General features: G+C 65.6%; 110 protein-coding genes and 1 pseudogene (2 of these 111 running past the window's edge). 67 read left to right on the top strand and 44 right to left on the bottom strand.

Translation table 11 applies throughout. From position 1 onward, the window contains the following. From W7U_RS04955 to W7U_RS04930, 6 genes are all read left to right on the top strand, one after another. Nucleotides 1-471, top strand: the final stretch of a protein-coding gene (locus W7U_RS04955) for a nitroreductase family protein (protein ID WP_008255490.1). It extends 510 nt beyond the left edge of the window; the window shows 471 of its 981 coding nt (coding positions 511-981); the start codon falls outside the window, past its left edge; the stop codon is at nt 469-471. Between the two features lie 86 nt (nt 472-557). Further along, the gene (locus W7U_RS04950) at nt 558-3,353 is read left to right on the top strand and encodes an aconitate hydratase (protein ID WP_008255488.1); all 2,796 of its coding nucleotides are present in this window, start codon (nt 558-560) and stop codon (nt 3,351-3,353) included. Between the two features lie 84 nt (nt 3,354-3,437). After that, entirely contained in the window at nt 3,438-4,571 is a 1,134-nt protein-coding gene (locus tag W7U_RS04945) for a mandelate racemase/muconate lactonizing enzyme family protein (protein ID WP_008255485.1), read from the top strand. 102 nt (nt 4,572-4,673) lie between these two features. Beyond that, nucleotides 4,674-5,114, top strand: a complete 441-nt coding sequence (locus W7U_RS04940) for an OsmC family peroxiredoxin (protein WP_008255483.1) — start codon at nt 4,674-4,676, stop codon at nt 5,112-5,114. 32 nt (nt 5,115-5,146) lie between these two features. Then, the gene (locus tag W7U_RS04935) at nt 5,147-5,620 is read left to right on the top strand and encodes a hemerythrin domain-containing protein (protein WP_008255480.1); all 474 of its coding nucleotides are present in this window, start codon (nt 5,147-5,149) and stop codon (nt 5,618-5,620) included. Between the two features lie 39 nt (nt 5,621-5,659). Further along, nucleotides 5,660-5,851: a ferredoxin gene (locus W7U_RS04930; protein ID WP_008255478.1), complete on the top strand. Its 192-nt coding sequence runs from the start codon at nt 5,660-5,662 to the stop codon at nt 5,849-5,851. 62 nt (nt 5,852-5,913) lie between these two features. On the opposite strand, the gene W7U_RS04925 is transcribed toward W7U_RS04930, so the two are convergent. Continuing rightward, complete coding sequence (locus W7U_RS04925; protein ID WP_008255476.1) at nt 5,914-6,681, bottom strand: DUF2249 domain-containing protein; 768 nt, start codon at nt 6,679-6,681, stop codon at nt 5,914-5,916. A gap of 83 nt (nt 6,682-6,764) precedes the next feature. Between W7U_RS04925 and W7U_RS04920 the strand changes: the two genes are divergently transcribed. Continuing rightward, nucleotides 6,765-7,463, top strand: coding sequence for a helix-turn-helix domain-containing protein (locus W7U_RS04920; RefSeq protein ID WP_008255468.1), 699 nt, complete (start codon nt 6,765-6,767; stop codon nt 7,461-7,463). Between the two features lie 26 nt (nt 7,464-7,489). On the opposite strand, the gene W7U_RS04915 is transcribed toward W7U_RS04920, so the two are convergent. Beyond that, a complete protein-coding gene (locus W7U_RS04915) occupies nt 7,490-8,899 on the bottom strand; it encodes a wax ester/triacylglycerol synthase family O-acyltransferase (protein ID WP_008255467.1) in 1,410 nt (469 codons plus the stop codon). A gap of 311 nt (nt 8,900-9,210) precedes the next feature. On the opposite strand from W7U_RS04915, the gene W7U_RS04910 reads away from it, so the two are divergent. Next, complete coding sequence (locus tag W7U_RS04910; RefSeq protein ID WP_008255466.1) at nt 9,211-10,236, top strand: nitroreductase family protein; 1,026 nt, start codon at nt 9,211-9,213, stop codon at nt 10,234-10,236. A gap of 10 nt (nt 10,237-10,246) precedes the next feature. On the opposite strand, the gene W7U_RS04905 is transcribed toward W7U_RS04910, so the two are convergent. The 3 genes from W7U_RS04905 to W7U_RS04895 all read right to left on the bottom strand — a co-directional run bounded on the left by W7U_RS04905 (nt 10,247) and on the right by W7U_RS04895 (nt 13,570). Continuing rightward, nucleotides 10,247-11,443, bottom strand: a complete 1,197-nt coding sequence (locus W7U_RS04905; RefSeq protein ID WP_008255465.1) for a cytochrome P450 — start codon at nt 11,441-11,443, stop codon at nt 10,247-10,249. Between the two features lie 385 nt (nt 11,444-11,828). Then, nucleotides 11,829-12,440 (bottom strand): nitroreductase family protein, encoded by a 612-nt coding sequence (locus W7U_RS04900; RefSeq protein WP_008255464.1) that lies wholly within the window; start codon nt 12,438-12,440, stop codon nt 11,829-11,831. Between the two features lie 44 nt (nt 12,441-12,484). Next, a complete protein-coding gene (locus W7U_RS04895; protein WP_008255462.1) occupies nt 12,485-13,570 on the bottom strand; it encodes a dihydrodipicolinate reductase in 1,086 nt (361 codons plus the stop codon). 123 nt (nt 13,571-13,693) lie between these two features. Between W7U_RS04895 and W7U_RS04890 the strand changes: the two genes are divergently transcribed. Together W7U_RS04890 and W7U_RS04885 are read left to right on the top strand one after the other, a co-directional pair. Beyond that, nucleotides 13,694-14,602 carry an enoyl-CoA hydratase gene (locus W7U_RS04890; protein ID WP_008255460.1) on the top strand — a complete coding sequence of 303 codons (909 nt, stop codon included), beginning with the start codon at nt 13,694-13,696 and terminating at the stop codon, nt 14,600-14,602. A 43-nt stretch (nt 14,603-14,645) separates the two neighbouring features. Then, entirely contained in the window at nt 14,646-15,062 is a 417-nt protein-coding gene (locus W7U_RS04885) for a PaaI family thioesterase (RefSeq protein ID WP_008255458.1), read from the top strand. On the opposite strand, the gene W7U_RS04880 is transcribed toward W7U_RS04885, so the two are convergent. After that, nucleotides 15,041-16,057 (bottom strand): acyl-CoA dehydrogenase family protein, encoded by a 1,017-nt coding sequence (locus W7U_RS04880; RefSeq protein WP_008255456.1) that lies wholly within the window; start codon nt 16,055-16,057, stop codon nt 15,041-15,043. The genes W7U_RS04885 and W7U_RS04880 overlap by 22 nt on opposite strands. A gap of 104 nt (nt 16,058-16,161) precedes the next feature. Here W7U_RS04880 and W7U_RS04875 point away from each other — a divergent pair, with 104 nt between their 5' ends. Beyond that, nucleotides 16,162-17,322, top strand: a complete 1,161-nt coding sequence (locus tag W7U_RS04875) for an acyl-CoA dehydrogenase family protein (RefSeq protein ID WP_008255454.1) — start codon at nt 16,162-16,164, stop codon at nt 17,320-17,322. Here W7U_RS04875 and W7U_RS04870 read toward each other — a convergent pair. Beyond that, a complete protein-coding gene (locus W7U_RS04870) occupies nt 17,311-18,105 on the bottom strand; it encodes a TetR/AcrR family transcriptional regulator (protein ID WP_008255452.1) in 795 nt (264 codons plus the stop codon). The genes W7U_RS04875 and W7U_RS04870 overlap by 12 nt on opposite strands. Nucleotides 18,106-18,405: 300 nt before the next feature. On the opposite strand from W7U_RS04870, the gene W7U_RS04865 reads away from it, so the two are divergent. Next, nucleotides 18,406-19,593 (top strand): amidohydrolase family protein, encoded by a 1,188-nt coding sequence (locus W7U_RS04865; protein WP_008255450.1) that lies wholly within the window; start codon nt 18,406-18,408, stop codon nt 19,591-19,593. A 16-nt stretch (nt 19,594-19,609) separates the two neighbouring features. On the opposite strand, the gene W7U_RS04860 is transcribed toward W7U_RS04865, so the two are convergent. The 4 genes from W7U_RS04860 to W7U_RS04845 are packed head-to-tail and all read right to left on the bottom strand — an operon-like array spanning nt 19,610 to nt 23,575. Beyond that, nucleotides 19,610-20,437 (bottom strand): enoyl-CoA hydratase-related protein, encoded by an 828-nt coding sequence (locus W7U_RS04860; RefSeq protein ID WP_008255447.1) that lies wholly within the window; start codon nt 20,435-20,437, stop codon nt 19,610-19,612. Nucleotides 20,438-20,478: 41 nt separating this feature from the next. After that, nucleotides 20,479-21,558: a hydroxyacid dehydrogenase gene (locus W7U_RS04855; protein ID WP_008255445.1), complete on the bottom strand. Its 1,080-nt coding sequence runs from the start codon at nt 21,556-21,558 to the stop codon at nt 20,479-20,481. Nucleotides 21,559-21,574: 16 nt separating this feature from the next. Next, entirely contained in the window at nt 21,575-22,690 is a 1,116-nt protein-coding gene (locus W7U_RS04850; protein WP_008255444.1) for a TauD/TfdA family dioxygenase, read from the bottom strand. 42 nt (nt 22,691-22,732) lie between these two features. After that, complete coding sequence (locus tag W7U_RS04845; protein ID WP_020822155.1) at nt 22,733-23,575, bottom strand: aldolase/citrate lyase family protein; 843 nt, start codon at nt 23,573-23,575, stop codon at nt 22,733-22,735. Nucleotides 23,576-23,610: 35 nt separating this feature from the next. Between W7U_RS04845 and W7U_RS04840 the strand changes: the two genes are divergently transcribed. Beyond that, a complete protein-coding gene (locus tag W7U_RS04840; protein WP_008255442.1) occupies nt 23,611-24,753 on the top strand; it encodes an acetyl-CoA acetyltransferase in 1,143 nt (380 codons plus the stop codon). Between the two features lie 2 nt (nt 24,754-24,755). Then, entirely contained in the window at nt 24,756-25,160 is a 405-nt protein-coding gene (locus W7U_RS04835; RefSeq protein WP_008255441.1) for an OB-fold domain-containing protein, read from the top strand. An 18-nt stretch (nt 25,161-25,178) separates the two neighbouring features. Here the strand turns inward: W7U_RS04835 and W7U_RS04830 are convergent, their stop codons facing one another. Further along, nucleotides 25,179-26,702: an AMP-binding protein gene (locus W7U_RS04830; protein WP_008255440.1), complete on the bottom strand. Its 1,524-nt coding sequence runs from the start codon at nt 26,700-26,702 to the stop codon at nt 25,179-25,181. 116 nt (nt 26,703-26,818) lie between these two features. On the opposite strand from W7U_RS04830, the gene W7U_RS04825 reads away from it, so the two are divergent. Further along, entirely contained in the window at nt 26,819-27,685 is an 867-nt protein-coding gene (locus W7U_RS04825; protein WP_020822153.1) for an SDR family NAD(P)-dependent oxidoreductase, read from the top strand. A 9-nt stretch (nt 27,686-27,694) separates the two neighbouring features. Here the strand turns inward: W7U_RS04825 and W7U_RS04820 are convergent, their stop codons facing one another. Next, nucleotides 27,695-28,528, bottom strand: a complete 834-nt coding sequence (locus W7U_RS04820; RefSeq protein WP_008255438.1) for an enoyl-CoA hydratase-related protein — start codon at nt 28,526-28,528, stop codon at nt 27,695-27,697. A gap of 92 nt (nt 28,529-28,620) precedes the next feature. Here W7U_RS04820 and W7U_RS04815 point away from each other — a divergent pair, with 92 nt between their 5' ends. The 11 genes from W7U_RS04815 (at nt 28,621) to W7U_RS04760 (ending at nt 39,089) form a co-directional block, all read left to right on the top strand. Then, complete coding sequence (locus W7U_RS04815) at nt 28,621-29,871, top strand: hypothetical protein (RefSeq protein ID WP_008255437.1); 1,251 nt, start codon at nt 28,621-28,623, stop codon at nt 29,869-29,871. A 4-nt stretch (nt 29,872-29,875) separates the two neighbouring features. Beyond that, nucleotides 29,876-30,682, top strand: coding sequence for an enoyl-CoA hydratase/isomerase family protein (locus tag W7U_RS04810; RefSeq protein WP_008255435.1), 807 nt, complete (start codon nt 29,876-29,878; stop codon nt 30,680-30,682). Between the two features lie 13 nt (nt 30,683-30,695). After that, entirely contained in the window at nt 30,696-31,943 is a 1,248-nt protein-coding gene (locus tag W7U_RS04805; RefSeq protein WP_008255433.1) for an acyl-CoA dehydrogenase family protein, read from the top strand. Beyond that, on the top strand, nt 31,940-32,755 hold the full coding sequence (locus tag W7U_RS04800) for an enoyl-CoA hydratase/isomerase family protein (RefSeq protein ID WP_008255430.1): 816 nt from the start codon (nt 31,940-31,942) through the stop codon (nt 32,753-32,755). The genes W7U_RS04805 and W7U_RS04800 overlap by 4 nt, the downstream gene beginning before the upstream one ends. Then, nucleotides 32,752-33,552, top strand: coding sequence for an enoyl-CoA hydratase/isomerase family protein (locus W7U_RS04795; protein ID WP_008255428.1), 801 nt, complete (start codon nt 32,752-32,754; stop codon nt 33,550-33,552). The genes W7U_RS04800 and W7U_RS04795 overlap by 4 nt, the downstream gene beginning before the upstream one ends. Continuing rightward, entirely contained in the window at nt 33,549-35,012 is a 1,464-nt protein-coding gene (locus W7U_RS04790) for a class I adenylate-forming enzyme family protein (protein WP_008255426.1), read from the top strand. Before W7U_RS04795 ends, W7U_RS04790 begins: the two co-directional genes overlap by 4 nt. Nucleotides 35,013-35,351: 339 nt before the next feature. Next, the gene (locus W7U_RS04780) at nt 35,352-36,038 is read left to right on the top strand and encodes a hypothetical protein (protein ID WP_008255422.1); all 687 of its coding nucleotides are present in this window, start codon (nt 35,352-35,354) and stop codon (nt 36,036-36,038) included. Nucleotides 36,039-36,072: 34 nt separating this feature from the next. Next, on the top strand, nt 36,073-36,477 hold the full coding sequence (locus W7U_RS04775; RefSeq protein ID WP_008255421.1) for a hypothetical protein: 405 nt from the start codon (nt 36,073-36,075) through the stop codon (nt 36,475-36,477). Nucleotide 36,478: 1 nt separating this feature from the next. Further along, nucleotides 36,479-37,084, top strand: a complete 606-nt coding sequence (locus W7U_RS04770; protein ID WP_008255420.1) for an SDR family oxidoreductase — start codon at nt 36,479-36,481, stop codon at nt 37,082-37,084. Then, nucleotides 37,081-37,839: an SDR family oxidoreductase gene (locus W7U_RS04765; protein WP_008255419.1), complete on the top strand. Its 759-nt coding sequence runs from the start codon at nt 37,081-37,083 to the stop codon at nt 37,837-37,839. Before W7U_RS04770 ends, W7U_RS04765 begins: the two co-directional genes overlap by 4 nt. 65 nt (nt 37,840-37,904) lie before the next feature. Beyond that, complete coding sequence (locus W7U_RS04760; RefSeq protein ID WP_008255418.1) at nt 37,905-39,089, top strand: amidohydrolase family protein; 1,185 nt, start codon at nt 37,905-37,907, stop codon at nt 39,087-39,089. A gap of 18 nt (nt 39,090-39,107) precedes the next feature. Here W7U_RS04760 and W7U_RS04755 read toward each other — a convergent pair whose 3' ends face one another. The 4 genes from W7U_RS04755 to W7U_RS04740 are packed head-to-tail and all read right to left on the bottom strand — an operon-like array spanning nt 39,108 to nt 44,029. Then, nucleotides 39,108-40,670, bottom strand: coding sequence for an AMP-binding protein (locus tag W7U_RS04755; RefSeq protein WP_008255416.1), 1,563 nt, complete (start codon nt 40,668-40,670; stop codon nt 39,108-39,110). Further along, entirely contained in the window at nt 40,667-41,869 is a 1,203-nt protein-coding gene (locus W7U_RS04750) for an acyl-CoA dehydrogenase family protein (protein ID WP_008255413.1), read from the bottom strand. Before W7U_RS04750 ends, W7U_RS04755 begins: the two co-directional genes overlap by 4 nt. Beyond that, nucleotides 41,866-42,825: an acyl-CoA dehydrogenase family protein gene (locus W7U_RS04745; RefSeq protein WP_008255411.1), complete on the bottom strand. Its 960-nt coding sequence runs from the start codon at nt 42,823-42,825 to the stop codon at nt 41,866-41,868. The genes W7U_RS04750 and W7U_RS04745 overlap by 4 nt, the downstream gene beginning before the upstream one ends. Before the next feature lie 7 nt (nt 42,826-42,832). After that, nucleotides 42,833-44,029, bottom strand: coding sequence for an amidohydrolase family protein (locus tag W7U_RS04740; protein ID WP_008255409.1), 1,197 nt, complete (start codon nt 44,027-44,029; stop codon nt 42,833-42,835). Between the two features lie 268 nt (nt 44,030-44,297). On the opposite strand from W7U_RS04740, the gene W7U_RS04735 reads away from it, so the two are divergent. Then, a complete protein-coding gene (locus tag W7U_RS04735; RefSeq protein WP_008255407.1) occupies nt 44,298-45,398 on the top strand; it encodes an acyl-CoA dehydrogenase family protein in 1,101 nt (366 codons plus the stop codon). Nucleotides 45,399-45,408: 10 nt separating this feature from the next. Next, entirely contained in the window at nt 45,409-46,311 is a 903-nt protein-coding gene (locus tag W7U_RS04730) for a TIGR03619 family F420-dependent LLM class oxidoreductase (RefSeq protein ID WP_008255406.1), read from the top strand. A gap of 3 nt (nt 46,312-46,314) precedes the next feature. Here W7U_RS04730 and W7U_RS04725 read toward each other — a convergent pair whose 3' ends face one another. Next, the gene (locus W7U_RS04725) at nt 46,315-46,761 is read right to left on the bottom strand and encodes a nuclear transport factor 2 family protein (RefSeq protein WP_008255405.1); all 447 of its coding nucleotides are present in this window, start codon (nt 46,759-46,761) and stop codon (nt 46,315-46,317) included. A gap of 74 nt (nt 46,762-46,835) precedes the next feature. Between W7U_RS04725 and W7U_RS04720 the strand changes: the two genes are divergently transcribed. From W7U_RS04720 to W7U_RS04710, 3 genes are all read left to right on the top strand, one after another. Beyond that, nucleotides 46,836-47,447, top strand: a complete 612-nt coding sequence (locus tag W7U_RS04720) for an isochorismatase family protein (RefSeq protein WP_009956502.1) — start codon at nt 46,836-46,838, stop codon at nt 47,445-47,447. A 90-nt stretch (nt 47,448-47,537) separates the two neighbouring features. Further along, nucleotides 47,538-48,731 carry an amidohydrolase family protein gene (locus tag W7U_RS04715; RefSeq protein ID WP_008255403.1) on the top strand — a complete coding sequence of 398 codons (1,194 nt, stop codon included), beginning with the start codon at nt 47,538-47,540 and terminating at the stop codon, nt 48,729-48,731. Then, complete coding sequence (locus W7U_RS04710; RefSeq protein WP_008255402.1) at nt 48,728-49,204, top strand: MaoC family dehydratase; 477 nt, start codon at nt 48,728-48,730, stop codon at nt 49,202-49,204. Before W7U_RS04715 ends, W7U_RS04710 begins: the two co-directional genes overlap by 4 nt. A gap of 22 nt (nt 49,205-49,226) precedes the next feature. Here the strand turns inward: W7U_RS04710 and W7U_RS04705 are convergent, their stop codons facing one another. Continuing rightward, entirely contained in the window at nt 49,227-51,626 is a 2,400-nt protein-coding gene (locus W7U_RS04705; RefSeq protein ID WP_008255401.1) for a CoA transferase, read from the bottom strand. Next, on the bottom strand, nt 51,623-53,083 hold the full coding sequence (locus W7U_RS04700) for an aldehyde dehydrogenase family protein (protein WP_008255400.1): 1,461 nt from the start codon (nt 53,081-53,083) through the stop codon (nt 51,623-51,625). Before W7U_RS04700 ends, W7U_RS04705 begins: the two co-directional genes overlap by 4 nt. Before the next feature lie 257 nt (nt 53,084-53,340). On the opposite strand from W7U_RS04700, the gene W7U_RS04695 reads away from it, so the two are divergent. From W7U_RS04695 to W7U_RS04660, 8 genes are read left to right on the top strand one after another with little or no spacing between them, the layout of a single operon-like run. After that, nucleotides 53,341-54,513 (top strand): cytochrome P450, encoded by a 1,173-nt coding sequence (locus W7U_RS04695; RefSeq protein WP_008255399.1) that lies wholly within the window; start codon nt 53,341-53,343, stop codon nt 54,511-54,513. After that, on the top strand, nt 54,513-55,712 hold the full coding sequence (locus W7U_RS04690; protein WP_008255398.1) for an acyl-CoA dehydrogenase family protein: 1,200 nt from the start codon (nt 54,513-54,515) through the stop codon (nt 55,710-55,712). The genes W7U_RS04695 and W7U_RS04690 overlap by 1 nt, the downstream gene beginning before the upstream one ends. Continuing rightward, nucleotides 55,709-56,284: a MaoC family dehydratase N-terminal domain-containing protein gene (locus W7U_RS04685; RefSeq protein WP_008255397.1), complete on the top strand. Its 576-nt coding sequence runs from the start codon at nt 55,709-55,711 to the stop codon at nt 56,282-56,284. Before W7U_RS04690 ends, W7U_RS04685 begins: the two co-directional genes overlap by 4 nt. Continuing rightward, nucleotides 56,284-56,697, top strand: coding sequence for a Zn-ribbon domain-containing OB-fold protein (locus W7U_RS04680; RefSeq protein ID WP_008255396.1), 414 nt, complete (start codon nt 56,284-56,286; stop codon nt 56,695-56,697). The genes W7U_RS04685 and W7U_RS04680 overlap by 1 nt, the downstream gene beginning before the upstream one ends. Nucleotides 56,698-56,718: 21 nt before the next feature. Further along, entirely contained in the window at nt 56,719-57,828 is a 1,110-nt protein-coding gene (locus tag W7U_RS04675) for an acyl-CoA dehydrogenase family protein (RefSeq protein ID WP_008255394.1), read from the top strand. Next, nucleotides 57,825-58,277 (top strand): MaoC family dehydratase, encoded by a 453-nt coding sequence (locus W7U_RS04670; RefSeq protein WP_008255389.1) that lies wholly within the window; start codon nt 57,825-57,827, stop codon nt 58,275-58,277. The genes W7U_RS04675 and W7U_RS04670 overlap by 4 nt, the downstream gene beginning before the upstream one ends. Then, entirely contained in the window at nt 58,274-59,452 is a 1,179-nt protein-coding gene (locus W7U_RS04665) for a lipid-transfer protein (protein WP_008255388.1), read from the top strand. The genes W7U_RS04670 and W7U_RS04665 overlap by 4 nt, the downstream gene beginning before the upstream one ends. 21 nt (nt 59,453-59,473) lie before the next feature. Continuing rightward, nucleotides 59,474-60,076 (top strand): TetR/AcrR family transcriptional regulator, encoded by a 603-nt coding sequence (locus W7U_RS04660; RefSeq protein WP_008255386.1) that lies wholly within the window; start codon nt 59,474-59,476, stop codon nt 60,074-60,076. A gap of 27 nt (nt 60,077-60,103) precedes the next feature. Here W7U_RS04660 and W7U_RS04655 read toward each other — a convergent pair whose 3' ends face one another. After that, a complete protein-coding gene (locus W7U_RS04655) occupies nt 60,104-61,012 on the bottom strand; it encodes a helix-turn-helix domain-containing protein (RefSeq protein WP_136244550.1) in 909 nt (302 codons plus the stop codon). Nucleotides 61,013-61,098: 86 nt separating this feature from the next. On the opposite strand from W7U_RS04655, the gene W7U_RS04650 reads away from it, so the two are divergent. From W7U_RS04650 to W7U_RS04620, 7 genes are read left to right on the top strand one after another with little or no spacing between them, the layout of a single operon-like run. Next, nucleotides 61,099-62,337 carry an alkyl sulfatase dimerization domain-containing protein gene (locus tag W7U_RS04650; RefSeq protein WP_008255382.1) on the top strand — a complete coding sequence of 413 codons (1,239 nt, stop codon included), beginning with the start codon at nt 61,099-61,101 and terminating at the stop codon, nt 62,335-62,337. Beyond that, entirely contained in the window at nt 62,334-63,083 is a 750-nt protein-coding gene (locus W7U_RS04645; RefSeq protein ID WP_008255379.1) for an SDR family oxidoreductase, read from the top strand. Before W7U_RS04650 ends, W7U_RS04645 begins: the two co-directional genes overlap by 4 nt. Continuing rightward, nucleotides 63,080-64,285, top strand: a complete 1,206-nt coding sequence (locus tag W7U_RS04640; RefSeq protein WP_008255378.1) for a sulfotransferase — start codon at nt 63,080-63,082, stop codon at nt 64,283-64,285. The genes W7U_RS04645 and W7U_RS04640 overlap by 4 nt, the downstream gene beginning before the upstream one ends. A 1-nt stretch (nt 64,286) precedes the next feature. Beyond that, on the top strand, nt 64,287-65,051 hold the full coding sequence (locus W7U_RS04635; protein ID WP_008255377.1) for an SDR family oxidoreductase: 765 nt from the start codon (nt 64,287-64,289) through the stop codon (nt 65,049-65,051). A gap of 25 nt (nt 65,052-65,076) precedes the next feature. Then, a complete protein-coding gene (locus W7U_RS04630) occupies nt 65,077-65,889 on the top strand; it encodes a TIM barrel protein (protein WP_008255376.1) in 813 nt (270 codons plus the stop codon). Between the two features lie 58 nt (nt 65,890-65,947). After that, the gene (locus W7U_RS04625) at nt 65,948-66,433 is read left to right on the top strand and encodes a VOC family protein (protein WP_008255375.1); all 486 of its coding nucleotides are present in this window, start codon (nt 65,948-65,950) and stop codon (nt 66,431-66,433) included. Next, nucleotides 66,430-67,440 (top strand): zinc-binding dehydrogenase, encoded by a 1,011-nt coding sequence (locus W7U_RS04620; protein WP_036428714.1) that lies wholly within the window; start codon nt 66,430-66,432, stop codon nt 67,438-67,440. The genes W7U_RS04625 and W7U_RS04620 overlap by 4 nt, the downstream gene beginning before the upstream one ends. A 311-nt stretch (nt 67,441-67,751) precedes the next feature. On the opposite strand, the gene W7U_RS04615 is transcribed toward W7U_RS04620, so the two are convergent. The 3 genes from W7U_RS04615 to W7U_RS04605 all read right to left on the bottom strand — a co-directional run bounded on the left by W7U_RS04615 (nt 67,752) and on the right by W7U_RS04605 (nt 70,868). After that, a complete protein-coding gene (locus W7U_RS04615; protein ID WP_008255373.1) occupies nt 67,752-68,984 on the bottom strand; it encodes a cytochrome P450 in 1,233 nt (410 codons plus the stop codon). Next, nucleotides 68,981-70,213 (bottom strand): CoA transferase, encoded by a 1,233-nt coding sequence (locus tag W7U_RS04610; protein ID WP_008255368.1) that lies wholly within the window; start codon nt 70,211-70,213, stop codon nt 68,981-68,983. Before W7U_RS04610 ends, W7U_RS04615 begins: the two co-directional genes overlap by 4 nt. A gap of 124 nt (nt 70,214-70,337) precedes the next feature. Continuing rightward, nucleotides 70,338-70,868, bottom strand: coding sequence for a nuclear transport factor 2 family protein (locus tag W7U_RS04605; protein ID WP_036428713.1), 531 nt, complete (start codon nt 70,866-70,868; stop codon nt 70,338-70,340). Nucleotides 70,869-70,982: 114 nt separating this feature from the next. Here W7U_RS04605 and W7U_RS04600 point away from each other — a divergent pair, with 114 nt between their 5' ends. Then, a complete protein-coding gene (locus W7U_RS04600; RefSeq protein ID WP_036428711.1) occupies nt 70,983-72,596 on the top strand; it encodes a class I adenylate-forming enzyme family protein in 1,614 nt (537 codons plus the stop codon). A gap of 48 nt (nt 72,597-72,644) precedes the next feature. Here the strand turns inward: W7U_RS04600 and W7U_RS04595 are convergent, their stop codons facing one another. From W7U_RS04595 to W7U_RS04585, 3 genes are read right to left on the bottom strand one after another with little or no spacing between them, the layout of a single operon-like run. After that, on the bottom strand, nt 72,645-73,349 hold the full coding sequence (locus W7U_RS04595; RefSeq protein ID WP_008255357.1) for an alpha/beta hydrolase: 705 nt from the start codon (nt 73,347-73,349) through the stop codon (nt 72,645-72,647). Beyond that, the gene (locus W7U_RS04590; RefSeq protein ID WP_232536700.1) at nt 73,346-74,449 is read right to left on the bottom strand and encodes a dihydrodipicolinate reductase; all 1,104 of its coding nucleotides are present in this window, start codon (nt 74,447-74,449) and stop codon (nt 73,346-73,348) included. The genes W7U_RS04595 and W7U_RS04590 overlap by 4 nt, the downstream gene beginning before the upstream one ends. Before the next feature lie 5 nt (nt 74,450-74,454). Further along, a complete protein-coding gene (locus W7U_RS04585) occupies nt 74,455-75,693 on the bottom strand; it encodes a spirocyclase AveC family protein (protein WP_232536701.1) in 1,239 nt (412 codons plus the stop codon). A gap of 70 nt (nt 75,694-75,763) precedes the next feature. On the opposite strand from W7U_RS04585, the gene W7U_RS04580 reads away from it, so the two are divergent. Together W7U_RS04580 and W7U_RS04575 are read left to right on the top strand one after the other, a co-directional pair. Continuing rightward, complete coding sequence (locus W7U_RS04580) at nt 75,764-76,543, top strand: SDR family oxidoreductase (RefSeq protein ID WP_008255352.1); 780 nt, start codon at nt 75,764-75,766, stop codon at nt 76,541-76,543. 15 nt (nt 76,544-76,558) lie between these two features. Then, nucleotides 76,559-77,359: an SDR family oxidoreductase gene (locus tag W7U_RS04575; protein WP_008255351.1), complete on the top strand. Its 801-nt coding sequence runs from the start codon at nt 76,559-76,561 to the stop codon at nt 77,357-77,359. A 1-nt stretch (nt 77,360) separates the two neighbouring features. Here W7U_RS04575 and W7U_RS04570 read toward each other — a convergent pair whose 3' ends face one another. The 3 genes from W7U_RS04570 to W7U_RS04560 are packed head-to-tail and all read right to left on the bottom strand — an operon-like array spanning nt 77,361 to nt 80,727. Beyond that, the gene (locus W7U_RS04570; protein WP_008255349.1) at nt 77,361-78,365 is read right to left on the bottom strand and encodes a hypothetical protein; all 1,005 of its coding nucleotides are present in this window, start codon (nt 78,363-78,365) and stop codon (nt 77,361-77,363) included. Nucleotides 78,366-78,408: 43 nt separating this feature from the next. Then, complete coding sequence (locus tag W7U_RS04565; protein WP_008255346.1) at nt 78,409-79,473, bottom strand: dihydrodipicolinate reductase; 1,065 nt, start codon at nt 79,471-79,473, stop codon at nt 78,409-78,411. Nucleotides 79,474-79,488: 15 nt separating this feature from the next. Further along, on the bottom strand, nt 79,489-80,727 hold the full coding sequence (locus W7U_RS04560; protein WP_008255345.1) for a cytochrome P450: 1,239 nt from the start codon (nt 80,725-80,727) through the stop codon (nt 79,489-79,491). A gap of 131 nt (nt 80,728-80,858) precedes the next feature. On the opposite strand from W7U_RS04560, the gene W7U_RS04555 reads away from it, so the two are divergent. After that, nucleotides 80,859-81,917, top strand: coding sequence for a hypothetical protein (locus tag W7U_RS04555; RefSeq protein WP_008255343.1), 1,059 nt, complete (start codon nt 80,859-80,861; stop codon nt 81,915-81,917). On the opposite strand, the gene W7U_RS04550 is transcribed toward W7U_RS04555, so the two are convergent. Next, complete coding sequence (locus tag W7U_RS04550; RefSeq protein WP_008255341.1) at nt 81,909-83,051, bottom strand: ABC transporter substrate-binding protein; 1,143 nt, start codon at nt 83,049-83,051, stop codon at nt 81,909-81,911. The genes W7U_RS04555 and W7U_RS04550 overlap by 9 nt on opposite strands. 122 nt (nt 83,052-83,173) lie before the next feature. Here W7U_RS04550 and W7U_RS04545 point away from each other — a divergent pair, with 122 nt between their 5' ends. From W7U_RS04545 to W7U_RS04500, 10 genes are all read left to right on the top strand, one after another. Further along, entirely contained in the window at nt 83,174-83,806 is a 633-nt protein-coding gene (locus tag W7U_RS04545; RefSeq protein WP_008255339.1) for a TetR/AcrR family transcriptional regulator, read from the top strand. A 118-nt stretch (nt 83,807-83,924) separates the two neighbouring features. Beyond that, the gene (locus tag W7U_RS04540) at nt 83,925-85,205 is read left to right on the top strand and encodes an amidohydrolase family protein (protein WP_008255337.1); all 1,281 of its coding nucleotides are present in this window, start codon (nt 83,925-83,927) and stop codon (nt 85,203-85,205) included. Between the two features lie 2 nt (nt 85,206-85,207). Further along, on the top strand, nt 85,208-86,002 hold the full coding sequence (locus W7U_RS04535; protein ID WP_036428705.1) for an SDR family oxidoreductase: 795 nt from the start codon (nt 85,208-85,210) through the stop codon (nt 86,000-86,002). After that, nucleotides 85,996-87,468: an aldehyde dehydrogenase family protein gene (locus W7U_RS04530; protein ID WP_008255330.1), complete on the top strand. Its 1,473-nt coding sequence runs from the start codon at nt 85,996-85,998 to the stop codon at nt 87,466-87,468. Before W7U_RS04535 ends, W7U_RS04530 begins: the two co-directional genes overlap by 7 nt. Nucleotides 87,469-87,492: 24 nt before the next feature. Further along, entirely contained in the window at nt 87,493-88,656 is a 1,164-nt protein-coding gene (locus tag W7U_RS04525; protein WP_008255327.1) for an NDMA-dependent alcohol dehydrogenase, read from the top strand. Between the two features lie 745 nt (nt 88,657-89,401). Then, entirely contained in the window at nt 89,402-90,406 is a 1,005-nt protein-coding gene (locus tag W7U_RS04520) for an alpha/beta hydrolase (RefSeq protein WP_008255325.1), read from the top strand. 2 nt (nt 90,407-90,408) lie between these two features. Next, nucleotides 90,409-91,251 carry an SDR family NAD(P)-dependent oxidoreductase gene (locus W7U_RS04515; RefSeq protein WP_008255323.1) on the top strand — a complete coding sequence of 281 codons (843 nt, stop codon included), beginning with the start codon at nt 90,409-90,411 and terminating at the stop codon, nt 91,249-91,251. A gap of 26 nt (nt 91,252-91,277) precedes the next feature. Then, entirely contained in the window at nt 91,278-92,198 is a 921-nt protein-coding gene (locus W7U_RS04510; protein ID WP_008255322.1) for a hypothetical protein, read from the top strand. Further along, nucleotides 92,195-93,697 (top strand): NAD(P)/FAD-dependent oxidoreductase, encoded by a 1,503-nt coding sequence (locus W7U_RS04505; RefSeq protein ID WP_008255319.1) that lies wholly within the window; start codon nt 92,195-92,197, stop codon nt 93,695-93,697. The genes W7U_RS04510 and W7U_RS04505 overlap by 4 nt, the downstream gene beginning before the upstream one ends. 14 nt (nt 93,698-93,711) lie before the next feature. After that, nucleotides 93,712-94,629: a MerR family transcriptional regulator gene (locus W7U_RS04500; protein ID WP_008255317.1), complete on the top strand. Its 918-nt coding sequence runs from the start codon at nt 93,712-93,714 to the stop codon at nt 94,627-94,629. Between the two features lie 439 nt (nt 94,630-95,068). Here W7U_RS04500 and W7U_RS04495 read toward each other — a convergent pair whose 3' ends face one another. Further along, complete coding sequence (locus W7U_RS04495; protein ID WP_008255316.1) at nt 95,069-96,421, bottom strand: salicylate synthase; 1,353 nt, start codon at nt 96,419-96,421, stop codon at nt 95,069-95,071. A 345-nt stretch (nt 96,422-96,766) separates the two neighbouring features. Between W7U_RS04495 and W7U_RS04490 the strand changes: the two genes are divergently transcribed. Together W7U_RS04490 and W7U_RS04485 are read left to right on the top strand one after the other, a co-directional pair. After that, the gene (locus W7U_RS04490) at nt 96,767-97,003 is read left to right on the top strand and encodes a hypothetical protein (protein ID WP_008255314.1); all 237 of its coding nucleotides are present in this window, start codon (nt 96,767-96,769) and stop codon (nt 97,001-97,003) included. Nucleotides 97,004-97,262: 259 nt separating this feature from the next. Continuing rightward, entirely contained in the window at nt 97,263-98,462 is a 1,200-nt protein-coding gene (locus W7U_RS04485; protein ID WP_008255312.1) for a sodium-dependent bicarbonate transport family permease, read from the top strand. 8 nt (nt 98,463-98,470) lie between these two features. On the opposite strand, the gene hemW is transcribed toward W7U_RS04485, so the two are convergent. Next, nucleotides 98,471-99,643: a radical SAM family heme chaperone HemW gene (gene hemW, locus W7U_RS04480; protein WP_008255309.1), complete on the bottom strand. Its 1,173-nt coding sequence runs from the start codon at nt 99,641-99,643 to the stop codon at nt 98,471-98,473. Between the two features lie 413 nt (nt 99,644-100,056). Here hemW and W7U_RS04475 point away from each other — a divergent pair, with 413 nt between their 5' ends. Together W7U_RS04475 and W7U_RS04470 are read left to right on the top strand one after the other, a co-directional pair. Continuing rightward, the gene (locus tag W7U_RS04475) at nt 100,057-101,724 is read left to right on the top strand and encodes a nitrite/sulfite reductase (protein ID WP_008255305.1); all 1,668 of its coding nucleotides are present in this window, start codon (nt 100,057-100,059) and stop codon (nt 101,722-101,724) included. Then, nucleotides 101,721-102,464: a phosphoadenylyl-sulfate reductase gene (locus tag W7U_RS04470; protein ID WP_008255302.1), complete on the top strand. Its 744-nt coding sequence runs from the start codon at nt 101,721-101,723 to the stop codon at nt 102,462-102,464. The genes W7U_RS04475 and W7U_RS04470 overlap by 4 nt, the downstream gene beginning before the upstream one ends. 4 nt (nt 102,465-102,468) lie before the next feature. On the opposite strand, the gene W7U_RS04465 is transcribed toward W7U_RS04470, so the two are convergent. The 5 genes from W7U_RS04465 to W7U_RS04445 all read right to left on the bottom strand — a co-directional run bounded on the left by W7U_RS04465 (nt 102,469) and on the right by W7U_RS04445 (nt 106,819). After that, complete coding sequence (locus tag W7U_RS04465; protein ID WP_008255301.1) at nt 102,469-103,551, bottom strand: sulfate ABC transporter ATP-binding protein; 1,083 nt, start codon at nt 103,549-103,551, stop codon at nt 102,469-102,471. A 13-nt stretch (nt 103,552-103,564) separates the two neighbouring features. After that, entirely contained in the window at nt 103,565-104,383 is an 819-nt protein-coding gene (gene cysW, locus W7U_RS04460; RefSeq protein ID WP_008255299.1) for a sulfate ABC transporter permease subunit CysW, read from the bottom strand. Continuing rightward, entirely contained in the window at nt 104,380-105,252 is an 873-nt protein-coding gene (gene cysT / locus W7U_RS04455; RefSeq protein ID WP_008255297.1) for a sulfate ABC transporter permease subunit CysT, read from the bottom strand. Before cysT ends, cysW begins: the two co-directional genes overlap by 4 nt. Then, nucleotides 105,249-106,289, bottom strand: a complete 1,041-nt coding sequence (locus W7U_RS04450) for a sulfate ABC transporter substrate-binding protein (protein ID WP_008255295.1) — start codon at nt 106,287-106,289, stop codon at nt 105,249-105,251. Before W7U_RS04450 ends, cysT begins: the two co-directional genes overlap by 4 nt. A 335-nt stretch (nt 106,290-106,624) precedes the next feature. Next, a complete protein-coding gene (locus tag W7U_RS04445) occupies nt 106,625-106,819 on the bottom strand; it encodes a hypothetical protein (protein WP_020822108.1) in 195 nt (64 codons plus the stop codon). Between the two features lie 217 nt (nt 106,820-107,036). Between W7U_RS04445 and W7U_RS04440 the strand changes: the two genes are divergently transcribed. Then, nucleotides 107,037-108,995: a glycoside hydrolase family 15 protein gene (locus W7U_RS04440; protein ID WP_170320582.1), complete on the top strand. Its 1,959-nt coding sequence runs from the start codon at nt 107,037-107,039 to the stop codon at nt 108,993-108,995. 17 nt (nt 108,996-109,012) lie between these two features. Here the strand turns inward: W7U_RS04440 and W7U_RS04435 are convergent, their stop codons facing one another. From W7U_RS04435 to lepA, 3 genes are read right to left on the bottom strand one after another with little or no spacing between them, the layout of a single operon-like run. Beyond that, nucleotides 109,013-109,471 (bottom strand): sensor domain-containing protein, encoded by a 459-nt coding sequence (locus tag W7U_RS04435; protein WP_008255292.1) that lies wholly within the window; start codon nt 109,469-109,471, stop codon nt 109,013-109,015. A 45-nt stretch (nt 109,472-109,516) separates the two neighbouring features. Next, entirely contained in the window at nt 109,517-110,275 is a 759-nt protein-coding gene (locus W7U_RS04430) for a sensor domain-containing protein (RefSeq protein WP_008255291.1), read from the bottom strand. A gap of 2 nt (nt 110,276-110,277) precedes the next feature. Beyond that, complete coding sequence (lepA, locus tag W7U_RS04425) at nt 110,278-112,149, bottom strand: translation elongation factor 4 (protein ID WP_072501241.1); 1,872 nt, start codon at nt 112,147-112,149, stop codon at nt 110,278-110,280. 116 nt (nt 112,150-112,265) lie between these two features. Between lepA and W7U_RS04420 the strand changes: the two genes are divergently transcribed. After that, a complete protein-coding gene (locus W7U_RS04420) occupies nt 112,266-112,868 on the top strand; it encodes a type II toxin-antitoxin system PemK/MazF family toxin (RefSeq protein ID WP_008255287.1) in 603 nt (200 codons plus the stop codon). A gap of 107 nt (nt 112,869-112,975) precedes the next feature. Here the strand turns inward: W7U_RS04420 and W7U_RS04415 are convergent, their stop codons facing one another. Further along, nucleotides 112,976-113,404, bottom strand: coding sequence for a CBS domain-containing protein (locus W7U_RS04415; protein ID WP_008255284.1), 429 nt, complete (start codon nt 113,402-113,404; stop codon nt 112,976-112,978). A 168-nt stretch (nt 113,405-113,572) separates the two neighbouring features. On the opposite strand from W7U_RS04415, the gene W7U_RS04410 reads away from it, so the two are divergent. Next, nucleotides 113,573-114,415: a ribonuclease Z gene (locus tag W7U_RS04410; protein WP_008255282.1), complete on the top strand. Its 843-nt coding sequence runs from the start codon at nt 113,573-113,575 to the stop codon at nt 114,413-114,415. Nucleotides 114,416-114,419: 4 nt separating this feature from the next. On the opposite strand, the pseudogene W7U_RS04405 reads toward W7U_RS04410, so the two are convergent. Together W7U_RS04405 and W7U_RS04400 are read right to left on the bottom strand one after the other, a co-directional pair. Beyond that, a pseudogene (locus tag W7U_RS04405) lies at nt 114,420-115,083 on the bottom strand (hypothetical protein). 102 nt (nt 115,084-115,185) lie between these two features. Next, nucleotides 115,186-115,343 carry the end of a transglutaminase family protein gene (locus W7U_RS04400; protein WP_008255278.1) on the bottom strand. 682 nt of this gene lie beyond the right edge of the window, so 158 of the gene's 840 nt are visible here — the last part of the coding sequence; the start codon falls outside the window, past its right edge; its stop codon occupies nt 115,186-115,188.

The raw sequence follows: 115,343 nt of genomic DNA, 5'->3' as shown, positions 1-115,343 counted from the left end.
CTGCGCCTCTATGACTCCTCGTACCATCTCGAACTCGACTGGTGGACAGGGCCGTTCGAGGCATCAGAGGGGATCCCCTATAGCTCGTTGATTTCGGCGGCCGAGTCAAAGCGGGTTGGCGTCAACCGCCACTTTCCCTTCACCCGCGATCTGGACAGGCGCGCCGGCGTGACGCGAGATTTCTCGAAGATCCTGATGCTGTCCACCGAAGATGACAGTCACGCCAACGCGCTGGCGTGCGGCGAGGTGCTCTCGAGCGTCCTTCTGGAATGCACGATGGCCGGTTTGGCCACCTGCCCCGTATCGCAACTGACCGAGCTATCGGTCAGCCGTGAACTACTCGCGGCACTGACGGGCCATACCGATCTCCCCCAGGTGTTGATCCGAGTGGGTGTCGCACCGGCACTCGACGCGGCACCACCACCCACGCCGCGGCGCGCGCTCGCCGATGTCTTGCGGCTGACGAGTTGAGTCTCGCCCCCGCGACCACTGCCCTTTGATCCGCTTCTTTGACTACGGTGGTGAAGGGGTCGCCCACAACCGGTGAGGTGAATGCGATGGCATCGAACAGCTTTGGAACCCTGGACCGGCTTACGGTCGACGAGCAGTCATACCTCATCCACCGCCTTGATCGAATCGACGGTTCGGCCCGGCTGCCGTACAGCCTGAAGGTTCTGCTGGAAGATCTGCTGCGCAACGAAGACGGCCATCTGGTGACGGCCGAGCAAGTCCAGGCACTGGCAGATTGGGATCCGGCCGCCGAACATGGCCAGGAGATCGCCTACACCCCCGCCCGTGTCTTGATGCAGGACTTCACGGGCGTGCCATGTGTGGTCGACCTGGTCGCGATGCGCGACGCCATCACCGATCTGGGCGGCGACACCAAGAGGATCAACCCGCTGTGCCCGACCGAGTTGGTGATCGACCACTCGGTGATCGCCGATGTCTTCGGACGCGCGGACGCGTTCAAGATCAACGCGGAGCTGGAGTTTCAGCGGAACGCTGAGCGCTACCAATTGCTGCGCTGGGCGCAGCAGGCATTCGACGACTTTTCGGTAGTGCCTCCAGACACCGGCATCTGCCACCAGGTCAACCTTGAATACCTGGCCCGAGTGGTGTTCACCCGCGACAGCGCGGACGGCCCGCTGGCCTACCCCGACACCCTGGTCGGCACCGACTCGCATACCCCGATGGTCAACGGCCTGGGTGTATTGGGCTGGGGCGTGGGCGGCATCGAGGCCGAGGCGGCGATGCTGGGCCAACCGATGAGCATGCTGCTCCCGCCGGTCGTCGGCCTCAAACTCAGCGGCGAACTACCGGCCGGCACCACGGCCACCGACCTGGTGTTGACCGTGGCCGAGCTGCTGCGTCGTACCGGCGTGGTCGGCAAATTCGTCGAATTCTTCGGTCCCGGGGTGGCCAACGTGCCGCTGGCCAACCGGGCCACCATCGGCAATATGAGTCCGGAGTACGGGGCCACCTGCGCGATCTTCCCCGTCGACGCCGTCACGTGCGACTACTTGCGGCTGACCGGCCGCTCCGAACACCAGATCAAGCTGGTCGAGGCTTACACCAAAGAGCAGGGCATGTGGCACGACCCCGACCGCGAGCCGACGTACTCGCAAGTCCTCGAGTTGGACCTGGGCAGCATCGAGCCGTCGATCGCCGGGCCGAAACGGCCGCAAGATCGCATCCCGCTGCGGTTGGCGCCGCAGACCGTGTGCGCGCTGCTCGGCGGGGCGAAGACAACCGAGGAGGCCTTGTCCGAACTCGATGAGGCTTCGGCAGACTCGTTCCCGGCCAGCGACCCGATCGCGTTCGGCAACACCAGCAGCCCTGCGGGCAGACCGCGTACGCCGGACACCGACTGCGTCGAGGGTGAGTGGCTATCGACCGCCGTGGTCGTCGAATTGTCCGACGGCACCCGCACCGAAGTCGACAACGGTCACGTGGTGATCGCAGCGATCACGTCGTGCACGAACACCTCCAACCCGTCGGTGATGGTAGGCGCCGCACTGCTGGCCAAGAAGGCGGTGGAGAAGGGTCTCAGCCGCAAACCCTGGGTCAAGACCTCACTGGCCCCCGGTTCACGGGTGGTCACCGACTACTACGAAAAGTCGGGACTGACACCGTATTTGGACAAGCTCGGCTTCAACCTAGTGGGCTATGGCTGCACCACGTGCATCGGGAACTCTGGCCCGCTGATCCCCGAGGTGAGCACAGCGGTGACCGACAATGACCTGACGGTGTGTTCGGTGCTATCGGGCAACCGCAACTTCGAGGGCCGCATTCACCCCGAGACCAAGATGAATTTTTTGGCCTCCCCACCGCTGGTGGTCGCCTACGCGCTGGCCGGTACCTTGCACACCAATCTGCTGAGTGATCCGATCGGCACCGGCAGCGACGGCGGGCCGGTATACCTCCGGGACATCTGGCCGTCAGCCGAAGAGGTCGACGCGGTCGTCAAGGACCATCTGCAGGCCGAGATGTTCGCCGCGAGCTACGCCAATGTCTTCACGGGCGACGAGAACTGGCGTTCGCTTCCGGTGCCCGATAGCGACACCTTCCAGTGGGACGACGACTCCACCTACGTGCGTCAGCCGCCCTACTTCGACGGCATGACACGCGAACCCCGACCGATCGATGACATCACCGACGCGCGCGTGCTGGCCAAGTTGGGCGACTCGGTCACCACCGACCACATCAGTCCGGCAGGATCGATCAGAGCCGACTCGCCGGCTGGAAAGTATCTGTCCGAGAACGGCATTGAGCGCAAAGACTTCAACTCCTACGGATCCCGGCGCGGCAACCACGAGGTGATGATCCGCGGTACGTTCGCCAACATCCGGCTGCGCAACGAACTTGCCCCGGACACCGAAGGCGGTTTCACCCGCGACTTCACCCAGTCCGACGGGCCGGTTACCACCATTTACGACGCCTCGGTGAACTACATCGCAGCCGGCACGCCGCTGGTGATCCTGGCGGGTAAGGAATATGGCTCGGGCTCGTCGCGAGACTGGGCGGCCAAGGGGACCCTGCTGCTGGGCGTGCACGCCGTATTGGCGGTTTCCTATGAGCGCATCCACCGCTCCAACCTGATCGGGATGGGAGTGTTGCCGCTGCAGTTCCCGGACGGACAGGATGCCGAGTCGTTGGGACTGACCGGTGAGGAAACCCTCGACATCACCGGGGTGAGCGCATTCAACGACGAGCTGCCCGACACCTTGCACGTCAAAGCCGGTGACGTGGAGTTCGACGCGAAGGTGCGCATCGACACTCCCGGCGAAGCCGACTACTACCGGCACGGCGGCATCATGCAGTACGTGCTGCGCAAATTGCTCAGCAAAAAATAACGCAAACCGCTTGCCGGACACAATAACTCGAGAAGGAGACGCTCATGAAAGACGGCCTACACCCGCGGGCCACACAGGAGCGGAATGACGCCCATCACCGCTGACCGCGCCGCGGTCATCGCCACGATCGAGACGATTCCCCTGCGAATCCCGCTCAAGGCGGGCAGCACACCTGGAGCGTCGCTGTGGGGCGACCCGTTGACCGCGGCGGACTCGCTGCTTGTCAAGGTGACCACCGATTACGGAGTGGAAGGCTGGGGGGAAGCGTTCGGTTTCAGCGCCGTCGATTCGGCCAAACTCGCTGTCGATCAACTCATCGCACCGCTCTGCCTCGGCAGGGACGCCACGCGAATCCGCCCGCTGATGATGGAGATTCAAAAGAAGCTGCACGTGTTCGGGCGTGGCGGTGCGTTGACCTATGCCCTCTCGGCGGTCGACATCGCCCTGTGGGACATCGCCGGCAAGCTCGCCAACGCTCCGGTGTCCCAGCTCCTCGGTGGCGGGGTCGCCGCCCTGCCGTGCTATGCAAGCCTCGCCTGCTATAACGACCCGTCGCTAGTCCGCGCGGTCGTCCGGCAAGCCCTCGACGCCGGCTTTGCGGCGCTCAAGCTGCACGAGGCGGACATGCCGGCGATCCGTGCGGCCCGCGAGGAAGCCGGGCCCGACGTCGAGTTGATCGTGGACGCCGGCTGCCTCTGGACCCTGACTGAAGCCGCTGCCGTCGCTGACGAACTCAGGTCGGTTCGGCTCAAATTCCTCGAGGAGCCGCTGTGGCCGCCGGAGAATTTCGAGGGCCTGGCCGCACTGCGACGAAACACCGGTATGCCGATCTCGTCCGGCGAGAACGCTTCTACCCTACTGGAATTCGAGCGGATGCTCGCCGCGGGAGCGGTGGACTTTGTTCAGCCCAGCCCGGCCAAGATGGGAGGCATCAGCGAGTTGAGCGAGGTTTTTCCTCTCGCGGCCGTCCACAACACCCCGGTGATGACGCACTCTTTTTACGACGGTCCCGGATTGCTCGCGGCGCTTCATGCGACCGCTGCGCTCGGCGGCACCGACGCCATGATCGAGTGGCGTTGGTTCGAGCTGGAAGCGTTCATCTACGGCGATGCCCTCACCCCGACGGCGGGCCGGATTTCGGTCCCGCGGGGGCCGGGCCTGGGCATCGACCCCGATTCTGACGTCATCACCGCGTACCGGCGGCCGTCAGCACCATGACGATGGCCGATCGCTCTGGCCAACCCGCGCAACGACATCTAGAGTTTACACAAATGGAACTTGTATAAAAGCCGAGAACACCGGAGAAAGGGATCGGGGACTATGAGCATCGCGGAACGTGCGGCGCGAACCACCTGGGAAGGCCCGTTGGCGTCGGGCGAGGGCAAACTGTCGCAGGGCAGCAGTGGAGCCCTCGATGGCCTACCGCTGACCTGGGCCTCTCGCACCGAGCAGCCCGGCGGCAAGACAAGTCCGGAAGAACTTGCGGCGGCGGCGCACTCGTCGTGCTTTTCGATGGCCTTGGCCCTGAAATTGGGCGAAAACCACACTCCGCCGCAGCGACTCGAGGTCACCGCCACCGTGACCCTGGATGCGGTCGATGGAGTCCCGACGATCACCACGTCGCAGCTGAAGGTCAGGGCAAGCGTCGCGGGTGTGGATGCCGAATCCTTTGCCGCCGTGGTCGATCAGGCCGCCGCCCTGTGCCCGGTGTCGCGACTGTTCGCCGGCGCCAAGATCAGTGTCGACGCCGAGCTCGACTAGAACAGAATCTGCCCGACGCAGAGGAGACACGTATGGCCAGCCTGACGCTATCCGCCGAGCTGACACGGGAACACCACGAAATCGACGATGCGATAGCGACTTTCATCGAAAAGCTCGACTGTGGCAGCTTGCAGCGCGAACTCATGACCACCACGCTGGAAGCACTGCGCCGGCACATCTACCTCGAGGAGGTCTTCCTGTTCCCGCCGCTGCGGGAAGGAGGGATGGCGATGCCCATCTTCGTGATGATGCGCGAGCACGGCGAGCTGTGGCACACCATGGCCACGCTGACGGATCTGCTCGCCGCCGGTGACGACAGCCAGCAGCTCCGGGATACGTGCACGCAGCTGCTGGATCAGCTGCAGCAGCACAACTCCAAAGAGGAGCCGGTCATCTATCCGAGCGCCGACACCGACCTGCCGCCGCACACGAGCGCGGAACTGGCCCGGTTCATCGAGACCGGGCGCACTCCCGACGGATGGGAGTGCCAGCAGGCGAACGCGTGAGGCTTTCAGCCCGCTGAACTGCCGAAGGAGGATTCTCGAATGCGCGTGGTTGTGGACCGTGATCGCTGTGAGGGCAATGCTTTCTGTGTGAACATCGCACCCGAGGTGTTCGAACTCGACGATGACGAGTACGCCGTGGTCCGCACCGACCCGGTTCCCCCAGAGCAGGAAGCGCTCGCCGAGCAGGCCGTCGCCGCGTGCCCGCGCGCGGCGCTCTCGCGCGAAGACTAGATGCTCGGCGAATCACCCTGACAGCAAACGGTTTCCGGGCTAGGCCTGGGCCGTACCGACCCTCATCGCTTGATCAGCCGCAACCGCCACGCCTCCGGACCGCGCTGCTCGTAGCGGATCTCGAGTCGGCCCGAGACGCGGTGGTCGAGTTGGCGCAGCAGCGGAATCGGGTCATGGGGAGCCACCAGCACCAGGGCACCACCAGCCGGAACCGCGTCGAACGCGCCGAACACCGTCGCGTGCCGGATCGAATGCGGCACCTCACGGACGTCGAGCACGGGATCATCGGAATCGGTTTCGCCGCAGCCGCAATTGTGCGATGGCTCCGCGCCGTTGACGGCATGCGTGCGGCCGAGGAGTTCGTGCATGCCCTCGGTCACCTCCACCAGGGAGACATCCGGGTCGGCGGCGACGATCGGCAGGATCCGCTCGTTCTCGTCGACCAGGTGTGCGTCGAACAGCACCCGCAGGGCTTGGGCGGAACCGGCCGCGCGCACCGGCGGTTCCGTGCGGATGCCGTCGACGAGGGAGCCGATGATGCGGTGCGCCGCGATCATCGATTCGATCAGGGGCCGCGCCCGCGGGGTGCGCGTGGCGGCCGGGTACAGGCGGTCCTCCTCGGCGGCCGCGTGCGGCAGCAATTCACCGGCCAGGAAGACCAGGGCCGCGGCACGCGCCGGCTCGAAGTCCGCGCCGCGCTCGACCGCCGTGACCATCGCGTCGGTGAGCACCGCGAGCTGCCCGGCCAGCTGCGCGTGGTGGTTCGTGATGGCTTCGACCGCGCCGGCATCGGCAGCTGTGGACGCCACGATCACATCGTTGGCCGGCATGTTCGGTTCCTTTCGTCGAGCCCGATCGCCACGCTGAGCTCATTGCAGTGTGCGACGTCCAATAATTTACTACAATAAATTCCGTGAAAAAAGAGCCGGTCGTCCTGGGCCCCCGACCGACGCCGGTGCTTGAGGCGCCCGTCGCGCTGTCCGGGCAGCGGCTGCGGGTGCTCGACCACGTGCGCGCGCACTCCCCCGTCCGGGTCATCGACGTGGCAGCGGCTCTTGACCTGCACGCCAACACCGTTCGCGAGCATCTGGACGCCGTCGTCGAGCTCGGGCTCGTCGAGCGATCCACCGCCAGGACACCCGGGCGCGGGCGTCCGGCAACGCTGTATCGGGCTTCGGCCGCCGACCCCGCGGTGGCGATGCGGGACTACGCGGGTTTGGCGACCGCGCTGGCCGGACAGCTGGCTCGCACCAGCGCGCAGCCCGAGCGCGACGCGCGCGCCGCAGGCGTCGAGTGGGGACGCGAACTCCTCGACGAGCGCAGCCACGCCGGCGGCGATGCGCGGCGGTCCGTGCTCGAGGCGCTGGCCCGCCTCGGTTTCGCGCCCGACGTAGCGGGCGCACACCGAGGCATCGCCCTGCGCCGCTGCCCGCTGCTGGACGCCGCCCGTCGCTACCCGGCCATCGTCTGTCAGGTCCACCTCGGGATCGTCGAGGGAATGCTGGAGCGGCTCGGCGTCACCGACACACCGGGCCTGGACCTCATTCCGTTCGCCGAACCCGGTGCCTGCCGACTGTTCTTGCCCGAACCCGTTGTGCGGCATCATGACTGACCGCGTCTTTCCGTCCGCGGTGATGGCTAGACGTTGACCACCAGCGATAGCCCCCGGCGACCGCGTGTTCGTTTGCGTTGCTTGCTGATCGCGACCAGCCGTGCCACGGCCAGCTCGATCCCGCGGGCCAGCGCATCGATGTCGGCGACGGCCTCATAGTCGGCCAGGACCCCGAAGAACAGGTCCTCGGCATAGCTCAGCATCGCGACCCCGGTCCGCAATTGCATGGCGATCGGCGGGACGGGGAACACGCTGAGCACCCGTCGGCCCATGAGCCGCAGCGGCCGGCGCGGCCCGGGGACATTCGTCGCCAAGGTGGTGACACCGCGCTGCGGCAGCTGGGTCAACAACCGGACCGCCCACGCCGTCAGCGGAAAGGGAATGCGGTTGGCCATCGACACGAATGCGTGGCCTGCCTGGCTCTGCCCGTGAGACTTGGTGCGGCCCAAGCGAGAATGGACGGTCCGCAGCCGCTCTATCGGGTGTTCCTCGTCGACCGGCAGGTACGGCAGCATCACCGACACGCGGTTGTCCGTCCTGTCCAACGCATCGACCGATCGCATCGACACCGGCACCAGCGCCCGCAGCGCGTCCGGCAACGGTGCTTCACCCCGCTGAACGAGGATGTTGCGGTAACTCTCCGTAATGGCGGCCAGCGCAACGTCATTGATGGTGACATCGAAGGTTTGGCACACCTGCGCGATGTCGGCCAGGGGAACCCGCGCGACGCCGTAGCGGCGCAACGTGGTTATCGGCCCGTTCAGCGACGTCGTCGTGGGACGCAATAAACCGGCGGTAATCTCCGCGGCGCCCAACGCGGTGCGGGCGGTGGCGGCCGTGATCGCGACCGAGGTGTTCCACAGCCCGCCGAGGATTTTCCACGGATTGATTGCCGGTCGACCGGATGAGACTCCTTGTCGTTCAGATCCTTTGGCGGCATGGATATGGCTTGCGAAGCTCTCGCCGATGCCGTCATCGCATAGGCCGGCAAGCATGTGGGTAGCGGCGATGCCGTCGGCCATGCAGTGGTGGATCTTGGTGAGCATCGCCCACCGGTTGTCGCTGAGGCCCTCGATGAGCCAGATTTCCCACAGCGGGCGATCCCGGTCGAGGCGGCGGGAGATCACGTCGGCGGCCAACTGGTACAACTCTCGGTCGTTGCCCGGTCGCGGTAGGGCGATGTGCCGCACGTGACGGCCGAGATCGAAGTCCGGATCGTCCACCCACACGGGTGCACCGAGGTCGAAGGGGCGCGTTCGCAGGCGCTGTCCGAACCGCGGGCACAAGCGAATCCGCTCGGCGAGGGTCGCCATCAGCGCATCACGCTCCGGGATCGGTCCCTCGATGACCGCCAGACCGCCGATCGCCAAACTCACGTGCCGGTCGGCGTCTTCCGCCTTCAGAAAGCCGGCGTCAAGGGTTGTCAGTTGATCCACGGCCGCCACCTCCCAACTTTATCTGCAACTAGTCGTAACACCATTCTCTTCCCGGCGCGGCCGCGGCGGCAGGGCCAAAAGTCCCAAGCCGAGGCGGTAATACCCCGAATAGGCGGCGGCCTGCGGGCCAAAGATGTTTTGGCGCCGTGCATTAACACTCAGCGCCCTTCGCTCGGACGTTGTTGCCGTCTCGGGGACCATCTGCGCCGAGCATCCCTTCGCCTTGTTGCCCACTGCCTATTTAGAGGATATTATTCATTTATATATCCCTGGACGCAAGAGGATCGGTCGCCGAAAACCCGGAGGCAGTCGTGTTGGACACGGTCACAAAGCAAGATCATCGGCACAGCGGCGGAGCCCTTCGGCCTTTCCCCGACGCTCGGGACATCGAGGCGGTCCTCACGCTGGCCACGCGGGCCCCTTCCATCGACAACACGCAGCCGTGGCGGTGGCGCGTGGACCGCACGAGCCTGCACCTCTACACCGATCCGGGCATGCAATTACCCAGCACCGACCCAGACGGCCGGGATCTGATCTTGAGTTGCGGTGCAGCGCTTCACCATTGCGTCGTCGCATTGGCGGCGATGGGTTGGCGCGCTGACGTGCACCGCCTACCCGATCCAGCCGATCCCGGCCACCTTGCCGCCATCGAGGTATCCCCGCACTCCCCCGATAGCGCCGAGACCGTCCTGGCGGAGGCAATCCCGCGGCGCCGAACGGATCGGCGGACCTATAGCGCGCGCCCGGTGGCGGCAACTGAAATCGCCGCGATGGCGGCCGTGGCCGCTCAGATGGGAGTGACGCTGCGCGTCGTCGACGCGCGGGAAAGGCTGCACGACATCGTCAAGCGAGCCGCGCTGGCCCACGCGACCGACCGCGATTACCTTGTCGAGCTCGCCCGATGGAGCGGTCGATACGGGTCGCGGGCCGGGGTGCCGGCCCGCAACATCCCCGAACACGATTGCGGCGCACCGATCCCCGGCCGCATCTTCGCCGGACCGGGCCTCGCGCAGCCGCCCGGCACCTCACCCGCGCAGGACAATGCCATCATTCTGGTGCTCGGCAGCGAAGCCGAGGACCGCCTGGCTCAACTCCGCGCCGGCGAGGCCACCAGCGCGCTGCTGTTGACGGCGACGGTGATGGGACTGGCGTCTTGCCCGATCACCGAGCCCCTGGAAATCCCGGAAACACGCGACGCCGTCCGCGACGACGTGTGGGGCGCGCAGGGCTATCCGCAGATGCTGCTGCGGGTGGGCTGGGCCGCGGACAGCGCGGCCGCCTTGCCGCCCACGCCGCGGCGCGCGCTCTGCGACGTCGTGGAGTGGGCGGGCCCGTAGCCGACGTTCGCTATGACCGGGACACCAACGTGGGCATGGCCGCCCAGCCGCGGACCGCGGCGGTCTCCGACGGCGCCGCGTTGGCCCAGTCGACCTCCCATGCCGGGAAACGCTTGAGGATCTCCTCCAACGCGATCCGACCCTCCAGGCGGGCCAGCGCGTTGCCCATGCAGAAATGCGTGCCCGCGCCAAAGGTCATGTGCGAACGCTGTTCCCGGTAGATGTCGAAGACGTCACCGTCCGGCGGGAACCGGCGGTGGTCGCGGTTGGCCGCGCCGACGAGCATCAGCATCGCCGAACCCTTCGGCACGGTCTGGCCGTAGTACTCGACATCGCGGGTGACGTAGCGGGCGATCTGGAGCGCCGGCGGCTCCCATCGCAGGATCTCCTCGATCGCCTGAGGAATCAGTCCCGGGTTCTCCACCAGATCACGGCGCTGATCCGGGTAGTCGGCCAGCGTCTTACCGGCCCAGCCGATCAGACGGGTGGTGGTCTCGGAACCGGCCGTGGCGATGACCGTCAAGTACATCAACAGCTCGTCGCGGCGCAGCTTGCGCACCGTGCCGGTCTCGTCCTCGAACTCGGCGTTGAGAAGGTCGGTCATGATGTCGTCGGACGGGTGTTCGGCGCGCCAGTCGACGAACTCCGCGAACACCTCGCCGGTGGCCAGCGCGTCGACGGTCTTCCCCTGCAGGGTCTCCTCGCCGTGGTCGGTGATCTGCCGCTGCCGGTCTTCCGGGAGCCCCAGCAGCATGCCGATGACGCGCATGGGCATCTGCTCGCCGAGGTCGTTGACGAAGTCGAACCGACCCGACCCGACCAGCGGATCCAGGCAGCGCGCGGTGAACTCGCGGATCTGCGGCTCGAGTGCGAGCACCTTGCGCGGAGTGAACACCCGCGACAGCAGGTTGCGGTGAATGTTGTGGATCGGCGGATCCTCGAAAATCAGTGTGCCCGGCGGTATTTCCATGCCCGACTTGATGATCTCAAGCAGGGCTCCGCGCCCGGAGATGAACGTCTCGTGGTCGATAACCGCCTTGTTGACGTCGTCGTAGCGGCTCAGCGCGTAGAAGTCGTGCTGTTCGTTGTAGTACAGCGGGGCCTCTTCCCGAATCCGGGCGAACACCGGATAGGGGTTCATGTTGAGGTCGATGTTGTAGGGGTCGTAGTACAGGTCGGATTCGGTGGGGGCGGTGGGCACGGTCATCAGAACTCCATCGGGGCTGCAGGGCTGTTCAGCTGAATGGGGCCGACGCCGTCGGCGCCGGGCTGCACGATTTCGATGTCGAATGTCGCGGTGTAAGCGAAGTGCTCATGACTTCGCCGACGTCGGTGCGGGTCCCTGCGGCGATCTCCGCAGGCATGACTTGCTCAGCGGTCATCAGTTTCCCGTCGGCCCGTTGCGACAACGCAGTTACACTAGCACAGGCAAATGTAACGCCAGCCGTGCTCACTCACCCCCCGCTGAGCAGCAGGTGGGGCGGCTCATCTCCCGTCCCGTCGACCGGGTGAGGCGCGTCAGACCACGCGGCCGCCCGCACATTGGCGACAGGAATGCAGTTGAAGCAGCACGATTTCGACCGCTGGGTCCCTTACGCCATCCTCTTGCTCCAGGATTGATCCCAACGATCGATCGCCGCCACCTCTTCAAGCGGTTTGCGCCGCACCGCGTGGTGCCCGCCCTTGGGCCAGCCCACCGTGAGCAAGGTCGCGATCTTCCAGTCGTCAGGGATTGCGACCATGGACCGCAGCTGATCCTCGCAGGACCCGTGCCACAGGGTGATCGCCGCGCCCAGGCCTTGCGCGCGGGCCGCCAACAGGAAGTTCTGGACCGCGGGAAAGATCGACCCTCCCTGCTGTAGTTCGGTGGTTCCCCGCTGCGGCTGGACACAGAACAGCACCAGCACGGGCGCCGCGCCACCGACGCTCATGTGCTCAGCCATCGCGCGCAGCACGCGCGACTTGGGGTCGTCAGCCTCGTCCTCGGGCATCGAAAGCCGATAGAACTCGGTCATGACCTCCCATGTCTTGTGAGCCGCCGCCGTGACCACGTCGCGCAGAGCGCTCGATCGCAGCACCACAAACTTCCACGGCTGCTGGTTGCCGCCGGACGGAGCCCAACTCGCCGCGCGCAGACACGCGTCGATGACCTCGTCGGAGACGGGTTCGTCGCGATAGCGCCGTACCGCCGACGCGGTCCGCATGACCTCCCATAGATCCACCGATGCGGGCGGGACCGGTTGTTCGCTCACAGCTTCGCCTTTGCGGGCAGCACGCCCCGCCAGGTTCCGCCGCGCACGGGACCGGTGACCAACGGCAGATCGAGGGTGGACAGCAAACCAACTGGTGCGGCCATCACCGCGGGGATGGCATTGAGTTCGCGCATGACCGTCGCGTAGGTCAGGCCGCGCATGTTGTTCCCGCGGCCGTGCATCTCGATGTCGACGGTGTAGGTGGGCAGGCCGTCCACGATGACCCGGTAGCCACCGAGCGGTGATGGATGCCGCGGCCAATCCGGTGCGGCACCGTCGCCCATTCGGGTGATGTGTTCCAGCACAACGCGTTCCTCTCCGCCGACCATTCCGGCGAGCTTGAATCGCATTCCTCCCATGGTTCCCGGTTCGATCCACCCCGACGCCACTTCGTAACGCTCTGTCGCCAACCATTTCTCGATCGTCGTCTCGACGCGATCGAGTGGCAGGCCAACACCATCCGCGACCAGATGCACGGTGGGTCCCCACAACGCGGCGAGGCGGTCGGGGTCGAAGAGCGGCGCCGGATGATCGGGGGTATGCCCAAATCCCATGAAGTCGAACATGATGTCGGGTTGATTGATCGGGCCGTAATCGAGCATCTCGAGCATGGTGATGCCGTCGACACGGCTGCTGAAGCCCGTCATCGTCAGCGCGATCACATCGTTCGCCCAGCCCGGATCGACACCGCTGTTGAAAAAGCTGGTGCCGCCCTCCGCACAGGCCGCCTCGAGCAGTTCGACGGTTTCCTGGTCTGCAGCGGGCGGATAACACATGGGCACCAACGAGGTACACACCACGTGCTTGCCAGCGCGCAGGCAGCGCGCGATGTCCACCGCCGCGTCGTGGTAGCGATAGTCACCGGACGCGAAGTAGGCCACCACGTCGGCGTCCACCGATAGTGCGGCACCGATGTCCCGCGTAGCGATGACGCCGGTCGCGGGCATCCCGCACAGGTCGCCGGCGTCCTTGCCGTCCTTGGCTTCCGCGTGCACCACGACGCCGGCCAGCTCTAGGCCGGGATGGGCGATGAGGGCACGCAACGCGCCGATGCCGACCTGACCAGGACCCCACAGGATCACTCGTGGCTTACCTCGACCGTCCGCCATCGGCACCCCTTCCGGTCGTCGCGCGCCGAACTGTGAGAACATATCTTCTCATATAGAGATAACACCATTACCGGATGCGGGAAGAAGGGGCGAACGGTGAGCGATTACGAATTCTTGAAGTGGGAGACCTTCGACGACGGCGTGATCGTTCGGATCTCGCTGAACCGCCCCGACCAGCGCAACGCCCAAAACCGCGGCATGCTGGTCGAACTCGACGAGGCGTTTGCCCGCGCCGAATCCGATGACAACGTCCGCGTCGTCGTCTTGGCCGGCGAGGGCCCGATGTTTTCGTCGGGCCACGATATCGGCTCCAAGCAGGCGCGTGCCGAGTTCGGCCCCGGGCCCGGCCAGCACCCCACCGTGACCATCAACGGCGGTACGCGCGATGGAGCGGAGCGGACCATGCTGCAGGAATGGCACTATTTCTTTCAAAACAACCTGCGCTGGCGCAACCTACGAAAGATCACCATCGCCCAGGTGCACGGCGACGTGTTCTCGGCGGGACTCATGCTGATCTGGGCCTGTGACCTCATCGTGGGCAGCGAAGAGGTGCGCTTCGCCGATGTGGTAGGCACGCGGCTGGGCATGTGCGGCATGGAATACTTCGGCCATCCCTGGGAATTCGGACCGCGGCGCGCGAAGGAGCTCATGCTCACCGGTGACGCGATCGGGATCGAAGAGGCCTACCGGCTCGGCATGGTGAGCAAGATCTTCCGGCGCGACGAACTGGCCGAGGGCACTCTCGAGTTGGCGCGACGCATCGCGGAGGTGCCCACGATGGCGGCCCTGCTCATCAAAGAGTCGGTAAACCAATCGGTCGACAACATGGGTTTTTACAACGCGCTGCAGTCGTGTTTCGCGTTGCACCAATTGAATCACTCGCACTGGGCCCAGATCCGGGAGGACAAGCTCCCCACCGCCGGCGAGGAGCAAGGGGTGCCGAACTGGCGGAGCGCTCCCCCGGTTGTCTTGGCCGTGAAAGATCAGGTCCGGTCCAGCGTCTAACGTTGTGCCGGTGACCAATAACTCGCCCGCGGCGCCACGCCCTATGGACGTCACCGTTCCGGGACATCTTTTCGCCCAGCTGCCGTTCTACGACGTCGTCGACACCGATGACTCGGTCGTCGTTGACCTGCACAACCGAGGAGACCTGAGGAACATTCGCGGCGCGCTGCAGGGTGGGCTGGTAGCCACTCTCATCGACGTCGCCGCAGGGCGCCTTGCGGTCAAATATGCCGGCGACGGCGACGGCGCGGGAACCGCGGACATGTCCATCCATTTCCTGGCACCGATCGTCGATGGCCCCGCGCGTGCGGTCGCCACGTTGGTGCGCGCGGGAAAACGGATGATCGTTGTCGCCGTCGACGTCTTCGACGTTGGCCGCGACCGACTCGCGGCGCGTGCCACGCTGAGCTTCGCGATCCTTGCGCGTCGCGATTCTGGTCACTCCGCGGCGGCGCCATAGCGCGCATCGGCCACCCGGTCCAATGCGACCGCGGGTTCGCCGAAAACCATTGCCCATCCCCGAACCCGGCGATAGTAAAGCTGGATGTCGCCCTCCATGCCGAACCCGTATCCGCCCTGAATGTGCAGGCTGCGCCGCGTGGCGTCGCGCGCCGTCTCATAGGCGAATGCGAACGCCATCGCAGCCAGTTCGCGAACGCAATCGGGCTCGTCGGCGAATGCGCACGCGGCTTTGAGCCCGAGCAGCCGCGCCCCATCGGCGGCGGTGGCGCTGTCAGCCAGCGGGTGAGACACCGCCTGGAACGAGCCGATCGCGGTTCCGAACGCATGACGTTGCTGGGCGTAGTCGACGCCGATCTCCACGGCCCTCTGGGCCGCGCCCGCCAAAGCCGCGGCGGTCAGCGCGAGCCACAGGTCAACGGCGCCATCGAATAGGCCGCGCGCCCGCGGTCCATCCGCAAGCACGACGGGATCGTCAATCATGATGTCCGCCAGCGGCATTGACCCAAGATTTTCCACTATGGTGCGGTTCTCTCCGATCGGAACCACCAGCAGCCGCCCCTGGGCCAGGGCGATGACGTGGTCTGCCACCGCCCCGCCGGGCACCAACCCCAACCGCCCACCGCGACCGGTGCGAGGCGCGAACGTGACCAGCTGCTCCCCGGCGAGGACCTCATTCAAAAGCCCGGTACCGGCCTCGCCGGACGCCGCCAGCAGCCGCGCGGCAACCTGCGCTTCGATGACGGGAGCGGACCCGACCGCGCGTCCGAACTGTTCGGCGATCAACGCGAGTTCCAGTTCGGGCGCGCCCCATCCGCCGGCCGCCTCGTCGACCGCCATCTCCACCGCCCCCGTCTCCAGCAGGGCCTTCCACAGCTTGAGGTCGAAGCCCAACGGCTCGGCCGCCCGGACTCGTTCGGATGTCGACTCGCGCGCAAACAGCGCGGCGAACGAATCCACCAACTGTCTCTGTTCGCCCGTCAGGCTCAGGTCCACGTTATCGCCCCGTCACGTGCGGATATGGTTACTCTCAAAATTGAGATTAACATTGCCATGCGTACCGTCCTGGGCCGCGTGCCACGACAGATTGGCGTGCATACATGCACTTTCAGCTCGATACGGAGACCGAGACCTACCGCGACGGACTCCGTGCCCACTTGCACGACGTGTTGACCCCCGAATTCGAGGAACGCATCTACCGCAGCGGGGTCGCACACGACGACGAGTTCGCCAAAAGTCTCGTCGAAAAGGGCTATTTCGCTCCGGCCTGGCCCGTCCAGTTCGGCGGACAGAGCCGCAACGCCTGGGACGATCAGGTCGTCAAAGAGGAACTGATGCGGTATGACGCGCCGGTGTACCTCTCCGAGACAACCAGGATGGTGGCGGCGATCATCCGTCAGATCGGCACCCCCTTCTTGAAGGACCGCATCCTCACCGGAGCCATCAACGGCGACATCACCATTGCGCTCGGCTTCACCGAACCCGAATGCGGGTCGGACGTCGCGGCGGCCGCCACCCGCGCCGTGCGCGACGGCGACGGGTGGGTGATCAACGGCTCCAAGATGTTCACCACCAACGGTCACCTCGCCGACTTCGTGTTCCTGCTTGCGCGCACGAACCCGGACAAGCCGAAACACAAAGGCCTGACGATGTTCCTGGTGCCGGGCGACTCTGATGGCTTTGCGGCACAAGCCGTATGGACGCTTTCCGGGGAACGCACCAACATCACCTTCTACAGCGACGTCCGGATCGGCGACGAGTGGCGCATCGGCGAAGTCGATGGCGGCTGGCAGGTGCTCAGCCTGTCGCTGCAAGACGAGCACGCGTCCGGATGGGGGCCGCACCTGATCCGGCTGCTGCACCATGCCGAGCATTGGGCAACCACCAGCGCGTCCCGCGACGGCTCACTGCCGATCGCCAATACTGACGTCCGGCGCCGGCTCGCCCGCGTCGCGATGGAGGCTGAGGTGTCGATGCTGCTGCAGCGCCGGTGCGTGTGGATGGTCGAGCAGGGCGACATACCTGTGGCCGAGGGGTCGATGTCCAAGGTGTTCAGCACCGAGGCGCTCGAGCGTGCCAGCCAGGACGTGTTCGAACTCGTCGGCCCGGACGGTCTACGCAGCTACCTCGAGCCGACCGCTCCCGAACGCGGGCGGTTTGACCACTCGCTGCGATTCTCGTTGGGCACGACGATCTATGCGGGCACCAGCGAGATCCAGCGCAGCATCATCGCCCAGCGCGGGCTCGGCCTACCCCGTTAGTTTCTTCGGCCGTCCGGCCCGTCCGCCGGCTGCGGCACGCGGCGCCTTGCGCGCCGGCTTGGCTTTGACGTCCGACGCGGGCGGCGTGACGGCCTGTTTGCACCACGCCCACAACTGGTCCTCCGTCAGCTTGGAACCCTTGCCGCCCAGATGAAAAACGCCGATTTGAGCGAGCGCCGTCAGCGTGGTGTTCAGCAACGTGGTCAGCTGCGCGGGGGTCAGATCCGTGCGTACCAGTCCGGCCCGAGCACACGACGTGAGGATCTTGGTCAGCAGCTTCAGGTGCGGCTCCCAGACCTTTGCGAAGTCGTCCGGCCGCTCGATCTCCAGGCTCAGGTTGTAGATCGTCATGACCCGGCCCCCGACGGCTTCCGACGACTCCGCGCGGGACAGAACGCCCCGGCAGAAAGCCTCGAGTTGCTCCATCGGACCGTCGGCGGCCGCGACCTCGTGGCGAATGTCCTCGGTGAACTGACTCGTGACGTTCTCGTAGAGCGCCAACATCAGTTCTTCTTTACCCGCGAAGTGTTGGTAGAACGCTCGCAGGCTGAGATTCGACCTGTCGATGAGGGTCTGGATCGTGAAATCGGCCTTGCCCGACTCCTCTACCAATTCCAGCGCGGTGGCCAGGAACCGCGAACTGCGCGCGAGAGCACGCGCTCTGGCAGAACTCAGACGCCGCTCGATCGTGCGTTGCTGCCACGAGCCGTGCAGCTCGACGTTGTTGTCGACCAATTCCAAGCCGGTTTCGGGATCGGGGCCGGCGGGCTTCTTCGTAGGCATAATGCGAAAAAGACTACCCGCCCGACGCGGAAAATGTGCGATCTACCTACACGTGCATGTTGATTCTCACTGCGGGTAAGTGATTACTGCCGGCATCGGCCCCGAAGGTTCGACGGCGGCCCGCAGTGGGGCGGTTCTCCCAGCGCCGGTACGCCTCCGAGGTACCTTGGTCCGACGACAGCCCAGAGGTGCCCCGGCGCGCCGGGCCGCCTCATGCGGTACCGTGGAAACGGTCATTCTCATTTCCGAATCCGTGTGCCACTCACTGAAGCCATGGGCCGTTCTCGAAGGAGTGCAGCGTTGAGCGCAGACATCCTCATCGTCTCGCCGGACGACCATCTGGTGGAGCCGGCCGATTTGTGGACCAGCCGGCTGCCCGAGCGCTATCGCGACATCGGCCCGCGGATCGTTCGCACGCGCGGGCGCATGGATCCATCCGTCACGTCCGATGTGGCTTTCGTCGAGGACGACGAGGGCCGCGACGCGGACATCTGGCACTACGAGGACGCGGTTATCCCGATCCCGCTCATCAGCGCGGCCGCCGGCTATGAAATCGACGAACTCACCACCGACCCCATCACCTATGACGAGATGCGCCCCGGCTGCTACCGTCCCGCGGATCGGCTCGCGGACATGGACATTGCCGGCATCGAAGCCTCGGCCTGCTTTCCCAACACCCTCGTACGCTTTTGCGGCCAACGCTTCCTGTACGGCAAGGACAAGGAGCTCGCCAGGCTCTGTGTCGAGGCCTACAACGACTTCCAGATCGACGAGTGGGGCGGCAGCTCGAACGGTCGGCTGATCCCGCTCGGCATCATCCCGCTCTGGGACGTCGAGCTCGCCGCGAAAGAGGTCGAAAGGGTGGCCGCCCGGGGGATGCGCGCGGTGTGCTTCTCCGAGCTGCCCTCTCGCCTCGACCTGCCGTCCATTCACAGCGGCTATTGGGACCCGTTCTTCGCCGCGTGCGAGCGAAATCAGGTGGGGATCATGCTCCACATCGGATCGAGTTCTTCGCTGACCAAGTCCTCCCCCGACTCCCCGCATGTCGTGACGAGCGCACTGATGGCCGTCAACTGCACCATCGCCATGGTCGACTGGTTGTTCTCCGGCAAGCTCATGCAGTTCCCCGGCCTCAAGCTCGCGTTCGCCGAGGCACAAGCGGGCTGGATCCCCTATTACCTGCAGCGTGTCGACGAGGTCTGGGAGGACCGGCGCGCGTGGGGCGGCATCCACCCCCTCTTGACCGAACCGCCGAGCAGCCAGGTGCCCGGACGAGTGTGGTTCTCCACCTTCGGCGATCCGGTCGCGTTCCGCATCCTGGATCTGGTCGGGCCGGACCAACTCATGTTCGAGACCGATTACCCGCACAACGACACGAACTGGCCGCGGAGTCTCGAGGTCGCAAACAAGGCGACGGAGGGCCTGGACGAGGACACCAAGCGAAAGGTGCTGTCCACCAACGCAAAGAACTTCTTCGGGATGGTGTAACGCAGCCGGTCGAGCCCTACAGCGCCTTCCACTGCGGCTGGCGCTTCTCGAGGAAGGCGCGCGGCCCCTCGATGGCATCCTTCGTCAGCGCCACCTTCATCCGGTAATTCTCGGCGAGCAGTTCCGCCTCGTAGATGGGCATCGTCAGACCTTTGCGCACGGCCATCCGTGAACCACGCACCGCCAGCGGTGCATTCGAATTCACGATGTCGGCGATCTCCCAGGCGCGCGCCATGAGCTCATCGTGCGCGACCACTTCGGTGAAGACGCCCAAGTCATAAGCGCGCTGCGCGTCGAGCTTTTCGTGCTTGCCCATCAGGATCAGCCGCATCGCCACGGGCAGCGGGAGCACACGGGCCAGCCTGACCCCCTCGCGCCCGGAGGTCACGCCGATGCTGACATGCGGGTCCATCAACGTCGCGCGCTCGGACGCGATGGTGATGTCCGCCGTGGTCACCAGGTCCATTCCCGCCCCACAGGCGATGCCGTTCACCGCGCAGATGATCGGCTTGGTCATCTGCAGCCACGGCGGCGTCGCCTCCTGCGGGGCGTCCCACTGCCGCATCGAGCTGAGGATGGGTTCGCCCTGGTTGTCGATGCCTGCCGCGTTCTCCATGTCGTGGTCGGCGGCCTTGTTGACGTCGGCTCCGACGCACAACGCACGGCCGGCACCCGTGATGATCACGGTCCAGATATCTTGCGAGCGTTCGATTTCCGCATAAGCCACCGCGAGTTCGGCGATCATCTCGTCGTTGATCGCGTTGAGCACCTCAGGACGGTTGAGGGTCACGCAGGCGGCATGGCCCCTGACCTCGACCTCGATCGTGTCGTAGTGTGTCGCCAAGTCACGGTCCTTCTCTCACACTCGTTGGGGGGTAGTCGTTTTCACTCCGCCGCCGCGGGGACGCGCGCGGTCGGGTGAACACCAAGGATGTCGTGGAATCGTTCGCAATAGCGAGGCCAGACTTGCGGGTTCAACAAGCGAGGCGGCATGCGGCCTTCGAAGATCGTCTGCCACTGAGTCGCGGTGGCGACGGCGATGTCCCGCGCGGCCTCCACCGTGATGCCCGCGGTGTGCGGCGTCGCAACGACGTTGTCGAGTTGCAGCAGCGGGTTGTCCTGCCGGGGCGGCTCCTCGTGGAACACATCGAGGCCCGCGCCGGCGATTCCGCCGCTGACGAGCGCGTCGAGCAGCGCCGCCTCGTCATGAACAGGCCCGCGCGCCGTGGTGATGAAGAAGGCGGTCGGCTTCATCGCGGCGAATTGCGTTCTGCCGATGAGCCCGCGCGTCTCGCTCGTCAGCGGGCACGTCACCTGCACGAAGTCCGAACGTTCGACGAGCTCGGCGAGCGTCACCTGCTGCACACCGCGAGACCGCGCGGTCGTCTCGTCGAGGTACGGATCGAAGACCAGCACCTCCATGCCGAACGGCGCACACAACTCGACGAGGCGGCCCCCGATAGCACCGAGCCCGACGACACCGAGCGTCTTGCCGAACAGTTGAGTTCCCCGCAGGGCCAGCCGATCGCGAAGCGGACCGCTCCGTAGCGCGCGGTCGGAGACGGTGATCTTCTTGGCGAGGTCGAGCATGAATCCCAGGGCGTGCTCGGCCACCGCCTCCGCTCCCGGCCCAGAGTTGTTGCACACCGCTATCCCCGCGCGGGTGCACGCGTCGACATCGATGACGTCATATCCGGCTCCTGCCGAGCAGACGGCCAGCAGGCACGGGCAGCGCGCGATCAATGCCTCACCGGCCAGCCACTGTGCGCCGTCGGCCACGGAGGCAACATCGGTTCGCGTGGCGACTTGATAGCCGTGCGCGGACTCCAATGCCGCCCAGCCTGATTCGGCGGGCGCGGTCAGATCGAGTTTGACGATATCGATGCCGGACAGTTCCAGGACGTCCGCTGCGGCGGGGTCAGTCCACCGCTCGACGACCAACCGCGGTCGTGGCGCGCCGGTCATCTTTGTCGTGCGCCTTTCATGGCCGTGCCTTGGGTTTGGCCTGTGCCGCCTTGAACATGTCGGCCAGCGCCGTGTCGACGTTGCGGTAGTCGTTGCGCGCGATCGCGCCGTCGCGCCCGGGCACCACGTCGTATCCGAGCCGCAGATCCTTGTTCTCCATGTGGAAGTACTCGCGACCGATCGGCAGCCGACGATCTTCGCGCGGGACCTCCATCCAGGCGCGCAGGAAGCAGCGGGCCTTCTTGGGGTCGTCGCTGCTGACGAAGTCCGACCGTGAGTGGCACATCGCGAAGTTGTTGGCCACCGCCGCTTCCCCGGACTCCAAACGGAATTCGACCTGTTGGTCGACGAGTATGTTGCGCAGCAGCTCGACGGCCTCTTCTTGCTTCGGGGTGAATTCGCGCCCGAGCGTCTTCATGGCCGGCAGGATGCTGCTGTAGGTGAAGTTGATGCAGATTCGCCCGTTGATCTGGGAGAAGACCGGGACGTTGTAGGGCGTGACATCGGGCTGGTCATCGGGTTGTTCGCTACGTCGGTGGTGCGGAAAGCCCTCGTAGAGCACGTCGAGCAGATCGGGGCGTTCGGCCAGGATCCGATTGTGCGCGGCCGGGCCGCTGGCGAACTGGCTTTCGCCGCCCTGGGCCGCCGGGTAGACGCACAGCAGCGACAGGATGTCGGCGGCGTCGTTGTGCATCGCGAGTTCGGCACGAGACTTCGTGCCGCGAGCGGGTTGCACGCCGCCGGGCAGGATCTCTTCCTGAACGCGCACCATGCGGTGACCGAAGGAGTTGTTCGACACCAGATAGCCGAGGTGCGTGCAGAACGCCCAGTAGATGCGCTCGAGGTCCTCAATCGAATGCTGCTCGACCGGAAAGCCGCGCACGCAGGCCAGGCCCTTGCCGAACATCAGATCGTGGTAGAGCCGCGCCAGATCGTCGTCGAGGTCGGGGTGCCGAGCATCCTCTGGCGTGATGTCATCGCGGTCCTTGTTCGCCGTCTTGGCCAGGATCGATTCCAGCGCAGCCACATTGCGGGCGGACAGGTCGAAGGCGAAGTCTTCCTTGCTCGTGAAGTCCGCGCCGGTCCACGCCATTGGGTCGGTGACGCGTTCGGTGTAGATGGCTGTCGGCATCCGGTCCTCCTGTTGTGTGGGCGTCACTCTCGGTGATCGTTGTCAGTGGTCGCGGTGGCCCTGCAGTCCGCGAAGCGCTTGCGCACGGGCTGAGGCTGCCTCGGTCATCATCCCGACATCAGTCCCCGCCGAGATGAATCGCAATCCCAGTCCCACGAATCGATTCAGCAGGTCAACCGACTTTATTCCGGCAATACCGAGCGCCACGCCGTGCCTACGACAAGCCGCCGCGACCGATTCTACTGCACTGTGGAAATGATCATTCTCATACTGTCCATGGACGCCCATTTCGGCGGTCAGATCGCTCGGTCCGATGAGAATCATGTCGACGCCGTCGACGGCGGCGATGGAGTCGGCTGCTTCGACAGCTTCCGGGGTCTCGATCATCACGGCCACGACCGTGCGCCGTTCGAGCAGCTCCACCAATTGGGGCGCTGTTCGCGGTGCGTATCCGCTGACCGCGTTGGGACCCGAAATGGACCGGTTGCCGATCGGTGGAAATCGCGCGGCCTGCACGACTCGTTCGGCCTCCTTCTTCGAATTTATATGCGGCACAATAACTCCCACCGCGCCGCCGTCCAGGACGCGCGCGATGACGCTGGGATCGTTAGACGGCACCCGCACCAGGCCGGAGATCCCCGCGCCGAGCGCGCTCGCGCACAGCATCTGCGCGGTATCCAGGGACGTCGATGTGTGTTCGAGATCGACGTACACCGCGTCGTATCCACACGCCGCAGCGATCGCCGGAACGTCGGGCGTGCGCGCGTGGAGCAGCGCGAGGCACAACACCAGCGTCTCTGCCCGCAAGGCGTCCCGCAGCGCCGTCGTCATAGGCTCACGGTAGCCGACCGAGAATAACGTTTCCACAATATTGTCAACGGTCATTATCGGACGCCACGTCGATGTGATAACCATGAGCTATGTCATCGAACCGCGTCGCCATCGTCGGCGCAGCCTTGTCCGACTGCGGCCGGGTGCCCGACAAGACCGCCATGGCGCTGATGGCCCAGTCCTCGCGGCGGGCGGTCGCCGATGCGGGGCTCACGAAGGAGGACATCGACGGTTTCGGCGGGCACGGAACGTTGCTTCCCCCCGTGGAAGTCAGCGAGTACCTCGGTCTGCGTCCTACCTGGGTCGATGCGACCAATGTCGGCGGATCCTCCTGGGAAGTGATGGCCGGCCATGCCGCCGCCGCGATCGCGGCCGGCGAAATCGAGGTCGTTCTGTTGACCTACGGGTCGACCGCACGCTCCGACGTCAAGCGACAGCTGCGCGCGTCGGCTGCCGTGATGGCAACCGGCGGTGCCCTGCAGTACGAGGCACCCTACGGCGCGACCCTCATCGCCAAGTACGCCATGGCAGCCCGCCGGCACATGATCCAATTCGGCACCACCGTCGACCAACTGGCCGAAGTCGCCGTCGCGGCCCACGAGTGGGCGGCCATGAACGACAACGCATTTGAGCGAGACCGCATCACCGTTGCCGACGTCGCGGCCGCGCCGCTACTGGCGGAGCCGTTCACCTCCAAGCATGTGTGCCTGCGCACCGACGGTGGCGGCGCCGTCGTGCTCGCCAGCGAGCGCGTCGCCAGAGATTGCGCGAAGGATCCGGTGTGGATTCTTGGCTCGGCGGACGCGACGTCGCACGTCAGCATGGGCCAATGGCCCGATTTCACGACATCGCCGGCGGCGCGCTCGGGGCCACCCGCGTTCGCGCGGGCGGGGGTCAGCCCGGCCGACATCGACGTGTGTCAGCTCTACGACTCCTTCACGTCCACCGTCCTGCTGACCGTGGAGGACCTCGGCTTCTGCGCCAAGGGAGAAGGCGGCCCCTTCATAGAGTCCGGAGCGCTTCGCCCGGGCGGGTCGCTGCCGACCAACACCGATGGCGGAGGCCTGGCGTCGTGTCACCCGGGTATGCGAGGAATGTTCCTCATGGTGGAGGCGGTGCGGCAGTTGCGCGGTGAATGCGGAGCGCGTCAGGTCGCCGACGCCAGGTTGGCCTGCGTCCACGCGATGGGGGGCTTTTTCACCCACAGCGCCACAATGATTCTCGGGAGGTAGCGATGACGGCTCCTGATCGCCCCACCATCGACGCCGACGGTCAGGCGTGGTGGTCAGCCACGCAGGACCGCCGGCTGTTGGTGAATGCCTGCCGGTCCTGCGGTCGCAAATCGTTGTACGCCCGGCCGTTCTGCCCGCATTGTTGGGCTGAGGACGTCGAGTTGGCGCCGGCAACCGGTCGCGCGCGGCTCTACACGTGGAGCGTTATCCACCACAACGCCGCACCTTTCGACGTGCGCACGCCGTACGTGCTGGCGATGGTCGACCTCGAGGAGGGACCGCGGCTGATGACGGTCGTGGAGAATTGCCGCGTCGAAGATTTGCGCGCCGACATGCAATTGGTGATCGCCTTCCGCGACGACGAAGACGGATTCGTCGTCCCGGTCTTCCGTCCCGCTGCCGACTAGGTTCGGCGGCGGGATCTCTCATCCGGTAGTGGCGAGACGGTCGGCGAGCAGCCGCTGCCGCCCGACCGACCGCGCTTCGAGTTTGGCGCGGTCGACTTTGCCGTTGGCGTTGACGGGCAGCGGCTCGTCCCAGAAGACAAGTTCTTCGGGCAGTTTGTATTTCGGCAATCCCTCCGCGCCCAGGGTCCGGGTGATCTCGGCGAGCGAGATCTCGACGCCGGGTTCGAGCACGACCGCCATAGCCAATCGCTCACCGGTGGTGGGATCGGAAACGGAATAAGCGGCGCATTCGCGTATCCCACCGATCCTCGAGACCGCTTCCTCCACTTCGGCGGCCGGGATCTTCAGCCCGTTACGAATCACGATGTCCTTGATCCGGCCGACGATCCGAACCCGGCCGCCGACCACCTCCGCCACATCACCGGTGCGGAACCACTCCCCCTCGAACGCGTATTCGTCGTCCTCGGCGTCGGTGTAACCGAGAAACGTGTGCGGACCCTTGATGCAGCACTCGGTGGGTTCGGACTCGGATCCGACGCGCACGTCGACGTCGCCGAGCGCCACACCGTCGTCGGCATGGCGGATGTCTCGGGGTTCGGTCCGCAGACCGGACGTGCTGACCGGGGTCTCCGAGGATCCATAGGCGCGCATCACAACGATGCCGAACTCGTCTTCGATGCGTTCGACGATCCGCCGGTCCAGCATCGTGCCGCCCAGGTACACCGCGCGTAATGGGACGACGGCGCCGCGCGCCACGGCCTGGTCGAGCATCCGGTCCAGCAGCCGGTCCGGGCCCCCGTACCAGGTCGCACCCGAGCTGACCAGGAGGTCGCAGGTCGCCGCCGGGTCCCAGCGATCTTCCAGAATCACCGGAGCCGCCAGCATCGGACCGATGAACAGCGCCTGCAACACGCCGGTCACCGACGCGAGCGGGCTGATCAAGAAGATCCGGTCGTCGGAACCCAGGCCCGCCGCCGCAATGTAATTCGCCGAAGCCTTGGCCAGCGTGCTCAGCGAATGAATCACGCCCTTGGGCCGCGCGGTTGTGCCCGAGGTGTAAAGCACAAGGCACGGCTCATCGGCTGACCGCGCCGACCGCGGCGCCTGGGTGGTACCCGTTCGGCCATCGTCACCGAGTTCGATCCAATCGCAGCGACCGGACAGCTCCGGGTCGGTGATCGTCGCCCAGTTCGGCGCTACGCCGAATCGTGCACCGGTGCGGGTGAGGATGTCGGCGATCTGCGTCGCCCCGGCACTGCGCGGCACGAGCAGAACCACCGCGTCCACCCGCAGCGCCGCGTGGACCGACACCACCGAGTCCACGTCGTTACCGACTACCACGACGATCGCGCCACCCGGAACAAGGCCGGCGTCGACCATCGCTCGGGCGGCCGAGTCGATGCGCTTGTCCAGTTCCCCGTAGGTCAATTCGGCGCCGCGATCCGCGACGGCAAGCCGGGCAGGGTGCCGCGCCGCGGGGGGTCCCACCAGGTCGATCGGCTCCGCCGTCCAGAAACCGGCCGCTCGGTAGCGGGGCCGCAATTCTTCGGCTCTGCGGCGCGCATGTCGTAGCAACTCAGCCGGGCCAGTCATGAGCCTCCTCCGGCGCCTCGGATGCAAATGGTTGTTCTCGGTTAGGTAAATGTAACCTCTCACGCATGCATTCAATGACTTTCGACAACCAGGTAGCCATCGTCACGGGGGCAGGCGGCGGACTGGGCCGATGCCATGCACTCGAGCTCGCCCGCCGCGGCGCCCGGGTCGTGGTCAACGACCTGGGCAGTTCGGTGGACGGCGACGGGGCGTCGATATCGGCGGCCCAGGCCGTGGTCGACGAGATCACCGCGGCCGGGGGCACCGCGATCGCCAACGGCGACTCGGTGGCCACCGAGGAGGGCGGTGCGGCGATCGTGGCGGCCGCGCTGGAGGCCTTCGGGCAGGTCGATGTGCTGGTGAACAACGCGGGGATTCTGCGCGACGCGGCGTTCAAGAACATGACCGCCGAGCAGGTCGACGCCGTCATTGCCGTGCACCTTTCCGGCGCATTCAACGTCACGCGGGCGGTGTGGCCGATCATGCGGGCGCAGAATTACGGCCGAATCGTTCAGACGACTTCGGGCACCGGCCTTTTCGGAAATTTCGGTCAGGCCAACTACGGCGCCGCCAAGATGGGCCTGGTCGGCATGATGCACGTTCTCGCCATCGAAGGCGCCCGCAACGGCATTGCCGTCAACGCCATCGCCCCCATAGCGCGGACCCGAATGACGGAAAACATCATGGGCGACGCCGGCAAGGCCATGCATCCCGAGCTCGTCACCCCCGTCGTGGTCTATCTGTGTCATCGGTCCTGCGACCGCACCGCGCACATCTACTCGGTGGGCGCGGGCAAAGTGTCACGGGTGTTCATCGGAGTCACCAAGGGAATCGAGGACACGGCGCTGACCGCGGAGTCGGTGGCGTCGTCTATCGACGAGATCGACGACAGCGCCACGTTCACCATTCGGGGCGGACCCATCGCGGGCTGACGCGGAAGGTCAGCGGCCGAGGAACTTGGGCTTCCGGCGCTCGGCGAACGACGCCAGGCCTTCTTGCAGGTCCGCCGTGCGCGACACCACCTCCTGCGCCCAGGCCTCCTGCTCGAATGCGCGGTGCCGATCCGACTCCGACGACACCGACAGCAGCCGCTTGGTCAGCGTCAGCATCACCGTCGGGCCCGCGGCCAACCGTCCGGCGAGTTCCTCGGCGACCGCGTCGGTGTCGTCCGGCGCGGTCACGCGATTGGCCAGTCCCAGCCTTTCGCAGGCGGCCGCGTCGACCGGCTCACCGAGCATCAGTAATTCGGTCGCCTTGCGCAGGCCGACGATCCTCGTCAGGAGGTGGATGGCGCCGGAATCCGGCAGGATTCCGCGATGCACAAACGCCTCGACAAGCTTTGCCTCCGTTGACATCACGACGAGATCGCAAGCCAGAACCAGGCTCGCGCCCGCCCCGGCGGCCGTGCCCTTGACCGCCGCGATCACCGGCTTGTCGCAGTCGAGAATGGACGCGACCAGCCGCTGCCAGCCCTGCTGAAGCATCCGCGCGATGTCACCCGGACGTTTTTGCACCGGCTCGACGGCGGCCCCGGCGCCCGCCGGTTGCGGTGCGAGGCCGGCCCCGGCGCAGAAGTGCCGGGTGCCGCTGGCGCTCAACAGCACCGCGCGGACGGCGGGGTTGTCATTGGCCCGTACGAAGGCTTCGGTCAGTGCGTCACGCGCCAACGGAGACAACGAGTTTCCTGTTTCCGGGCGATCTATTGTCACCCGCGCGACGCCATCGGCGCCGATCGCACACACGATTCCGGACGCTTCTTCTGACATCTCGTTCACCCCTGCGTTAACGGCGTTTCCGTTTTTCGGGTATCTTAATTTCCACCTTGTCCGGGCGACGACACGGGCCGCCACAACGAGGAGGCAATCCGATGGGGCAGACGGGGCGGATCACCGACGAGGGATTGGCCAGGTTGCGGGCTACCATCGGCATTGCCGTCCCGCACACGCAGCCGCCGCACTACTACCGCCCCAACGAGGACACGTTTCGTCACGTCGCCGAAAGCTACGGTGACGCCAACCCGCTGTGGGCCGATCCCGACTACGCCGCGAAGTCTGTATGGGGAGAGTCTGTGGCCCCACCCGCCCTCGTCGGCGGCGACACGCTGATCGGGGAGGACGAAGTCACGACACTCTCGGACGAGGACCGCGCACTGACCAAGGGCGATCCACTGCGCGGGGTGCATGCCTTCTACGCCTCATCTGCTCGGGAATGGTGGGCGCCGCTGCGCGCCAACCACCGCGTCTTCAGGCGCAATGCCCTGGTGGCCGCGCTCGACAAGAGCAGTGAGTTTGCCGGCCGCGCCATCCACGAATGGTCCGCCCAGGTGTTCCGCGACGACGAGGGTACGATCTTGGGCGGCCAGTACCGCAACATGATTCGCACCGAGCGCAACAAGGCGCGCGGCCGAAAGAAATACGAAGCCGTCCAACTCAAGACGTGGACCGCTGACGAGATAGCCGAGCTCGACGAACGCTACGGGCGCGAACGCCCGCGCGGCGCCGAGCCGCGGTGGTGGGAAGACGTCGACGAAGGCGACGATTTGGGGTCGCTGACAAAGGGTCCGCTGACGGTCACCGACATGGTCTGCTGGCACGTCGGCATGGGTATGGGCATGTACGGTGTGCGTCCGTTGAGACTGGCGTGGCGGAACCGGCAGCGCATCCCCCGCTTCTACACGCCCAACGAGCACGGCGTCCCCGATGCCCAGCAACGCGTGCACTGGGAGCCCGACGCCGCGCGCAACGCGGGCAATCCCACCACGTTCGACTACGGGCGCATGCGCGAGACGTGGTTGATCCACTTGTGCACGGACTGGATGGGTGATGACGCCTGGCTGTGGAAGCTCGATTGCGAGTTTCGTCTGTTCAATTACGTCGGCGACGTCCACACCGTCACCGGTACCGTCGTCCGCAAGTACCTCGCCGACGGTGAACGCCCCGCCGTCGACCTCGAACTCGCGGCGACCAACCACCGCGGCCAGATCACCGCGCCGGGACACGCGACCGTCCTGCTGCCCAGCCGCGACCGAGGGCCCGTGCGCCTGCCCGACCCGCCGGGCGGCGCGACGAACCTCGGCGAATTGCTGACCGCCGTAACGGAACAGTTCGCCGAGCGCTGAGCACATGAGTTACCGCAGTGTTCCCGGCCTTCTGGCCGAACAGCAGGGCCCGACCCTGCGGCTGACCCTCGACCGCGCCGAACGCCGTAATGCCGTCGACGACGCGATGCTGGACGCGATGATCGGTCATCTGGTCGATGCCGGCACCGACGAATCGGTGCGGGTCATCAGGATCGACGCCACCGGACCGGATTTCTGCGCGGGCGCGGACCTGATCGCCAACAACGCAAAATCCGAACGGAAACCACGCGTGGGCAGCACGCAGCGCCGCCTACCGAACAAGGCAAATCGGCTGATTCCGTTGATGCTTCAGACGCAGGTGCCCATTGTCGCCGTGGTCCGAGGTTGGGCGATCGGCCTGGGGTTCCACATCGCGCTGGCATCGGACTTCTGCGTCGCCGCCGACGACGCCCGGTTCTGGGAGCCGTTCATGGCGCGCGGCTTCACCCCCGACAGCGGCGCAGCCTGGTTGCTGCCACGGCTCATCGGATTGGTACGCACCCGACAGCTGCTGATGCTCGGCCGGGAAATCGGAGGAACGTGCGCCGCCGAGTGGGGCATCATCCACGGCGCCTGCGCATCCGACGAATTGCCCTCGGTGGCCGAACAACTCGTCAAAGAACTGGGTGAAGCGCCCACGGTTTCGCTCGGACTCACCAAGTGGTTGCTGCACAGCGCCAACGGCCTCGACCTTGACCGCCATCTCCAAAACGAGGCATTGGCACTCGAATTGTCGAGTCGCAGTGAAGATTTCAAGGAAGGCTTGGCGGCCTTCCGCGACAAACGCGGCGCAGCATTCAAGGGCCGCTGAAGAGGTTGAGATCATGACGCAACTAGCGATCGACCCTGACACGCCGGTCGACGATGCGGTGGCGGCGGTGCGGCAGTGGACCGAGGCCGAGGTTCCGGCCGCCTGGCGCTCGGCCGCGGCCAAGGACCCTGCGACCCTGCGGGCGGTCCGCAGCCCCGCCGATTACCAACAGTGGTATCCGACCTTCGCCGAATCCGGCCTAGTCGTACCCACGTGGGCGCGTGAACACGGCGGCCTGGGTGTTGGCAACGAAGTCGCGCGCGCGATCGACGAGGTGCTCCGCCCGCTTCGCCTGACGCGTCTGAATCCCTTGGGGCTCAACAATGCGGCGGCAGCATTGTTCAGCCACGGTACCGAGGATCAGCGGCTGCGCTTCCTGCCGCCGATCGTGCGCAACGAGGAGAAGTGGTGCCAGCTCTTCAGCGAGCCTGGCGCTGGCTCCGACCTCGCGTCGTTGGCCACCCGCGCAGTGCGCGACGGTGATTCCTGGGTGATCTCCGGTCAGAAGGTGTGGACCACGTGGGCCGACGAGGCGGATTTCGCGATCCTGTTGGCGCGGACGGATCCCGAACAGCCCAAGCACAAGGGCATCACGTACTTCCTGCTCGACATGCACCAGCCGGGCGTCGAGGTGCGACCGCTTCGCCAGATCACCGGCGAGGCCGAATTCAACGAGGTCTTCCTCGACGGAGCGCGGGTGCCCGACGTCCACCGCGTCGGAGCCGTCAACGACGGCTGGCGCGTGAGTGCGTCGACGCTGTCCAGCGAGCGACAGATGGTGTCGGGTTCGAGCTCGGGTGGGATGGGCCGCCTCGGCGGGTCGAGCGCCGAACGGCTGATCATCCTCGCCAGGGAGACCGGACGCTGGGCAGATCCCGTGATCAGGAACAAGGTGATGCGCTTGTGGGCGCAAGAGCGGGTACGCGGCTGGACCAATGAGCGCGTGCGCGCCGCGCTTTCGGCCGGCCAGTCCCCCGGCGCGGCCTCGTCGATCGGCAAGGTGCACCAGGCCACCATCAATCAGCAGATCCAGGACCTCATGGTCGATCTGCTGGGCACGGATGCGATCGCCTGGCCCGCCCACGACGATCCGGACGCTCTGCCGCGGGATGTGCAGGGCATGATGCGCAGCCTCGCCAACGGCACCGAGGGCGGCACCACCGACATCAACAAGAACATCCTCGGCGAACGCGTGCTCGGCTTGCCGAAGGAGCCGGACCCCTGGAAGGGCAAGCCCTGGAAGGACATTCCCCGTTCGTGAGCGCCTATGAACGCTTGATCGTGTCCAAGGCCGACGGGATCGGATGGTTGATCCTCGACAGGCCCGAGGCGGGCAACGCCTTCGACGCGCTGATGCTCGACGAGCTCGAGGCCGCCTGGGCCGACCTCGATACCGATCCGGACGTCAAGGTGATCGTCAACGCCGCCAACGGCAGGGCGTTCTGCACCGGGATGGACGTGGTCCAGGTCGCGCGGGACAAGGCGGCCATGCGACGACACTCCCGCCGAACCAGGGATGCCGAGCTGAAGATCTCGTCCTGGCACTGCGACGTGTGGAAACCGGTGATCGCCGCGGTCAACGGGGTGTGCGCGGGAGGGGGCCTGCATCTGGTCGCAGACGCCGACATCGTCATCGCCGCCGAGCAGGCGTCCTTCACCGACCCCCACGTCTCCATCGGGCAGGCCGTCGCGTACGAGGCGATCACGCTGTTGCGCAAGTCGCCGATGGAGGCCGTCCTGCGAATGACGCTGAGCGGCAAGGGTGAACGCATCTCGGCGCAGCGTGCCTACCAGTTGGGCATTGTGTCCGAGGTGGTGCCGGCCGATCAGCTCCGCGCGGCGGCGGGACGTCTCGCAGCCGCGATCGCCACGAATTCGCCGACCGCGATACGCACCACGAAGAAGGCGCTCTGGCACAGTTTGGAAGTCGGCATGACGCAGGCGCGCAGCGACGCCGCCGAGGAGATCTGGCGGCTCCGCAATCACCCCGATCATGCCGAGGGTGTCCGCGCGTGGCGCGAGAAGCGTGCGCCGCAGTGGCAACCGCTGCCCGACGTAGCGGAGGTTCCATGACATACCACAGACTCATCGTCGAACGGCGCGGTCCCGTCGGATGGATCATCAACGACCGCCCTGACCGTCTCAATGCCTACGACGCCGTGATGCGCGAGGAATTCCCCAGGGCATGGGCGGAATTGAACGCCGATCCGGACGTCCGCGTCATCGTGCACACGGGAAACGGTCGGGCGTTTCAGGTGGGTGCCGATGTCGAGGACCTCGACGGCGAGGCCGTGCAGCAATTCCAGGAGACCATGCGCACACTGGATCTGAAGCTGAGCGCCTGGCACTGCAATGTCGAGAAGCCGGTCATCACTGCCGTCAATGGGGTCTGCGCGGGCGGCGGACTGCACTGGGTGGCCGACGCCGACATCGTCATCGCGTCGTCGGATGCGACCTTCGTCGACCCCCACGTCTCCATCGGTCAGGTCAGCGCGCTGGAGACCATCGCACTGATGCGAAAGATGCCCGCCGAAGCCGTGTTACGAATGGCGCTCGTCGGGAGTCACGAACGGCTCAGTGCCCAGCGCGCGTACGAACTCGGCATGATCAGCCAGGTGATCGACCCGCCCGCCAAGCTGCGTGCCGCCGCCCAGGAGCTCGCCGAGAAGATCGCCAAGAACTCACCGGCGGCGATGCGCGCCACCAAGCGGGCGCTGTGGGGCGCGCTCGAATACGGCCTCACCGATGCGTGCCGCGAAGGTGCGAAACACCTGACATCGATGTGGGGCCATCCGGACCAGAACGAGGGCCCCCTGGCCTTCGCGGACAAGCGAACTCCGAACTGGGCTCCCCTAGAGGCTGATTCGTGAACCTCGCAACGCTGCTGGACGGTCTGCCCGACATCGCGGTGCACACGGTCGGCGCCGAGGTATCCCGTGACGAGCTGTCGGCCAGTGCCCAGCAACTCGGCAAGCTGCTCGCCGAGTCCGGGCTGGTGACGGGACAGGTCGTCGCCGCGATGCTGCCCAACGACGCCACCACCATCGCCGCGCTGTTCGGCACGTGGCACGCCGGCGGCGTGTACACACCCCTGAACCCCAGGGCGGCCGATCCCGAGATCCTCGCCCAGCTGGAAACGCTGCGCCCCGTTGCCATCATCACGACCCCCGCACTCGCACAACGTTTCTCGACTCATCACCTGCCCGTAATCGCCGGCGAGGCGCTGTCGTGGACCAGGGTCGCGTCGTCAGGCCACCCGGCCGACGAGCCGTGCTACGACGACGACGTCGCGCTGCTGCAGTTCACGTCCGGCACCACGGGACCGCCGAAGCCGGTGCCGCTTCGTCACAGCACGGTGCTCGATCTGATCGACCGGCTGCTGGCCAAACTTCGCGGCACGAAACCTGGCTTGGAAAACGCGTCGGCCCCACCGAAGCGGCCCCCCATGCCGAACCTGGTGCCCTTGTCCTTGTCGCTGTGGGCCGGCATCTACCAGGTGCTGTTCGCGTTCCGGGCCGGTTCGGGCGTCGTGCTGATGGACCGGTTCTCCCCGACGGATTTCGCCGCGCTGGTCCGGCGCCACCAGCTGCGATCCACGGTGCTGCCGCCCGCGGCGCTGACCATGGTTCTGCACGACGACTCGGTGGCCGACCTCTCGCCACTGAAGATCGTGCGGTCGATCACCGCTCCCCTGTCGCCCGTGCAGGCGCGCCGGTTTCGGGACAAGTTCGGGGTGATAGTGCTGAACTCCTACGGCCAGACCGAACTCGGGGGTGAGGTGGTGGGCTGGTCGGCCGCCGACGCCCGGGAGTGGGGCGAGACCAAACTGGGTTCGGTCGGCAGGCCGCTGCCCGGCATCGACGTCACAATCGCCGACGACGAGGTGATGGTCCGCACGCCCACGACGGCCGCCCGGAAGATCGATCCAGCCTTCCTGGACCGGCTCACCGACGACGGCTGGTTCCACACCGGCGACCTCGGCTGGTTCGACGACGACGGCTTTCTGTGGCTCGACGGCCGAGTCTCGGACATGATCAATCGTGGTGGCCTCAAAGTGTTTCCCGGCACGGTAGAGGACGTCCTTCTGGCCGCCGACGGAGTGCGCGAAGCCGCCGTCGTCGGCGTTCCGGACGAGCGGCTCGGGGAGGTGCCGTGGGCGTTCGTCGTCAGAGGCGATGAGTCGGTCTCCGACGCCGGCCTCGTGTCGTGGTGTCGAGAGCGTCTGACGCCCTACCGGGTTCCGGTACGCATCGTGTTCGTCGAACAGCTGCCCCGCAACGATGTCGGCAAGGTGGTCAAACGCGATCTCGCTGCGCTCGCGGACATGTGACCCTATCTCTTGAACGCCTCCGCGGCGGAAACGATTGTTCTCATTAGTGAGAGTGATGTTAACGTTTGGTGGCAAGTCATCGCTTCGGTAGGAGGGTCTCATGTGGCAGGAACTGGTCCGACTGGCTGTGACCTGGGCAGTGATGTGCGGGCTTGTCGCATTCTTCTACTGGATGCTGGCCAACATCGGCACCTTCTGATAGACGCAGGAGACACAGTGGACGAGCAGGATCGACGACGCAAACGTGGATTGATCGCGTTCCAGGTCTTCATCTACGGAGTGCTGATCGCGATGTTCGCGATCCAACTCCAGATGTATCTCACGAGGGATTGGTGATCAATGACGAGTCCAACCCGATCGCTCGCCACCGACGAGCACGAGGCACAAACGCGTGAGATGCAACGGCGCGCGGATCGATGGTGCATCGCCGGCACCGCACTCATGGGCACCCTCGTCCTCGGAGTCGTCGGCCTGCCCCTATTTTGCCGAGGCATCTATCTGTTGAGAAAGGCGCAGCGCGACGGGTTGTCGGTTCGGCCAATGATGGTCACGCTCATCGGATACGTCATCATCCTCGACGGTGCGATCAACAGCATCGGCTGGGCGCTCGACCTGTTCGCCAACCACGCCCTGATCACCCGCACCGTCTTCACCGCGTGGGGCAACTGGATCGACGCCGGCTATTTCTGGCATTACAACGAACTCTGGATCGGCGGTGCAGGCGCCCCAGGGGAAAAGGCGTGGGTGATGGTCTGCGTCCTGATCGTGTTCCCGATGCGGATCGCGGCCGCGATCGCGTTGCTGCAGATGAAACGTTGGGGACACCAGTGGACCATCGTGACGTGCTGGTTCGGAGTGATCGTGTGGACCGGCTACATCTTCAATATGACGATGTACGCCGACGTCCGCTATACGGCAGTCGGGCTACCGGTCCTCGGGTGGTGGGCATTCAACATCTTCTACGTGACGCCGTTCCTCGCGATCCCGTACCTGCACACCGTCAACCGAGAGATCTTTTCCGACTAGCACCGAAGGAGGGACCGCCGTGTCTAATTCCACTGTGGAGACCGAGGATTCGGTCGAGCCGTTGCCGGTCGGAACCACCCCGACGTGGGCGCGAATGCACAAATGGCTCAAACGCGGGCTGTACGTCTGCCTGTTCGGGTTGGTCATCGAGGGCTCGTTGACCGTACCTGTGATGGCGGTCTGGTACGGCTGGCCAACCCTATCGCTGACCGAGATCTGCAGTGAGCTCATGAAGGTGCGCTTCTCCGACGAGAGTCTCCAATGCCAACAGCCCTATCCACTCGGCGGGCCCCCGTTCGGGGGAGCACCCGAAGCGGCCGGCCAGCACACCGCCCGCGACGACTGGGGCATCCAACCGAAGCCCCGGTACGTGCGTATCGGGTTCAGGGAGTTGGTGAAAATTCACGATGACCGCCTAGCGCGCCAGCCGAGTCGATGACGTGGCGTCGCCCACGGTCGTCTTGGGCGCGGCCGACGGCCTGGCGCGCGAGCTGGCAGACGGACTCGATGGCATCGTCGCGGCACCCGGGCGTGGACTGGCATCGGGCATCACCGGAGCGGTCGTAGTCGTCGGTACCGATGCGACCCCGCGGCCGTCCGACGCGGTCGGCCTCAGTGGCGAGGAGTGGGATCACATCGTCGACGGGATGATGTGGTCCGCGCTCGCTGCGCTCCAGCGGGCACGGTCCGCGTTAGCACCGCACGGGGGACGAATCGTCGTTGTCGTGCCGACAATCGGCATGGCGGGTGCGGCCCAACTGGTGGCGTACACCACCGCGGTGGAAGGCATCCGCGCGATGGCGAAATCCGCGGCGCGGCAATGGCAGCCCGAAGGCGTGTCCGTCAACCTGGTCGCGGCCCCTCTGCGACTGTTCGCGCCCGAGATGGACTCGTTTACCGCGCACCTCACCGCGGCTGTGGTCCACGACGATTCGACGCTTCTCCACACCGTCGTCGAGGCCGTGAAATTCCTCTTGCGGCCGGATATCGATCACCTCGTCGGCGAGACGATCGTCGCCGACGGAGGGGCGGTGATGCTGCCATGAGCCTGCACGGTCTCACCGCGCTGGTGACGGGTTCGGGCGCCGGCGTTGGTCGTGGCATCGCGATGGCTCTCGCCTCGGCGGGGGCGCACGTCGTCGTCGCCACCCGGTCCGAGACGGGGTTGGCCGTCGCCGAGGAAATCACCGCGCGGGGCCAGAATGCGACGTGGGCGCGATGCGATGTGACCGACGGTGACGCAGTGACGGGCGCGATAGAGCTGTCCCTGGCGACCACCGGGCGGCTCGATGCCGTGGTGCACAACGCCACGAGCAACGCCTCGAGCCAGCCGCACCAACTGGCTGATGTAGATCGTTCCGTTTGGGGCGACCACTACTCGGTGTCACTTCGTGGAGCGCACTTCTGCGCCGTTTCAGCATTTCCCGCCTTGAGGAAGAGGGGCGGCACCTTCCTCGTCATGACCTCACCCGCCGGCATCGAAGGCAGCGCGACCCTGCCGCTCTACGCAACCATGAAGGGCGCGTTGCGCGGTTTCGCCAAGAGCCTCGCGCGGGAATGGGCCCCTCACGGCATCACGGTGAATGTTGTTTCACCGCTGGCATATTCACCCGCGATGACCTTGGCGATAAGCGCCGATCCGGCGATGGAGGAAAGGCTGGCACGCCGAATCCCGCTGGGACGCATCGGAGACCCCGAAAGCGATATCGGCTCAGCCGTGGCATACCTTATCGGTCCCGCCGCTCGCTACGTCACCGGGCAAACCCTCGGAGTCGATGGCGGCCATTTCACGAATCTCTGAGCCCCTTCGCTACAGATACCAACGTTCGCTATGATTGAGAATCACTATTCTCACGCCTGCTGGAGGTGCTGGTGAGCGACGACAAAGCGTTCGAGGTCTGGGACGCCGACAACCACATGTACGAGACCATCGACGCCTACACGAGGTATCTGCCGGAGAAATACTCCGAGGCGCTGAAGTTCATCGACGTCAACGGGCGCAAGAAGTTGCAGATCTTGGGCACGGTCACGGAGTGCATCCCCAACCCGACATACGAGGTGATTCCCACCCCGGGCGCCTGGTCCGATTACTTCCGGGGCATAAACCCAGAGGGCAAGACGTTGCGGGAGCTCGCCGAACCGATCCGCTGCCCCGATGAGTTCAGGCGGCCCGACCTACGCCTGGCGCTGATGGACCGGCAGGGCGTCTACGGCGCCGTGATGTTCCCGACGACAGCGGGCATGCTCGAAGAAAGGACCAAATCCGACACCGAGCTCACCCACGCGGTCACGCATGCGTTCAACCGCTGGCTGCTTGATGACTGGACGTTCAACTACCAGGACCGGATCTTCCCCGTTCCTGCGATCTCGCTGAACGATCCCGCGCTGGGCGTGCAGGAACTCGAATGGTGCCTGAACAATGGCGCCCGGACGGTATTGATCCGGCCGGCACCCGTTCCGCGCGAGGACGGCACGTCGCGGTCACCGGCGCTGCCGGAGTTCGACGATTTCTGGCGACTGGTCGAGAATTCGGGTATCTCGGTGCAGATGCACAACTCGGACTCCGGCTATGAGCGCTACGTCGACGACTGGGAGGAAGCTACGGAGTTCAACGGATTCGCGCTGAGCAAGCTGCGGGGTTTCATCTACGAGGAGAGCCGAAACATCTTCGACACTCTTGCGGCGTTCATCGCGCACGGGGTGTTCGAGCGCTTCCCCGGGGTACGCATCGGCGTGGTCGAGAACGGCGGCTCGTGGGCACACCGCCTGTTGGACGTGTTCGACCGCGTATACCGCAAGAGGCCATACGACTTCAGCGAGCATCCCTGCGATGTCTTCCGCAGACACGTGTGGATCAATCCGTTCCACGAGGAGGACATGTCGCACCTCGTCGACATCCTGGGTGCGGATCGGGTGATGTTCGGCTCGGACTACCCGCACCCCGAGGGGCTGGCCGAGCCCGCGGATTTCGTCAAGGAGCTCGAGGGTCTTCCGGAGGACACCAGGGCACGAGTGATGGGCGGCAACCTCAAGGAGCTCATCGGCGTCTAGCGGGCCCGATGAAGTGCTTCAGCCGAACCGCGCCCGCAGCTCGGTCTTGAGGACCTTGCCGGTGCTATTCCGGGGCAGCGCATCCACGATTTCGAGTCGTTCGGGCGTTTTGTGCTTGCTCAGTCCCCGCGCTTGACAGTGTTCGAAGACCGACGAAAGCGTCACCGCCACACCCGGGCGCGCGACGACGACAGCGCAAACACGCTCGCCGGTCCGCTCATCCGGCACCCCGATGACGGCCACGTCGGCCACCGCCGGGTGGCTGGCCAGGACACCCTCGACCTCCAAGGCCGAGATGTTCTCCGCATTGCGGATGATCGCATCCTTGATCCGGCCGGTGACGACGACGTTGCCGTCGTCGTCGATGCGGCCCAGATCTCCTGTGCGAAACCATCCTTCGGCGTCGAACGCGTGGGCATCCAGAGTTGCGTCGACGTAGCCGAGGAAGCACTGCGGCCCCTTGAGCTGCAACTCCCCCTCCGTGCCACGCGACACCTGCTGTCCAGCTTCGTCGACGACCCGTACCGCAACGCCGGGCACCGGTTTGCCGACGGTGTGATCCAGCAGCTCCGCCGGACCGTTCGGCGCCTGAGAGGTGGCGACCGGAAATTCGGTCAAGCCCCACGCATTGGCCACGCCGTCGACCGAAAGCGTTTGTCGCACTTGGTGACCGAGCTCGGCGGTGATTGGCGCACCCCCTCCGACGCAGCCCCGCAGATCGGGGTAGAGCGGTTCGTCACCATGCTTCGCCTGCGCCGCCATGAAGGCGACGAAGAAGGGCGTCGCGCTGCCCAGCAGAGTCGGGCGGTGCGCCGCGATGGCGACGGGGGTCTCGACGGGGTCGAAGGCGTCGAACAGCACCAGCTTCATCCCGGTGAGCAGGGCCGCGGCGAGCATCGCGGCGCCTCCGATGTGCGAAACCGGAAACGCGATCGGGTTGACGTCGCGACTGGACGCCCCGACGATCCCGATGACCCCTGCCGAACCGGCGATGACCGACCGGTCGCAGTGCCGCGCTCCTTTCGGTGCCGCCGTCGTGCCCGACGAATAGTAGATCCACCGCGGTTCCTCGCCGCCGCGCGGCGGTGGAGGCAGCTCTTTTGGTTCCCCCACAGGCAGCCGAAGTCCGCCGGTGACGGGTGCGTCGTGGTCGACGACCACGACGGTCATGTGCCGCTCACCGGCACGTTCACGGGCGAGCTGATACGCGAGCGCGGTGTGGTCGAAGTCGCGCCACAATCCCGGGACGATGATGACTTCGGTCCCGAGTTGTGCTGTCACAAACCGCAGTTCGCTTTCGCGCCATATCGGCAGCACCGGGTTCTGCACCGCACCGAGGCGCGCCAGCGCCGTCATGACGACCATCGTCTCCAGCGTGGTCGGCAGTTGCCAGGACACCACCGTGCCCGCACCGATCCCCCGCTGCGCCAGCGCCGCCGCACAAGTCAGTGCGGAGTCCCGCAGCTGCGCGCACGACAGGCTGCGCCCATAGTCGTCCGCGAGGACGACCCAGTCGGGGTGCGCCCGCGCGGCGGTCTCCACCAGGGACCAGTAGGTCTGCGCCGCAGGACGTGAGGTCATCGGCTCGGCAGGTGCAGTCGGCGCTTGGCAAGAATGTTGCGCATCATCTCCGAGCTGCCACCGGATATCGTGTAGGCGCGCGACCACAGCCAGCATTCGCGCAACCGTTGTTTGGCCTGCCCCAGTTCATGGATTTCGCCGCCGACGACCGCCGTCGACGCCGCCAATTCCGCGCCGTAGGCCGCTACTCGGTGGTATGTCTCGGCGAAGCTCAACTTCGCGATCGAGCCGTCACCCGGTTGTTCGTCGCCCGATGTCAGCCGCTCCACGTGATCGTCGATGAACGCCTTGGCCACTTCGACCTCCATGGCCAACTCGGCGACCTTCTGGCGTATGTCGGCGGACTCCAGCGCGGGTGCGCCGTCGACCTGCGCGTGGCGGGCCACGACGACCAGATCATCGATCAGCAGTTCCAGCAGAACGACGTTTCCACCGATGCCGAATCGTTCAAAGTCCAGGCCCGCCATGATGATCGACCAGCCGTCGCCCGCCGCGCCGATCAGGCTCTCGGCACCGACGCGGACTCCGGTAAGGAAGACCTCATTGACCTCGATCGCATCACCGATCGTGCGGATCGGACGAACCTCGACGCCGTCTGCCGAGAGCGGCACGGCGAAGACCGACAGGCCGTGGTGGCGCGACGACGCCGGGTCGGTGCGCATCAGAGCGAGGCCCATGTCGGCCCAGTGGCCGTCGGTGATCCAGGTCTTCTGCCCGTCGAGGCGCCAGCTGCCGTCGCCTTGCCGCGTACCGCGGCTGCGCACTCCGGCGATGTCGCTGCCGGCCTCGGGCTCGCTGAGCAACTGGCACCAGACATGTTCGCTGCGCCGAATCGATGGCAGCAGCATTCGTTTCTGCTCGTCGGATCCGAAGTGCAGAAGGACATGGGCGGCCAGGTTCACCTGGTCCACCGGGCGCGGCGCGCGGGCGCGCAGGATCTCCTCGCTCACGATGCGGTCGTGCAGCGGGTGGTAGTCGTCGCGACCGCCGTATTCGACCGGCCAGTCCGCACCGGCAAACCCCGCCTCGAACAAGCCGGCGAACCACGTGCGCAACAGGGCTTCCTGCTCGGCGGTCTCGGGCGCTCGGTGGCCTTCGCGCGCCTCGATCGCCGGTGCGTGTTCGGCGATGTGTGCCCTGACGCGATGCCTGAACTCGGTCAGCTGCGCCTCGGTGGGCCGGTCGACGAAAGCGCTCACCAGCCGGACACCTCCGCCAGCAGCGCGCGACTCGACCGCGCCGTGCCGATCAGGTGAGAGTTGGTGAAGACGCGACGCAGTTCGTAGTGCAGCGGGTACTCCCAAGTGAATCCGATGCCGCCCGACAGTTGCATGCATTCGTCCACGGCGGCCGATGCTTTCGCCGCCACGAACGCGTGCGCGGCCGCCGCCAGGGCGGTCGCCCGTTCGTCGCCGGAGGCGATGGCGCGCGCCGCTTTCATGATGACGGCCCGGGCTTTGACCTCGAAGACCAGCAGCTCGACGAGCCGGTGCTGAATCGCTTGGAAGCTCGCGATCGGTGCCCCGAACGCCACGCGCTCCCGCAGGTATGCCGTCAGACGTTCAAGGGTCATCGAGGCGGCGCCCAAGGAGTCGGCGGAAACGAGCAGCCGAGCCACGGCCATCAGCTCTGTGGCCCTGCCGGGCGGCCCGATCAGGGTGCTGGGCGCGTCGGTGAGGTCGATACGCCAGACCGTTCTGGTGACGTCGAGCAAGTCGCCGTCCAGCACCGTCCGCGCGGGATCCGGGTCACGAATCAGGTGAATTCCGTTGCGTCCCAGAAGCACAATGATGTCGACTTCATTGCCGCGAATGATCCGTGCGGAGGCGTCCGCGGCGGCGAAGCCCGCTACCGTCGTGCCGGCGAGCAGACCGGGGAGCAACTGTTCCCTCACATCGGCGGGCGCCGAGGCAAGCGCGCCGGCCGACATTGTGGTACCGAACCATGCCGACCTGTCGTTCGCTCGTCCGAGTTCTTCGGCTATGACGCACGTTTCGACGGGACGCCAGCCTGCGCCACCCGCCTCCTCACCGACGAGCAGCGCGGTCCAGTCCATCGCGGCAAGGTCCTTGACGGATTCCTTTTCGCCGCGCTCGGCCAAAAACTCCCGCGCAGACCCGCGCAGCAGGTCGAGGTCGACGTCGTCGTCTGCCATCGGGCGGTTAGCTCCGGGAGAGCAACTGGTCGGCGTTGTCACGCATGATCCGCCGCTTGGTGGCGTCGTCGAGCGGGTCGAGCAGCTTGGCAAATTCGGCCGGCACGGCCAGGCCTTCGGCGTGCGGGTAATCCGAGCCCATCACCAAGCAGTCGTCGTATCCCAAGCCCGCGACGATTCCTGGGATGTCGTCCTCGGGGTACGGCACGACACGGACATGACGGCGGAAGATCGCCGAAGGCCGCTCCGTCAGCTTCCCACCAATCCAAGGCCCGTTGCGGCCCATCCCTCTGCTCTTGTCCATGTGTTTGACGAAGAACGGCACCCATTCCGCCCCGTGCTCGGCGACGAGGACGTTCAGGCCCGGGAAGCGACCGAAGAGGTTGTCGAAGATGAGAGCGGACAACGTCTCCTCGATCGGGCGCTGGCCGTAGACATTCATCCACTGCCACGCCGACATGTGCCAAGAAGCCGGGTCGGAGTTTTGTCCCCAGGCGGGCGAGATCGCATTGAAGTACCAGAACGGCATGATGTGGAACACCAGGATGCAGCCGGCCTCCTGCAAGCGTGCATAAATCGGGTCGAAGTACGGGTCGCCAGGCGATCGACCGTAAGCCGGCCCGGTCGGCAACAGCACGAACTTTGCGCCCTGCGCGATGATGGCCTCCGTCTCGGCGATCGCAGAATCCAAGTCGCGCAACGACATCAGCGCCGTGGCGAAAATTTTGTCTTCGTAGTTGAAACCCCACTCTTCGTCGAACCATCGGTTGAACGAGCGCAGGTTGGCGTACAGTGCCGCTGTGTCGTCGACGTAGTGTTCGGCGGCCAGGGCCATACCGCTGGGATAGATGACCATACGCTCGATGTTCTGCTCCGCCATGACGGCAAGGCGTGCACCGCGCTCGATGAATTCCGGTTGCATGGGTTGCGGCTCGTAGGACTCCTCGGGGTTGCCCGATCCCATCTGCTTGAGCATCTCCTTGAGCGAGCCCGGCCGATAAGCGACATCGAGGCCCAGTCCCCCTTCGCTGTTGAACGTGGCGACCCGATGTCCCGCAAGGATCACCTCGACGCCGTCCGCTCCGCGCACGGTGGTGATCGCCCGGTCCCGAAACTCCTCCGGCAGATAACGGGTGAACGCGTCCCGCGTCTCGTAGCAGTGGGTGTCGCAGTCAAAGATGCCGTAGTCGAGTTTCGTCGTCACCGCTTCGCTCCTTAAGCGCGAGAATGATTATTCTCTATTTTCACAAAACATACTATCCTGATCCGACAATGGCCATCTCGCGCGGGATGGCCAGGCGCCCGAGTGAGGGACGCCGGCGTCAGCCGCGATCGCGCAAAGGAAGACATGACTCCATCAAAACCGCTGTACGACAACATGATCGGGTGGGCACCGCTGAGCGTTCGGTCTGCCGCGTTGCGTATCACAGATCCCGCAGCAGCCCGGGTGAGGCCGAACCGGGAGGCCCGGCGTGCCGTCAAGTGAGGTCGACGAACTTCGCAGCGTCGTCCGCGACTACTTGAGCGCGACATCGCCCAGCGAGACCGTTCGCAAGCTGATGGCGACGGACATCGGGTACGACGAGGCGTCGTGGCGCCAGATGGCGGGCGAGTTGGGACTGCAGGGCATAGTCGTGCCGGAACGATGGGGCGGGGCCGGTGCCGGTGTGGTCGAACTTGCGGTGGTGTTCGAGGAAATGGGACGCGCGCTGGTGTGCTCCCCCTTCTTCGCCACCGTGGCGCTGGCGACCCAGGCCATTCTCGCCAGCGAGGACGACGCGGCGGTGGAGCGGTTCGTTCCTGGGTTCGTCGACGGTTCCACCACCGCGACGCTGATCCTCAACGGCCAACTCGGCGCGTGGGACCCGGATGCCGTGACGTTGCGGGCCGACCGCCGGGGCGCCGGTTATCGGATCCGTGGTGAGGCGCCGCTCGTTATCGACGGTCACACCGCGGACGTCGTCTTGGCGCCGGCCATCACCGACGCGGGCGTGTCGTTGTTCGCGGTACGTGCCGGGCCAGAGGGGCTTTGTCGCACGCCGTTGGCCGGACTCGACCGCACCCGCAAGGTGGCGCGGGTGCAGTTCGACGGCGCACCGGCGGAGCTGATCGGAACAGACGGTGGTGCCGCGAACTTCCTTGCCCGCACATCGGACCTCGCGCTCGTCGCGCTGACGGCCGAACAGGTCGGCGCGGCGCAACGGTGCCTCGATATGGCCGTCGACTACGCCAAGAATCGAATTCAGTTCGGTCGGCCGATCGGTAGTTTCCAAGCGGTGAAGCACCGGTGCGCGGACATGTTGGTTCAGGTGGAGGGCGCGCGATCGGCCCAATCGCATGCGGCCGCAGTGGCCGGCACCGATGATCTCCCGACCGCCGCGTCGGTCGCGAAGATGGTGTGTTCGGAAGCCTTCCTGCAGGTTGCGCTCGACAACATGCGCATCCACGGCGGAATCGGCTTCACCTGGGAACACGACGCCCATTTGTACGTCCGGCGCGCCAAGGCCAGTCAGCTGATCTTCGGCGACCCGGACTACCACGCGCAGCGCCTGGCCACGCTCGTCTCTGAATGAAAGGATCCTCGTGACCGTCTCCTTTTCCCTCGAACTGCCGACTCATCGTGTCGAAACGGTCGATGAGTTCGTAACCGCTGAAGCGATCGCCGAAATCGCGCGAGTGGCCGAGGAGAGCGGGTTCGCAGCCGTCCACGTCACCGATCACCCCGCACCCGATGCGAAGTGGCTCGACCACGGCGGCCACCACGCCCTTGATCCGTTCGTCGCGTTGGCTTTCGCGGCCGCCGCAACGACCGACGTCAAGCTGTTGACCAATGTCTACATCGCCGCTTACCGCAATCCGTTTCTCGGCGCCAAATCGATCCAGAGCCTCGCGGCGTTGTCCAACGGGCGCCTCATCCTCGGAACTGCCGCCGGATATCTCAAACCCGAATTCAAGGCGCTCGGAATCGATTTCGACAACCGCGGCGCTCTGCTCGACGAGGCGCTGGACGTGCTGGACAAGGTGCTCACCGGTGAGGACATCGCCTACCAGGGGACGTCATTCGCCGCCCGCGGTGTTCGGCTGCGCCCGCTGCCGACGACTCCCCCACCGGTATGGGTCGGCGGCAACAGCAAGCCGGCCGTGCGCCGGGCGGTATCGCGCGCTCAGGGGTGGGCGCCGTTCAACACGTTCGGCTACGCCGCCGCATCGCGCACCGCGGAGATCTCGACCATCGAGGATTTGGAGGTCGCGATCGGCTGGGCCAAGCAGTACGCGGCCCAAATCGGCCGCACCGCACCGCTGGACATCTGCTTCTCCGCGGGAAACCTCTTGGAGGACAGCAGATCGGCCGACGAACGTCACGCCATCATCGCGCGGCTCGCTGCCGCCGGGGTCACCTGGTTGACCATCGCCCCGTCCGGCTCCGACCGGAGCGAACTCATCGAACGTTCGCGCGCTTTCGCCAAGGAGTTCATCACGGCATGACCCTTAGGCCATCAGGCTGTCGGCCGCGAACGCGTCCACACTGATCCGGCGATGGGCGAACAGCCACCGACCATTCAGGGGCACAAGAACGTCGCGGTAGCGGCCCCAGTGGTCGAGTCCGATGTCGGTGTGGACCGCGAAGTAACTGCTGACCTCGACCCTGGTGTTTGCCACCGACCCGAACCGAATGCTGGAGACATGGTGGCGGACGTGGGTCGGAGCGCGCCGTGCCGGCTGGCCCGGTGTCGAAGGCCGGGTCACCGCGGCGCCGAGGCCGGCCTCGATTTGCGCGGGCCCCGTCAAGCGCTCGGCACCGCCGGTGAATTCCAGCACTCCCTCGTCGCAGAAACACGCCGCCAGCGCACGAAGATCGAATCGATCGGTGGCGGCGGTGTAGTCGGCCAACGTCTGCCGTACCGACTCCCGCACTTCAAGCTCCCAAGCCTCCATCGGTCCTCCTCGTGGAAATTGAGTTCCAGCACACGATAACGTCTATTCTCATGCCACAACCCAGCCTTCAAGCCATGCTCGATCCCGCAACCACCGCGCTGGTGACCCAGGAGTGCCAGGGCGGGGTGATCGGGCCGCAGGCCGGCCTGCCATTGCTCGCCGAAGAGGCCCGGCGCGAAGCCATTCCCAACATCGCCAGGCTGCTCGGCGCCGCCAGGGCGGCCGGTGTCGCGGTCGTGCACTGCCTGATCGAGAAGCGCCCGGACAACCGGGGATCGAACAGCAATGCCCGGCTGTTCATGGCCGGAAAATCGTTCGCCGCCGACCTGACTCCCGGCAGCCCCGGCGCATCGGTCCTGCCCGAACTCGGTCCGGTACCCAGCGACCTCGTGCTGACCCGCACCCACGGCGTCGGACCGATGACGGGTACCGATCTTGACTCGGTGCTGCGGAACATGAACATCAAGACCATTGTGGGAGTGGGCGTTTCGGTCAACATCGCCATCCAGAACTTCGCGATGGACGCGGTGAACCGCAGCTATCAGTTCGTGTTGCCGCGTGACGCGGTGAGCGGGTATCCACGGGAGTACGCCGAGTCCATCATCGATAACACGCTGTCCCTGCTCGCCACGGTGACCACCACCGATGCCGTGATTGACGCGTGGAAAGGGATCCCGGCGTCCTGACCCCGTCTGGATGTTGAAAAGCCAAAGTGATAACGTCGTTCTCACTTATCGTAAACGATCATATTCGCTGCTCGGAGGAGGGATAGCCTCATGTCACCCCGGTCTCTGCCGTACCCGGTTTTCGACATCGACAACCACATGTACGAGACGACGGACGCGCTCACCAAGTACCTGCCGAAGGAGCACCGCGGAAAGGTCGGCTACGTCGAGGTCAACGGCCGACCCAAACTCGTCGTCAAGGACCACATCAGCCACATGATCCCCAACCCGACGTTCGAGCGAGTCGCCAGGCCGGGCAGCGCGGAGGACTATTTCCTGGGCAACAATCCCGAAGGCCTCAACTTCCGCGAATTCATCGGCGAGGCAATGGATGTCATCCCGGCATACCAGTCACCCGCGCCGCGACTGGAACTGATGGACGAACTCGGCATCGATCAGTGCGTCATGTATCCGACGCTCGCCAGTCTCATCGAGGAACGCACGACCGACGACGTCATCCTCACGCACGCGATCATTCATGCGCTCAACGAGTGGATGCACGAGCACTGGACGTTCAACTACCACGACCGGATCTTCGCCACCCCCGTGATCTGCCTGCCCCTGGTGGACGAAGCCATCAAGGAATTCCACTGGGGCCTCGAGCGCGGCATGAAGACATTCCTGGTGCGGCCCGCACCCGTGCCCAGCCGGTTCGGCGGTTCGCGCTCCATGGGCCTCCCCGAGTTCGACCCGTTCTGGGAAGAGGTCGTCAACGCCGGCATGCCGGTCACCATGCACGCCTCGGACAGCGGCTACCAAAAACACCTCATGGAGTGGGAAGGCGGCGACGAGTATCTGTCCTTCAAGCCGAGCGCGTTACGCGAAGTCGTGATGGGCCACCGCGCCATCGAGGACACCCTGGCCGCGATGATCTGCCACGGCGCGTTGTCGCGCTTCCCCGATCTGAAGATCTTCTGCGTCGAGAACGGCAGCGGGTGGGTCCGCAATCTGCTCGAGCAGCTCAACACCGCGTACAAGATCATGCCCAAGGAGTTCGACGAGCACCCGGTCGAGGTGTTCAAGCGAAACATCTACATCCATCCGTTCCTCGAGGACGACCTCAAGGGGATTATCGACATCATGGGCGAGGATCACGTGATGTTCGGCTCCGATTTCCCGCACCCCGAGGGCATCGGTGATCCGCTGAGCTTTGTCGACCGGCTCGACGGTGTCTCCGAGGCCGCCAAGGCGAAGATCATGGGAGGCAACGCTATCGAGCAGTTGGGGCTCAAGGTTCCGGCATGACCCGGGCGCGCACATCCCCGAAGGTTTACGACGGAATCGCCGACTTCGAGGCTCACGTCGGCGAGCACCTTGGTTTCAGCGACTGGCGCCAGGTCACGCAGAAGGAAATCGACTTGTTCGCCGAGGCGACCGGTGACCATCAATGGATCCATGTCGACCCTGAGAAGGCGGCCGCCGGTCCCTACGGCAAGACCATCGCCCACGGCTATCTGACCTTGTCGCTGGTACCCATTCTCGTGCAACAGATCTACCGGGTAACCGGCTTGGCGATGCAAGTCAATTACGGAAGCGACAAGCTGCGCTTCCCCGCCCCGGTACCGGTCGATTCCCGCATCAGGGCTGGCGCCGAACTGCTCAAGGTTGAGCGCAACGACAAAGGCGGCCGGGCCACGGTTCGCGTCACCGTCGAAGTGGAGGGCAGCGATCGCCCGGCGTGCGTCGTCGACACGATCGCCGCGATGATCGACGCCTGACCGAACGGGCCGAGTTCATCGACTATGCGTTGAGAACGCGTTCCCCGATCACTCGTTGCTCCCGCAACGCGGCAATCTCCTGAGCGGAAAGTCCAAGCGCTCCAAGCACCTCGGCGTTGTGCTGCCCGAGTGTCGGCGCGGCGGCCCTGTGCTGGTGTATGGGTCCCGGCGAGATGCGAAAAGGCCAGCCGGGAAACCTCTGTCGGCCGGTGATCGAATGGTCCAGGTCCTGATAGAAGCCGCGCGCGTCGAGTTGCTCGACGTCATACATCCGATCGGCCGTCAACAGTCGCTCGGCGGGCACACCATGCCGGCCAAACGTCGCCACGACCTCCTCCGCGGTTCGCTCGCACGTCCAATTCGCCAGTACCTCGTCGAATTCGTCGTGGTGTTCCCGGCGCGCTGCAGCGGAGGCGAATCTCGGGTCGTCGCGCAGGTCGGGGCGGTCAATGGCGTCCAGCACCGCTCGCCAGTCATCGTCATGACGCACCGAGAGCGCGACCCACTCGTCGACATTGCCGGTCGAATAGACGCCCTGCGCGTATTCGCGGTGGCGGTTTCCCTCACGCGGGCGCACCGATCCCGTCAACGAGTATTCGATGACGGGTTCGGCTGTCACCGCCGCGCCGACCTCGATTTGCGCCGCCTCGATCAGCTGCCCCTCGCCGGTGGACCGCCTGTGCTCGAGGGCGGCCAGCAGCGCGACGCAGGCGTGTACGCCGGCGATCGGGTCGGCGGGCCCCTGCAGATTGCACGGCGGGCCGTCCGCATAACCGGTCGCGGCCGACATGCCTGACACCTGTTCGATGTTCAGCGCCCAGCCCACGTAGTCGCGCCACGGCCCCTGGAGCCCGAACCCGGGCATCCGCACCATGATCACGCCGGGATTGACCCGCGCGATGGAGTCGTAATCCAGTCCGAATTGTTCGACGACGCGCGGCGAGAAGTTCTCCACCACCACGTCGGCCTCCGCAGCCAGTCGCAGCGCCAACTCTCGACCGGTGGCAGAGGTGAGATCCAGCGTGATGTCGCGCTTGTTGAGATTGGTTCCCTGCCACAGCGGCCCGCGCTCGTACCAGTCGTCGCTCTCGCGCAGCAGCGAGCCCGAGTAGCGGTGTCCGTCGGGCCGCTGAATGGATTCGACCTTGATCACGTCCGCCCCGAACGCACCGAGGTAGCACGTCAGATACGCGCCCGCCCAGAAAGTGCTCAAGTCGAAGACCTTCAACCCGGCGAACGGCAAAGAGACGTCGGCGACGTCACCCGTCGGGCGCGGTGCGTCGCGCTTGCTCCACTTGGCCTGCGCTCCGTTTGTTCGGAGGGCGGGAGCGGGCAATGGCGGCGGTACCGGGGTCTTCGAGAGCCGGAACGGCGCGCCTGGCCTGGTGAATCGCCATCCGTCGGTGGCCGCGTCGACGAAAAACCCTCGCTCCGCATACTGCGGGCAGCCCAGGATCGTGTCGCCGTCGGTGATCGGCGCCGCGGGTATGCGCATGGCCTGGCTCAATTCGACCAGATCGGCGACGGACATCGATTCCAGGAACGGCTGGGCCTTGGCGAAGAACTCGTCGCGCTCGGGCCCGCCGAGCATGATCGCGAGCTGGTGGTCGCCGAACTCGGGCAACCCGACCATCGCGCAGACGTCCAGCCAATGCTGACCGGTCAGGCAGTTGATCCCGATCCAGCCGTCGGAGGCACGCACAATACCCAGCATCGGCGCGGCTTTGGAATTCGTCGGCAAGCCAAGGCTTTTCAAGCGGGCGGCCATCAGCATGGGATAGGGCAGCGTCGCCAACAGCGACTCGAACATCGACACGTCCACCTCGACCGGCCGGTGCGTTTCGGCCGTGGCGACGCGTAGGGCCGTCAGCGCGCCGAGGGCCGCGTATCCGCCCGCGATGTATTCCGGGATGCGGGCGCCGGCCTGTAGCGGCGCCCGGCCGGGCTCGCGCACGTTGATCCAACCCGCCGCCGCCTGCAGGGTCAGCGGAGTCGTCACCCGGTCACGCAGTGGCCCCTCCTGGCCGAAGCTGGAGATCCGGACCACGACGAGATCCGGGTTGACCCGGGCCAGGGTTTGCGCGTCCAGACCCCACGCCCGGCGCTCAGGTGCGCCCCCCGGTAAGTCTTCGACCAGGACATCCGCCTGCGAGATCATCTCGCGCAGGACCTCAAGGCCACGTTCCTGCGCGAAATCAACCGTGGCGCCGCACTTTCCGGCGTTCAGGTACTCGAACAGCCCGCTTCGCTCCGGATGAGGGCCCTCTGGGGGAAAGGGACCCCAACGGCGCAGTGGGTCACCTGACGGGGGCTCGACCTTGCGCACGTCGGCGCCCAGGTCCACCAGCAGCTTCGCGCAATAGGGACCCGCGATCTCGGAGGCCAACTCGACGACGCGCAAGCCCGCCAGGGGTCGGTTCACGCGGGTATCCCGATGGCCTTGGGCTCCATATAGGCCCGCAGTCCCATCACGCCGCCCTCCCGACCGATGCCGCTCTGCTTGAAGCCTCCGAACGGCGCGTCTCCGGGGATTGTGCCGTTGACCGATACCTGTCCGGTCCTCATCCGCCGGGCGATGGCCACCGCGCGGTCGATGTCGCTTCCCCACACCGCGCCGCCGAGGCCATAAGACGAATTGTTGGCGATGGTCACCGCGTCATCGTCGTCGCGATACCGCAAGACGGTCAGCACGGGACCGAACACCTCCTCCTGCGCGATATACGAATCGGCGGCGGCATCGGTGAGTATCGTTGGCTCGAAATAGAAACCGCTGTTCAGATCCTTCGGGCGGGCTCCCCCGGCCACGACGGTCGCACCGTCGGCTTCGGCGCGTTTGACGAAGCCCTCGACACGGTCGAGGTGCTCGCGGCTGATCAACGGACCCATGGTGACCGCCGGATCGACGGGATCGCCGATCACGACTTCGCGGGACAGTGCGGCGAGCCGGTCCACCACCTCGTCGTGGATCGCCTCGGGCAGCAGCAACCTGCTGTTGAGAATGCAGGCTTGACCAGCATGCATCGTGCATCCCTCGAACAACAGCCGTTCCAACAGGTCGTCGGTGACGTCGACGTCGGGCAGCAGGATGGTCGCCGACTTGCCCCCGCATTCCAGCAGAACGCGCTTCATGGTGGTCGCCGCTCCCGCCATCACGTCGCGGCCGACGACAGAGCTACCGGTGAAGCTCACCATGTCGACCCTGGGATCCAGGGTCAGGCTCCTGCTGGCCTCGACGCTGGTCGGCGTCACCACGTTGACGACGCCAGGGGGAATGTCCGTGTCCTCGTCGATGATTCGCGCCAACGCCAGCCCGGCCAGCGGTGTCAGCGGGGAAGGCTTGAGCACCAGCGTATTTCCCGCCGCCAGTGCCGCGCCCAACTTCATGACGTTGAGGGTGTGCGGGAAGTTCCACGGCGTCATGGCCGCCACCACACCGAGGGGTTCGTAGCGCAGCAGTGTGGTGCCCGCGGCCCCCCAGGCATCCATCGGTGCCTCGGCGGGCTCCGCCGCGAGCTCGGCGGCATGGCCGACCATGAATGCCGGTCCGTCGACGTGAATCAGCCGTTCGTTCGCGGAACAACCCCACTCGGCCAGCGCGAGTGCGTAGATCTCCTCGCTCCTGGCCATCAGCGCATCGCTGAGTTGTTGCAGGCATCGGGCCCGTTCCGCGGGCTCTGCCGCGGGCCACGGGCCCGTGTCGAAGGCGGACCTGGCCGCTGCGACCGCCTGCCGGACCTGCGCCACGCTCGCATCGGGCGCCGTTTGGATCACCACCTCGGTGGCGGGATTGACGACGTCGTAGCGTCCGCAGTCCGGGTCGGTCCACTGGCCGTCAATGTAGTGACCGTAGGCCTCGAGGAGCGAACCCGACCCAGCCATCCTGCCTGCCTTCCTGACTGCACGATCGTGAAGCAGCGCGGGCGACGCCACCGAGATAACTTACATACTCAACCTGTGTGTACACGCCGACCGCGACGCCGTCAACGGCTAATTTGAGCCAGTTTTAGCCCAATATGCGGCGATTGACAGATGATCTGGCTCTCCTGTAGACAGCATGGAAACGGACATTCTTGCGTTATCTGTCCGGCCAGCCCAGTGTCCAAGGAAGGCATGCGGTGCCCACTACTACTGTTCCCTTGCACTCTCCGGACTTCTACGCCGGCGATCCCTACCCGGTCTACCGGGAACTCCGCAACACGACGCCAGTGGTGTGGAACGACGTCACGAACTTCTGGGCGCTGTTGAAGTACGAGGACGTCCGCTACGTTTCGGGCCACCCACTGACCTTCTCGTCGACGAAGGGCATCACGATTCCGGATCCCAGCCAGCCTGAACCCGTTCAGGAAGGCAACCTCATTTTCACCGACCCTCCCCGCCACCGGCAGCTCCGCAAGCTCATCAACTCCGGCTTTTCCCGCCGGCAGGTGCAGTTGCTCGAGCCCAAGGTGCGCCAGATCGTGAAGGGCATCGTGGACAGTGTCGAGCCGTCGCGAGAGTACGAGTTCGCCGAGGAGATCGCCGCGCCCCTTCCCACCCGGATGATCGCCGAGATGCTCGGTGCCCCTCCCGAAGACTGGGAGCAGTTCCGCGCGTGGTCGGACGCGGCGGTCGGCACCGCCGACCCGGACATCGAACTGGACTCGATCGTCGCCCTCGGTGAGCTGTACGAATACTTCACCAAGCTCATCGCCGCGCGGCGGTCCGGCGAGGTCAGCGGGCAGGACGACCTGCTGAGCATCCTGGCCGCGGCCGAGGTCGACGGCGAGCGGCTCACCGACGCGGATCTGCTCAACTTCTCCTTCCTGCTGTTGGTCGCCGGCAACGAAACCACACGCAACCTGATCGCGTTGGGCACGTTGGCGCTGATCGACCACCCCGACCAGTTCGCGCTGCTGCGATCGGACCCGTCGCTGCTGCCCAGCGCGGTCGAGGAGATGCTGCGATTCACCAGCCCGGTCACCCACATGGCCCGCCGCGCGACCGAGGACGTCGAGATCCGCGGCCAGCAGATCAGGGCGGGCGACACAGTGGTCATGCTCTACGGCTCCGCCAACCGCGACGAAGAGATCTTTGGGCCCACCTGCGAAGAGTTCGACATCACCCGTAATCCCAACCCGCACATCGCGTTCGGGGCCGGGGAGCACGCGTGCCTTGGCGCCCAGCTCGCGCGCCTGGAAGCCAGGGTGATGTTTGAGGTGCTACTGGGCGCCTTTCCCACGATCGAGCTCACCGGTGACGTGACCCGGCTGCGCGCAACCATGGTGCCGGGCGTGAAACGCATGCCAATCCGACTGGGGGCGGGCAACTGATGGACTTCGACTACACGCCCGAACAGGAGCAGCTCCGAAAGGACTACCGGACGCGCCTGGAGGCGGTGATGACCCCGGAGCGCCGCGCCGCCGTCGCCAACCTCACCGAGGGGGGCGCCGCGATGACCGAGTGCCGGCGGGCGCTCGGCGATGCCGGGTTGCTCGGCGTCGCCTGGCCGGTCGAATACGGTGGCGGCGGGCTGACCGCGTTGGAGCAGTACATTTTCTCGGAGGAAGCGCGCAGGGTCAACGCACCGTTGCCGTTTGTCACCCTAAACACTGTGGGCCCCACGCTCATTCAGTACGGCACCGAGGAGCAGAAGGCCAAGTTCCTCCCGGCGATCCTCAAGGGCACCGTTGATTTCGCGATCGGTTACTCGGAGCCCGGCGCCGGGAGCGACCTCGCCTCGCTGCGGACCACCGCGGTCAGGGACGGCGACGAGTTCGTCATCAATGGTTCAAAGATGTTCACCAGCGGCGCGGAGTTCGCCGACTACATCTGGTTGGCGGCGCGCACCGACCCAACCGTCAAGAAACACAAGGGAATCACCCTGTTCATCGTGCCGACGGACTCGCCCGGGTTCTCCTGGAAGCCGCTACACACCATGCCGGGGGTGTCCACGTACTACACGTTCTACGATGACGTCCGGGTACCCGAGAGCGCCATCGTGCTCGGCGAAAACCAGGGTTGGACGCTGGTGACGAACCAGCTCAACCTCGAACGCGCCGCCCTGGGCAACCTCGGTGCCCTGGAGCCGCTCTTCGCCAAGACGCTCAAGTGGGCGTCGACGACACCGCTCGACGACGGCATGGTCATCGATCAGCCCTGGGTGCAGCAGGCCCTGGCCCGGGTGGAAGCGCAGGTCGCCGCCTACCGGCTGCTGAACCTGCGCGTGAACGCGACGATGAGCTCGGGTGCCCTCGGTATGGGCGAGGCCTCGGCGGCAAAGGTTTTCGGCACCGAACTCACTCAACAGGTCGCCCGCGAGCTGCTCGAAGTCGTCGGGCAGGCGGGTGTCCGCAAGGACTCGGCGGCTCCGCTCAAGGGCGAGCTGGAGAGCGCCTACAGGCTGGCGGTCATCAACACATTCGGCGGCGGAGCCAACGAACTTCAACGCGACATCATCGCTATGGCCGGCCTCGGGATGCCCCGCGCACCCCGAGACGTGCGGGCCTCCGGAAAGGAGAAATCCACGTGACAGAGCTAGCCAAAGACGACCTGCGCGAGCGCCTCGACGCGTTGATCGGGACGCCCACCGACGGAGTCGGCAGACCCTCCCGCGCCCCTGATCCGGTGAACGCCGCGATGATCCGGCACTGGGCGTACGCGTTGGACGACATGAATCCCGCCTACCTTGATCCCGAGTTCGCGGAGAACTCCCGCTACGGTGGCCTGGTTTCCCCGCCGGTGATGCTGCAGAGCTGGACGATGCCGCCGCCCAAGCTCGCCGGCATCCATGAGCGCGGCGGCGTGCCGATCGAGATCAAGACGAACCCGCTGCAATTCCTCTCCGACGCGGGTTACACGGGCATCATCGCGACGAACTCTGAGTTTGAGATCGAACGCTATCCCCGCGTCGGTGACGAGATCAGCGGTGAGACGGTGTTCGACTCGATCTCCGACGAGAAGACGACCGCGATGGGCAAAGGATTCTTCGTCACGTGGGTGACCACGTACCGCGATCAGAACGGCGAAGTCATCGGCCGCCAATGGTTCCGCACGCTGCGATTCAAGACGGGCGGGGCCCCCGCCGGAACGGCTGGGGACTGATGGCGACCAGACTTGCTCCGTCGATCAGCCCGGACACCGAATTCTTTTGGTCGGGGCTGGCGGACCACAAGCTGTTGATCCAGCGTTGCGCCGACTGCAAGACGTTGCGGGTGCCGCCCCGTCCGATGTGCGGAAATTGCCAGTCGCTCAACTGGGATTCCATCGAATCGACCGGACGCGGAACGGTTTACAGCTTCGTGATGCCGCAATACCCGCCGCTCCCCTTCCTCCAATACCCCTATGTCGTGGCACTGATCGAGCTCGACGAAGGTGTGCGCATCGTGTCGAACCTGTGCGATATCGAACCGGCGGCCATCGAGGTCGGTATGCCCGTCGAGGTCTTCTACGAGAAGTTCGAAGCAATCCCGAGCGGCGACGAACTGGTGTTGCACCAGTTCCGGCCGGCACGCTGACAAACGAGGCATCAGACGACCATGGATTTTTCCTTCACCGAAGAACAAGAGACGGTCGGCAAGGTGGCTCGTCAGCTCTTCGACCACCGCGCCACCCCCGAACACCTCACCGACCTGGAATCGGACGAGACTCGCTTCGACCGTGCGCTGTGGCGCGAGCTGGCGGCGTCGGACTTGCTGGGCATCGCGCTACCCGAATCCGTTGGCGGCAGCGGTGGCAGCTTCCTCGACCTCGGCGTGCTGCTCGCCGAAGTGGGCTGGAGCGTTGCGCCGGTGCCGGTCTATGCGACCCTGGTGCTCGGCGCGGATACGATTGCGCGGCACGGTGACTCGACCATTCAGCGGCGGTACCTACCGAAGGTGGTGGACGGAAGCACGATCCTGACCGCCGCGCTCGCCGAACCGGGAAGCTCCGACCCGACCGCCCCACGCACCGCCGCACGGCCCGATGGCGACGCCTGGATCCTGGACGGCGTGAAGGAACTCGTGCCCGCCGCGCAGCTTGCCGACGCCATCGTAGTTTCGGCACACGCCGACGATGGACCGGGCCTGTTCGTCGTCGAGACGGCTACCGAGGGCGTCGTCGTCACACCGGCAAGAACCACCAATGGTGAGCCCTACGCCGACGTCGAGTTCGCTGGGGCCGTCGGGCACCGACTCAACGAGGCCGGTGGTGCGGTCGCGGTAAGTTCGCTCTACACCAGGGCGCTCGTCGGGCTGTGCGCCATGCAGGTCGGGGTGACCGAGCGCGCGTTGAAGATCGCGGCGTCCTACACCGGCGAGCGCGAGCAGTTCGGCAGGCCGATCGGCTCATTTCAGGCCGTGCAGCAGCGGTTGGCCGATGCATTCATCGACGTCGAGGCGATTCGGTGGACCACCTGGCACGCTGCGTGGCTGATCGCGGAAGGCCGACCGGCGGCCCGCGACGCCGCCATCGCCAAATTTTGGGCCGCTGAAGCGGGTGCACGGGTCGTCGCGTCGGCCCAACAGGTCCATGGCGGCATGGGCATCGACGTCACCTACCCGCTGCACCGCTATTTCCTGTGGGCCAAGCAGATCGAGCTCTCGCTCGGCTCCGCCCCCCAACAACTCGCCCGCCTCGGCGCCGCATACCCGGAAGGAAACACATGACCTCGACCGTCGACCGCACCACCACGCGCGCATGGAATTCCATCAACGTGGGCGAGGAAGTCACCCCGATGGACGTTCCGGTGACCACCACACTGATCGTCGCCGGCGCCATCGCGTCCCGCGACTACATGCCCGTGCACCATGACCGCGACTTTGCGAATTCCCAGGGATCCAAAGACATTTTCTTGAACATCCTGACGACCAATGGGCTTTGCGTGAAGTTCCTTCATGACTGGGCAGGCCCCGAGGCGATGATCAAGAAGCTGTCCATCCGCCTCGGCGTCCCGGCCTACCCGAATGATCCGATGCGCTTCACGGGATCGGTCACGGACAAATCGTCGGCCGACGGCGAAGGATTCGTCGAGGTCACGTTCAAAGGCACCAACAGCTTGGGCGACCATGTGTCGGGAACCGCGGTGCTCAGCCTGCTCGAAGGCGTGGATGCATGAACGGGGGCTCCTGCGGGATTGGCGGCAGGGCCGCGCTCGTCGGGATCGGGCAAACCGAGTTCTCCAAGGAATCGGGTCGCAGCGAGATGCAACTGGCCTGCGAGGCAGTCAAAGCCGCCATCAGCGACGCCGGTCTTCGTCCCGCCGACATCGACGGCATGGTCACGTTCAGCGTCGACGACAACGAGGAGATCGAGGTCGCCCGCAATGTCGGGATCCGGGACCTGACGTTCTTCACCAGGGTCCCACACGGCGGTGGCGCGGCCGCGGGAACGGTGATGCAGGCCGCGATGGCGGTCGCCACGGGCGTGGCGGAAGCGGTGGTGTGCTATCGCGCGTTCAACGAGCGCTCCGGATTCCGCTTCGGTGGCGCCGGCCGTCAGCCGGGCGTGACGCCGTTGTGGATGGCTCCCTATGCGCCGTTTGGCTTCATGACGCCGGCCGCCTGGGTCGCGTTGCACGCTCAGCGCTACATGAGCACCTACGGCGTCACCAACGCCGATTTCGGGAAGATCTCGGTTATCGACCGCAAGCACGCGGCGAACAACCCCGAAGCCTGGTTTTACCAGAAGCCGATAACCCTTGAGCAGCACCAACAATCGCGGTGGATCATCGAACCGGTGCTGAGGCTGCTCGACTGTTGTCAGGAAAGCGACGGGGGCGTCGCCATGGTGGTGACGAGCGTCGAGCGCGCGCGCGACCTCGCCAAGCCGCCCGCAGTCATCACCGCCGCCGCGCAAGGAGCCGCCTACGACGGCGAGGTGATGACCAGCTACTACCGTGAGGAGATCACCGGCCTGCCCGAGATGGGCGTGGTCGGTGACAAGCTGTGGCGCAATTCGGGCCTCAAACCGCAAGACATCTCGACGGCATTCCTCTACGACCACTTCACGCCGTTCGTCTTCACCCAACTCGAGGAGCTCGGATTCTGCGGCCGCGGCGAGGCCAAGGACTTCGTCTCGGTCGAGGAACTGTCGCTGGGTGGCCGGATGCCGATCAACACCAACGGCGGACTGCTCGGCGAGGCCTACATCCATGGCATGAACGGCATCACCGAGGGTGTCCGCCAGGTGCGCGGCACGTCGCACAATCAGGTGGACAACGTCGAACACGTGCTTGTCACGTCGGGCACGGGCGTGCCGACGAGCGGTCTGATCCTCGCGCCCGACCACTGAGCAGGGAAGCCGCGATTCCAGATGACGCACGCAACGGCGGTCGACACCCGCGAGGTGCTCATCTCGGCGGCGTTCGCGTGCTTCCGAACGCACGGGTTGCGGAAGACGACGATCGTCGATATCGCTCGCGCCGCGGACGTGTCGAGAAGCACCTTCTACGAATACTTTCGGGACAAGGAGACCATTGTCGAAGCCTGCGCGGAGGCGGCGTCTCAGCGCTTCTATCGCAGGCTGGCCAAGGCGATCGACCGCCACGGCGGCAGCACCCTGGAAGAAAAACTGGTCCGGGCGGGCGTTTTCGTCACGCAGGCCCGCCGGGTGGTCGAACCAGAAACCTATTTCGATCAAGACGAGGTCAGCCTGATGTTGACCAAGAACGCGTCGACCCTCCTGCGGGAATGCAGCGAGTTTCTCGCGCCCTATGTCTCGGCCGCGCGACTGACGGGCGAGGTCCGCGGTGACCTCGACATCCACTCGGCAACGGAATGGTTTGCGCGGATGCTGTTCTCGCTGTTCACCACTCCGTCGCCCTACCTCGACATGGGCGACGACGAGGTGGTCGCGGCCTTCGTCCGCGGCTTCGTGGTGCGGGGATTTCTGGGTAGCGGACTCAAGAGGCGCTAGTCGCTGGCGGGCAGCGGCATTGCCTAATCACGTCGCCTCATAGCGAGCAATGACCGTTTCGAGTTCGGCGGCGGCGCGACACATTCGCTGACCCAACTCCTTCAGGACGGTCGTTTCTAGCGACGCGAAGGGGATCACCGAGAGCGACATTACGACCGCGCCGTCGCCGTTCCGCACCGGAGCCATCACCATGGCCACTTCATTCAATTGGCCAGGGTGGAGCTCCCTGGTCAGGAAGTCGACCACGGTGCCGTCGGCGATGGCAGCGGCGAGGTTGGTGGTCACGATGTCGATGTCACCATGCCCGCTCAGCGCTTGAAGCGCAGTGTGCACGGCGAGCCATTCTGGGCTCAGACGCTCGATGGCGTAGCCGCGGGCGCGCACATCGGCCAGCACTTCGTCCATGCGAGAACGAAATTCGGGCCTCGCCGCTTTCAAGCGTGCGAGCCAAGCGCCATGCGTTTGGTCATCGGCCCACGCGACGAACTCGCGGCCGAAAGGGGCCAGGAACGGGACGTGAAAGCCAAGGCCCACCTGGGCAGCTGTTGCCGTCTGACCAGCAGTGTCGATCACCGTCATGTCAGTTCCGTTGCGCCGTACCAGCAGAACCTGCATCTGAAGTTCAATTGCCAGTTCAGCCAGGCGGGCTCGCGCGAGCCGTCGTCCTGCCCCGGACGGACGAGCCAATGTCTCGACGGCTGGGCCGCAACTGAATTGACCAGACTCGGGGTCCCGGATTACCCAATCGTGAACGGCCAGTGCATTGAGCACTGCGTGTGCGGTCGCTCTGCTGATTTCCAGCGCTCGGCCGACTTCGGTGACCGTGAAACGGCGGTCTGGGGCACCGCCCAACAGGCTCATGACGGCGACCACCCGATCAGTGGGTGGCGAAACGGATTGACGCGGATGGGAACCCATGATTACGCTCGGTGTCACAATATCGATTGTATATCGAATATTCGATATAGCAAGCCCGGCCGGTTGGACCACGCCTCACGGCCAGTGGAGAGGAAGTACGGCGCATGGCGTCAATTCATCACCGCCGACCCGGTGTCGAGGCGATTGCGGCTGCTTCGGGTCAACCGGCGACGTCGCTGGGCGATGGCATCTGGATGTCACCGGGGGTGTCGAACTCCTATGCCGTAGAGACCGACAGCGGGCGGATCATCATCAACGCCGGAGTTTTCTACGAGGGGCCTTTGCATCGCGAGGCCTACCAGGCGGTGCCGGGGCCGACCCACACGATCATCGTCACCCAGGGCCACGGCGACCACTGGGGCGGAGTTTCCGCACTTCGAGAACCAGACACCGCGGTGGTGATGCACGCCAATTACCACTATTGGCGCGACGAGAACGAGCGACTCCTGCCGGTCCGAGTGCGCAACACGGCCTTTGCCTTCGAGAAATTCACCAGAGCAACACTCGAATACCTCAAGGACGTCGACATGTCGCTGCTCGACATGTCGTTTCCCGAGCCGACTACGACGTTCGATCGTCACCTGGGCCTGAACGTCGGCGGAAGGCAAGTGGATCTGCACTGGGCGCCCGGAGGCGAAACCACCGATGCACTGGTTGCATGGCTACCCGAAAGCCGAGTCCTATTCACCGGCAACCTGTTTGGCCCGCTGTTCGGTCACGTCCCAAATCTGGTGACGATCCGCGGTGACCGGTATCGCGATCCAATCCAGTACATCGAGGCGCTCAATCTGGTGCTGTCCCTGCAGCCCGATCGCATCATCACCGGACACTTTGACCCCATCGACGGCGCGGACCTTATCGCGACCGAGGTCACCGCCATGCGCGATGCCATGCAGTGGGTACACGACCGCGTCATCGATGCCATGGTGTCGGGCTCCGATATCTACAGCCTGATGAACGAAATCCGCCTGCCCGAACGTTTCGACGTCGGCGAGGGTTATGGGCAGACCACGTGGAACTCCCGCGCCATCTGGGAACTCTACGGCGGCTGGTTCCACCACCGCTCCACCACCGAGCTGTTCCCCATCCCGCCGTGGTCGGTCGCGCCGGACGTCGTGGTGGCCGCCGGCGCCGAACGGCTCGTCGCGGCCGCCCGCGCGCGTTTAGACGCCGGCCAGGCGGTCGAGGCGCTACACCTAACCGATCTAATTCTGGCCGGCGACGACAACAACGCGGCCGCCAAGGACGTCGCCATTGCCGCACACGAGCGTCTGCTCAGCGATGCAGACAACTTCTGGGTGAAGGCCTGGATCCAGCACTCCATCAAAGGATTATCGGCATGAACGCGGTCGCCTTCGACTTCGCCGGCGCCAAGGTACTCGTCACCGGCGGCACGAGCGGTATAGGACAGGAGATTGCCACCCAATTCGCCAAGGCGGGTGCCGCCGTGACCATTACCGGGACCCGTGCCTCCACCGAAGACTATGACGACGACCTGAGCGCATTCACCTACCGGCAATGCCAGATCCGCGACGAAAAATCAGTCGACGACCTCGCCGCGTCGCTTGGCGAACTGGACATCCTGGTCAACAACGCGGGCGGCCCCTTCCCGGAGTGGAAGGATGAATGGACCCCCGAGGGCTTCGCCCTATCCCTGACGCAGAACCTCTTCGGCGCGATGCGTTTGACTATGGCATGCGAGGGTCTGCTCAAGAGCAGCACGGCACCCGGCGGAGCCAACGTCGTCAACACCACCTCGATGTCGGCGTTCCGCTCGGCGATCCTGTCACCGGGATATGGATCGTCGAAAGCGGCACTCACCGCACTGACGTGGAATCTCGCACGACGCTGGTGCAACGACGGCATCCGCGTCAACGCCGTCGCACCCGGCCTCATCCACACGCGACTGAGCGACCCCGGCATCAATCTCCCGCAAGTCGTCGATGTTGAAATCGGATTCCATACTCCGCTCGGGCGTCCAGGAAAGCCTGAAGACTGTTGGGCGGCAGTGCTTTTCCTGTGCAGTGAACCGGCCCGGTACATCACCGGGACCACCATCGCCGTCGACGGAGGGTACCTGACGGTATGAGCACCGACACGCCGTCCGCGGTGGATTACCGTGCGGTCCGCAGCCCCGATGACGTCCTGCGCCTCGCGCAGCAGCGCAGCGGTTTACACGAAATCGATTCCGATTCCTGGCGGGAGGGATTGGCGATCCTGCTCGACGAAATTCACTCCTCGCCGCTGATCACCGACTCCGGCCGCGAATACCTGATCAGCAACTTCGCGCGGGTCCTCGCGAGCCGCCTGGAAGTGCACGATTACGCGAAGCGCCACCCCGAAGTGCGCGAGCAGGAGATCAAACGGCCCCTCGTCACCCTCGGGATGCCGCGCACAGGCACCACGGTGATCAGTTATTTACTGGGCGAAGACCCGGCACGCCGCTCGCTGCTGCACTGGGAGTGCATCCACCCGGTGCCGCCCGCGACCACTGCAACTCTGAAGAGTGATCCGCGATGCTTGGCCCTCCTGGAAGAGCAGAAGGTGATGCTGAAGATGGTGCGGAAGGCCAAAGTCGCCATCCCGCACTGGGAAGACGCGGATGGTCCGACCGAGGACATGTTCATCCACGCCGCCGATTTCAAGGCGCTGTCGTGGGAATCATGGCAGCCCACTCCTCGATACTCCGAATGGCTCATCGGCGAAGCGGACATGACAAGCACTTATGAGTATCAAAAGTTGGTGCTGCAAATCCTGCAGTCGAAGGCGCCTGGCACCTGGAACTTGAAAATGCCATCGCACGCGGTGCACATCGAAACTCTGCTGACCGTGTTCCCCGACGTGCGTATTATTTGGGCGCATCGTGACCCGTTCAAGGCCACGGGTTCGCTGTGCAACCTGCTGATGATGCCCCAGCAGGTGGTGATGAATGAAGCAGACATCGACCGGCACGCGCTCGGCCGCAAGGCCACCAATCAGATGCGCGCGCACGTCACCCGCCCACTTCGAGTCCGCGACCGCATCGGAGATGACCGCTTCTTCCACATGTATTACTCGGAGATGATGCGTGATCCGATTTCAGTGATGCGCAGTCTCTACGACTGGGCCGGCGACGAACTCACCGATGCCACCGTTGAGCGGATGCGTCGATGGCTTGCCGAACATCCTCAAGATCGGTTCGGTTCTGCCGCCTACTCATTGGAGCAGTACGGCTTGACTGTCAACGGGATCCGGCCCGTGTTCGACAAGTACTTAGCCGCCTTCGACATCGAACTTGAAGGGACTGCGTGACATGCCCGAAACTGGAGCGCATGTAACCGCTCGCAGACGAGTCCTGGTTACCGGCGCGGCCACGGGCATCGGCGCAGCCATCGTCGACGTCTTCCTGAATTCCGGCGCCGACGTCGTCGCCACCTTCCATGAGACGCCGGCTCCCGAGAACTCCCAAGCCACCTGGCTTCGCTGTGACGTCACCAGCGTCAACAGCGTCAACGAGACGGTCGACGCAGCGGCGGCGGAGATGGGGGGCTTGGACGCCGTCATCCATGCCGCCGGCCTCTGGCTACCGGGCATCGCGGGAACGATCACCGACGCCGACATCGACCGGCTCGTGTCGATCAATGTGCGAGGGACCATTCACGTCAATCAAGCCGCTCACCGCATCATGCAGGGCTCCCCAGGCCGGATCATCAACTTTGGCTCGGCAGAAGCGGTTATGGGCAGCCCCATCTCGGCGGTCTACGCCGCCACGAAGGGAGCGGTGCACGCGTGGACGCGTTCCGCCGCCAAGGCGTGGGCCAACGACAGGATCACCGTGAATGCGGTCGCGCCGGCAATGCAGACACCCGGAGCCGACCGCCTGCGTACTTTTCTCGGTCCCGAAGGTGCGGCGTTCATGGACGACCAGATGAAGCTGGCCATCCCGCTGGGCGGAACCCTCGGTGACCCGGCGAGGGATCTTGGTCCGCTTCTGGTTTTCCTAGCCAGCGAGGGGTCTGCGTTCATCACCGGCCAACTGCTTGCCGTCGATGGCGGCCTGGTCATGCTGGGCGCTTGAGACACCACACCGATCGGAGTACACAATGGACCGGCTAGGCATCGAATTCTTGAGCATCTTCGGCATGCCGCCACTCGAATTCATCTCTCTGACAGCCGAATTGGGATGCCACTACATTTCCACTGCGCTATATGGGGTGCCGCTGGCGGAATTGGGTTACCCGACGTATTCGCTCAAGGACGATGAACGTCTGCGGCGTGAGGTTATCGCCGCCCTGGCCGATACCGGTGTGAAAATCTCGTTGGGCGAGGGACTGCTGATCCTGCCCGAGCGCGATTCGGCCACGCTGGCAGCCGATCTCGACGTGATGGCCGAACTGGGCGCCGAGAAGATCAATGTCGTGAGCTTCGAGCCCGATCTACGGCGAAGCTGTGACGAGTTCGCCGCGATCACCGAGATGGCTGCCCAGCGTGGAATGACTACGGTCACGGAAGTCGTGCCCGGCTTCACCATCGGAAACCTCCACACTGGCATGACGGTGGTTGAGTACGTCGACCGACCCGAATTCCGCCTGCTGATCGACACCATGCACATCGCCCGGTTGGGCACGCAGCCCGCCGACCTCGCAGAAGTTCCAGAATCCTGCATCGGATACATCCAGCTGTCCGACACCACGATGGTCAGCCAATTCGACGACTACAACTTCGAGGCCATGAACGAGCGCCTTGTCCCCGGTGCCGGTGAGGTGCCTCTGAAGGAGTACCTGGCCGAGCTCCCCAGAGACGTCGTCGTCGGCCTCGAGATGCCGCAACGCGAGGCCGCCCTCGCCGGTATCGGGGCCGTTGAACGACTGCGCCCCGGCATCGAAGCGGCGCGGAAACTACTCGCGTCCATCTGACGGCCGTCCCACACCGCGCACGAAGAAAGGCAACGCGAATGGAAGAAGGGCAAGGAAAATGAAGGCAGAAGATCTGTACCACTGCGGACTCGTCGTGGACGACTTCGACGCAGAGATGGCGTTCCTCACCGACGTCGCGGGTCATCGGTGGACCCAGGATTTCGAGGTGGACCAGACGGTCGAGATCGACGACGAAATTCACGTCGTTCCCCTGCGGCTGGCGTTCTCACTGACCGAACCACGCCTGGAACTCGTCCAGGCCGTTCCCAACACCCTGTGGGCCCCCTCGAATTCGGGCCTACACCATCTCGGATACTGGTCCGACGACATCGACGGCGACATCGCGGCGCTGCGAGAACGTCACTTTGTTGTCGAGGGACGGGGTCTAACCCCCGAAGGCGAGACACTCTGGGCCTACTGCAAAGGACCGATTGGTCCGCGGATCGAACTCGTCAACCGCGTGATGCAGCCCGTGATGGAGAGCTTCTTCGCCATGGGGGAACCCGACCCCGCACGCGTGGCCGGCGAACGGCCGATGCCATGAAGCAGGCGACAGTCATTGCCGTCGGCGAGACGGGGTTACTCGACGTTCCAAAGCCGCGAACCGGGCCGAGCGACGTCCTGTTGCGAATGCGTGCTTGCGGCGTATGCGGGTCTGACGGAATCTACATATCCATGGGCGGGGTTCCACCCATGGAGGGTCGCATGCCTCTGGGCCACGAACCCGCGGGTGAGGTCGTCGAGGTGGGCGCGGAAGTCGTAGGCATCCAGGTCGGGGATCACGTCGTGGTCAACCCGATGAGCGCGCCGAGCGGCATTATCGGAAACGGCGGCACTACAGGGGCGTTGGCGCCCTACCTACTCATCGAGAATGCGATACGAGGACGCAGTCTCGAGGTGATACCCGAGCACGTGCCGTGGGAGGTCGCAGCGCTCAACGAGCCCATGGCCGTCGCCCTACACGGCGCCAATCGCTGCAACCCCCGAACCGGAGACAAGGTCGTCGTCTTCGGCGCCGGACCGGTGGGCCTCGGTGCAGTACTGGCGTTCAAATCACTGGGCGTGGGCCACGTGGTCGTGATCGACCCAATCTCGGGCCGTCTCGAAAAGGCGCTGCAGGTCGGCGCCGACGCCGTGATCGACCCCTCCGAGGAGGATGTCGTCACTCGGCTCTTGGAACTGCACGGCGAGGGCGAATCAATGTTCGGCGGTCGGGTCGGGACCGATGTCTACCTCGACGCAGCGGGCGCGAAAGCCGTCGTCGACACCGTCCTATCGGCGGCGAAGAGGGGTGCGCGATTGACGATCGTGGGCGTCCATAAGGAACCCGTGTCGGTGGAGCTGCTCAACGTGATGGGCAATGAAATCGAGATCGTCGGATCCTGTGGATACCCCGACGAGATCTTCGAAGTGACAAAGGATCTGGTGGCCAACTGGCAGAAGTACGCCGTCATCATCAGCCACACGATTCCGTTCGATGACGTCGAGGAGGCACTGCGGCTGGCGGCCACCACCGGCGCCGCGGACAAAGTTGTCGTGACGTTCCCCTGACGTTGCGCGCGATCACCTTTGCGATTCGATCGCGGCGAACAAGGCTGTCCGTGGGCTCCGCTCAAAGCCGCTGAGTTGCACCGATCGCTCGGCGAATAACCGACTTGCGGCGATCACGACGCGCTCGCGGTTGCGTTCAGCGTCGGATCGCAGCGGCCTGCCCTGAGCCTCCGTCGACTGTGTGCTGTCAACTCGACTCCAGCCCATTCACGCTCGCGACCCCGGCTCTTGTTGCACGATTCGAGTTCATGGGCGAGCTGATGCTTGTTCAGCTCGTGCACCGTCTGGCCCGTGTCGGCGTCCGCAACACTTCATCTGGTCCTGCGCACCGGCACGTTGGCCCACCCGCAAACGTTGGACATCGCTACCCGGTGTAACCCGCTGCGGTCGACTTCGTATTCGGGGAGGAGATCCAGTAGTGCCTCGAGTGCGATGCGGCTTTCCATCCTCGCCAGCGCCGCTCCCAAACAGCTGTGTATGCCGTACCCGAATGCGAGATTGAAGCCCATCTTGCGCTCGCGGTCGATGTCCAGCCGATCGGGATCGGGAAACATGCGCTCGTCGCGCGTCGCCGATCCCGTGACCAACAGGACGGCGCTGCCTTCGGGAATTACCGTGCCGTGCAACATCACGTCGCGGGTGGCGGTGCGGACCTGGTATTGCGATGGCGCCTCATAGCGCAACAATTCCTCGATCGCCGCGGGAACCTTGGTGCGGTCCTCCTGTAACTTTCGCCACTGGTCGGGAAATTCGGCGAAGGCGACCATGGCGTTGCCGACGAGCTTGGTGACGGTCTCCGCGCCCGCTCCCCCGAGCATGGTGGCGAAGCCGGTGATGTCCACGTCGGTGAGCTTCTCCACCTGCCCGTCTCGCTCGATCTCGGTTTCGATGAGTCGGCTGATCATGTCGTCGCGGGGCTCGGCGCGGCGCTTTTGCACCAGGTTGTAGTAGTAGATCCCGGTCTTGGTCGAGGCTTCGAAACCTTCTGGGGTGGTGGCGATCTCACCGGGCCGGCGCTCGAGCAGCAGGTCGAGCCAGAGCCGAATCTGGTCGCGGTCCTGCTTCGGCACTCCCAGCATGGTGGTGATGACCTCGTTCGGAAACAGGGCCGAGAAGTCGGCCACCACGTCGAACGAGGACGGGTCGAGCGCGTGGACGCGTTCGTAGACCTTTTCGCGCACCATGTCTTCCAGCGCGGCGATGGCGCGCGGGGTGAACACGTTACTGACCAGTCGGCGCATCTTCTGATGTTCGGGCGGGTCCATCGAGATGATCACCTTGGGCACCGGCAGCGCGTCGTCGTGCGCCTGGACCATGTCCAGCGTGGCGCCCTTGGCGGACGAGAAGGTTTCGTAGTCTTTGGTAGCGGGCGCCACGTCGTCGTAACGGGTCAAGGCCCAGAAGTCCCACTTCGCGTTGTAATAGACGGGAGCCTCGTCGCGCAGGCGACGGTACGTGTCGAACGCACCGTTGAAGAAGTCGTCCGAAAACGGGTCGAAGTCGACAGGGTTATCCGACGCAATCCGCGATGGCGTTGCACTCATAGGATCGCCCCGGTTTCCTTGTAGTTCACGATGGTGTCCCAGTCCAAGCCTGCGTCCATCAAGACTTCTTCCGTGTGTTGGCCGTGTTCGGGCGCCCCCGGCGGGACGACGGCCCGTTCGTCGAACTGGACGGGATTCGTGGGCAACGAGTACGGCGAACCGTTCATCGTCGTGGTGGTCGCGACATAGCCGTTCGCACTCACCGCCGGGTCATGGCAGAGCTCGTCCGGTGTCTGCACCACCCCCCAGGCGCCGGAGAGGCCGGCCAGCTGTTGGCGCCATTCGGCGAGTGTGCGCCTTGCAAACACATCGTCCATCAGCGAGATGAGTTCCGTTCGGTGGGCGAATCGCGATGCGGGATCGGCGAATCGCTCGTCGTCGATCAATTCGGGCAGGCCGATAGCGCGCATCGCTTCGGCGTAGAACTTGTCGAGTTGCAGCATCATCAGCTGGACGTGACGGTCGTCCTTAGTGCGGTAGGTCCCGACCAAAGGGTTGGGTGCGTCGGCGTGGCTGTACTTCGGGATCGAGCTGCCGCCGTGGATCTGGCTTACCGCGACATCGGGACTGAGGTTCCAGGCCGCGAGGCCGAGCAGCGAGACATCCACGACCGATCCGTGACCGGTGGTCGCCTTCTTGTACAGTGCGGCCGCGATCCCGCCTGCGATTGCCATGCCCCCGAGGAGATCTCCGAAGGCCGGCCGTGATCGCACCAACTCGTCGCCGTCTTCGGTGAGCATGGTGGCGATGCCGCCGCGCGCCCAGTAGGAGACGCCGTCGTAGCCAGGTTTGTCCGAATCGGGGCCCTTCGGGCCGTGCCCCGATCCGCGCACGTACACGATGCCCGGATTCGCGGCTTTGATGTCGTCGACGTCGATGCCCATCTTTTTGCGGCGACTCGGCAGATAACTGGTGAGAAAGACGTCGCACGTGGCGGCGAGCTTCCGGATGACCTCCTGACCGCCGGGAGTGCTCAGATCGACGCCGATCGACTTCTTCCCCCGGTTCGGTATCTCGATCATGTAATTGACCGTGCCCCCGCCCTCGTCGACGATTCCCATCGTGACGAGGCCACGCTGCGGGTCCCCGCCTTCGCGCGGCTCGACCTTGATCACCTCGGCGCCCCATTCCGCCAGCACGGCGCCGGCCGACGGTACGAAGGTCCACGCGGCAACCTCCAGTACGCGCACACCTGTGAGCACATTGTCGACGGAAATGACGGCCTCCATTGATCGCAGTGGTACGAGTGCGAGCGCACCGACAGATTAGCAACGGGGCGGAAACGCCCGATTACATTATGTGAGAATGTCAGTTTCGAACACGATTGTAAACCGTGGCGGGCGGCGCCACGTGCTATGGGCGCGCCGATAGCCGCTCGGGCAGCGCGGGGTCTCCGTCGGCCCAGAAGGCCCGCCACGTCGGCATGCGCTGGGGCATGGCTGCGCGCAACCGAACGTCGGTCGGCCAGCGCATGAACTCCGGACCCGGGCGCTCCGTCACGTCGACCGAGTACCAAGGATGCTCCCGCCGCTTGACAAAGCACCACTGGCCGTTTCGGCGCTCGTAGACGTCGTCGTAACGCATCGTGATCACAAACCACCCGTCGCCGTCCTCGTGTTCGGCGCGGCAATACACAGATCCCGTCGCGTGGTCAGCGTCGACGAAGTCGAACTGGTGGCCGCAGATCAGATGGATGCTGCGGTAGAACCGCCGAAGCACCCGGTCGTACCAACGCTTCAGCGCGTCGCTGCCGCGCCCCTCCGCGCCGGCGTCGACATCGTCGACGAACAGCGCCACCAGCGTGTCGAGATCCCGGGCGTCGAGGGCCATGGCGTATCTACTGGGCAGCTGAGTGATCGCGAGACTCGATTCCACCCGGTCCAAACGATCGGCACTGGGCCGACGTCCGGCTTCTGTGGCCATGGCGAAATTGTAGGCCGAAAGAGGCGAATGAGAACCTTTGTTCTCGTTTTCTGCAAAGCCTACTATCCTGCGCTCATGCCCTTCCCGAATATCTTGCCCACGATTCCCGCTCTAGTGAGATCCTCCGCGGCACGTTTCGGGGACAAGCCGTTCCTCATCGCCGATGGCCACGAGTTGACCTACGCCGACCTTGACCGCCGCTCGGCTGCGCTGGCGATTGCCCTGTTGTCAGCGGGTATAAGCAAGGGTGATCACGTCGGGATCTTGATGCCGAACAGCGTCGATTGGGCGTTGGCCTGGTTTGCCGCCACACGCATCGGCGCAGTCGCGGTGCCCCTCAATACGTTCTATAAGGCGTCCGAACTCGCCTGGACCGCACGCCATGCTGACCTGCGGGCGATCCTGGCGTGGTCGCGATTCCGCAATCACGATTTCGTCGCCCGACTGCAGGAAGCGCTGCCGGGGTTATCCGCTCAGCGCGAGCCCGGCCGCATCGCGGTACGAAAAGCGCCGTTCCTGCGGACCGTTGCGGTGTGGGGACCATCCGATCAGCCATGGATGACAGCGATCGACGGTGATGGCGAGATGTCGGTCGACGACGCCGACTTCCTGGTCGATGTGGAATTGTGCGTAACGCCAGCCGATGACGTGACCATCATCTATACCTCGGGCAGTACCGGCGACCCAAAGGGGCCCGTGCACAGCCAGGGCACACTCGTACGGCATACCTACAACCTCACGTTCATGTACGGCGTCACCCAGGATGACGTGATGTTCACCGCCATGCCCTTCTTCTGGGTGGGAGGGCTGATCACAGGACTACTCGCGGTGATCCACCATGGCGCGACACTGGTCACCCAGCCCGCGTTCGACGCGGCCGAGGCGCTAGAACTCATGGAGCGCCACCGCGCGACAATCGCGTTGGGCTGGCCGCAGCAGGGCAAGACTTTGGCCGAGCACCCCGATTTTCCCGCACGCGATCTTAGTTCGGTGCAACGCACCAGCATGCCCGCGATGGTGCCACCCCAGCGTCGGCCAAAGGGCTCTAGCGGCCTGGGAATGACGGAGCTGTGTGGCAATCACATCGGGGTCGACCCATATCTGCCGCAGCCGCCCGATCGGTCCGAAACCGGCGGTCTGCCAATCGAAGGGCTGCACCATGTGCTGGTCGACCCTGACACGGGTCAGCCGGCGCCCATCGGCACGCCCGGCGAAATCTGGGTTCGCGGATACTCGTTGATGCAACGCCTGCACAAACGTGAGCGTGAGGAGGTGTTCACCGCTGACGGCTACTACCGGACGGGCGATTGCGGCGTCGAGTACGACGACGGTTGGATCAGGTTCACCGGTCGGTTGGGCGATCTGATCAAGACGGGTGGCGGCACCAACGTCACACCGAGCGAAGTCGAGCAGGCGCTGGCCGACTGCGACGGCGTGCTGGAGGCATACGTGGTCGGCGCCGAGAGCGACGAGCACGGGACGGTGGTCGCGGCGGCCGTAGTCCCGCGCGGCGAATCGGTGCTTGACGGCGAGTCCTTGCGCGCGCAGCTGCGTGACCGGCTGTCGGCATACAAGGTGCCGAAGTTCATCTGGGTCACCGCGAAGCAAGATCTCCCTTTCACCGCGACCGGAAAGGTCAAGAAGTCGCAGCTCGCGCAGCAGCTCAGCGGACTGCTGGCGCGCCGCTAAGGGGTGACCGGTTGCCCATCGGCCATGTTTGTGCTCATCAATGTCCAATCATGTCGGAGTCGCCAACCTGAGGAGGACCGCACTCAGCTCGGCCGGGCGGGCAAAGAAGGGCGAGTGGCCGCCGTCCAATTCGACAATGGACGCGCCAATCCTGTCGACCGCATTGCGCCTGGCCCACGACTCCCCCACCGCGCGGTCGTGCCGCATGAGAACGTAGGTCGACGGCGTATCGGGCCAGCGGTCGATCGGACAGCTCTCGGTGAACGCGGTGAATGATTGGTGCCTCAGTTCGTCAAATGCGCGGCGTGCCAATACTTCCGGGCAGTCATGGTAGAAACCTTCCCGGACCGCCTCCCAGGTGAGGCCGAACGGGCCGTCACCATGCTCTTGCGGTTCGGGAAAGGTGATCGCGTCGGGGTTGGCGCCAAGGTGTTCGGCGAACGATTGGCCGGGGACGGGCAGGAGCCCGCCGACGAAAACCATGTGGCGCACCGGGTACAAGGTGGCGATGACGGGTGCGCAGAGTCCCGAGATCGAGTGTGCGACAACGACAACATCCTCGGAAGCGCTGTCAACTTCTCGCTCGATCGCATCGATCGCCACTTGCGCCCATTTCAGCGCTCCCGCCGAATCGTCATCGACCGGGAGGTCCGGCGCGACCGCGCGATGGACTCGCCGCTCCAGCTCTGCGGAGACCGCATCCCAGCAGGAGCCGTAATGCAGCCCGCCGTGTAGCAGCGCGAAGACGGTCACCGTCGCGTGCGGGAGAGTCGACTAACGATTCCAGTTCCGGCCAACGGTGATTCGATGATGCCAGGCGGCGCGCCCACCACACATGGAATGGCGTTCACCGCGGCCATGGCGGTGGCCGTGATTCCCGGGTTGGTGCGGCTTTCCCTCGACTGTTCCAAGTACAGTTCCAGGCTCATACTGGGGTCGCCTTCGACACGAAAAACCATGCCGCCCTGTCCCTCGCGCGAAGGCTTGGGCCAGTGCTCGGGCCACGGGGTCGAACTCACGGTCGCGAAGTATTGCACGGCCACCACTTTTCGGTCGTCGGCCACTCCGGCCAGCTGCCAGCGGTGCCCGCAGATCGTACCCGCCGGCACCACGCCGAGGGCCGTTGGTAGATCGACCGGAGCGAGCAATGTCTCCCAGTCGAGTTCTACACCGTCGAGTTCGATGCCGAGCAGGTCCGCGATATAGCGCACGACCGTCTCCCAGTCGTGATTTACCTTGCCCGAGGCTATGCGGACCGGGACGTGGCCGTCGGGCTTGCCGAATCCCATCGACTCATGCAGCACATCCCAAATGGGATAGGCCTTGTCCAAGTCGACCGCGTATTCATCCATACGATACGAATCCACGGCACCCGCGCCAGAAAGCAGCGCGGTAGGAAGGTTGAGGCTGATGAACCCGGGCTCACTACCGGTCGCATAGAACGTCGAACGGCCCTTTTGGGTGGCTGAATCGAGCGTTGCACGCCAGTGCTGCGGCGCGGCATCCGGGTACACCATCGGAATCGTCGAGATCGTCACGACATTGATCCCCGATTCCAGCAGCGCGGCGATATCCGCGATGGCGTCTTCCTCGCGGCGGACCGCCGTCGCGCAGTAGGATACGCAATCAGGTTTTAGCGCAATGATTTCCGCCATGTCGCCTGTTGCCGTCACTCCGACGGCCTCGACACCGCACAGCAGGCCCGCATCAGTTCCAACCTTGCTCGGCGTTGAGACCTTTACGCCGACGAGATCCAGTGCAGGGTCAAGAATCGTGGCCCGTAACGCTTCTCTTCCTGTGAGACCCGTCCCGATATGGGCGACGCGATAGGGGCCGCAGGCGTTGTCCGTCATCCAACTCATTTGTAGAACGGTCCCGGCTTGCCCGATTCCTCAAGGTGCCCGTAGGGGTCGTATACCTTGACATTCGGATACGGGTTTTGCTCATACGCGGGTGAGGACAGCCCCGCGGCGCGCAGGCCGGCCAGCACCGCCAGCGGTATGGCGAACGACACCAGACCCACTGCAGCCGAAACGAGGAGCTGGCGTGTCAACGTGACCTTGGTGCGGCCAGGGGGCGCCAGAAGTTGGCGGCAGATCCGGGTGATCAGCACCAGCTCTCCGCCGTCGTCACGGACGCACATGACGGCGACCATCGCGAAAATAAACGAGTCGTACACCGCCATGACGAGTGGGAAATGGATGTGGCCGATTTGCAGGGTGGGCCCGACCGCCTCGGAGTAGTAAAAGATGCCGAATCTCAACCAGGTGAACTGGACGAGCGTGTTGACCGGTATCGCGATGAGGAACGCGCCCAGGAAGACCGCGGCAAGGCGGTGACGCGCAAGCCAACTGGTGCGCGGGACCATCGGATCCACGAAGCGCTCGTGCAGTTGCAGGATTCCCAGCCCACTGAGGAGGTAATAGGCCGCGTAGCCGCCGAGGAACGACAGGGCGGGCTCGAGATTCGGCGCAATGTTCATATACGGCCACGACGGCGGGAAGTGCAGCATGCGCGGATCGAAAATGGCGAATGTCGCCCAGTTGGCCAATGGATCCAGCGCGCCGGTGATCAGACCGGCGAACGCGATCACCACCGCCCAATGCACCTTGCGGCGTCGCACCGAGAGCCACACCAACGTTGCGATCAGACCGATCGCCAGGGGGATGGAACTCAGCGCCACGACCAGTGGCCAGTTATCGAAGCCGAGGAACGGCGGATAGGGCGCCGCGCCTGGAGTGGGGTTTGCCGTGCGGGCATCCCCGTGAGTGCCCGACTGGACAGTCGCGACCGTTACGACCGCAAAGGCCAGGTAGGCGACAACGAACAATCCCCATCCGACCCTAGACGGCCATGACAAACCGCCGATGCCCGTGTCCATGGGCCCGACTGCAGCCGATTCACTGGCCGAGTCAACGGTGTTCGTCATGCCGGCCTCGCCCGTAGCGTAGCCAGATCTCCCGCACTCGTGGTGCGGGCTGGTTTTGCGTTTGTCAATCGTCAGCCTCCGGGACCCAACCCGTCGAGAATATGTGTTTTCGTCCGCCGTAAACAAGCTTTCGCCGGGCCAGGCCGATACCCCGACCGAGAATGACAATTCTCACATGCGAGGATTGGGTAGCGTCAGCGCAGCCGTCAATCATGAAATCACGCGAAGGAAGCAGAGTATGAGCGACCGGCACTCCAACATCGCGGGGACGCGGATGTTGATCATCGGGGCGTCTTCGGGCATCGGACAGGCGCTGGCGCTGGCCGCCCACTCCCGGGGCGCGGCGGTGGCCCTCGCCGCACGGCGGGTGGACCGCCTGTCGGAGCTGGCCGATCGGCTCGGCGGATCGGCACACGAGCTCGACGTGTCCGATCCGCGCGCCATCGAATCCGTCGTCAACGCCGTCGCCGCCCACTTCGGAAAGCTCGACGCTGTCGTATTCACCAGTGCCGTGGTGCCATTCGCGTTGATCGAAGACACCGATGTACAGACGTGGCTGCACGCGTACGCCGTCAATGCCGTGGGTGCCTCCCACGTACTGCGGACGGCCCTCCCCCATTTGGCCGACAACGCCACGGTCGTCGTCGCGTCGAGCCACGACGTGGGGCGCCCGCGTGCGGGTGTGGCGGCCTACCATGCGAGCAAGGCCGCGCTCGACGAGATCCTACGCAGCTGGCGGGCCGAACACCCCGAGATCGCCGTGATCCGGGTCAGCGTTGGCCCCACTTGTGACACCGAGATCCTGCGCGGGGCCGACCGTGACCTGCTGGCCGATCTCTACCGGTCCTGGGAGCACGGGGGCCAGATCCCTGACGAGATGTCCACCGTCGAGGACGTGGCCCATGCCATGCTTTCCCTCGTCGCCATTTCGCGCGCCAATCCCACCGTGGTCAGCGAGATCGTTCACCTGGCACCCCGAATCATCGAGGGCCAGCAGGCATTCACCGGCAACCGGTAAAGAAAGGACGACTCGATGGACCTGGGTTTCGACGGTGCGACGGCGGTGGTCACCGGGGGCAGCAAGGGAATGGGCCTGGCGATCGCCGAGAGTCTCGGCGCGGAGGGTGCTTCGGTGGCGATCATGGCGCGCGGCCGGACCGCGTTGGACTCCGCTGCGCGGCGAATCCGCAGCGCGGGCGCCCCCGAAGTCCTGACCATCAGCGTCGACATGTCCGATGCCGAGTCCATCACATCGGCGTTCGCGTCCATCGGTCATACCTGGGACAGCCTGAATGTCCTGGTGCACACCGTCGGCCCGAGCGCCGGCGCATTCGAAGACCTCGACGACGACTGGCACGCCGCCTTCGACCTCGGCACGTTGTCCGCCGTGCGCTCGGTGCGGGCCGCACTGCCCATGTTGCGATCCGCGGATTGGGCTCGCATCGTCACACTCTCGGCGCACTCGATCCAGCGCCAGAGCTCGCGCCTGGTCGCCTACACCGCCGCCAAATCGGCACTGTCGAGCTTTACCAAGAACCTGTCGAAAAGCCTTGGCGCCGAGGGGATACTGGTCAACTGTGTCTGCCCCGGAACCATCGTGACGGCCAGTTTCACCGAGACCTTGCGGGAGGTGCTTGTCGCCGACGGGCTGGATTCATCGGATCCGAGGCACGTGATGACGTGGGTCGAGAAGACCTACGGCCATCCCTGTGACATCGGCCGTGCCGGGTTGCCCGAAGAGATCGCCTCCCTCACCGCCTATCTGGCGTCACGACGAAACGGCTACGTGACAGGGGCCACCGTCAACGTCGACGGCGGATCGGACTTCATCTGATTCAACATCGCCAGTCGAGCCCGCGCGCCAGCTTGAACACGGCCGTGGCCGCGTCGAGCAATTCCGGGGTCAGCATATTCCCGCTGTATTCGACCCAGCACCAACTGCGGGCCGGCTGCACACCCGACGAGGTGCTTGACACGGGACCGAACACGTGCAGCGGGCTGCCGCTGGATTCGAACGCGAAACTGTACGAATCGGCGCCGATAGTCACGTCCAGCGTGGCCATCCGCCCGGCTTCGTTGAACGTCGGATCCGTGGTGATGTCCTTGTGCACCGTGGTGACACCGTCTTTGAGCTGATAGCCCGGGCCGAAGGCCACACCTTCGCGCCCCTGCCAGAAGCTGCCGCCGCCCAGCTGCCCGTCGTCGAGCTCGTGCAACCAGGACACCCACATGCCCTGGAGGTGCCGGGCGATGGGGAGTTCGGTGTACACCTTTCCCGGCGGCCCGTACGCGAAGTCCTGATGCGCGTAGCCGGACACTTCGACACCGTCCACCGTGCCCGTGGCGTACATCAGCTCGTGGCGGTAGTAGACGTCGTCGTCGATGCCGTCCTGCGCAGGCACGTGCGTGAGGACGATGTCGCTGACCGTCCGCCCGTGGATCTCCCAACGATTGCTGGCGTCATACCAGTGAAAGCCGTTGGCATCGCGTTCGATCCGGCCGCTTGGATACGACAGCCGCACGCTCCCGCCGTCGTCGACGTACTGCAACGGTTCGAACCAATCGAGCGTCGAGTACTCAGGGTAGAGGTGAGGCGCGTCGATGCCAAGGTCTTTCGGTAGTGATCGAAATCCGCACACCGGAGACACGACGTGAGTCATTCCGGTGAGGAAGTCGTCGCATCCCCGCACCCCCCAGTAGTTCTGACCGGATGCGTCGGCGACGACTGCGCCGAGCCAGATTCCCGACAGCCCCATCCCGGGGCTCGGGACCCATTCGCGCCGGTAATGGGCGAGGGACGGCGTCTCGCGAAGGACCTGGAAGTCAATCGATTTGAACACTCAGTCTCCTCGCGGGGGTCGCGGTGGATGTGGGGGCAAGCGCCTATGTCGTGGGCACGACGCCGCGCTCAGTCCAGTGCGCGACGAACGGCGTGATCGTCGACAAGTCGTAGAATCCCGGCTCAGCCGCGATCACGGCGGGGATGGCGTTGATGGCGTGCATGGCGGTGGCCAGACAGCCCTGTTCGGCGTGATCGTCCCCGTGGGAGCCGATCACGAGTTGAAGGGTCATGTTGGGCTTGCCCTCAAACGTCACCGCATAACCGATCTCCGTCGGCCAGTCGGGGGCCAGGTCGTCGGCCATCCTGGTGAGGTGTTCGACGGCGAGTATCGTTTCGCCGCAGTCGACCACGACGCCGAAGCGCATGGCGCCCACGGTCCCTGCCGGAATCTCCCCAGCGGCCACCGTCAGCGCCCTCGGTGTCGTCACGACCTCGCGGAACCCCTCGACGGACCGGATACCGAGTCCGAGCGCCTGCGCAAGGACCGTCGCGCTGCCGATCCATGCGCTCGCCGCATACTCTTTGTTGGCCAACAACGGCGTCGGATCATCCGGCGCATGACCGAAACCCATCGCGTTGAAGATCAGATCATGGCTCGCGTAGGTCGAGTAGTTCAGCACCTCCCGCACGCTGATCCGCTCGGTGCGCTCGGTCAGCCGGGACAGGACCGGCGCGAGCGACTCGGCGACGAAGCCCGGGTACAGGCCCAGGCCGAGAAACGATGAATTGCCTGCACGGCAAGCTGTTTCGATGCCGTCCGCCAGCGATTCGTGCAGGGAACGGGGATGGACAAACCGGCTGCCGGTGGCTATCACATTCTTGCCCGAGGCCAACAGATCACAGACATCGGCGAAACAGCCCGGCGTGTCGGTCTCCACTTTGCCCATGTAGAGCACCACGTCCGCATTGGTGCCGATGATGGTGTCGCGATCGTCAGACGCGAGCACTCTTGCTTGCGGCAGCCCGCACAGCGTGCCCGCGTCCGCCCCGGCTTTTGCCGCGTCGTACACCCGCACGCCGACCAGTTCCAGGTCCGGCCGGCTCAAGACGTGGCGCAGCGACATCGTGCCGGTCACCCCGGTCGCCCACTGGATCACGCGAGTCATGTCAGGCGATCTCCTCTAATCCCACACCACGTCGAGGCGGGGTGGCGAGCGGAACATCGTGCCGGTCACGTAGGGCGGCGGGGCCTCGGGGTCGAGCCGCAGCCCCGGCAGTTCGTCGAGCAGCGCGTTGAAGATCTTGGTGCTCTCCAACCGCGCCAGGTGCATTCCCAAGCACACATGGGCGCCGTGGCCGAACCCGATGTGCGGCTTGCGTTCCCGGAAGATGTCGAAGGACTCGGCGTCCTCCCATCGTGTTTCGTCATGGTTGGCGCTGCCGAGGTTGACCACCATCGTCGAGCCCTTCGGGATATGGCGCCCGAAGAAATCGGTGTCGGCGGTGACCTCACGGATGAAGTTGAGCAGCGGCGTCTCCCACCGGATGCCCTCCTCGATCGCCTGCGGCAGCAGGCTGCGGTCGGCGCGCACCGCATCGAGTTGGTCGGTGTGGGTCAACAGGCCGAACGCGAGGCTGGCCGTCGAGCGCGACGTGGTCTCCGCGCCCGCGGGCAGGAGGTTGCGCATGAATCCGTAGATTTGTTCGTCCGACATCCTGACCCCGTCGATTTCGGCCTGGGACAGGATGGTCACCATGTCATCCTTCGGCGACTTTCGCCGGTCGGCAAGGATTCCGACGAAGTACTCCTTCATCTCCGCCGAGGCCCGCAACGCGGTTTCCATGTCGGCGCGAAAGCCCAGCAGGTCGATCGCCAGCCGGTGGAACTCACCGATGTCGGATTCGGGCAACCCGAGCAGGGCGGCGATGATCCGGACCGGGATGGGCATGAACACCGCAGTGACCAGGTCGGCGCGTTTGTCGTCGCGGATTTTCGCGATCGTGCGATCCACGAGGGGCCCAACGAGTTCGGTGTCCCAGCGTTTCATCGACGACCTGGCAAACGCGAATTCGTGCAACCTGCGGTAGGTGGCGTGCTCGGGTTCCTGCATCTCCAGGATCGTCGGTCCTTGCAACGGTCGCACGACGTCCTCATAGATCCGGGTGCTGAACGTGATGTTGTCGGTGAAGACGGCTTTAACCGCGTCGAACGAGTACGCCGTGAACGTCTTCGCGCCGTCGGGCCCGTCCTCGGGAACGCCCATCTCCGGCCAGCCCGGATGAACGGCCGCCTTCATACGCAGCTCACGCAGCAGCGGGTAGGGGGTCGCGTCGCCGTCGGCGCCCATTCCGGCGTTGAACTTGTCCTGCGCCTCGCGAATGCGTTGCTCGATGTCGTCAGTAACCGTAGGCTCCGCCACGTGCCACCTCCCGTACGGCCGCCCAACATACACCTTGTCGGTTGCAAACCTACATGATGTAGGTTGAAGGAACCAGAACCTCGCGAGAATCCGAAAGCGCAACCTGGAGCATTCGATTGGTCATTCGAGTCGTGCAATGGGCAACCGGCGCCGTCGGCCGGGCCGCGCTGCAGGAGCTGATCGAGAATCCGCATTATCAACTGGTCGGCGTGCTGGTGTACGACCCGGCGAAGGCCGGTCTCGACGCGGGCGCGCTCTGCGGGCTACCACCGACGACGGGCGTGATCGCGACCGCGGACAAAGACGCGATCATCGCCCTGGGCGCCGATGTCGTCGTGCACGCGGCCAGCAAGGCCCACACCGTCGAGACGAACGCCGCGGACATCTGCCGCCTGCTCGCGGCCGGCAGCACCGTCATCACCACGACGTCGTACAACCACCTACCCACCTATGGCGAAGAAACCGAATCCGCGTTCGCCGCGGCGTGCCGACAGGGCGGGTCACGATTTCACGCGGCGGGCGAGAACCCCGGTTTCATGTTCGAGCGGCTCGTCGCGACCGTGACGGGGCTGAGTAAGACCATCGACCGCATCGACCTCTACGAGGCCACCGACGTTTCAGCCGTGGACAGTCGGCCGATGCTCATCGACCTGATGGGGATGGGGAGGCCGCCGGAAGACGTCAGCATTGACTCCCCGATCATCAAGAAGCTCGACATGGCCTACCGCCAGGCCCTCAATGCCACGGCCGATGTCCTCGGGATCACCCTGTCCCACATCGACGTAACGATCGACGCCACTACACTGCCGCACGACATCGAGGTCCCCGCCGGCACGATCGAGGCGGGAACGGTTGTCGGGCAGCGGTTCTCGTGGGTCGGCCACTGGTCCGGCCGCCCGCTGCTGGCGATTCACGAAGAGTGGGTGCTCACCCGCGACCTTCCCCAGTGGGGCATGGCGCCGCTGGCGCCCGGCGAGAAGGCCCCGCTGATCCGCGCGGTCATCCAAGGGGAGCCGAGCTTTGAACTCCAGCTCGACGTGGGGTTCGACGGCGTCGCACCCTCGGGCCAGCACGCCATGCCCGGTCATCTGATGATCGCGATGGGCGCGGTTCGCGCGATTCCCTACGTGCTTGCCCGGCCACCCGGCATCGTGACCGCACCGGTGTTCGGCGCGATCCAACTAGCTTGAGGCGCGAGCGACCGCGCGGGCGATGTGGTCGCTGGGCGCCGCGTGGAAAACGTGCGCGCTGCCGTCGGGCAGGACCCTTCGGGCGATGAGGTAGTCGGACCCCAGCCAGCCCTGCCGGATGAACCGGCCGAACCGCAGGAACGTTCCCGGTGCGCCACTGGCCGACGGGACGAGCTTCACCTGCTCCATCCCGTTCTTCACCCCCTCTCCGGTCAGCGGCCGCGCCGCGGCCAGGCCCCGCACGATCACCGTGGCCGCGTCGTGCGACAAGCCCGGCATCGAGTGCCCCGGCCGGCGACCGTATCGCGCCTCGAAGCGGTCGAGGAAGGCCTGCCCGACGGTGTTGCGCTCGTCGTAGCTGTCCAGGCCGATCCATCCGGACAGGTGCCGCATCCACTCCGCGCTGATGTGGGCCATTTCGAACGCCGTCGTCGTGTATCGCGGCGGATCCCAGCCCGCGGCGCGCAGCGCATCGGTGAAGCCCCACAGACCATGCCCGAACCCGACGTGCACCAGCGCGTCGGGCTCCGACGCGCGCAACGCGGCGACCGTCTTGGACTTGTCGGCCTCGACCTGGGGAATCGCCACGGTCGCAACGACGTTCAAACCCGCGGCATCGTAGGCCCTTTGGGCGAAGGCGAGATACTCCTTGCCGATGAGCGACGACTCGTAGGCAATGGCGATGCGCGACCGAGCGTCGCCGATCATCACCGCGGCCAGCATGACCGGCTCCTCGGGCATCGAGCCGTTGTTCAGCGCGAAGCACCACTCGCCGAGCGCCCCCTCCGATCCCGACAGGGTGAGGATCGGAACCCGCGCGGTGGCATCGACGTGGGAACGCAGCGGCACCACGTTGTCCGATACCCAAGGGCCGAAGATCGCCAGGCAGCCTTCCGCGACGAGCTCGTCGAAGGCCCGTTCGACCGCGAGGTAGGTGCCGTTCGGCAGGCCCACCACGTTGCGTATGACGAGTTCGATCGGCCGGTCGAGCAGCCCGGAGGCATAGGCTTCGTCCATCACCAGCCGCAGCGCGGCGACGGTGTCGTTGTCGGTGTCGCCGGACGTCGGATAGTCGTTGAGCACGCCGACTTTCAGCGGTGCGACCGAACCGTATGCGCGAACCTCGTCTGCCATAGCCGGCAACATACAGGATGGAGGTTGAAACCAGGGGTCCCGCCGCCGCGCGGTGTCGTGCACCGACGCCGGCGGAGCCCCGCCACTCAACATTCACGATGAATGTTGCTACGATCGTCGGCATGGCGCAGCGCGGTGGAGCGGACGACGATCGACGCGCGCGCGGCGAGCAGACGCGGCGCGACCTGATCGAGGCGGGCCGGGAACTGTTCGTGGAACGGGGATTCTTCAACACCAGCATCGGTGACCTCGTGGCCAAGTCGGGCGTCGGCACGCGCGGCGCCTTCTATCACCACTTCAAGGACAAGGCCGAGCTGTTTCGCGCCGTGTTCGAGGACGTCGAGAACGACCTCACGCTTCGGTCCATCGCCTCTCCCCCGCCCGGCGTCGACCCGTGGGAGCGGCTCACGATCGGTCTGCACGGGTTTCTCGAAGCGGCAACCGAGCCCGCCGTCCAGCGGGTGATCCTCGTCGACGGTCCGGTGGTGCTGGGCTGGCAGACGCTGCGCGAAATCCAGGAGGGCAACAGCATCGCCCTCATCAACGACGTGGTCCGCGAGGCGATCGCGGCGGGCATCATCGACGACCAGCCCGTCGGGGAGCTGACGCACATGCTCGTCGCCGCGCTCGAGGAGGCCTCGCTGCTGGTGGCGCACGCCGCCAATCCGGCCACGGCGCGCCGCCGGGCGGCCAAGGTCCTCGACCGGCTGCTGCTTTCCTTCGCCGTCGAGCCCCGAAAAGTATTGCGGCGGTGAACATCCTGTCCCAAGCCCTGGCCGAACGCGGCCGTCGTGAAAACGTACATTTCCACAATTGAATATTGTTCCTCTACAACCTGATACCCTCGCTCTCAACATCTGCACTAGGAGACCCATGCAGCCCGAAGACATGATCTTGGTGAGCGTCGACGACCATCTTGTGGAGCCGCCGCACCTGTTCGAGGGCAGGGTCGCGGACAAGTACGCCGACGAGGCGCCGCGGGTGATCCGGCAAGCCGACGGCTCGGAGGTCTGGACCTTCAACGGCGCGATCATCCCCAACATCGGCCTCAACGCGGTGGCGGGCCGCCCGCGCGAGGAGTACGGCATCGAGCCCACCGCCTTCGACGAGATGCGGCCGGGGTGCTACGACATCCATGAGCGGGTCAGGGACATGGACGCCGGCGGTGTGCTCGGGTCGATGTGCTTTCCGTCCTTCCCCGGTTTCGCGGGCCGCTTGTTCGCCACGCATCCCGATAAAGACCTCGCCCTTGCCGTCACCCAGGCGTACAACGACTGGCACATCGACGAGTGGTGCGGCTCCTATCCCGGACGGTTCCTGCCCATGGGATTGCCCGTCCTGTGGGATCCGCAGTTGTGCGCCAAGGAGATCCGGCGCAATGCCGAGAAGGGTTGTCACTCAGTAACCTTCACCGAGAACCCCGCCACCCTCGGCTTCCCGAGCTTCCACGACGAGTACTGGGATCCCATGTGGCGCGCGCTCTCGGACACCAATACGGTGCTCTCGGTCCACTTGGGGTCCTCGGGCAAGATCACGATGACCGCGGACAACGCCCCCATCGACGTCATGATCACGCTGCAACCGATGAACGTCTGCTCGGCGGCCGCCGACCTGCTGTGGTCGCGCGTCATCAAGGAGTTCCCCGACGTCCGGTTCGCCCTCTCGGAGGGCGGCACCGGGTGGATCCCGTATTTCGTCGACCGGCTCGACCGCACGTACGAGATGCACCACCTGTGGACGGGCCAGGATTTCGGTGACCGGCTGCCCAGCGAGGTTTTCCGGGAGCGCTTCCTGACCTGTTTCATCGCCGACCCGATCGGTGTCAAGCTGCGCCACGACGTCGGCATCGACAACATCGCGTGGGAATGCGACTATCCGCACTCCGACTCGTCGTGGCCCACGGCCGCCGAGGAGCTCGCGCTCGTCATGGCCGGACTGCCCGACGACGAAGTCAACAAGATCACCTACGAGAATGCCTGCCGGTGGTATTCGTTCGACCCATTCGAGCACCGAACCCGCCAGCAGTGCACCGTGGGCGCCCTGCGCGCCGCGGTCGGTGACCACAACGTTGAGATCCGCAGCTTCGACCACGGCCGGTTCGAACGGACCGCGGGCGCGACCCTCGGCTCCGTCAGCGCGAAACTCGATGTCTGACAATGGCTGACACGGGACAGCCACCTTTGCGAGTCGCGGTCGTCGGCGCCTCCGCCGGTCTCGGCCGCTGCATCGGCACCGGACTGGCGCACCGCGGCGCCCATGTCGCGCTGCTGGCGCGCCGATACGACAGGTTGGTCGAGGCCGCCAAGGACGCCGGCAACGGCGCGGTGGCCGTCGCGTGTGACGTCACCGCGACCGACGCGTGCCAGAAGGCCATGTCCGAGGTGATCGACGCGCTCGGCGGTCTCGACGCCCTGGTGTACACGACCGGTATGGGAGTGCTGGCGCCACTGCGCGAGATGACCGCGGAACAGTGGGCGCAGTTGTTCGCCACCAATGTCACCGGGGCCTCGCTGGTCACCGCGGCCGCCGCGCCGCACCTGGCGGCATCGGCGGGCTCGGCCGTGTACCTGTCGTCGCTCAGCGCCTCCTACACCACCCCGTGGCCGTTGCTCGGCGCGTACGCGGTGACCAAGGGGGCGCTGGACAAGCTCGTCGAGGCCTGGCGCATCGAACATCCGGAGATTGGCTTCACCCGTCTGGCGGTGGGGGACAGCCTCGGCGGCAGCGGTGACGCGCAAACCGAGTTCAACAAAAGCTGGGACCCAGACGCTCTGGAATCGGCGATCAAGTTCTGGATGGAAAACAAGTACATGCTGGGCGGTCTCGTCGACGCCGAACATCTCACCGAAGTCGTCCATTCCGTCATCCGGTGCGGCAACAGCAGTTTCATCCCCTCCCTCACGCTCGCCCCGCGCGCCTCCGACGCAGTGAAGGAACTCCGGCAATGGTGAATCACGAATCGCGAATGCTCATCGACGGCAAGCTCGTCGAGTCGGAGACCGGACGACAGTTCGACAACATCAACCCGGCGACGGAAGAGGTCCTCGGCGCCACCAGCGACGGAACCCGCGCCGACATGGAACGCGCCATCGCCGCGGCGCGGAATGCGTTCGACAACACCGAATGGTCGCGCAGCGGCGATGCGCGCGCCGCCGGACTCCGGCAATTGCAGGCGGCGCTCGAGGCGGAACGTGAGGAGCTGCGCACCGAACTCGTCGCCGAGGTGGGCTGCCCGGTGTTGTCCACGTACGGGCCACAGCTCGACGTGCCCCTCAACGAGGCGTTGACCTGGCCCGCCGATATGATCGACGAATTCGCCTGGAAGCGTGTGCTTCCCGACAAGGACGCGTTCGGCATGGGCAGCCTCACCGCCCGCGAGGTCTGGAAAGAGCCGGTCGGTGTCGTCGGTGTCATCACCCCGTGGAACTTCCCTTTCGAGATCATCCTCAACAAAATCGGCCCCATCCTGGCGATGGGCAACACCTGCGTGCTCAAGCCCGCCCCGGATACGCCCTGGAACGCCACCAGGATCGGCCGCATCATCGCCGAACACACCGACATCCCACCCGGCGTGATCAACATCGTGCCCTCCTCTGATCACCTTGTCGGGGAGGTGATTTCGACGTCACCGTTGGTCGACATGGTGGCGTTCACCGGTTCGACGGCCACCGGCAGGCGCATCATGGCCGCCGCTGCCGAGACGGTCAAACCCACCTTTCTCGAACTCGGCGGCAAGTCCGTCTACCTCGTCTTGGACGAAGACGGTGACATCGGCGGCGCGGTCGGCGGCAGCGCCTTCATCTGCATGCATGCCGGGCAGGGCTGCGCAATGCCCACCCGCCTGCTGGTGCCGAACTCGCGGTACGACGAAGCGGTTGAAATCGTCAAGGCCGCGATGGAAAAGAACAAATACGGCGATCCCACCGATCCCTCGGTACTGCAAGGGCCGCTGGTCTCCAAGAAGCAACACGAGCGGGTCCTCGGATACATCGAGACGGGCAAGCAGGAAGGCGCCCGCGTGGCCACCGGCGGCGGGGTGCCCAAGCACCTGCCGAAGGGCTATTTCGTCGAGCCGACCGTGTTCGCCAATGTCGACAACAAGATGACGATCGCGCAGGAGGAGATCTTCGGGCCCGTGCTCTCGGTCATCGGATTCGACGGCGACGACGACGCCGTGCGGATCGCCAACGACTCGATCTACGGCCTGTCGGGGGTGGTATTCGCCAACGACCTCGACCGCGCCAAATCCGTGGCGAGTCGGATCAGAACCGGCACGCTCGGCATCAACGGCGGACTCTGGTACGGCGCAGACGCACCATTCGGCGGGTACAAGCAGTCGGGCGTGGGCCGGCAATGCGGCATCGAGGGACTCGAGATCTTCACCGAGACAAAGACTGTCGGCTGGCCGGCTTCCTGACCGGCCCCTAGCGAAAGATGCGCGATGAAATCCAAGGCAGCAGTCCTGCGCGGTGTCGGTGAGGACTGGGAAGTCACCGACGTAGAACTCGACCCACCGCACGCGGGCGAGGTGCTGGTCAAAATGGCGTATGCGGGGATCTGTCACTCCGATGAGCACTTCTATACCGGTGACAGTGTGCCAACCGCCGAGATGGAAGAGATGATGCGGGCGTCCGGACTCCCGGTGCCGGAATGGTTCCCCATGCTCGGCGGGCACGAGGGCTCCGGGGTCGTCGAGGCGGTAGGCCCAGGCGTGAAGACGCTGAAGCCCGGTGACCACGTGGCGATTTCGTTTCTGCCCGCCTGCGGCAACTGTCGATGGTGTGCCAGCGGCTACACCTACCTGTGCGACGTGGGCGCCGACATCTACAGCAAGGCGATGACCACCGACGGCACCCGCCGGCGCCACCTCGGCGACGAGGACCTGATGGCCATGATGCAGGTCGGCACGTTTTCCGAGTACGTGGTGGCCTCCGAGCGCTCGCTGGTCAAAGTCCACGACTGGATTCCCCTCGACGCCGCCTCGCTGGTCTCTTGCGGGGTGACAACGGGATTCGGGTCGGGATCGGTGGCAGCGGGTACCGAAGCCGGCGATACCGTCGTCGTGGTGGGTGTCGGCGGCATCGGCATGAACGCCGTGCAGGGCGCGAAAGTGGCCGGCGCCAAGCACATCGTCGCCGTGGACCCCAACGAGTTCAAGCGCGAGGTCGCGCCGACATTCGGCGCCACGCATACCGCCGTCGACATCGGTGCCGCGCTGGATCTGGTCAAGGAGATCACCTGGGGCGTGATGGCCGACCGGGTTGTTCTCACACCCGGGGTCGTGCCCGCGGACATGATAATGACGGCGATGATGTTGTTGCGCAAGGGCGGAACCTGTGTACTGACCGGGATGCCCAAGATCACCGACCTGATGGTGCCGATCGTCCTCACCGACATGGTCAGCTCATGCAAGACGTTCAAAGGCGTGCTCTACGGAGAGATGAACCCGCGCGAGGCCATGCCGAAACTGCTGGCGATGTACGAGGCGGGCCTGATCAAGCTCGACGAGCTGGTCACGCAGAAATACAAGCTTGACGACATCAACGAGGCGATGCGAGACCTGCGCGCCGGCAAGAACATTCGCGGCGTCATCGCGTTCGAATAGCGTTGCGTCGCGTGCTGCCGCTTGCAGCAGCAGGACATGGCATCGGTGGGCGGCGGCTCGGTGATCAGAGTTCCCGCAACCATCCCCTAAGGCCGACGCGGCACACCGATCGCCTCCCAGCAGATCTCATTGCGGGTGGCGGATGTTGAACTTTTCACCTGCGAGGTTGCAGAATTCTCATCGAAATGGCGGACGCGCTTCTCTCACGTCCGTGGCGGAACCCCCAAGCGGGCTCCTCCCAATCTCGCCGCGGCCGTCACACGAGGGCGGTCATCGACGTCGACGACCGCTTCGCTCGCGCGGTTACCACAGCAAGACGCAAACCATTGACCGCGACCGCGGTAACCCCGGTGCGCCGGACCAAACTCAAACATGCGCTTCGCGCCTGAGGTCCCAGATCTCTGACCGCCCAACCTGATTCACCAATACGACCGTTGCTGCGGTGCCGAACGCCAGCCACGAGTTGCCGAGCGGTGGCTTATCCGCGCGGCGGGCATTTCACCCGTCAGCGCCCAGGCGACTAGCAGATGACGGCCGGGCCGCCGGTGAGCGGGCAATAGGGAGGTACGCAGCTCACCGACGTTGTTGAGACGGCGAAGCCGAGCAACAACGCAAACAAGACTCTCGTAACCTTGTTCATAACTGGAGAGTCTACGTCCAGCCAGGATTCAGTTGTCAGGACCGAGGTCGAAGCACCTCAAAGCTGCCATTGACTAATGTCACCATTTGGTATTGACTGCATGGCATGACGGGCGGCGTTCCGGCTCGCGGGTCATTGCGGTCCCGCGGCGCGGCAGCGATAAGTGGATACACCCTGCGGCCGATCACCAGCGTGATCCCGCCCGAGCGGGCTTGGGGGCTGTGGCTCTCGCGTCAGATCATCGCCAGGATCATGGGAACCTTTGGACCCTCGCTCGCGGGCACCCGCGTCGAACCGGTCGACACCAGGCTGCCCGACGGCCGCCGCGTCAAAGGGGAATGGGTCTACGGGCCGCGCACCCCCACCAGCGAAACCGAGCGCTCATCGACCACCGCGGGAGCCATCTACTACGTGCACGGCAGCGGGTACGCCGTGTGTTCGCCAAAGACGCACCGCCGGTTGACATCCTGGCTTTCGTCCTTGACCGGCCTTCCGGTGTTCTGCATCGACTACCGACTCGCCCCAAAGCATCGCTTCCCCACCGCGGCCGACGATGTCCGCGCGGGCTGGGACTGGCTGGTCGACACGTGCGGCCTACAGCCGAAACACATTGTGATCGCCGGAGATTCGGCAGGCGGTCACCTGTCCGTCGATCTGCTGCTGCAGCCCGGGGTCGAGCACCCCGCCGCCATGGTGTTGTTCTCTCCCTTGTACGACCTCACGTTCGAACTGGCGCTCGCGCGGGAACGAATTCGCCCCGATCCCGCCACCAGCGCGGCGAACGCGGTCCGGTTGGTCGGGCTTTACCACCGCGGTGTCGACCTCACCCACCAGCGGCTGACGCTCGACGTCGCCGGCGGGCCCGCGCTTCCGCCCACCCTCATCCAGGCCGGCGGCGCCGAAATGCTGCAAGAAGACGCGCGCCAACTCGCCACCGACATCCAAACGGCCGGGGGCAGACGCGAACTGCAGATCTGGCCGCATCAGGTGCACGTCTTCCAGGCGCTGCCGCGCATGACACCCGAAGCCGCCAAGGCCATGGCTTATGTCGCGCGGTTCATTGCCCACGCCCTGCAGGACGCCCGCGCCCTGGCCGAGGAGGCCCGCTGACGATGTTCGGACTCAATAAGCCCAAAATCAGCCGCAACGCGTCGGCGGTGGTGACCGGCGCCGGCAGCGGCATCGGCGCCGCCTTCGCCGTCGAACTAGGCCGTCGCGGCGGCTCGGTCGTGTGCAGCGACATCGACGAAAGTGCGGCCCAACGCACGGTCGATGCGCTCACCGCCCACGGCGGCAAGGCCATCGCGATCCGTTGCGACGTATCACGAGTCGACGAGGTGCAGGCATTGGCCGAACAGTCGCAGGCTTGGTTCGCGGCGCCGCCCACGTTGGTGATCAACAACGCCGGTGTCGGCGCCGGCGGTGCCGCGATCGGTGATGCGCCGCTGGACGATTGGGAGTGGACCCTCGGCATCAACCTGTGGGGCCCGATTCACGGCTGCCATGTGTTCACCCCGATCCTGCGGGACGCCGAACCGTCCCGCGCGCCGCGGGGCATCATCAACGTGGCCTCCGCGGCGGCATTCGGCGCCGCCCCAGGTATGGCCGCCTACAACGTGAGCAAGGCCGGCGTCCTTTCGTTGTCGGAGACCCTGGCCGCCGAACTCGCCGGAACACCCGTGCGGGTCACCGTGCTGTGCCCGACCTTCGTCAAGACCAACATTCTCGAGTCCGGCCGCATCAGCGAACAATCCGGCGAACTCGCGGCCAAATTGATGCGCTGGACCGGATTGTCCGCGGAGAAGGTCGCGCGGACCTGCCTGGACGCACACGACCGCGACGAGCTGTACTGCATGCCGCAGTTCGACGCCAAGGTGGGCTGGAACATCAAACGCTTGGCCCCGCAGGCCTATACGCGCACGGCCGGCCTGCTCTCCCGCATCAACCTGCCCTGAACACCCGACGCGCAAAGGAGCTCGCGATGGCTATCGACATGGAAGCCATGCTCGCCAAGATCAAAGACCGGCAGTGGGCGCTCGCCGATATCGACTGGGACGCGCCCGGCGCCGACATGATCAGTGACGAACAGCGGCCCCAGCTCAAGGCGTTCATGGCCGACCTGTGCTGGATCGAGAACATCGGCGCCAGGGGCTTTGCGGCGCTGGCGAAGAAGGCACCCACACCGACCATCGCCGAGATCTACCGCTACTTCCACGCCGAGGAGCAGCGCCACGCCAACGCCGAACTGGCGCTGATGAAGCGCTGGGGCATGCTCACCGACGGTGAGATTCCCGAGCCGAACGTGAACATCCGACTGGCCATCGACTGGCTGGACCGCTGGGCCGACGACATGCCGCTGTCTCTGCTCGGCACCGTCATCCCGATGCTCGAAGTCGCACTGGACGGCGCTTTGCTGAAATTCCTCCTCGACGAGGTGCACGATCCCGTCTGTCACCAGGTATTCGAGAAGATCAACAACGACGAATCACGCCATCTGGTCGTCGATTTCGAAGTTCTCGACATGATCGGGCACGCGAAGATCCGGCGGTTGCTGATCGACTTCATCGGTCACAATGCCACTCCGGGCCTCATCATCGGTGCGATCATGGGTGCACCGCTGATCAACAGGATCCGCAACGAGATCGTCGCCATGGGCATGGAGCCCGAGCGGCTTTACCGGGCCGTGAAACGATTCAGAGAGCTTGGCGACCGCGGCGAACGCACCAGCAGGGTACCGACCTATCGGTTCCTGAGGCGCTACGCCGGCGTGGTCACGAACCCACGCCACCCGTACCACCTGCTGGCGAATTCGATGGTGTGGCTTTCCGACCGATATCCGCGGCCGCTGCTGCCGTCGGTACCGACGTGGGTCAGAGAACTCACCCACGAGCCGGCGGCATGAGCATGGCGAACAACAACGACGCCCATGCGGCGCTCATCATCGGAGCCGGCTTCACCGGATTAGGCGCGGCGATTCGGTTGGCCGAAGCCGGAGTCGACGACATCGTGATACTGGAGCGCGCCGACCGCGTCGGCGGAACCTGGCGCGACACAACGTATCCCGGTGCGAGCTGCGACGTCCCTTCGCTGCTGTACTCGTACTCGTTCGTCAAAAACCCGACCTGGTCGCGCACCTACTCCCCCGCCCCGGAAATCTATCGCCACCTCGAGGACATGGCGGACCGGTTCGGCATCCGCAACCGCATCAGGTTCGGTCACGAGGTCAAGGACTTGTCCTTCGACGAGGGAGCCGGCGTCTGGACCGCCACCACCAGGAACCGCAAGAAATTTCGCGCCCGCGGCGTCGTGCTGGCGTCCGGGCCCCTGTCCGACGTCAGCTTCCCCGACATCCGCGGCCTGGACAGCTACCAGGGGCACAAGATCCACAGCGCCCGCTGGGATCACGATTACGACTTCGCGGGCAAGCGCGTCGCCGTCATCGGGACCGGGGCCAGCGCCATCCAGATCATCCCCGAGCTGGTCAAGCGCGCCGAATTCGTCAAGGTTTTCCAGCGCACCCCCTGCTGGGTGCTGCCGCGCTTGGACGTCGCCACCCCACCGGCCGTGCAAGCCTTGTTCGCCAAAGTCCCTGCCACCCAACAGCTTGCGCGTCAGGCGCTGTACTGGGGACATGAAGCCAGCGCAACGGCGCTGGTGTGGGACACGCCGCTGACGTCGTTGGTCGCCCGGCTTGGGCGGGCGCACCTGCGCGCTCAGGTGAAGGATCCGTGGCTGCGGCGCCAGCTGACGCCCGACTTCAGGCCGGGGTGCAAGCGCATGCTGGTCTCCAGCGACTATTACCCCGCGCTGCAACGCGACAACTGCAAGCTCGTCGACTGGCCGATCGCCACCTTGAGCCCGGCCGGCATCCGCACCGGTGACGGCATCGAGCACCACCTCGATTGCATCGTGTTCGCCACCGGCTACGACGTGCATCTGACCGGGCCGCCTTTCGCAGTCACCGGACTCGGTGGGCGCTCGCTGGCCGCCGAATGGGCCGACGGCGCACAGGCTTACAAGAGCATCAACGTGCACGGCTATCCGAACCTGTTCGTCATGACCGGCCCCAACTCCGGGCCGGGGCACAACTCGCTGCTGGTCTACATCGAGGGCCAGCTGGACTACGTGGTACGCGGCATCACCACCATCCTCGACGAGGACCTGCGCTATCTCGATGTCCGCGAACAGGTCCAACGTCGCCACAACGAGGATCTCCAGCGCCGGCTGACCAAGACGACCTGGATGTCGGGGTGCCGCAGTTGGTACCTCACCAAGGACGGATTCAACGGGTCGATGTATCCCGGATTCGCCACGCAGTATCTTCGCCAGATGAGGGATTTCCGGTATGAGGACTATCAGGCGGTGGCGCACGCCCGGGCGCGCGCCAGCCGATCGGCCTGAGATCGCGCCCTGACATGGCAACCGAGCGCGCGTCGCGGCCCGAACCCGGCACCATCGCCAGCGTGCTGCACAACGTGCGGCGCGCCCCCAAACGCGTGCGGCGCCAATCGCGCGAATATCGCCAACTCATCGAAACGGCGGTGTCCCAGCTGTTCGACGCGGCGGTCCGCCACCCGCACGGCGCCACGAACTCCGGCGAGTACCGCATCGACGACCTGGCCCGGCTGGCCGGCACCACCACCCGCAATATCCGCGTCTATCGTGACCGCGGGCTATTGCCGCCCCCGCTGCGCGTCGGGCGCATCGCGCTGTTCAACGACACCCACCTGACCCGGTTGCGGCTGATCACCTCGATGCTCGATCGCGGCTACACCATCGCGCACGTTCGAGAAATGCTGAGCGCGTGGGAGGAAGGCAAGAACCTCGGCGACGTGCTGGGCCTCGAAACCGCCATCGCGGGTCCGTGGACGACGGAGAAGCCGGAAACCATGCCGCTCGCCGACGCCCAGCGACTCGTCGACGACCCGCAAGCCTTCGAGCGGCTCGTCGCGCTTCAGGTGATTCGGATCGACGGGTCCAACGCGACGATCACCCGCCCGAAACTGATCGAAGCGTTCAATGAAATCCGCGGCTACGGTGTCGAATTCGACAAGCTCATCGACCTGCACGAGCAGATCGTCCCCGAGATCGACAAGATCAGCGACATGCTCGTGCGCGCCGGCGCCGAACACGTGCTGGACCGCATCAGGCCCGGCGAGCCGCTCCCGGCCGACGCCGAGATCGCCGAGCTGATCACCATGCTCGTGCGCTTCCGGACTCAGGCCGTGGCGACGGTCACCGCCACGCTCGCGTCGTCGATCGAATCCAACATCGAGTCACTGGTGGGCCGCATTTTGGCGGACTATCTCGTCGAGTCGAGTTCTTCGGCCTGAGCTTTGGTCCACGCACACCTCGGGCCGTGCGCGCGCGCAACCTAGACGCTGGGCAGCACTAAAAAGGCACGACAGTGCAGGTGAGGCACGTGTAAGTGCCCGTGCAGGCCGCTGCCGTGGGGAAGGTGAGCGCCAGCATGACGGCAAGAATGACTTTCGACTTGAGACCAGACACGAATACTCCATCCCGTTGAAGTTGGGACAGATGCTAAACGCACCACCGCGAAAAAACTTGAGAATGACGGATATTCGCTGTCAACCCTTAACTGGCCATTGAGAATTCACCCGTAATGCGGCCATAGCCTCCGCTTGCGCTGCATATAACATTAATCAGTGTCGGTGTTCCTTCTGTTTGAAGGACTTTGCTGGCGGTGATCTTCTCGGCCCTTCGCACCGCACGTTCGGAGTTACCGCTGCTTGGACTCGTCGAATTCCTCGCCTAAGGGCGCGCAATCAGATAGGGCGCGAGCGTGGACAGCTTCTCGCACGTCTCTTCGAATTCGCGTTCGGGCGTGGACTCTTCGATGATGCCGGCACCGGCCCGCAACCAGGTCCTGCCGTCACGTTCGTAGGCCGCGCGCAGCGTCAGCGCCGCGTCCAGCCCGCCGTCGGCCGAAATCATCACGACCGCACCCGAATAGAGGCCGCGCGGTCCTTCGTCGAGGCGCATGATCGCTTCGACACCGCCCGCTTTCGGGATGCCCGAGGCGGTGACCGCAGGGAACAACGCTTCGAGCGCGTCCATTCGGTCGTTCGACGTGCCCAGGCGCCCGCTGACCGTGGACCCGAGGTGCTGGACACTCCCCCGCTCGCGCACCGTCATGAAATCGGTGACGACCGCCGTGCCGGGCTCGGCGATCTCGGTCATCTCCTGCAGCGAGCTTCGTACCGAAATCGCGTGCTCGACAATCTCTTTGGAGTTCGACTCCAGGTCATCTCGCGCCTCGCGGTCACGCGCCTCGCCACGACCGAGCGCCCGGGTGCCCGCCAGCGGCTCGGTCACCACGACACCGTCGCGACGGACCGCCGCGACCAGTTCGGGGCTGTAGCCCACGGCACGAATCCCACCCAGCGACAACAGAAATGATCGCACCGGGGTGTTGTGCCGGCGCGCCAGCCGGTAGGTGGACGGGAAATCGAGCGCGAAAGGCACTTCGAGAGAACGGGAAAGGATCACCTTGTGGTAGCGGCCCGCCGCGATCTCCGCCACGGCCGACGCGACGCGATTGCGGTAGTCGGAGGTGTCGGCGATGACGTCGATCGCGGAGGCCTCGCGCAGCGCGGAGACGCCGTCGCCGAGCACAGCCAGCACTACGTCGCGGTGATCGGCCGACGCGTCGAACAGACGAATCGCCTCCCGGGACACCACGATGCGGCCGCGCGGCCAAAACACCCGGGCCAGCGGGGTTCCCGGCACCAGGCGCTGTTGGAGCCCGTAGCGATAGACCCCGAATTCGAAGGCGATCCAACCGAAGAGTTGGTCTGTTTCCAGCAGCAGCCGGTCGATGGCCTCGCCCAGCGCCGGCCCGGGTCGCCCCGACCACTGTTGGCGCTGCGTGACCCCATCGCGGATCACCCGCAGCTCGTCGCTGTCCAACTCGATCATGGCGTGCACACCGGTGGCCAGCACCCATTCCCCGCTGCGCTCGTAGAGCAGATACTCTTCCCCGACGCGTTCGGAGAGCACCACGGCCAACTCGGCCGCCAGATCCGCCGGGTCGATATGGGCGGGAAGCGGGATCGATGGCGACGCGGAACCGGCGGAACTTGTCTCGACGCTGACCTCGGTCACGGTTAGTAAATGTAGCCTAACCTATGTAGCTGTGCGCAACCGATCCCATCGAGTTGCCCCCCGCGGGGCGCCTTCGGCTAAAACTCTCTCGGAGTTAAAGCCCGGCCCCGCCCGAAGCTACCTGCCCCAACCCGCCGATTCGTCGCCCCAGCCGTCCCGTTCGCGCAGCTAGGTCGGCGTCGCCGCCGGCCTGGAAGGTCAGGCGCCGCCGATCCGTTGTGAGCCTCGCCACCCCAACGTTTTCCCACCGTTTACGTCGTGGTCGCGCACCGAACGACGTGGGCCGCGAGACTCGTCCTAGTGGCACTGGCCCGTCCGCCTGGATTCGCTGATTGGAGGAACGACGTGTTCAGCATTCGCCTCAGCAGTGGCGAGGAGGTCCAGGCGAGCGCGGGCGACGAGCTCGAAATCAATCAAAAGACCGGTGTGCTCTCGGTTTCCCGGGTCGACGGCTTCGAGAAAATCACGACGCACTACTCGCCCTCGGCCTGGCTGTCGGTGACCCACCGGCAAAAGGGAGCCGGGGGCCAGGCCATCGCTCAACTCGCCGCCGCGCTGACTCCAGATTTGACTACACAGTAAATAGACAGCAACTTCACACCAATCTCACGGATGACGAGACGCCTGCCAGCGCCGGATGTAGTTCCGCCAAATCGGGCCTGACCTGCGCATTTGCGGCGCGCGACGGGTCTGGAAGGCCCCTCGTCCCCGCCGTGCTTTCGAGTGGCAGGCCGACCGCCACGGGGATAAATTTCTGACGGTCGTCGGGATGTTTCGTGGTTGCTCCGCGTTTGCGGACGGTGCTTCCCCCTGATCGCGGGTCTACTCAACGGAGGCATCGATGCTGCAAGAGTTTTGGCACAACTTCACCCACAACCTCTTCAAGCCGCTCCTGCTGTTTTTCTACTTCGGCTTTCTGATCCCCATCCTGAAGGTGCGCTTCGAATTCCCCTATGTCATCTATCAGGGGTTGACCATGTATCTGCTGCTGGCCATCGGATGGCACGGCGGCGAAGAGCTCGCGAAGATCAGTGCCTCGAGCGTCGGCGCCATCGTCGGATTCATGGTCCTGGGCTTCGTATTGAACTGTGCCATCGGCGGTTTGGCGTACGTGGGCCTGAGCCGACTGAAATCGCTGCGGAAGGTCGACCGCGCGACGATCGCGGGCTATTACGGGTCGGATTCGGCGGGGACCTTTGCCACCTGTGTGGCCGTGCTGGCCGCCGTGAACATCGCCTTCAACGCTTACATGCCGGTGATGCTGGCCGTGATGGAGATCCCGGGCTGCCTGGTCGCGCTGTACTTCGTGGCCCGACTGCGCCACCGGGGTATGGACTCCGCCGGGTACCTGCCCGACGAGCCCGGCTACACACCACCCGTCAAGGTCGGGGTCGGCCCCGGCAGCGCCGCGCGGCCCGCGCAGGGCCACAGCCTCGAGCACGAGGTGGACACGCTGGAGCAGTGGGAGCCCGACCCGGTCGCGGACGGGGCCAAGGCCAAACGGATGCCGATCCTCTCCCGCGAGCTGTTTCAGGAAGTGTTCCTCAATCCGGGGCTGGTCCTGCTGATGGGCGGCATCATCATCGGTCTCGTCAGCGGGCTGCAGGGACAGAAGGTCGTCGCCGACGACGACAAGTTCTTCGTGCTGGCGTTCCAGGGCGTGCTGTGCCTGTTCCTGCTCGAAATGGGCATGACGGCGTCGCGCAAGCTGAAAGACCTGCGCACGGCGGGCCCCGGATTCATCGTCTTCGGTCTCGTGGCGCCGAATGTCTTTGCGACGCTGGGCATCGTCGTCGCCTGCAGCTACGCGTCGCTGACCCACACCGACTTCAAGACGGGGACCTACGTGCTGTTCGCGGTCCTGTGCGGGGCGGCGTCCTACATCGCCGTCCCGGCGGTGCAGCGCCTCGCCATCCCCGAGGCGAGCCCGACGTTGCCGCTGGCCGCCTCGCTGGGTCTGACGTTCTCCTACAACGTCACCGTCGGTATCCCGCTCTACATCGAGATCGCCCGGGTCTTCGAGCAATGGTTCGGGGTCTGACCGGGCCGCTACCCCAATAGCGTCCGCACCACGGCGTCGGCCAGCAGCCGTCCCCGATCGGTGAGGACGAGCCTGTCCCCCGCCGCCACTAGCAACCCGTCGGCGACGACGCCCTCGGCGCGTTCGCGCTCTTCGGAATTCAACAGTCCAACCGGAAGTCCTTGGCTCAGGCGGACTTTCAACAACACATCTTCGGTATGCAACGTGTCGGCGTCGAGCCGCTCGAATCCGGCGACCGGCAGCGCAGCAGCGGACAGCCTCTCGGCATAGGCGTTGGGATGCTTGACATTCCACCAGCGCGTGGCGCCGACGTATCCGTGCGCGCCCGGTCCCGCGCCCCACCACTGGCCGCCGTCCCAGTAGCCCAGGTTGTGCCGGCATTCACCGCCGGGCCGCGACCAGTTGGACACCTCGTACCAGGACATGCCCGCCTCGCTCAGGCGCGCGTCGACCAATTCGTAGCGGTGGGCCAGCACGTCGTCGTCGGGAGCGGCCAGTTCACCGCGACGCACCCGCCGGGCCAGGGCGGTGCCTTCCTCGACCACCAGCGCGTAGGCGGAGACGTGGTCGACGCCGGTCTCGATGGCGGTGTCGACCGACCGCAGCAGGTCGTCGTCGGACTCCCCCGGCGTTCCATAGATCAGATCGAGGCTGACGTGCTCGAAGCCCGCGGCCAGCGCCTCGCGGGCGGCATCAGCCGATCTATTCGGCGTGTGAATGCGGTCGAGGACACCCAGCACCCGTGGCGCCACCGATTGCATCCCCAGGGACACCCGGGTGTAGCCGGCCGCGCGGATGGCGTCGAAGAGGTCCGGCCAGGCCGACTCGGGGTTGGCCTCGGTGGTGATCTCGGCGTCCGCTGCCAGCGGAAAGTGCTCGCGCACCATGTCCAGCAACGTCACCAGGCGCGCGCCACCGAGCAGCGAGGGTGTCCCGCCCCCGACGAACACGGTGCTCACCGGCGGCGTTTGCAGCCGTGCGGCCGCCAGTTGCAATTCGGTCCGCAGCGCGCCCAACCAGGCGTCGGGATTGACGCCCCCCAGCTCCGCCGGGGTATAGGTGTTGAAATCGCAATAGCCGCAACGCGTTACGCAAAACGGGACATGCACGTAGATGCCAAACGGGTGCCCGGCGGTCGCCCGCACGTCGGGCAGGTCGACCGGCTCCTCGCGAATGGCCATGCCTAAATGGTCCCACGGCAGACACCTGGCCCCGGCGCCGTCGATCCCGCCGATGCCATGCGGCTACCTGCCCGCCGAGCGTGCACCCACTGCGAGGCTCGGCCCCATTTCTCGCCGTGGTAGCACGCTCGGCGTGGACTTTTAATCATCGTGAGCCCAGATTTGACCTGCTCGCACGGCCCCCCGGCATCCATGGCACAATGGGGGCGTGACTGTCGCCCAGCCCAGCCCGCACATTGTGCTCGTGGCGCGACGGCACATCGATCTCAAGCGCGTTTGCAGCTGTATCTGTCTGCCTTGACTTGGTAGACCCAGCCCACTGTGTCTCCAGCAGGCCGACGGTTTCGTGCCGCCCATAAGTGCCGGTGAACTGTGCTGGCCGCGCTGGCGATCTTTTTGAAGGAGAACTTCCGATGACCACCGCCCGACCCGCGAAGGCCCGTAACGAGGGCCAATGGGCACTGGGGAATCGTGAGCCGCTGAATCCGAACGAAGAGATGAAGCAGGCCGGCGCCCCACTGGACGTGCGCGAGCGCATCGAGACCATCTACGCCAAGAACGGCTTCGACAGCATCGACAAGAGCGACCTGCGTGGGCGCTTCCGCTGGTGGGGCCTGTACACCCAGCGTGAGCAGGGCTACGACGGCACCTTCACCGGCGACGACAACGCCGAGCTGCTCGAGGCCAGGTACTTCATGATGCGGGTGCGCTGCGACGGCGGTGCGCTGTCGACGGCCGCACTGCGCACCGTCGGCCAGATCTCCACCGAGTTCGGACGCGACACCGCCGACATCACCGACCGGGAAAACATCCAGTACCACTGGATCGAGATCGAGAACGTCCCCGAAATCTGGCGGCGGCTGGCCGACGTCGGATTGCAGACCGCCGAGGCGTGCGGCGACTGCCCCCGCGTGATCCTGGGATCACCGCTGGCCGGCGAGTCGCTCGACGAGGTGCTCGACCCGACCTGGGCGATCGACGAGATCGCCCGCCGCTACATCGGCCAGCCCGACTTCGCCGACCTGCCGCGCAAGTACAAGACCGCCATCTCGGGCCTGCAGGACGTGGTGCACGAGGTCAATGACATCGCGTTCATCGGCGTCAACCACCCCGAGCACGGCCCCGGGCTGGACCTGTGGGTGGGCGGCGGCCTGTCGACCAACCCGATGCTGGCCCAACGGCTGGGTGCCTGGGTGCCGCTCGAGGAAGTGCCCGAGGTTTGGCACGCGGTCACCTCGATCTTCCGTGACTACGGGTACCGGCGGCTGCGCTCCAAGGCGCGGCTGAAGTTCCTGGTCAAGGACTGGGGCGTCGAGAAGTTCCGTGAAGTCCTCGAAACCGAGTACCTCAAGCGTCCGCTGATCGACGGACCGGCGCCGGAGCCGGTCCCGCGTCCGATCGACCACGTCGGTGTGCAACGGCTCAAGAACGGGCTCAACGCCGTGGGTGTCGCCTCGATTGCGGGACGGGTCTCGGGCACCACCCTGTCCGCGGTGGCCGACCTCGCCGAGGCGGCCGGCTCGAACCGGATCCGGTTGACCCCCTACCAAAAGCTGGTGATCCTCGACGTCCCCGACGACAAGCTCGAGGAGCTGATCGCCGGTTTGGAGGCGCTCGGCCTGCAGTCCCAACCGTCACACTGGCGCCGGAATGTGATGGCCTGCACGGGAATTGAATTCTGTAAGCTGTCATTCGCCGAAACACGAGTCAAGGCGCAGTCTTTGGTGCCCGAGCTGGAAAGTCGGCTCGCGGACATCAACCTGCAGCTCGATGTTCCGATCACCGTCAACCTCAACGGCTGCCCCAATTCGTGCGCACGCATTCAGGTCGCCGACATCGGGTTGAAAGGCCAGATGGTCGACGACGGAAACGGCGGCTCGGTCGAGGCTTTCCAGGTACACCTGGGCGGCAGCCTGGGTCAAGACAGCGGCTTCGGCCGAAAACTGCGTCAGCACAAGGTCACCAGCGACGAGCTCGGCGACTACATCGAGCGGGTCGCACGTAACTTCCTGAAATATCGCGGCGAGGGTGAACGTTTCGCACAGTGGGCCATGAGGGCAGACGAGGACGATTTGCGATGAGCGAACGAACAACCAGACATTCCGAGGCCGAGCTGCGCGAGCTCGCCGCCCGGGGAGCGGCCGAGCTCGAGGGCGCCAGCGCCAGCGACGTATTGCGTTGGACCGACGAGACGTTCGGCGGCGTCAACGGACCGCGCGGATGGGCGACCTGCAACTACGTGGTGGCCTCCAGCATGCAAGAGGCGGTGTTGATCGATCTGGCCGCCAAGGTGCGCCCGGGTGTGCCGGTGGTGTTCCTGGACACCGGCTACCACTTCGTGGAGACCATCGGTACACGCGACGCCATCGAGTCCGTTTACGACATCCGGGTGCTCAACGTCACGCCCGAGCAGACCGTCGCCGAGCAGGACAAACTGCTGGGCAAGGACCTGTTCGCGCGTGATCCCGGTGAATGCTGCCGGCTGCGCAAGGTCGCCCCGCTGGGCAAGGCGCTGCGCGGCTACTCGGCCTGGGTGACCGGGCTGCGCCGGGGCGAAACCGCCGCACGCGCCAACGCCCCGGTGGTCGGCTTCGACGAGGGCTTCAAGTTGGTGAAGGTCAACCCGATGGCGACCTGGTCCGACGACGACGTGCAGAACTACATCGACGAGCACAGCGTGCTGGTCAATCCGCTTATCTACGACGGCTATTCGTCGATCGGCTGCGCCCCGTGCACGGCCAAGCCGCTGGCGGGCGCCGACCCGCGCAGTGGGCGCTGGCAGGGGCTGTCCAAGACGGAGTGCGGTCTGCACGCCTCGTGACGAATCACGCTGAGGTCAGCGTGTTCTCATCCTCGTCCGCTTTGTGACCGGGCTCCGCCGCAGTCGGGGCGATCGGTGGGACCCGGGTGGCACGCACGTAGACGGTGTCGCCGTCGCGTAATGCCAGGGCCTCGGCGTCGCCGCGTGTGATCTGCGCCGTGAAGAAGCCGCCGGTGGCCGCGCTGGTCAATTCGACCCGCACCTCGAAACCCAGCGCCACCACCCGGTCAACGGTGGCCCGCACCACCCCGATCGACTCCGCGGTGCCGTCGCCGCCGGCGATCGCCATCTCGGGGTTGCGACCCACCCGGATGTCGTGCGGACGCACCAGGGCGCCGTTGAGGGTGGACACCGCGCCGAGGAACGACATCACGAACGCGTTCGCCGGGGCGTCATAGACGTCGGTCGGGGATCCGATCTGCTCGATGCGACCGTGATTGAGCACCGCAATCCGGTCGGCGACATCCAATGCCTCCGCCTGATCGTGGGTGACCAGCACCGTGGTCACGTGCACCTCGTCGTGCAGGCGGCGCAACCACGCCCGCAAATCCTCACGCACCTTGGCGTCCAGCGCACCGAACGGCTCGTCGAGCAGCAGCACCTGCGGGTCGACCGCCAGCGCTCGAGCCAGCGCCATCCGCTGTCGCTGACCACCGGAGAGCTGATTGGGATAGCGGCTCTGAAAACCGCTGAGCCCCACCACTTCCAGCAGGTTGTCGACCTTGGCTTTGATTTCGGCTTTGGGCCGCTTGCGAACCTTGAGCCCGTAGGCCACGTTGTCGCGGACGGTCAGGTGCTTGAATGCCGCGTAGTGCTGGAAGACGAACCCGATGCCGCGGCGCTGCGGTGGCACCCGGGTCACGTCGCGACCGTAGATCGTGACGGTTCCGCTGTCGGGCTGGTCGAGACCGGCGATGGTGCGCAGCAGCGTCGATTTGCCCGAACCGCTGGGACCCAACAACGCCGTCAGCGACCCGGTCGGCACGACGAAGTCCACGTGGTCCAGCGCGACGAAGTCGCCATAGTGCTTGTAGGCGTCGCGCACGATGATGGCGAGGTCGTCCCGGCCGGTACCGGTGTCTGTCACGTCATCCTCCTCGTCAGGCCTGCTTCGCCGCTCGGGCGCGGCGGGCGTCGAGAACCACCTGGAAAATCAGCACCAGCACCGCAACCCCCATCAGCAAGGTCGACAGCGCATAGGCGCCGTACTCGACGCCGCGGTTGTATCGGTCCGAAACAAGCAATGTCAGTGTTTGCGACTTTCCCGGCAGGTTCGACGACACGATGAGCACCGCACCGTATTCCCCCAGGGTACGTGCGATTGTCAACACGATGCCGTACGTCAGGCCCCACCGGATGGACGGCAGCGTGATCCGCCAAAACGTCTGCCACCAGCCCGAACCCAGCGTCGCCGCCGCCTCCTCCTGGTCGGTTCCCAGCTCGTGCAGCACCGGCTCCACCTCACGCACCACGAACGGCAGGGTGACGAAGATGCTGGCGAGCACGATGCCCGGCAGGCCGAAGATGATCTTGAACCCGAGGTCGTTTTCGACGAATCCCAGCGCACCCGCCGAGCCCCACAACACGATCAACGCCACACCCACGATGACGGGTGAGACCGCGAACGGCAGGTCGATGATCGCCTGCAGCACGCCCTTGCCGCGAAACCTGTTGCGCGCGAGCACCAATGCCGTCGGGATGCCGAAGATTACGTTGAGCGGCACCACGATGGCCACCACCAGCAGGGTCAGGTTCAGCGCCGATATCGCCGCGGGAGTGCTGACCCAGGCGTAGAACTGGCCGAACCCGGGCCGAAACGTCCTCCACAGGATCAACGACACCGGCACGACCAGCAACACGAAGATGTATCCGAGCGCCACGAATCGCAGGGAATAGCGGACTCCGGCGGACGACGTCATGCGGCCAGCTCCTCGCGTTTGGCCGCGTGCCCACCCACGATCCGCAAGATGAGCAGGACCACGAACGAAATCGCCAACAGCACAATGGATATCGCGGCGGCGCCGGTGCGGTCGTCGTTTTCGATCAGGGTCCGTATCCACTGCGATGACACTTCGGTTTTGCCCGGCACCGCGCCGCCGATCAGCACCACCGACCCGAACTCGCCGATCGCGCGCGAGAACGCCAGGCCCGCACCGGACAACAGCGCGGGCAGCAGCGCCGGCAGCACCACCGAGGTGAAGATCTTCGGGCCGCTGGCGCCCAGCGACGCCGCCGCCTCCTCGACTTCGCGATCCAACTCCAGCAGCACCGGCTGAACCGCGCGGACCACGAAGGGCAGCGTCACGAAGGCCAACGCCACCGTCACACCCCACGCGGTGTGCTGCAGGTGCAGACCCACCGGGCTGTTGTTGCCGTACAACGCCAGCATGACCAGGCTGGCGACGATGGTGGGCAGCGCGAACGGCAGGTCGATGATCGCGTCGACCAGTCGCTTCCCGACGAAGTCGTCGCGCACCAGCACCCACGCGATCACCAGACCAAAAATCAGGTTGAGCACAGTCACCCCGGCCGAGATCGTCAGGGTCACCCGGAAGGACTCCAGCGCGGCATTGGAGGTGACCGCGAGCCAGAACGCGTGCCAGCCGCCGCCGGCGGCCTGCCAGGCGATCGCCGCCAGCGGCAGCAACACGATCACCGACAGCCACACCGTGGCCGCCCCGACCCGCAGGGCGGTGGTCCCGCGGCCACGCCCGGGCAGCGGCCCGTGCCCGGGCTCGCCGCTGAGTTCGGGCCGGATTGCCAGCGGGTCCGGCGTGATGGCCGTCATCCGGTGGCCTGCGTGTAGATCTTGGTGATGCTGCCGGTGCTCTTGTCGAACAGCTGCGGATCCGCCGTGCTCCAGCCGCCGAGATCGGCGATGGTCCACAGCTTCGTCGGCACCGGATATTGGGCGCGGAAGTCGGCGGCGACAGACGGGTCTACCGGCCGGAAACCGACCTGCGCCCAAACCTTTTGGGCCGCGGCCGTGTACTGGAAGTTCTTGAACGCGACGGCGGCCTGCAAGTGGGGGCTGGTGTTGACGACGGCGACCGGATTGTCGATCTTGAAGGTCTGCGGCAGGTTGACGTGGTCGACGGGCTTGCCCGCCCGCTCGGTCGCGATGGCCTCGTTCTCGTAGCTGATCAGCACGTCACCGCTGCCCTGGATGAAGACGTCGGTGGCTTCGCGCCCCGATCCGGGACGGAGTTTGACGTGCTCGGTCACCAGCTTCTTGATGAAATCCACACCGGCGGCGCTGTTGGCGCCGCCTTCGCTCTTGACGGCGTACGGCGCCAGCAGATTCCACTTGGCCGACCCCGAACTGAGCGGGCTGGGCGTGATGACCTCAATGCCGGGCCGCAGTAGGTCATCCCAGTCCTTGATGTGCTTCGGATTGCCCTTGCGCACCACCAGCGTGACCACCGAGCCGAACGGGATTCCCTTGGTGGCGTCGGTGTTCCAGTCTTTGGAAACCTTGCCGGCCTTGACCAGTCGCGCGATGTCGGGTTCGACGGAGAAGTTCACGACGTCGGCCGGCTTGCCGTCGACGACACCGCGGGATTGGTCACCGGAGGCCCCGTAGGAGGTCACCACCTGCACGCCCTTGCCTTCCTCGGAGGCATTGAACGCCGGAATTATCTTGCTCCACCCGGGTTCTGGGACCGAATAGGCGACCAGCGTGATGGAAGTGCGCGCGCCGGCCAGCCCGCCGCCGCCGACGGCATCGCTGGCGCCCCCGTGGCAGCCGGCGACACTTGCGGCGACGCCGGCTGTCGAAACCAGGGCGAGTACAGGCCGCCAACGCAGTGCGGTCCTGATGTCCATCGAAGGCCTTCCGGTGGGGGACTTATCGGATCTCGGTCCCGTCTCAGCGGAAAGGCAACTAGAACTTCAGGAGGATTCGAGAACTCCAGAACCAGACCGCACACGGGTTTGGGAGTCAGCGACAACAGTGCACGAAGGCATAGCACCCCGGGATGCCAATCGCCACGCGCATGGCGGGAAGCCTAACAGGAATTGACGGTGCCGCCACCGCAGCCGGCGGCAGCGACCGGGGCGGGCGTCTCACCGGTGCATCAGGTGGGTGACCAGCCACGTGCCGATCACCAGCGCCACCAAGATGAGGAGAACCAGCGTCACGTGCGACCGAGGCATGCGCGTCACCCGGAGGTCTCACCGGCGTGGCGGGCACGGCGCATCAACTCGATGCCCTTGCCGAGCAGGCCGTCGAGCAGGGCCCCCGTCACATAGGCCACCGCCAGCACGACCGGCATCACCACCATGGCCTGCAGCACGAAAGGGAGCCCCGAAAGCCATAGCTCGTTGCCGTCCCACCAGTTGAGGAACGCGTTCACGGAGCTCACCCTATGCGGCGCCGCCACACAAAACCAATGCGTGAACATCGGCGCCCGGGTGGGTGTGCGCCACGCCGCGTCGGCGAAACGTTGGACGCCGGGCCGCCGTGCGGTCGATGATGTCCAGATGGTTCTGCATGTTCAGCCCGACGACCAACCGGCCCAGCCGGACGAAGACATGCCCGAGGAAGCGTTTCCAGCGGCGTCCGCCACGTCGATGTCGTCGTCCATCGACCTGCGCACTCCCGGGCCCCTCGCTCCCAGCGCGGCCCTGCGTAACCCGTTTCCGCCGATCGCCGATTACGCGTTCCTGTCGGACTGGGAAACCACCTGCCTGATCTCGCCGGCCGGGTCGGTGGAATGGCTGTGTGTGCCGCGGCCGGACTCGCCGAGCGTGTTCGGGGCGATCCTGGACCGCAGCGCCGGCCATTTCCGGCTGGGCCCCTACGGCGTCTCGGTGCCCTCGGCCCGCCGGTATCTGCCGGGCAGCCTCATCATGGAGACCACCTGGCAGACGCACACCGGATGGCTGATCGTGCGTGACGCGCTGGTCATGGGCCCCTGGCACGACCTGGACCGCCGGTCGCGGACGCATCGCCGCACCCCGATGGACTGGGACGCCGAGCACATCCTGCTGCGCACCGTGCGCTGCGTCAGCGGCACCGTCGAACTGATGATGAGCTGCGAGCCGGCGTTCGACTACCACCGCGTCGGGGCCACCTGGGAATACTCCGCCAACGCGTACGGCGAGGCCATCGCGCGCGCCACCAGGCAGCCCGACGCCCACCCCACGCTGCGACTCACCACCAACCTGCGGATCGGGCTGGAGGGCCGCGAAGCGCGCGCACGCACCCGGATGAAGGAGGGCGACGACGTGTTCGTGGCCCTGAGCTGGACCAAGCACCCGGCGCCGCAGACCTACCAAGAGGCCGCCGACAAGATGTGGCAGACCACCGAGTGCTGGCGGCAGTGGATCAACATCGGCAACTTCCCCGACCACCCGTGGCGGGCCTACCTGCAGCGCAGCGCGCTCACGCTGAAGGGGTTGACCTACTCGCCCACCGGCGCGCTACTGGCGGCCAGCACCACGTCGCTGCCGGAAACACCGCAGGGCGAACGCAACTGGGACTACCGCTACGCCTGGGTGCGCGACTCCACGTTCGCGTTGTGGGGCCTGTACACGCTCGGGCTCGACCGCGAGGCCGACGACTTCTTCGCGTTCATCGCCGACGTCTCGGGCGCCAACAACAACGAGCGGCACCCGCTGCAGGTGATGTACGGCGTGGGCGGGGAGCGCAGCCTCGTCGAGGAGGAACTGCATCACCTGTCCGGCTATGACCAGGCCCGGCCGGTGCGCATCGGCAACGGCGCCTTCGACCAGGTCCAGCACGACATCTGGGGCTCCATCCTCGACTCCTTCTACCTGCACGCCAAGTCGCGCGAACAGGTCCCGGAGACGTTGTGGCCGGTGCTGAAGAAGCAGGTGGAAGAGGCGATCAAGCACTGGCGCGAGCCCGACCGCGGAATCTGGGAGGTGCGCGGGGAGCCGCAGCACTTCACGTCGTCGAAGGTCATGTGCTGGGTGGCGCTCGACCGCGGGGCGAAGCTGGCCGAACGGCAGGGCGAGAAGAGCTACGCCCAGCAGTGGCGGGCCATCGCCGAGGAGATCAAGAACGACATCCTGGCGCACGGCGTGGACTCCCGCGGCGTGTTCACCCAGCGCTACGGCAGCGAGGCGCTGGACGCCTCGCTGCTGTTGGTGGTGCTGACGCGGTTCCTGCCGCCGGACGACCCGCGGGTGCGCAACACCGTGCTGGCGATCGCCGACGAGCTCACCCAGGAAGGCCTGGTGCTGCGCTACCGGGTCGAGGAGACCGACGACGGGCTGTCGGGCGAGGAGGGCACGTTCACGATTTGCTCGTTCTGGCTGGTGTCGGCGCTGGTCGAGATCGGGGAGGTGCGCCGCGCCAAGCGCCTGTGCGAGCGGCTGCTGTCCTACGCCAGCCCGCTGCACCTGTATGCGGAGGAGATCGAGCCGCGCACCGGTCGCCAGCTGGGCAACTTCCCGCAGGCGTTCACCCACCTGGCGCTGATCAACGCGGTGGTGCACGTTATCCGGGCCGAGGAGGAGGCCGACGGCTCCGGGATGTTCCAGCCCGCCAACGCGCCGATGTAGCCGGAAGGGAGCCCGCGTCAGCGGCGGGCGCCGGGCTTTACGGTCAACGTGGTCCCGTCGCACTTCTGCCACTGCGCGACGAACCTGGCGAAGAGCGCGTCGGCGTCCGCGGCCGTCCGCAACGCGACGATGCCTTGCTGGACAATGTCGATCTTCACCGAATCCCTTTTGCCCACCAACATTTCGGCGGCCGTTTCTTGAATCGGCGCCGAGCCATACGGGTCCCGCTGCATCAAATGGACGACGCCGATGCACTCGGCGGGCTTCGCCTTATCCCACGCGGTTCCCAATTTGTCGCCGCCCCCGAACTCCGAGTAATGCGGGTACGGCTGGAACGGCTGGTCGAGCAGCTTCGCCAGCGCGGTACCGTCGAACAAGGCCCGCTTGATGGCCGGCACCCGACCCGCGTTCGGCGCCAGAGTGCCTGTGCCGGAGACGGTTTGGGTGCACCCGCTCACCAGCAGCACCGCGACCACGCGGCCAGCGAGCGCCAGGTGCTTTTCACTTCACCCCTCCCGACCTCAGCTCAGCGCGTTGACCCTGTCCATCATGGCGCGCGCGATGTCGAGCGCGCTGCTGTTGACGTTGGCCGATCCCGGGTCGGTGGATCGCCGCCCGCCGAAGAAGACCACCTCGACCTCCACGAGGCAGTTCGACCGGATACCGATGGCCCGCGCCTGGGGGGTGGGGCGCAGGGCGGGCATGTTGGGCAGCACCGAGGTGGCGGTTTTGGTCGCCGCGATGGTGGTAGCGGTGCCGCGGACATCGCTGATGACGTTCGTCGTGCTGATCGGGCCGGTCTGTTCCGAGGTCGTCATGCCGTTGCATTGCTGCCACTGCTGCGAGAACTGCGCGAACAACGCCTGAGCCTGCGCGGCCGAGGGCAGCGTGACCACGCCCTCCATCACGGTGATCACCTGCGCCGGTTCGCCGTTGTTCCACCACGACACCGAGGCGACGTCCTGGACCTGGGCTGAGCGGTACACGCTCTTTTGCAGCATCGCCGTCACGCCCAGGCAGCCGGCCTGCGACGTCGACCGCTTGACCTGGTAGAGCTTCTCGGGGCCGCCGACTTGCGCCGGCTCGCGGGAGATCAGCGTCTGGTCGAGCATCCGCGACAGCGTCGCGCCGTCGAGCAGCACCTTGCTGACCGTCGCGCCGCTCAGCGGACGCAGCTTCAGGTTCGGTGCCGGCTTCGCCGTTCCGTCCACGACCGCGCCGCATCCCGTCACCAGCGTGGCCAGCGCTGCTAGCGTCGCCGCCGCTTTGAGTATCCGCATGGCTACTTCTTGCCCTTGTCCCCCGCCGCGTCCGCGGACAGCGCCGCGACGAACGCCTCCTGCGGTACGTCGACCCGCCCGATGGTCTTCATCCGCTTCTTGCCTTCCTTCTGCTTTTCCAGAAGTTTGCGCTTGCGGGTGATGTCACCGCCGTAACATTTGGATAGCACGTCCTTGCGGATGGCTCGGATGTTTTCGCGCGCAATGATTTTCGATCCGATCGCCGCCTGGACCGGCACCTCGAACTGCTGGCGTGGGATCAGTTCTTTGAGCTTGGTGGTCATCTTGTTGCCGTAGGCCGAGGCGCCGTCCTTGTGCACGATCGCGCTGAACGCGTCGACCGCCTCGCCCTGCAACAGGATGTCGACCTTGACCAGCTGGGCCTCTTGCTCGCCGGCCTCCTCGTAGTCGAGGCTGGCGTAGCCGCGGGTGCGTGACTTCAGGGAGTCGAAGAAGTCGAAGATTATCTCGCCCAGCGGCATGGTGTAGCGCAGCTCCACGCGTTCGGGTGACAGGTAGTCCATTCCGCCGAGCTCGCCGCGGCGCGACTGGCACAGTTCCATGATGGTGCCGATGAATTCGCTGGGCGCGATGATGGTGGTCTTCACCACCGGCTCGTAGACGGTGCGGACCTTGCCTTCGGGCCAGTCCGACGGGTTGGTCACGACGACTTCGGTGTTGTCCTCTTTGACCACGCGATAGACGACGTTGGGCGACGTCGAAATCAGGTCCAGGTCGAACTCTCGCTCCAGGCGCTCCCGGGTGATCTCCATGTGCAGCAAACCCAAGAAGCCACAACGGAATCCGAAGCCCAGCGCCACCGACGTCTCGGGCTCGTAGGTCAGGGCCGCGTCGTTGAGTTGCAGCCTGTCCAGCGCGTCGCGCAGAACCGGATAGTCCGAACCGTCCACGGGATACAGCCCCGAGTAGACCATCGGCCTGGGCTCGCGGTATCCCGTCAGCGCTTCGGCGGCGCCGCGCTTGGCCGTCGTCACGGTGTCACCCACCTTGGACTGGCGGACGTCCTTGACCCCGGTGATCAGGTAACCCACCTCGCCCACACCCAGGCCCTCGCTGGCCTTCGGCTCGGGCGAAACGATGCCGACCTCGAGCAGTTCGTGCGTGGCGCCCGTGGACATCATCGCGATGCGTTCGCGCGGGGTGATCTTGCCGTCGACCACCCGGACGTAGGTCACCACGCCGCGGTAGATGTCGTAGACCGAGTCGAAGATCATCGCCCGCAGGGGCGCGTCGGCCTCGCCCTGCGGGGGCGGCACCTGGCGCACCACCTCGTCGAGCAGGTCGGCCACTCCCTCGCCGGTTTTGCCGGACACCCTTAAGACGTCGTCGGGCTCGCAGCCGATGATGTGGGCGAGCTCTCCGGCGTAGCGGTCCGGGTCGGCCGCCGGGAGGTCGATCTTGTTGAGCACCGGGATGATGGTCAGGTCACGGTCTAGCGCCAGGTAGAGGTTGGCCAGGGTCTGCGCCTCGATGCCCTGGGCGGCGTCGACCAGCAGCACCGCGCCCTCGCAGGCCTCCAGGGCGCGCGACACCTCGTAGGTGAAGTCGACGTGGCCCGGGGTGTCGATCAGGTGCAGGACATGGTCTTCGTCATCGACTTTCCACGGAAGCCGGACGTTCTGCGCCTTGATGGTGATGCCGCGCTCGCGCTCGATGTCCATCCGGTCCAGGTACTGGGCGCGCATCGAGCGCTCATCGACGACGCCGGTGAGCTGCAGCATCCGGTCGGCCAGCGTCGACTTGCCGTGATCGATGTGGGCGATGATGCAGAAATTCCGAATCTGCGCCGGCGCGGTGAAGGTCTTGTCGGCGAAACTGCTGATGGGAATCTCCTGGTCTACGTCAAACGTGATGGGCGCTGCGCGGCCGTTTTACTGGCGGTTCGCGGCATGTCCAGCGTATCTATGCAGCGTCGCCCGGACCTACTTGGACACAGTCGCGCCCGATTGCTCGCGTCTATGCTGCGAATATGGCGTCTGCCCGGAAATCGCAGTGGAAGACGTTCCAGCGGTTTGCCGAGAATCTGGTGTTCAACGGTGCCCCGCGGCTGGCCCGGCACGTCCAGAATTCCCAGACCGTCCTGCGCGAGTTGCAACAGGCCGTGCGGATCACCGCGAACGTCATCGCCGCCGCGGCGCCGCCACCGTCCGACACGACGGTCGCGGGCCGGCCGGTGACCAGCAACAGTCGGCCCACCGCGCAGCGGGCCCGCAAACTCGTGTACGCGCCGAGCCTGGACGGCCGGGCCGATCCCGGCGAGATCGTCTGGACGTGGGTGGTTTACGAGGACGATCCCAGCCGGGGTAAGGACCGGCCCGTGCTGGTCGTGGGACGCGACCGCGGCACCCTGCTGGGGTTGATGGTCTCCAGCCAGGAGCGCCACGCCGCCGATCCGGAGTGGGTTGGAATCGGCTCGGGCAGTTGGGATTACGAGGGACGATCCAGTTGGGTTCGGCTGGACCGCGTGCTCGACGTGCCCGAAGAGGGCATTCGGCGCGAGGGCGCCATTCTGGATCGCGAGATCTTCGATGTCGTGGCGGCGCGGCTGCGCGCCGACTACTCCTGGCGCTGAGTCGGCCAAGTCGCCGAGCGTGCACTCGCGGCGAGAAAACGGCGAAGTTATCGCCCTGCTGCACGTTCGGCGAGCGGGGCCGGCGGGTTGAGCAAGCCGCCGCCGAGTCAGCCCTGGGTGATGTAGGACTGCAGCTGCTGCTGCTCGGCCTCGAGTTCTTCCATCCGGGTCTTCACCACGTCACCAATGCTGACGATGCCGATCAGCTTCTTCCCGTCCAACACCGGCACGTGACGCACCCGGTTCTTGGTCATCAGCACGCTGATCGCATCGACGGTGTCGGCCTTCGTGCACGTGGCCAGCATGCTGGTCATGATCTTGGAGACCGGGCGTGACAGCACGCTGGCGCCATGAGTGTGGAGCTGGCGCACGACGTCGCGCTCCGACACGATGCCGACGACCCCCTCGTCGCCGACCACCACCATGGCGCCGATGTTCTGCTCGGTCAGACCCGCCAGCAGCTCACGAACCGTCGCGTCCGGGTTGATGGTCACCACCGCCGCGCCCTTGTTCCGCAAGACGTCCGCAATCCGCATCAAGGCCTCCAGCCGGGTTTGTGATCCGCTTCACATCAGGCTACGGCTAACTCGCGCGGCGGAAAAGCCACCAAGAGAACCTGCACACAGATCGTGTCCAAGCGCCGCCGGCCTGCCGGATCGTTCGATCGGGCCACCGCAAACCGCGGGGACCTGCAAGATAGGGCCATGATCGAGGTCACTCTGCTGGGCACCGGAAGTCCGATCCCCGACCCGAACCGGGCCGGGCCGTCGACCCTCGTGCGGGCCGGCGGGCAGGTGTTTTTGGCGGACTGCGGGCGCGGGGTGCTGCAGCGCGCGGCGGCGGTCGGGGTAGGTGCGGCCGGCTTGTCGGCGCTGCTCCTCACTCACCTTCACAGCGATCACGTCGGCGACCTCGGCGACGTCCTCATCACGCGGTGGATCAGCACCTTCACCCCCGATCCCGCGCCGCTGCCCATCATCGGTCCGCCCGGCACCGCGGAACTGGTGGAGGCGACGCTGAAGGCGTTTCACCACGACATCGGCTACCGCATCGCCCATCACGCCGATCTGAATGCGCCGCCGGCCGTCGAGGTCCACGAATACACCGACGGTCCGGTGTGGGACCGCGACGGCGTATCGATCCGGGTGGGCGCCACCGATCACCGGCCGGTGGCCCCGACCATCGGGTTCCGCATCGAATACGAGGGGGCATCGGTGGTGCTGGCCGGCGACACCGTGCCGTGCGCGAGCCTGGACGAGCTCGCGGCCGGGGCCGGCGCCCTGGTGCACACCGTGATCCGCAAGGACATCGTCGCCACCATCCCGCAGCAGCGGCTCGTCGACATCTGCGATTACCACTCCTCGGTGGAAGAGGCGGCGGCGACCGCCGCCCGCGCGGGCGTCGGCACCCTGGTCATGACGCACTACGTGCCCGCGCTGGTGCCCGGCCAGGAAGAGCAGTGGCGGGCGCTGGCCGCCGAGCAGTTCGGTGGGCGCATCGAGCTCGGCGACGACCTGCACCGAGTTCAGGTCGACGCGCCCACCTGACGCCCTACCGGGACGACGAATCGCGTTGCGCCGCACGGGTAATCGCGACACCCGCCACCACCAGCCAGGTCAGCGCCACCACCCGGGCGACCGGCAACAGCACCCCCAGCGCGGGCCAGATCAAAACGCCGGCCGCCGATTCGGCGAGGACGGCGGTCGCCAGGCCGGCCCGGGCGAGCGGGCGGGGCAGCACTCCCCCCGGGCGCCGCCATCGCGGCCACCAACAGGCCCAACGCCACGATGTGGGCCGGGCCGCCGGTGAGAAAGACGAGCAAGTACAGCGCTCTCGCCACGGCGGTGTCGGCGCTGACTTCCGGCCACGACATCGCCCAACCCAGCACGCCGGCCAAGCCGAGCGCGCCGGCGGCCAAGGCGCCGGCCGTAAGCGCGATCGCGGCCGCCGCGGGGCCGGCGCCGAGTTGCCTCACCCGTGCGGCGGCCGTCGCCGCGTAGACCGCCAGCGGGACCGCCGACGCGAACGTCGCAACGGCCATGACGCGCACGGCGGTTGGCTGGGCCCGCACGTACGCGGCCACCGCGCCGACGGGGCCGTACGGCAACGGCATGACACCGCCGATCCCGACGCCGATCGCGATCCCCCCGAAGAGCAGCCCGACGCACAGCAGGGACAGCGCCGTCAGGGGCCCGGTTTCGCGGATACCGTTCATTGCCAAACGGTATCGCGCACCCGCTCGCCGTTCGCGCCTCTGCGTCGGGCTACCTAGCGCGTCGGGCCAATCGCACGTCACGGTAGCGCTGCATACCGGCCCCTAGGCGAGCCGGGTCACCTCCACGATCACGTCGAGGTCGGTGGCGCCCTCTCCGGAGTAGATGCCCTTCAACGGGGAAACATCCGCGTAGTCGCGACCCGCACCCACGCCGACGTACTGCTCGGTGATCTCGGTGTCGTTGGTGGGGTCATAACTCC

This window comes from Mycobacterium sp. H4Y (assembly GCF_000364405.1).
GTDB lineage: Bacteria > Actinomycetota > Actinomycetes > Mycobacteriales > Mycobacteriaceae > Mycobacterium > Mycobacterium intracellulare.
Note: the sequence above shows the minus strand (reverse complement) of the source record. Positions and strands in the feature narration are given on the sequence as shown.

Bases quoted from the DNA above. Each gene is read 5' to 3' on its own strand.
- W7U_RS04755 (WP_008255416.1), bottom strand. From the start codon at position 40,670: ATGACCTCACGTCCTGCGGCGCAGACCTACTGGTCCCTGGTGGAGACC.
- W7U_RS04610 (WP_008255368.1), bottom strand. From the start codon at position 70,213: ATGGAGGCCGTCATTTCCGTCGACAATGTGCTCACAGGTGTGCGCGTA.
- W7U_RS04670 (WP_008255389.1), top strand. From the start codon at position 57,825: ATGACCTCGACCGTCGACCGCACCACCACGCGCGCATGGAATTCCATC.
- W7U_RS04535 (WP_036428705.1), top strand. From the start codon at position 85,208: ATGGCTGACACGGGACAGCCACCTTTGCGAGTCGCGGTCGTCGGCGCC.
- W7U_RS04715 (WP_008255403.1), top strand. From the start codon at position 47,538: ATGTCACCCCGGTCTCTGCCGTACCCGGTTTTCGACATCGACAACCAC.
- W7U_RS04795 (WP_008255428.1), top strand. From the start codon at position 32,752: ATGACATACCACAGACTCATCGTCGAACGGCGCGGTCCCGTCGGATGG.
- W7U_RS04725 (WP_008255405.1), bottom strand. From the start codon at position 46,761: ATGGAGGCTTGGGAGCTTGAAGTGCGGGAGTCGGTACGGCAGACGTTG.
- W7U_RS04700 (WP_008255400.1), bottom strand. From the start codon at position 53,083: ATGGCTGGGTCGGGTTCGCTCCTCGAGGCCTACGGTCACTACATTGAC.
- W7U_RS04745 (WP_008255411.1), bottom strand. From the start codon at position 42,825: ATGGCAGACGACGACGTCGACCTCGACCTGCTGCGCGGGTCTGCGCGG.
- W7U_RS04540 (WP_008255337.1), top strand. From the start codon at position 83,925: ATGCAGCCCGAAGACATGATCTTGGTGAGCGTCGACGACCATCTTGTG.
- W7U_RS04900 (WP_008255464.1), bottom strand. From the start codon at position 12,440: ATGCGGACCGCGTCGGCGGTACGGCGCTATCGCGACGAACCCGTCTCC.
- W7U_RS04450 (WP_008255295.1), bottom strand. From the start codon at position 106,289: ATGGACATCAGGACCGCACTGCGTTGGCGGCCTGTACTCGCCCTGGTT.
- W7U_RS04645 (WP_008255379.1), top strand. From the start codon at position 62,334: ATGAACGCGGTCGCCTTCGACTTCGCCGGCGCCAAGGTACTCGTCACC.
- W7U_RS04810 (WP_008255435.1), top strand. From the start codon at position 29,876: ATGAGTTACCGCAGTGTTCCCGGCCTTCTGGCCGAACAGCAGGGCCCG.
- W7U_RS04675 (WP_008255394.1), top strand. From the start codon at position 56,719: ATGGATTTTTCCTTCACCGAAGAACAAGAGACGGTCGGCAAGGTGGCT.
- W7U_RS04840 (WP_008255442.1), top strand. From the start codon at position 23,611: ATGTCATCGAACCGCGTCGCCATCGTCGGCGCAGCCTTGTCCGACTGC.
- hemW (WP_008255309.1), bottom strand. From the start codon at position 99,643: ATGGCCATTCGCGAGGAGCCGGTCGACCTGCCCGACGTGCGGGCGACC.
- W7U_RS04870 (WP_008255452.1), bottom strand. From the start codon at position 18,105: ATGCCTACGAAGAAGCCCGCCGGCCCCGATCCCGAAACCGGCTTGGAA.
- W7U_RS04650 (WP_008255382.1), top strand. From the start codon at position 61,099: ATGGCGTCAATTCATCACCGCCGACCCGGTGTCGAGGCGATTGCGGCT.
- W7U_RS04510 (WP_008255322.1), top strand. From the start codon at position 91,278: ATGGCTATCGACATGGAAGCCATGCTCGCCAAGATCAAAGACCGGCAG.
- W7U_RS04470 (WP_008255302.1), top strand. From the start codon at position 101,721: ATGAGCGAACGAACAACCAGACATTCCGAGGCCGAGCTGCGCGAGCTC.
- W7U_RS04935 (WP_008255480.1), top strand. From the start codon at position 5,147: ATGGCCAGCCTGACGCTATCCGCCGAGCTGACACGGGAACACCACGAA.
- W7U_RS04825 (WP_020822153.1), top strand. From the start codon at position 26,819: ATGCATTCAATGACTTTCGACAACCAGGTAGCCATCGTCACGGGGGCA.
- cysT (WP_008255297.1), bottom strand. From the start codon at position 105,252: ATGACGGCCATCACGCCGGACCCGCTGGCAATCCGGCCCGAACTCAGC.
- W7U_RS04945 (WP_008255485.1), top strand. From the start codon at position 3,438: ATGACGCCCATCACCGCTGACCGCGCCGCGGTCATCGCCACGATCGAG.
- W7U_RS04950 (WP_008255488.1), top strand. From the start codon at position 558: ATGGCATCGAACAGCTTTGGAACCCTGGACCGGCTTACGGTCGACGAG.
- W7U_RS04885 (WP_008255458.1), top strand. From the start codon at position 14,646: ATGGACGTCACCGTTCCGGGACATCTTTTCGCCCAGCTGCCGTTCTAC.
- W7U_RS04410 (WP_008255282.1), top strand. From the start codon at position 113,573: ATGATCGAGGTCACTCTGCTGGGCACCGGAAGTCCGATCCCCGACCCG.
- W7U_RS04565 (WP_008255346.1), bottom strand. From the start codon at position 79,473: ATGACTCGCGTGATCCAGTGGGCGACCGGGGTGACCGGCACGATGTCG.
- W7U_RS04765 (WP_008255419.1), top strand. From the start codon at position 37,081: ATGAGCCTGCACGGTCTCACCGCGCTGGTGACGGGTTCGGGCGCCGGC.
- W7U_RS04635 (WP_008255377.1), top strand. From the start codon at position 64,287: ATGCCCGAAACTGGAGCGCATGTAACCGCTCGCAGACGAGTCCTGGTT.
- W7U_RS04620 (WP_036428714.1), top strand. From the start codon at position 66,430: ATGAAGCAGGCGACAGTCATTGCCGTCGGCGAGACGGGGTTACTCGAC.
- W7U_RS04665 (WP_008255388.1), top strand. From the start codon at position 58,274: ATGAACGGGGGCTCCTGCGGGATTGGCGGCAGGGCCGCGCTCGTCGGG.
- W7U_RS04615 (WP_008255373.1), bottom strand. From the start codon at position 68,984: ATGAGTGCAACGCCATCGCGGATTGCGTCGGATAACCCTGTCGACTTC.
- W7U_RS04525 (WP_008255327.1), top strand. From the start codon at position 87,493: ATGAAATCCAAGGCAGCAGTCCTGCGCGGTGTCGGTGAGGACTGGGAA.
- W7U_RS04850 (WP_008255444.1), bottom strand. From the start codon at position 22,690: ATGCCGACAGCCATCTACACCGAACGCGTCACCGACCCAATGGCGTGG.
- W7U_RS04550 (WP_008255341.1), bottom strand. From the start codon at position 83,051: ATGGCAGACGAGGTTCGCGCATACGGTTCGGTCGCACCGCTGAAAGTC.
- W7U_RS04440 (WP_170320582.1), top strand. From the start codon at position 107,037: ATGTCGTCGTCCATCGACCTGCGCACTCCCGGGCCCCTCGCTCCCAGC.
- W7U_RS04845 (WP_020822155.1), bottom strand. From the start codon at position 23,575: ATGACCGTTGACAATATTGTGGAAACGTTATTCTCGGTCGGCTACCGT.
- W7U_RS04575 (WP_008255351.1), top strand. From the start codon at position 76,559: ATGGACCTGGGTTTCGACGGTGCGACGGCGGTGGTCACCGGGGGCAGC.
- W7U_RS04500 (WP_008255317.1), top strand. From the start codon at position 93,712: ATGGCAACCGAGCGCGCGTCGCGGCCCGAACCCGGCACCATCGCCAGC.
- W7U_RS04940 (WP_008255483.1), top strand. From the start codon at position 4,674: ATGAGCATCGCGGAACGTGCGGCGCGAACCACCTGGGAAGGCCCGTTG.
- W7U_RS04475 (WP_008255305.1), top strand. From the start codon at position 100,057: ATGACCACCGCCCGACCCGCGAAGGCCCGTAACGAGGGCCAATGGGCA.
- W7U_RS04905 (WP_008255465.1), bottom strand. From the start codon at position 11,443: ATGACCGTGCCCACCGCCCCCACCGAATCCGACCTGTACTACGACCCC.
- W7U_RS04930 (WP_008255478.1), top strand. From the start codon at position 5,660: ATGCGCGTGGTTGTGGACCGTGATCGCTGTGAGGGCAATGCTTTCTGT.
- W7U_RS04625 (WP_008255375.1), top strand. From the start codon at position 65,948: ATGAAGGCAGAAGATCTGTACCACTGCGGACTCGTCGTGGACGACTTC.
- W7U_RS04515 (WP_008255323.1), top strand. From the start codon at position 90,409: ATGTTCGGACTCAATAAGCCCAAAATCAGCCGCAACGCGTCGGCGGTG.
- W7U_RS04710 (WP_008255402.1), top strand. From the start codon at position 48,728: ATGACCCGGGCGCGCACATCCCCGAAGGTTTACGACGGAATCGCCGAC.
- W7U_RS04415 (WP_008255284.1), bottom strand. From the start codon at position 113,404: ATGCGGATTGCGGACGTCTTGCGGAACAAGGGCGCGGCGGTGGTGACC.
- cysW (WP_008255299.1), bottom strand. From the start codon at position 104,383: ATGACGTCGTCCGCCGGAGTCCGCTATTCCCTGCGATTCGTGGCGCTC.
- W7U_RS04660 (WP_008255386.1), top strand. From the start codon at position 59,474: ATGACGCACGCAACGGCGGTCGACACCCGCGAGGTGCTCATCTCGGCG.
- W7U_RS04640 (WP_008255378.1), top strand. From the start codon at position 63,080: ATGAGCACCGACACGCCGTCCGCGGTGGATTACCGTGCGGTCCGCAGC.
- W7U_RS04720 (WP_009956502.1), top strand. From the start codon at position 46,836: ATGCTCGATCCCGCAACCACCGCGCTGGTGACCCAGGAGTGCCAGGGC.
- W7U_RS04545 (WP_008255339.1), top strand. From the start codon at position 83,174: ATGGCGCAGCGCGGTGGAGCGGACGACGATCGACGCGCGCGCGGCGAG.
- W7U_RS04430 (WP_008255291.1), bottom strand. From the start codon at position 110,275: ATGCGGATACTCAAAGCGGCGGCGACGCTAGCAGCGCTGGCCACGCTG.
- W7U_RS04805 (WP_008255433.1), top strand. From the start codon at position 30,696: ATGACGCAACTAGCGATCGACCCTGACACGCCGGTCGACGATGCGGTG.
- W7U_RS04925 (WP_008255476.1), bottom strand. From the start codon at position 6,681: ATGCCGGCCAACGATGTGATCGTGGCGTCCACAGCTGCCGATGCCGGC.
- W7U_RS04600 (WP_036428711.1), top strand. From the start codon at position 70,983: ATGCCCTTCCCGAATATCTTGCCCACGATTCCCGCTCTAGTGAGATCC.
- W7U_RS04875 (WP_008255454.1), top strand. From the start codon at position 16,162: ATGCACTTTCAGCTCGATACGGAGACCGAGACCTACCGCGACGGACTC.
- W7U_RS04680 (WP_008255396.1), top strand. From the start codon at position 56,284: ATGGCGACCAGACTTGCTCCGTCGATCAGCCCGGACACCGAATTCTTT.
- W7U_RS04530 (WP_008255330.1), top strand. From the start codon at position 85,996: ATGGTGAATCACGAATCGCGAATGCTCATCGACGGCAAGCTCGTCGAG.
- W7U_RS04580 (WP_008255352.1), top strand. From the start codon at position 75,764: ATGAGCGACCGGCACTCCAACATCGCGGGGACGCGGATGTTGATCATC.
- W7U_RS04590 (WP_232536700.1), bottom strand. From the start codon at position 74,449: ATGACGGACAACGCCTGCGGCCCCTATCGCGTCGCCCATATCGGGACG.
- W7U_RS04420 (WP_008255287.1), top strand. From the start codon at position 112,266: ATGGCGTCTGCCCGGAAATCGCAGTGGAAGACGTTCCAGCGGTTTGCC.
- W7U_RS04520 (WP_008255325.1), top strand. From the start codon at position 89,402: ATGACGGGCGGCGTTCCGGCTCGCGGGTCATTGCGGTCCCGCGGCGCG.
- W7U_RS04780 (WP_008255422.1), top strand. From the start codon at position 35,352: ATGACGAGTCCAACCCGATCGCTCGCCACCGACGAGCACGAGGCACAA.
- W7U_RS04815 (WP_008255437.1), top strand. From the start codon at position 28,621: ATGGGGCAGACGGGGCGGATCACCGACGAGGGATTGGCCAGGTTGCGG.
- W7U_RS04485 (WP_008255312.1), top strand. From the start codon at position 97,263: ATGCTGCAAGAGTTTTGGCACAACTTCACCCACAACCTCTTCAAGCCG.
- W7U_RS04835 (WP_008255441.1), top strand. From the start codon at position 24,756: ATGACGGCTCCTGATCGCCCCACCATCGACGCCGACGGTCAGGCGTGG.
- W7U_RS04630 (WP_008255376.1), top strand. From the start codon at position 65,077: ATGGACCGGCTAGGCATCGAATTCTTGAGCATCTTCGGCATGCCGCCA.
- W7U_RS04855 (WP_008255445.1), bottom strand. From the start codon at position 21,558: ATGACCGGCGCGCCACGACCGCGGTTGGTCGTCGAGCGGTGGACTGAC.
- W7U_RS04690 (WP_008255398.1), top strand. From the start codon at position 54,513: ATGGACTTCGACTACACGCCCGAACAGGAGCAGCTCCGAAAGGACTAC.
- W7U_RS04505 (WP_008255319.1), top strand. From the start codon at position 92,195: ATGAGCATGGCGAACAACAACGACGCCCATGCGGCGCTCATCATCGGA.